Genomic DNA, 115,343 nt, shown 5'->3' with positions numbered 1-115,343 from the left:
TTTTTAGGTAGCGGCAATTCCGAGCCTTTCGAGCTCCTCACAGATTTTTTTCAGGCGCGGGCTTCCTTCTCCCACTATCCTGCCTTGGATGACGACCAGGGGATAAAAATATTCATCATTGCGTATTTTTTCTGCGATTTCCTTTTGCTCCCCTTCAAGCTCCGGTCTGTCTATGTCGATATAGGTAACATCAATCTGCTGGTTGGGGTATTTTCTTGATAAAGCTGCTGAAAGCCATTCCTGAGTCTCCCGGGAAGATGGCATATTCACACAGCTTGGACATAAAACCTCTGCGCCATATACGTCAATATTCATGCCTGACCCTCCAATTTTCAAGCTGTTTTTCTTTATTGTATTCGATATCGGATCCTTTTGCATTTGTTTTTAATGCTGGCAAAAACACCGTATTTTTATCCTTGAAATTGTGATACAATAGGATAAAATATGGTTATTTTCAAGTCTTGGCATTAGATTTTACGGCTCGGCCGGAATATAATAGCAGCAGGAAGGAGACGATTGCTATGGAAGAGAATCAAAGAGAACAAGTACAGGAAGTACTAGATAAATTGCGTCCGTTTTTGCTTCGCGATGGCGGAGACTGTGAATTGGTGGACGTAGAGGATGGTATTGTTAAACTTCGTCTTTTAGGAGCTTGCGGAAGCTGCCCAAGTTCTACCATTACGCTGAAAGCCGGAATTGAGCGCGCATTGCTTGAAGAAGTTCCCGGTGTTGTGGAAGTAGAACAAGTATTTTAAGTATGACCCCCGGCCCTTTTGCCGGGGGTTTTTTTGATGGGCAGAAAAAACTGAAAATTCCAGTATGTTTATAAAAATTCATCAAACCAGTTCAGGATGGCGTGAAGGCGTTCTACTCTAAGCTTCGGATGGCCGCTTCGGGACAGTTCATGGTTTTGATCTGGAAACCGGATGAATTTGACGGTTTTGCCTTTGTTTTTTAAGGTCACATAAAGCTGTTCCGCCTGTTCAATCGGACATCTGTAGTCCTTTTCGCTGTGCAGGATCAGGAGCGGAGTCTCAATTCTTGCGGCATATTTAAGCGGGGAGTGTTCCCACAGCATCATCGCGTCTTCCGGCATCGCACCACCTACCTCCGATTCAGTGAAGGAGGGTCCAATGTCACTTACTCCGGAAAAGCTGAGCCAATTGCTGATGGAACGCTGGGTAACAGCGGCTTTAAAACGATTGGTATGCCCGACGATCCAATTTGTCATAAACCCGCCATAGCTTCCTCCGGCTACACCCAGCCTGCTTGAATTTATAAAATCAAACTGCTCGATCGCTTTATCCACTGCACACATTAAATCTTTAAAATCGCCGCCTCCGTAATCCCCTCTGACTAAGTTCACAAAATCCTGTCCATACCCCTGGCTTCCCCTTGGATTCGTGTAGAGGATGACATAGCCCTTGGAGGCAAGGACCTGGAACTCATGAAAATACGTGTTGGCGTACATCATATGCGGCCCTCCGTGAATCTGGAGAATCACCGGGTATTTTTTTTCCGGATTCCAATCCGCCGGTTTCATCATCCAGCCGTGAATCGTCCAGCCGTCCTCTGCTTCTGTTTCAAATGGTTCAGGTTTTGATACAGCCGATTTTTGCAGCCATTCTTCATTTAAACGGGTCAGTTGGATAGAATCTCCTGTCTGAAAATCAACTTCAAATAATTCTGATGGGAATTCTGGTGTGCTGATGGCCAATACAGCTAAGTGATAACTTGGGTGCAGTCTCATGCCGCTCACATGCTCAGCTTCCATTCGTACAGGATACATCAGGCCTTCCACTGATCCATAATAAACTCCAGTGCTGCCCCGGTCTGATACGATCAGATAAAATCCTTTTGAGTCGGATGTCCATTGAATCCCCGGAAATACAGAACCATATATGGCATCTCCTGCTACAGCATCCCCGGCGTGCATATCCCATTCCCCCGTCAGACAAATCAGGGCTTCATTTGCCAAGTCATACAGCCAAAGCTTCTGAATGGTCGCACTTTTGTATTCCTTCTCATGGCCAAGAAAAGCTAAATACCTGCCATCCGGTGAAAATTGGGGCTCGCTGAAGATGCCTCTCCCCTCAGTTAGGTTTATATCCTGACCGGTCTGGAGGCTTCGCAGGTGAACATCTGCTGTCATCCCTTTGCCTGGCCGCTCCTCCGGATAGTGAATATAGGCAAGCCAATCCCGGGAAACTGCCGGGCTTGCTGCATCTCCTTCACACGTCAGGAACAGCTCTGTCTCTCCAGTTGTAAGATCGGCAATGAAAAGCTGATTTTTCCGGCCATGCAAGATTCCATCCGCATCCGATTTGTACCGCAGTTCTGTCAGCTCAAAAGGAATGGGGTGCTCAGGATTATGCAAAGAATTGCCTTTCAAGCTCTCCTCCCGTAAAAAAGAGGTGAACAGCACTCTCTGTTCATCCATCCATACAGGATTTTGCGCGCCGCTTTCTGAGCTGGTGATCTGCTTAGCTTCTCCGCCATCTGATTTTATTACGTATAGCTGAGGCTCTCCTGACCGGCTGGAGATGAAAGCAAGCTTGCCGTCAGGCGACCATCTTGGTGAATGGTTATTGCTCTGCCCGAAGGTCCATTGCTGCATCGAATAATCACTGCGGTCTATGACGAATAGATGGGAATGGTACGTATAGGATTCTTGATCAATGGATGCTTCCGAAAAGACGATTCTCTTTCCATCAGGTGAAAAGCGGGGATCAGCCGGAGTTTTCAGCCGGAATAAATCTTCAGGTGTGATTTTCTCTTTTTTCATCAGGACCACTCCCTTTTCTTCTCATTATACTTATTTCGGCCTCCGAAAGGGTTCTCTTTTATGTTTTTCACACAAAAAAAGACACGCTTCCGAATGCGTGCCTTTCCTTCATAAACTGCCGGTCGGATTAAAGCTTGAAAAACGCTCTACTGTGCTTCCATGGGCAGGCACATAGAGGCGATCCACTTCACAATCAGGAAACCGGAGGCTGAGTGCCCGGGCGATGCCTGCTCCCTCCCCTTCCTTCGCAAAACAAATGATAGCAGGACCTGCACCGCTTAAAGCGGCACCGTAGGCTCCTGCTTCTTTTGCAGCCAGCGAAGCCAGCTTTAATTCGGGTGTGAGGGTTCCTCTGTATGGCTGGTGAAAAAGATCCTTTTCCATCATTTTGCCCGCGAGCGGCCAGTTCCCCGTCATCAGCGCAGCTGTCAGCATATTGCCGACAGCTCCCGCCTCTACCGCTTTTTTGAAGGGCAAAGAGGCCGGCAGTACGTCTCTGGCATCTTTTGTGTACACTTTATAGGATGGGATGATTACAACCGGCTCCATTTTAAGCTCAGGAAGATGAACGAGGTGTGTCTCTTCCTCCTGATGGAGGCCTATAACCAGTCCTCCGTAGACAGATGCTCCAGCGTTGTCCGGGTGGTCTTCCTCCAGGCTCGCATACCTTGCCTTTTCTTCAAGCGTAAGTGCAAGTCCGCATAAAGCATCTGCAAGCTCTACGCCCGCTGTAATAGCGGCGGCACTGCTTCCAAGTCCTCTGGCTACGGGAATGTCACTCCATACCTTAACATGGCATGGGGGGAGGCTGGCTCCATAAGCTAAGGCTGTGCGCTCTGCCACTTGGCAGATCAGGTTATCCTTCCCTTCCGGCAATCCGGCGGTTTCCAGACTTTCTGATTCAAAATACCATTCTTCAGCTAATGATACCGTCAGGATTAAGAACCGGCTTAATGCGAGTCCGATGGAGTCAAAGCCCGGTCCCAGGTTGGCGGTGCTGCCGGGTACTTTAATCTTTAGCATCTCGCCTTCCTTCATACGGTTTGCACTCCTTCCAGCCGCTCCAGCATACTTGCTTCATCATTCGGTAGAGAAACCGGCTTTATTTCATTTCGGTCAATTGCCGTATTAGGGTCCTTGAGCCCATTTCCAGTCAGAACGGATACGACACGGATACCTTTAGGAAGATCGCCATTCCGGAGCTGTTTCATGACTCCTGCAATGGAAGCACATGAAGCAGGCTCCGCAAAAATCCCTTCTGTCCGGGCCAGCAATTTATAAGCTTCGACAATCTCCTCATCTGTCACCTCATCGATTTTTCCTCCGGACTGACTGGCTGCAGCAACAGCAAGATCCCAGCTTGCGGGATTGCCAATCCGGATTGCAGTCGCGATTGTCTCGGGCTGCTTAATCACTTCGTTCCGGACAATGGCGGCTGCTCCCTCTGCCTCAAAGCCTCTCATCTGAGGCAAGCCTGTTTGGTGCTTGCCGTTGTATTCTACAAACCCTTTCCAATACGCTGAAATATTTCCAGCATTGCCGACAGGGATGGATAAAACATCCGGGGCTCCGCCAAGAACATCGCACACTTCAAATGCAGCCGTTTTTTGTCCTTCAAGCCGGTAAGGATTGACAGAGTTGACGAGTGTAATCGGCAGTTTTTCACATACACTTCTTACAATCTTGAGTGCATCATCAAAATTTCCTGGAATTTCATAAATATCTGCCCCGTACATAACCGCCTGTGCAAGCTTTCCGAGAGCGATTTTCCCCTCCGGAATAACCACGATGCATTTCATTCCCGCTCTGGCAGCATAGGCGGCTGCGGCGGCCGATGTATTTCCCGTTGATGCGCACATGACAGTGCTGCTGCCTGACTCTTTCGCTTTTGCTGCAGCCAATACCATTCCCCGGTCCTTAAATGACCCGGTTGGATTGGTTCCTTCCGTCTTCACATACCAATCGATCCCGAATTGCTCTGAAAGGCTGGATAGCCGGATAAGCGGTGTATTTCCTTCATTAAGAGACAGAGAGGGGGTGCGGTCCGTTACCGGCAAATAGTCCTTATACGCTTTAAGCAATCCGCCCCAGCTCATACCCCGCCATTCCCTTCAACTCGATACGTGCTTTTCACCTGCGAAACAACCTCTAAATCGTCAAGCTGAGATTGAATTTCGTCAAAATCCTTTTGGGATGCGTGGTGTGTTACGATGACAATCTCTGCAAGTTCACTGTTCTTCAATGGAAGCTGCAGAATTTTTTCAAAGCTCACTCCGCGCTGGGAGAACAGGCCGGTAATCTTAGCGAGGGCGCCAACTTGATCCTTTACATGAATGCGGAGAAAATGCTGCGCAGAAATCTCCTCCGGTTCTTTCATCTGTTTCTCATATTGGGGAGCGACCGCACTTCTTCCATTTACTCCAAGTCTCATATTTTTCATGATACCCACTAGGTCAGACACCACCGCTGTAGCTGTCGGCATGCTGCCTGCGCCCGGTCCGTAAAACATGGTTTCCCCTACCGCTTCTCCATATACATAGACGGCGTTGTACTCGTCATTGACCGCTGAAAGCGGATGGTGGTCCGGGAGAAGCGTCGGCTCCACGCTTACTTCAATTCTGTTTGCCTGACGATGGGCAATGCCAATCAGCTTCATCGTGTATCCAAGCCGTTTGCTGTAGCTGATATCGTCATCCGAAACGGCTGATATCCCTCTTACTTGGACGTCCTGCAAATCAACGTTCATAGAAAAGCCAAGCCGTGCCAAAATCGCCATTTTCCTTGCTGCATCCAGCCCTTCCACATCTGCTGTCGGATCAGATTCGGCGTAGCCGAGATCCTGGGCTTCTTTCAGTACTTCAGCATATGGGCTGCCATGCTTGCTCATCTTTGTCAGGATAAAATTTGTTGTGCCGTTTACAATTCCCATCATTTTCGTGATCCGGTCAGATGCAAGACCATCCACAAGACTCCTGAGAATCGGGATGCCTCCAGCAACACTCGCTTCATAAAACAGGTCACACCCGTTAGTTGTAGCAGCAGCGAGCAGCTCTGATCCGTACAGAGCCATTAAATCCTTGTTGGCAGTGACAACCTGCTTCTTTTTATTCAGGGCTTCCAGCAAGTATTCTTTTGTTTGTTCAATCCCGCCCATTACTTCAATTAATACGTCGATCTTTGGATCCTGGATCACTTCATACGGATCTGTCGTAAGCAAAGAGGGGTCCACGTCAATCAGCCGCTGTTTGTCTTTTTCCCTGACAAGGATTTTTCTTATTTCAACCGGACAGCCTACAAGATGCATTAATTTGTCCTGATGTTCCCGAATGATTTTCACAACGCCGCTCCCAACCGTACCTAAACCAAGCAGTCCTACTTGAATTGCTTCCATGTACACGGTCTCCTCTCTTTTAAAAGCACAAATGTCCTCTTAAGAAGTACATTTGTATTTATGTAATAGACAATTTATATATAGTTGCATTATAAATCCCGTCATATTATTTTACAAGGCTGAATTTTCAGCTAACTAATCCTGTAAACGCTTCCGATAACGTCCCGCCTGATTTTACCAGTCTAAAAAAAACCTGCCCATATTGTACCGGGACAGGTTTACGCAAGCCAATGAAGGACGGGCAGCTGAATTCTGCGGGTTCTCATCGAGAGCATGCCTGAGTAGGATCTTAAAAATTGTTCATACTCTGAGGAGCGCTGAAGAAGTTCATGCAGCTTTTTCTCATAGTGAGGTTTATTGGAATCAGAAGCAAGATAATAATCCTCAATGCATTCAAAATAATGAATCGGAAAAAGCAGCCGGCTGTAAACAAGCCGCCAGGAAAAAGAAGACAGCGGAACCGTCCGGTCATAGTCGGCAAGGAAGCTGCCTCCCTCACGCTTTAAATCTTCTGGATGCTGAAGAAATTCATGCCGGAGGTACTCTGCAAGATCCCGGCTTGCGTGGTCAAAAACCCAGTCTGTTGGAAGCTTCATTGGATATTCCTTTTTCCAGACAGCGGAATGAAAGCGGTTGTGGCAGATCGTGGCAGAGTCTGATGCCTGCGGTTCATCATCCAGCTCGGTATCCACGAGGTACTGGATACCATTTTCTGCCAATCCAAGATAATAAGGGAAGGATTCAATAAACAGTTTTTCAAAATGGTCAAGCGGGTGTGCCTGAACCTTCCCTCTCCAAAACGCCTCAAGCTGATCGAGCCGCTTTTCCCATAATTCCTTCCACTGTCCTATCCGCTTCGTTTTATCGGCCTGATAAGGGAAGCTGCGGGCCCTTTGGTGAAACTGCGCCAGCTCTCTCCCAGTGGATTGGCTGCGGGAAACAAGCCGGTCCGGACATTTTAAGACGGCAAAGCGTTTCCCGTTTCTTTCTGCCGACAATGTTCCGGTTACGCTCGGCCAGAATGCTGCAACGTATGGTTCTCTTTTTTCCTGTAAATACTGACTCATATAATAAAGCTCATACAGCTCCTGTTCATCCATATGCTGGACAGGAATCAGCATTCCGATTGTACCGTGGATCCGGAAAGCATCATAGCTCCCGGCTTTAAATACTTCCGGCACCTGAAGCCCAAAGTGTTCTTTTAAGAAATCTTTCAGGGGGACCATCTCCGTTTCAGCAGTCTTACCCTATCCTAATCAGAGCCATAAAGGAATATGCTAATTTTTGATGGCGTTCGCTCACACCTTTTTCAGCAGAATGTATACCATAATAAGAAAATCTAATTTATTTTAAAGCTCTGTTAAAATTTGTGTTGATTACCGATGCCGGCATTCGTTTATCCAAGGGCGCTGTGCCTCCCAAGCGTGCAGCGTCTTCAGGAACTCACGCCTTCCGCTTCAGCCAGCAGGTGCAGCAAAAGCAGCATGAAGCTTTAACACAGCCATTTTTTATAGAAGATTAAAACAGATAGGATGATGCGGATGGAGAAGCGCAGCATGGATATAGTAGAAAAAAAAGCCCGTGAAATGATGGCAGCACGCGGAGTTCAAACAAAGGACATAGCAGAGCTTGTGTATTTTCTGCAAAAAAAATATCATCCTGAGCTAGAGCTGGATGACTGTCTGGCAAACGTAGAAAGAGTCCTTGCTAAGAGGGAAGTGCAAAATGCCATTTTAACAGGGATTCAGCTGGATATGCTCGCAGAAAAGAACATGCTTGAGGAACCGCTTCAAAGCATTATTGCAAGTGATGAGGGCTTATACGGGGTGGACGAGATTATGGCCTTTTCCATCGTCAACATATATGGCTCCATCGGGTTTACGAATTACGGCTACATTGATAAAGAAAAACCAGGGATTCTCCAATTTCTGAATGATAAATCGACGGGTATGTGCCATACCTTTCTTGACGATCTGGTCGGCGCAATTGCGGCTGCTGCATCGAGCAGGCTCGCGCACAGGGCTGCAAATACAGAGTAAAAGCCGGGAGGTATTCCCCGGCTTTTGTTAAATGCGGCTAAACCATTCCTCCAGGGAATGAACTGCATAAGTGGGCTGTATTTCCACTGCCTCAAGATGCTCCTTTAATGTTACCCCTGTGTGGACAATTAAGGTATCCATTCCAGTGCGGATTCCTGCCATAATATCCGTAGCATAATTGTCCCCTACCATTAATGTATCCTCTTTGGCTGTTCCGAGCACTTCGAGTGCCTGCTCCATAATAATTGGCTCAGGCTTGCCGATAAAAGTCGGTTCTATCCCGGTGGAAACAGCGATGACGGATGTTAAAGAGCCATTGCCGGGGAGCAATCCGCGTTCTGTGGGGATGGCGATGTCGCCGTTTGTCGAGATGAAGCGCGCGCCATTTCTGACCGCTAAGCAGGCTTTGGCCAGCTTCTCGTACGTAATTCCCCGGTCAATGCCGACTACTGCAAAATCTGCCGTCTCATCTCCCTCTTCAAAGCCTTTATCCGCGAGAGCCTCTCGGATTCCTTCTTCCCCAATGATATACACAGATCTTCCTGCCTTCTGTTCATCCATATAATTAGCGGTTGCCTGGGAAGTGGTGAAAACTTGCTCCGGCAAACATGGAATGTCAAAAGCATTCAATTTTTCCGCCACTTTTTCAGGAGTTGCAGAAGAATTGTTCGTAACAAATAAATACGGGATTTCTTTTTCCTTTAATAGCCTTACAAATTGTCCCGCTTCCTCAATCCGCTCCGTACCTTTATACATGGTCCCGTCCAGGTCAATTAAGTACCCTTTGTATGATTTCATGCTGCTCACTCCTCTAAAGCCGTTTGAAAAATTACTTCTTGAAGGCCGAAACCGGTCCAAGCTCGTTCAGCAAATACTTGCGGACTTTATCAGGAAATGCTTGCAGGACGGTAAACTGCCTTTGTAAAAGCTGTTCAAGCTGGCCGGTGTCAGCTGACAGATAGTCCTGAATAAGTGATTTTCTGAAAGCAACCAGCTCTTTCAAGCCGCCTTCATCCTCAGCACCGATTACTTTCTCATCAAGCAGAATGTCGATGATGTCCTCATAACTGCCTGGATCTCTCATAATAAATCCATCAATAAGTGCATTGCCCGTATCGAGTACACTTTCCATCAGCAAATGTCCAAGCCTTTGCAAAGCAAGCTTTTCCATCTTTGTCTCAAACGCTTCTGTTTCTGAAAAAAATCCTGTCAGTTCCTCCATCAGCTTCAGCGTCTCTTCTATTTTCCCCCGGTCTACAAAGTACATGCTGTCATCCCCTTCTAGAAGGCTACCCGTTCTTTTTGAAGCAATCCCGGCCTCGCATAAAAATATCCCTGGGCCAAGTCTACCCTGTTTCTTGTTAGTACATCCGCTTCTTCTTTCTTTTCTATCCCCTCGGCTACAACGAGTGATCCTGTCTCCCTGGCGATCAGCAGAAGCCCTTTCAGCATCGACTCCTTCACCCGGTTTGTATCAATGTTTTCAATAACTGAACGATCTATTTTGATAATATCAGGAAGAATTTCGCTGATTGTATGCAGACTTGCATAGCCCGCCCCCGTATCATCAACTGCAATCCGGATGCCCAAATCCCTGAGCCTCCGGATGTTTTCCATAAAAAATGCCATGCCCTCTATAGAGTCCCGCTCGGTAATTTCAAGGATAATTTGACGGGGGCTGACGCCGGGATGCCTTTCAAATGCTTTTAATACAGAGGCAGTGAACCGTTTGTTGCCAAGCGTCAGAGGGGTAAAATTAATGTAAATGTCCTCTGTGGTCCCCGTCTCTTCAATCATAAGCAGTGCTTTTTCCAAAATGAGCATTTCCAGCTCATACACCATATTGGTCTGTCTGGCTACTGAGAACAGCTGCAAAGGATTTTCAAGCGGCGTTCCTGCTGGTCCTCTTGTCAGCATTTCCCACGCCTTCACTTTTCCGGTATCCAGCTCAATGATCGGCTGAGCGAGCAGCATGATTTTCTGCTGCTGGACAATTTCCCTGATGGTTAGGACCATATCTATGTATTTGGAATGAACACGCTTCTCAGCCATTTCTGCAGCCTGCTGCTGAGCCTTCAGAATGGCATCATGAATAGATCCGCTTGCTCTGTCCACGAACATGTACCCGGACTCGCTTGTAAATTGGATGTAAGGATAGGAGGCAGAGAGCCATTTCTGCAGTTCAGAAACGAAGAAATGAATAAAATGCTCAATATGCGTAACGCTTTGTTTATTCTCCCCAATTTTCAGAAAGACGGTTAACCCTCTATTATAATAATCATGCACCACAAGTATATCATTCTGGAACACGGACGTCTCCAGTATGGCTTTTGACTCTTTTTTAAAGCTTTGACAAAATTCTTTTACCTGAGAGGGTTCAAGCTGCAAAGCAAAATCCTTCATATTGGTAAATTTAATCACAACCGCTGCCGTTTTTTCTCCGTTTTTAACTGCCTCAAATACACCTTCAAGAAGCGGGTTCCGTAAAGTGAACTGCGGCGGGAAATATTTCAAATAGGTATATGGTAGTAATATTTTGCTCCATTTATTAATCCGTTTCACATTTATAGTGCAAAATTCACGGAACATTTCCTCAGCCCTTCTAGTTATGAACTTATATATGATCACATTTTACCATAAACAAGCTCAAATCGGATTTTTTGAGAGAAAATTTCTGTTTTTCAATGGATCTCTTGTTTCTTTTGGTATAATTTTTTTAAAAGCCTGGAATTTTCTGTGAACACCATCTGCTATACCTTGATATTTAACCGGAAATCATAACAGGATTGGAGATGAAAAGGGATGGAGCGTTTTTTTCTTTATGATGACATGGTGGAGACGAAAACGAGGTTTGTCAGTTTTACAGGAGAGCACCAGCGTTTTGACCTTGCCCTCATGCAGACTGACCGGTTCTTTGGAAAAGCGATTGTATTAAACCTGCAAAGCAGCCGATTTGCCATTATTGGAGAAGATGATCTTGATGAGCCGGGCTACCTGGAACATGCTTTTCAGCTGTCTGAAGAAGAAGCGGAGGAGCTAAGGGATTTCCTCTTTGAGCTTGTTTGAGCTGTCCTGAAGCCTGTTTTAAACAGGTGAAGATAGGATTCATCCCCGCTTGCACTTCGCAGGAAGCGTTGGCAATTGGATAAAAAGGCTTCCTTCCGGTGAAAATAATTCTCGGAGGGATGAAAATGGACGAAAACAACGAAGAGTATCATGATTTTTCAAATGTTGAAGCGATGCGGAATTATATTCTTCCGGAAATTACTCCGGAAGGACCCTACGGCGCACCGAGAGGGAAGCATACGCCTGTGGAAAATAAAAGTTCGCCTTGGAAAAAGAACCAGCGTTACTACAGCGCTTTTAATTATGAAAATAAAAATCTTCATCAGGAACTTCCGCGCCAGCATCCAGGTGCGCATCCAACCCATGATGACCCGGATAAAAATGAACAGTAAAAAAAGAGCTTTCGCTTAAAGCGAGGCTCTTTTTTATTTACGGATTTTTCTTAACACAAAATAAGCACAGCCAAAATTGCAATACTCGTACAGATACTCATCAAGCGTGCTTATTTTTGTATCATACGATGCTTTTTGGTTCTGATCTTCAAAGAAGCCTTTTAAACGAAGCTGGCCATAGCCCCAGTCTCCGACAATGTAATCATATTTATTCAATATGTCCGAGTATCTGGCCTTAAATGCTTCCTCGTTGAAGCCATCACGCTCATTCTTGAAAATTTCATAATGAATATTCTGTACCGTTACCAATGGACAGCGCTCCTTATAGCGGACATTTGTTTCCTTTATCATATCTGATTTTTGCTTCTCCATCAATTACTAGGGAAAATTTGCTGAACTCTGGTTATCTTAAGGAAAGGAGGTGCAGAAGTATGAGAAGCTTCAGCAAGCAGATACTGATCCTTCCACTGATGACGATCCTGTTTTCAGGCTGCCAGATGAACGAAGAGGGGAAAAGCGATCTGACAGATGAGAATGGAAGCACCATTAATGTGGACGAAAACACAACTATGTATAAGAAAACGGAAAGTGACAGTAAAAAAACAAATAGGACGGAAAGCTTCGGCTATGTTCATCACAAGAGAAACACGCTGATGAAAAATGGCAAACAGACTGAATTTTACGCTATTGACCGCGAAGCACTTGCGGATACGGTAAGCGGGTTAACCGTTCAGCTGCCGGGCATTGAAGAAGCGGCTACTCTTGTTACAGACGAAGAAGTCCTTGTTGCATATCGCGGCAGCAGCAAAAACCGGAATGAAATGGCGGATATGGTCAGCAAAACAGGAATTTCTGCTGTTCCCCGCTATTATCATGTTTATATATCCGATAACGAGGCAGCGATCGACCAGCTCCAATCCTACCGCACGTTGGATTCCGAAAGCCCTGAAGCAGATGCCGTCCTGGCAAAGCTCATCCGGCAGATGCTTAAAGAATCCCCTCAGGGTAAAAGCTTGAATAAAGGCGAGAATGCAAACGGGGAAGGCTATGGAGAAACAAATGAGAGCCTGGATCAGGACATGAAGGATTCCTATGAGAAAACACGCTCCAACTAGGAATAAAACCGTTGATCGCACAACAGATGAACGTTCCCGCAAAGATTTGTGAATACTAATTTCCTTAACAGCAAAAAAGTGTCAGCTGCCTCAGCAGTGACACTTTTGTTTTATGCGTTTGCCTGTCTTTTCTTAGATGCTTCATTTACCTGTTCATCCGCATGATAGGAAGAACGGACCATCGGCCCTGCTTCACAATGGCTGAAGCCCTTTGTCATCGCAATTTCTTTAAGCTCTGCAAACTCATCCGGATGGTAGTATTTTTGAACCTTCAAGTGTTTTTTGGAAGGCTGCAGATACTGCCCGATCGTCATGATGTCTACATGGCTGGCACGCAGATCATCCATCGTTTGAATAATCTCTTCCTTCGTTTCGCCGAGACCGACCATTATTGAGCTCTTTGTTGGAATATCCGGCTGCAGCTCTTTAGAGCGCCGCAAAAGCTCCAGAGACCGCTGATATTTTGCACGCGCCCGCACTCTAGGTGTCAGACGTTCAACCGTCTCAATATTATGGTTCAGAATGTCAGGGCGGGCATCCATAAGCGTCTTCAAGTTTTCAAATGATCCGCCCATATCAGAAGGCAAAACCTCGACAGTGGTAAACGGGCTTTTTCTTCTAATCGCACGAACCGTTTCAGCAAATACCTGTGAACCGCCATCTTTCAGATCATCACGTGCTACTGCTGTAACAACCGCATGCTTCAGATTCATCAGAGCAACAGAATCAGCGACGCGTTCCGGCTCCTCAAGATCAAGCTCAGTCGGCAATCCGGTTTTTACTGCGCAAAAGCGGCATGCCCGCGTACAAACAGCACCTAAAATCATAAAGGTGGCTGTACGCCGAACCGCCCAACATTCATGAATATTCGGACATTTCGCTTCTTCACAGACCGTATTGAGATTTTTTTCTCTCATCATCTTCTTCAAGCCTGTATAATTCTCATTCGTATTCAGTTTTATTTTCAACCAGTCAGGTTTGCGTAAATGTTCTTCTTGTTTGACCAAAAAAATCATCTCCAGTATGTAGTCTTGTGAGTGAATGAAGCAAATGAAAACGTCACCACAATTGCGCATTTTCCCCAAGCATTTTTCTCCTACAACCTTCACTTTAACATAGAAAAGGATTGAACGACAAGGAAAACCGGACTTACTGTTTTTCTAAGATTTACTATTAATGAAATTTTTAAATGGCTTCAAACTATATGTAATGTAAACAGCCTGAAAGGAGGCTACTCATGTTTCGTTTAGCAGTTGCTGCCATGATTTTTTTGACTTTCTGCTTCCCGCCCGCTGCAGTTGCTTCTCAGACAGATGAAGAAGCTCAAATAAACACTCAGCGAACCCTGCTTTTCAAGGATATGGAGAAACGCACCCATATACCCTGGAAGCTCCTTGCTGCAGCAGATGAATTTGAACGGAATGTCCGTTTATCCAGAAGAGATCTGCCGAAGCAAACCGGATTAATCGGAATTTACATCCAGCCTGAGCGCTGGAGCGGACCGCTAAGCCCTGCACCTTCAGAAACAGACCCTGCGCGCATCCAGCTTTTTGGCGGGATAGGAAAAGACGGGAGTGGCGATGGAAAAGCTGATCCCGCCAATGATGAAGATGTTCTGTACTCCTACGCCTCTTTTCTGAGCCAGTATGGCAGAGGATTAGAAAACACAAAGATAGGCCTGTGGGATTATTACCAAAGAGACAAATCGGTGAGTCTGATCCTTGGCCATTTCAAAATTATCGATCGTGCTAACACTCTTAATTTAAGCGGCCGGTCTTTTCCCGTACCCCTTCGCTACAACTACAGCTATAAAAGCACATGGGGAGATGCACGGGGGTGGGGCGGACGGAGAATTCATGAAGGAACTGACTTATTCGCTGATTATGGTGTGCCCGTTCTGGCCACTTCCTATGGGATCGTTGAGATGAAGGGCTGGAACCGCTATGGAGGATGGAGAGTCGGGATCCGTGATATCCGGAATACGTATCATTATTACGGCCACCTTAACGGCTTCGCTAAAAATCTGCGTGAGGGAATGGTTGTGAAGCCGGGACAAGTAATTGGATCTGTAGGAAGCTCCGGCTATGGTCCTCCCGGAACAGCAGGAAAATTTCCGCCTCATTTGCATTATGGCATGTATAAGGATAACGGGCGGACAGAATGGTCATTTGACCCGTACCCTTATTTAAGAATATGGGAGCGGATGGATAAAAAGAAAAAGAAATAGGCTATGGGCTGCCTTCAGGCGTACAAAATGGAGACAAATGAGGAATAATCGGATTGTTCTATTGCTATGCTTTTCTTCTCACATTGAAAGTTCACAGGTCTCACTGACAGAGGAGGGCGATCGGAACCAAAGTTCCATTCTGCAATGGACGTCCTGAGCGAGAGGATTAGACTTAGTAAAGAAGTTTTGCATTTTTTAGGAAGAGTCCGCTTAAAAATGGCTAGTTCATTTTTTTGAAAAATGGATGAAGCGATGCGGTCAGAGCCTCGTTCAGGCCCCTAAATGGATATGGGGCCAGGCATTTGTCATTCCATGCTGCAAAAGCTCCAATACAAATGCTGTTTTTGTACTTGCTTAGAGGGACTTTCAAAGCCATTATCGGAGGCAAAAGACCATGCCCTGCTCATCGGCCGCTAATCCAGCTCAATGGATGGTGCCTGGCCTCCGCCATTATTGTAATAATCAGGTACGTCTCCAATGACCGATTTAAGATCTACTGGAATATTGGCCGTAACGGTTGTGCTTTTGCTTGAAAATGGAATAATCACACGCAGGTTAACTTTTACATGTATATTTATTTTTATTAGAGCATTGTTAATGCCGTATGGTTCCGCTATTATTTTGGAATCAGTCAAGGCATGGCCAATCATCTCAAAGCGAACTGGAATTCTGGGACCGGTATTTCCAAGCAGGACATTACCTGTCGTCTGCCCCAGCGGGATTTGGTAAATGAAATTTTCGGATGTATCACCTAGCTCTGGGATGTTCAACGTTTTCAGATTTCCTTTTTCAGCAAGGATGAGATTTTTTTGAAGATGGTCCGTATAGCTCGCCATCATTTTCCGGACTCCGGCGGCATCCAGGTCAATCAGTTTTCCTTCTTTATTTACGTCTGTCTGAATCAGCTTGCTTGGATCTCCCTCTTCCTCAAGCTGTTTCTTCAGAGCGTCATTGATGATAAGGGAAGCAATTTTTTGCGTTTCCGTTTCTGCGATACTCATAAGAACCGGCTGAATTTCCTTGTTCACAATGTATAACCCCGCTGCCGTGGAGAGGATGAAAAAAATAAAAGATAAGAGCAGAACGTAACGGAATGGCATTGCTCCTTTTTTAGGGAGACCTCTGCGGATTTTGGCCATAAAAAATACCCCCTTCACATGCTATATGTATGCATGCCAGGGGGGATGTACGCTACTAATTTTTCTATTACCGCATCAGCAGGAGCGCTTCCCTGCCTGTCATTCCCTCAGAAATACCGGATTTTGCTGCTTCAAATGTAATGGACTCAAGCGGGGCGTCAAGGAGTTCCTCAATCGTACGCACTCCAACGGCTCTGCCTGCAATAATTTCCCGGTCTTTAAGCTTATGATTCAGCAGAGATACATCTAATGCTCCGCAGGCAATATAGCCTTTATCGCTTGATACAGCCATGAAGTTTGTTTTAGGGAGCTTTACAGTGACGGCTGTGAACATATGACCTTCTAAAACAACGGGCGAAATGGTTACCACATTTCCACACTCCTTCCTGCTTAAAGCTTATGAGCAAAAAGGCTGGAAATGAATAGGAAAATGATCCGGTTACAGAGAGTTTTCTCCTGCAAGCGTCCATTCAAGCAAATCACGCATAAATTCCGGCATAAAATATTCCTTTTTCTTTGCATGCCCCATTACCGGATACAATGGACCGAGCGTGAACATATCTGCTGTTGCAATAGAATAGGTCCGGTCAGGATTCAAAGGCTTGCCATTCATATGAACAGAAGAAACGTGCTTACTCCCATCCTTGCCGTACTTATATTCTACGGATATCCCATCATATATCATTTTCCCCATAACCGTCCCCCTGAAGCCAAGTCCCTTTAATTTCAGCTGTTCCATTTCCTCTGTGGATGCCTGGCGGATGATTTCAAGAAGCTGGTCCCCCGGAAGCTCCACCCGGCATGGATTAATCGGATGGGGACAGATGCGGTGCAAATCCTTTCTGGTAACCGGTCCCTTCGGCAAAGACTCCAGAAGCATCCCGGCATTAATCATCGATGCATCTCCGCCGCACCAGGCATGGAGGCTCTTTGCCAGCAGGGCGGCAAATTCCGACTCCTCAAACCAGCGAATCGTAAGTTCCTCCTGAAGTTCCGCAATCGGGCTCTCCAGCAAAGCGATGCTATCAGCTAAATGTGCATTCAGCCTCTCCTCATCCTCGCTGCTTTTCATTCCCTCTGCCATCGATTGTACGGAAGCGGTTTGCTTTCTGATCTCCTTCGACTTTTCATCGTATTCAATCTCTACATGACCCGTATAGGCACCATACTTGCCTGCTCCGCACAGCAGCGATCGTCCAATCCACTTTCCATCTTCAAGTAAATGATGGGTGTGAGCGCCTAAAATGAGATTAAGCTCTGGAAATTGCTCTGCAAGCTTTTCATCGTCAGAAAGACCCAGGTGCGAAAGGATGATAAGATAATCCGAATGCTCTGCAGCATAAGGGAGAACCTCTTTCAGACTGTCAAATGGATCCTCTATGGACCATCCCAGTTTTTCATAAAAGGGCTTGTAATTAACCGTTACCCCAAGCAATCCAATCTTAAAGCCATCAGGCATGGTCAGGATCTCATATGGCTTGGCCCACTCAGGGCGGGAGCCGTCTTTGTAAAACAGGTTGGAAAGAATGACCGGAAATTTGGCCTGCTCATAGAGCTGATCAAGAGAATCATATGGCAGTGTAATTCCTTCATTGTTCCCGATTGTTGCAGCATCGTAACCTAAGTCATTCATCATCTCGATGTTCTTGCTGCCATAGGAAGCTTCACTGATCGGATGAAAACGGTCAACATGATCTCCTATATCAAACAGTAAACTGTATTCGCCGTCCTGATCATGCTTCTTTCTGCCGGATTTTACATAATGAGCAATCCGGGGCCAATTCTCAAAATGGCTGTGAAGGTCATTCGTATGATAAATATGCAGCTTCTTCATTTATTTCTCTCCTTCAGCCTCTTAACTGATTCCTTGCCAGATTAAACGGACTCCTACAATGACGAGGACAATTCTGAGCAATACAAGAATGGTTTTGCTCTTAAGTTTGTTATTAATATACGCGCCAAGCTTGCCCCCTCCATATGCACCGGGGATTAAAGCCAGCGCATACAGCCAGTTTACATTTCCCATAAAAGCATGAATCCCTGAACTCGCAATGGAAGAGAGGAAAATAATAAACATGGACGTACCGACTGCCACATGAGGGGGAAATAAAAAAAGCATAACCATAACAGGCACCATGAGTGATCCTCCGCCAATGCCAAACAGCCCGCCAAGGAAGCCAACTCCGAAGGCAGCAAAAATGCCCGCCAAAGGATGATAGGAATAGCGGATTTCTTTTCCTGCTTCATCTATGTAGATCCGTTCAATCCCCTTTACAGCAGCCCGGTCTGACGCCTTGACCTCTCTCACCTTAATCATAAGAACCGCGGCCATAGCAATCATGAAGATCCCAAACCATAAGGAAAAAGAATCTGCTGAAAAAGAGCGGTTAACCCATGCACCGGCGAGACTCCCGGGACCGCTGCCGAGAAAAAGAATCCAGCCGCTTTTGTAATCCACTCTTTTGTATTTCATATAGGCCAGAGTGGAGGATAGACCCGTGAAAATCAGCACAAACAGCGATGTCCCCACTGCTTCCTGCGGTGTAACTTCTGCTAGAAAGCCCGATAGAAAAAGAAGAGCCGGGACGATAATGATCCCTCCTCCCAATCCTACGAGACTGCCGAGCGTTCCTGCTGCTAAACCAAGTAAAACCAACACTGCCCATTCCATAGCGTATTCCTTCTTCCTCTTCTATTCAAAGTCCAGCAAATTCAGCTGCCTGGACGAAAGATTATCATAACGGATCCCGAGTATTCCGATCAAATCCAAAGCATTGCCTGCTGCATCCCCGCCTGAATTATTATTGAAAAGCACGAAGATTTCCTGTGAATCCTGTTCCAGCTCTTTCAGTTTTTCTGCCCATTCTTCTAATTCTTCCCGGCTATAAAGATACAAGTAGCGGACCTCTCTCCATTCTTCACCACTTCCGGTTTTGTTCCAGCCATGGACATTTCTTCCGTGAAACCGGACCAGCGTTTTAATAGAATCTGTAGGCACCGGTATGGCCGGAATGGATCCCTCCCCTGCCTGGGGCTCATCGCAAATGCTGTGGATCCAGCCTTCACTCCTCATAAAATCTAACGTACGCTCTTTCACATCCGCCTTAAACCAGGACTGGTTCCTGAACTCTAAAGCACAGGGGATATCATTCATACGCTGCTTGCACCAGCGCAAGTATTCCACGTTTTCCTTTTTACAATCAAACCATGGCGGAAATTGAAAAAGAACCATGGCGAGCTTACCCGCAGCCTTTAAGGGACACAAGGAACGGATAAAGGCCTCGAACATCTCTTCTTTTGTTTCAAAGGGAATCTCTCCCCTTTCATGCCCTGTCATCCCCTGATAGGCTTTGACAATAAATTGAAATCCCTCCGGGGTATCTTCAGCCCACTTCTTCATATTCCGCTCAGGCTGCACAGCGTAAAAACTGGCATCAATTTCGACTGCAGGAAAATAAGCGCTGTATTCCTTTAGCTTATCAGCAGGCTTTATCCCATCCGGATAGATGGAATCGTGATCACCCCAGCCCGTTACACCAATTTGAATCATCGCTTTTCCCCTTCCTGCATCCTATCATTTCATTATTATATCAAATGAAGCCCCCTATAAACAAAATCCCTGAGCTGTAACGATCCGGTCACAAAATAGACGGCCAAGTTCCCGGCGATTTGAGAGAAAGGACGTGATATACTATTGAGATAGGAGGGAGAACGTGAAAAAATACCTGATCATATCGGATATTCTCTTTTATCTAATATTGCCATATGCGATCTGGGAGTATGGAAAAGAACCGCTTGGATTTTATTACGCCATGCTTCTTTCCACTGTGCCAGGTATTCTTTATACCATATACCGCTTTTTCTCTGAGAAGCAGTTTAATGTAACCGGACTATTTATCATGGCTTCCTTGAGCATCAACACGATTATTGACCTTCTCTCTCAGAATGCAGAAAGAATGCAGCATAATAATGTATGGGTATCAATCGGCTTCGGCTTGTTCTGGATGGCTTCCATCGCAATAAAAAAACCGTTCGGGCTGTATTTAATGGCGGATATTGCCTTTCTCCAGGGACAAAAACGAGAAGACAGCCTGAAGCTTTATAATCGGCCGAAATTGCTGCCTCTCTTTTACCTATTGAGCTTTGTATTCGCTGTACAAAACTTCCTCAATGCTGCTCTCAGGGCATTCCTGCTCAACCTTTACGGCATTGCCCAATACGATAAAATTCTTTTCTTCATGAAGATTTACGGTTGGGTTTTTACGGTTATTATAATGATTGCCTTTGTTTATACAGGAATGAAGATCAGCGGTGAGACTCCGGGTCCGGATGATTCGGATAAGATGATAAATGGATGATTTAACGCGTTAAAAATGAGGGCTGTCCTGAAAGAATCTTCTCTCTCACCGGGCGGGTCCTAAGCTTCTTCATCCCATTGCGGTTGCGGGAATATCCCTTCCCCATGGAAAGCTGCCCTTCTGCTTCCATCTGCCCAAACAAAAACAGGGAAACGCTGGTATCCGTTTCCCTGTTTTTGTGATCGTGACTTTTTATTCTTTTTTATCGGCCTTTGCTTTAAAGACCTTCATTACTTCTTTTGCCGCATCGGCAATAAGCTTGTCGTTATATTCCGCATCTTTTTCATCCCTGTTTGAAAGAACAGCAAGAACAATCGGATCCCCTTTTGGCGGCCATATGACGGCTATGTCATTTCTCGTACCGTATGATCCCCCGCCTGTTTTATCAGCCACTTCCCAGCCTTTTGGGACACCCGCACGAATTAACTCATCTCCAGTCGTGTTATTCTTCATCCAATCCACTAGTAATTCCCTTTTATCAGCTGGCAATACATCTCCTAGTGCATAAGCCTGAAGACTCGATGCTAGTGCGCGCGCTGTACTGGTATCATGAGTTTCTCCTGGATTGACTTCATTTAGGTAGGGCTCATAACGCTGAGGGTTGGTAACATCATCACCGATCCCCTCTAACGCTTTTTTAAACCCAGCCGGTCCTCCCAGCTGTTTAAGAATAAGATTCCCAGCCGTGTTGTCACTGTAACGAAGGGAAGCATCGGAAAGCTCCTTGAGGGTCATTCCTTTATCAGCATATTTTTCTGTAATCGGACTGTAAGGGACAAGATCCTGCTGGGAATAGAGGATGGTTTGGTCAAGGTCTTCTATTGAATTCTGCTGCAAAAGCGCCCCAACGGCCAGAGCCTTATGAGTAGATGTATAAGCAAAACGCTCATCAGGCTGATAGCTTACAGTTTCGTTTGAACCGGTATCCACCGCAAATACACCGAGTTTGGCATCATATTTTTTTTCAAGCTTGGCAAAATGATGATTGGCCGGACATTGTTGTTTTTGGGACTTAGATTCAGCATCAACATTCTTATTTGTATACCCTGTAAGCACTGCACATGTAAGAAAAAACATTGCTGCAATCATTCCTAAAGGAAAAATCCTGTTCATCAAATAACCCTTTCTTTTTTGAAATTTTCACTAAATCAGAAGGCTGCATGACGGGCCCGGCTAAGTAATTTTCCTTACCTGATTCCTGATAATATTTCCATACAAAAAGCCCTGATATATCCACTATATCAGGGCTTTTGAATCATTAACCGATCGAACCTTCCATCTCGAACTTAATCAGACGGTTCATTTCAACGGCATATTCCATTGGAAGTTCTTTTGTAAATGGCTCGATGAAGCCCATTACGATCATTTCAGTTGCTTCTTCTTCAGAAATTCCGCGGCTCATAAGATAAAACAGCTGCTCTTCAGATACTTTCGAAACTTTCGCTTCGTGCTCTAAAGAAATGTTGTCGTTCAAAATTTCATTGTAAGGAATGGTATCTGATGTGGATTCATTATCCATAATCAGAGTATCGCACTCGATGTTGGAACGGGCGCCTTCCGCTTTGCGTCCAAAATGAACGATACCGCGATAGGTTACTTTTCCGCCCTGCTTGGAAATGGACTTCGATACAATGGTGGATGACGTATTCGGTGCAAGGTGGATCATTTTTGCTCCGGCATCCTGGTGCTGTCCTTTTCCTGCCAGTGCAATGGAAAGAGTCATTCCGCGTGCGCCTTCCCCTTTAAGAACCACGGCTGGATACTTCATAGTCAGCTTGGAGCCGATGTTACCATCGATCCATTCCATGGTTGCCTGTGCGTCGCAAACAGCGCGCTTTGTAACAAGGTTGAAGACGTTGTTTGCCCAGTTTTGAATCGTTGTATAACGGCAGTAGCCGCCTTTCTTAACAATGATTTCAACAACCGCACTGTGAAGGGAATTGGTTGTGTATACCGGTGCTGTACAGCCTTCTACGTAATGAACATGTGCACCTTCGTCAACGATAATCAGCGTTCTTTCAAATTGACCCATATTTTCGGAGTTGATGCGGAAATACGCCTGAAGCGGTGTATCCACCTTTACTCCTTTTGGAACATAAATGAAAGATCCGCCCGACCAAACCGCAGAGTTTAATGCTGAAAACTTGTTGTCGGTAGGAGGAATTACTTTGCCCCAGTGCTCGCGGAAAATATCTTCATTTTCTTTCAAAGCACTGTCCGTATCCTTAAATACGATTCCCATTTCTTCAAGGTCTTCCTTCATGTTGTGGTATACAACCTCAGATTCGTACTGCGCAGAAACACCGGCAAGGTATTTTTGCTCAGCTTCAGGAATCCCGAGCTTATCAAAAGTCCGCTTGATTTCCTCAGGGACTTCATCCCACGAACGCTCAGATTTTTCTGATGGTTTTACATAGTACGTAATTTCATCAAAATTAAGGGCATTTAAATCTCCGCCCCATTGAGGCATCGGCATATTGTAAAAATGTTCAAGTGATTTTAAACGGAAATCAAGCATCCACTGAGGCTCTTCCTTCATGCGCGAAATTTCTTCGACGATTTCTTTCGTTAAACCGCGCTTTGAACGGAAGATGGAGACGTCTTTATCAGAAAAGCCGTATTTGTAATCCCCAATATCAGGCATTTTTTTAGCCATCCGTCTTCACTCCTTTTTTCAGATTTTATAATAAATGTCACTGCCCTTGGCTTTGAACACCTTTTTCCATCGCTTTCCATGAGAGCGTCGCACATTTTATGCGGGCCGGGAATTTGGATACTCCTTGCAGAGCTTCGATATCCCCTAAGTCTATCGTATCATCGTATTCATTTCCTTGCATCATATCTGAAAAGATTTCTGACAGTTTTAAAGCCGTTTCAATATCCTGACCCTTGATTGCCTGGGTCATCATGGAGGCGGAAGCCATGGATATGGAGCATCCTTCGCCATCAAACTTCGCATCTGCGACTTTTCCGTCTTCAATCTTCATGGTCAGGTGAATCCGGTCCCCGCAGGTTGGATTGTTCATATCCACGGTCAGGCTATCCTCAAGAGAGCCTTTATTGCGGGGGTTTTTATAATGATCCATGATCACTTGGCGGTACAGTGTATCAAGATTTTGGTTGTTAAAAGACATTTGTGAAGTACTCCTTCGTTTTGATGAGCCCGCTGACGAGCTGATCAATGTCTTCCTCCGTGTTATAGAGATAGAAGCTCGCCCGGGCAGTCGCTGAAACATTCAGCCACTTCATAAGCGGCTGTGCACAGTGATGCCCCGCGCGGACTGCGATTCCCTCGGCATCCAAAACGGTAGCCACATCATGAGGATGCACATCCTCAATATTAAAGGTAACCAGACCTGCACGCTCTTTAGGTCCATAAATCGTAATTCCCTCAATATCGCTCATCTTCTCCATCGCATAGGCAGCAAGCTTATGCTCATGTTCAAGAATGCTGTCAAGACCGACGTCTTCCAGAAAATCAATAGCCGCCCCTAAACCGATGGCTCCCGCAATGATCGGCGTACCTGCTTCAAACTTCCAGGGAAGCTCTTTCCAAGTCGATTCATACAAACCGACGAAATCAATCATTTCACCGCCGAATTCGGCTGGTTCCATGTTTTCAAGAAGTGCCTTTTTCCCATAAAGAACTCCCGTGCCGGTGGGTCCGCACATTTTATGAGCTGAGAAAGCAAAGAAATCACAGTTCAAATCCTGAACATCCACACGCATATGCGGAGTGCTCTGCGCTCCATCCACAACCATAACAGCACCGTGCCTGTGGGCAATCGAACCAATCTCTTTTACAGGATTTATTGTGCCCAAAACGTTTGAAACCTGCATAACAGAGACGATTTTCGTATTTTCCGTAATCGTGTTCTCAGCATCTTCCAAAGAGATGGTTCCATCCTCCTGAAGGGGAATATACTTCAATTGGGCGCCCGTCGCTTTGGCTGCCTGCTGCCATGGAATCACGTTCGCATGGTGCTCCATATGGGTAATGACGATTTCATCGCCCTCTTTTAAATTCTCGCGGGCATAACTTAAGGCAACAATGTTTATTGCAGTTGTAGCTCCTCTAGTGAAGATTACCTCTTCAGATGAGGATGCATTTATGAATTTGCGGACCTTTTCTCTGGCTCCTTCATATCCGTCGGTTGCTTTTGTCCCGAGGGTATGAACACCGCGGTGCACATTTGAGTTATATTCCCGATAGTAAGCTGTCAATGCTTCAATCACTGCGAGCGGCTTTTGAGAAGTCGCTGCGCTGTCCAGATAAACAAGATCCCTTCCGTTGACTTTCTGGTCAAGAATCGGAAACTGTTTTTGGATGGATTGAATATCCATTATCTTACTTTCCTTTCAATCACTTCAACAAGCTGTTTTTTAACACCCTCAACCGGCATCTTCCTTACCACCGGATCAAGGAAGCCAAAAATAACAAGACGTTCTGCTTCAGCCTGTGATATCCCCCTGCTCATCAGATAGAATAGCTGGATCGGATCCACACGGCCAACGGAAGCAGCATGTCCGGCTGTTACATCGTCTTCATCAATTAACAGGATCGGGTTGGCATCTCCGCGGGCTTTTTCGCTAAGCATCAGCACACGGGATTCCTGCTCTGCATTGGATTTAGAAGCGCCAAGCTCAATTTTTCCGATACCGTTAAAAATGGAAGTGGCACTGTCTTTCATCACACCGTGTTTTAAAATGTAGCCTTCAGAGTGTTTTCCGAAGTGAACGACCTTTGTCGTAAAGTTCTGGGATTGTTCTCCCCGTCCTACTACGACAGTTTTGGTGTCCCCAAAAGATCCGTCCCCTACAAGATTGGTTACGTTTTCTGAAACCGTATTTCCGTCGTTCATCATGCCTAGAGCCCACTCGATCCGGGCATCCCGGCCAGCTACACCACGGCGATTTACATAGGAAGTAACATTTTTTGAAAGGGTGTCTACTGCCCCGTATGTTACGCGGGAATTGGTATTGGCAATTACTTCTGTCACGATATTGAAAATCGCTTCTTCCTCACCAACAGAAATATAATTCTCAACATATGTTACAGAGCTGTTATCTTCCGCAACGACTAGCACATGATTAAAGACAGCATTCGCTTTTTCGTGGATAAAAACCGCTTGAAGAGGTGCTTTTAACTCCACGTTTTTTGGTACATAGACAAATGTACCTCCATTTAAAAGGGCTGCGTGCAAAGCCGTGAGCTTATGCTCATCCGTCTTTACCCCGTCCTGCATGAAATATTTCTGAACAAGGCTGCCGTGCTCCTTAACGGCTGTGAAAATATCCGCCACGATCACTCCGTTTGCTTTTGCTTCTTCTGACAGCGAAACATAGGCTGGAGTATGATCTCGCTGAATGTAAAGGGTCTGGTCCTGGTCTTCAGAATCTACAAGGATTTTAACCGCTTCATCCAGTTCATCAAGAGATGTATACGCCTGGCTGTCAACGGTATGCCGGGTAAACTCTGTGAAGTTCCAGTTCTTAATATTCGTTTTATCCGGTTTTGGCATCGGAAGGTCTTCGGACTTCTCCATCGCCTGCAAGCGAAGGTTCTTCATCCAATCCGGTTCGCCGTTCTTAGCAGAAAAGCCGGCTACATAATCTTTATCGAATTTGATTTGCGTTTCCAAATTGAGCCCTCCTAACGCTTACGCTTCTTGTCCGACAGTTTCGTCTTCGATCCCAAGTTCTTCTTTGATCCACTCATAGCCTTCCGCTTCAAGACGCTGAGCAAGCTCAGGTCCGCCGGATTTCACTACGCGTCCCTGCATCATTACATGAATCTTATCCGGTGTAATGTAGTTAAGAAGGCGCTGATAGTGGGTAATGATCAGGCATCCGAAGTTTTCGTTGCGCATTTGGTTGATTCCTTTGGAAACGACCTTAAGAGCATCAATATCCAAACCTGAGTCTATTTCATCAAGGATCGCGATTTTCGGTTCAATCATCATCAGCTGAAGGATTTCATTGCGCTTTTTCTCCCCGCCGGAAAACCCTTCATTCAGATAACGCTGAGCCATATCTGGATCCATTTCAAGGTATTCCATGTTTTCATCCATTTTGCGGATGAATTTCATTAGAGAAATTTCTTGTCCTTCTTCACGGCGTGCGTTAATAGAAGAACGAAGGAAGTCAGCATTTGTAACACCGCTGATTTCGCTTGGGTATTGCATGGCGAGGAACAGTCCTGCGCGTGCGCGCTCATCTACTTCCATTTCCAGAACATCTTCACCGTCAAACGTGATGCTGCCTTTTGTTACTTCGTACTTAGGATGTCCCATAATAGCAGAAGAAAGAGTGGATTTACCCGTTCCGTTCGGTCCCATAATTGCATGGAATTCCCCGCTCTTGACTTCAAGGTTGACCCCTTTCAGAATTTCTTTCCCGTCGATCTCAACGTGTAAATCCTTAATAGTTAAAGTTGAACCTGACATGTTACTACCTCCATCGATAACGGATTTTATGCGTAAAGAACAGCTTGTGACGCCGGCTGTGGACCTCCCTGCAAACCCGTGCAGAAGCGCGGAAATGCGGAAAACATTCAAGACGCGCGGCAGGTCACTGCCCTTCTTTCCAGCAGTTTTAAAAACAAATGATTCTCATTTTATTCTCATTCTAATCTTATAACAAATGAAATCTGAATACAACCGTTACACAGTTCCATATTCTTTATGTAGATCAGGCAGCTTTTCAGAAAGGAAACCTTCTTACACAAGCGCCCGGTGACCCAATCATACCATTATATCAGCAAAAAACCGAACTCAACAAAAAAAGGGCCGTGCATTCACGGCCAGCTTTTCATTCTATTATTGATGTGCTTTCCGATTATGGGCTGCGGCCATTCTCATACTTTCACGATAGCTTTTTTCACGTTCCTGTTCAACTTTAAGACGATTATCAAGTTTACGGCCATATTCTGCATAACTCATACCATGTGCCTGATGCATTGCTTTTTCCATTTCGGCCGTATGTTCCAATTCCAGCTTTTGCTGAGTAAGAATAATGAATCATCCTTTCGGTTTTTTCAACAGTTTCATCATACCAAACTGCTGTTTTATTTCCAATGCGGCTGAGGGGCTGTAAAATCCTTTCACTTATGAGTTAGCCTGATTAGCGAAACCCTAAACCTCTATTGGCAGTTTTGCTTGCAAATGCTTCGTTTTAGACAGTGCTTTTGAACTGCCCCCACTTAATTTAAAATTTGAAGTGGGGGATTCCTAAGAACACGGGCGTATCCGCCCGTTATTGATTAGGCGATCCCCGCAGTCCCTGCGGTTAGAAGCCTCAAGGCTTCGGTCAGAATATTTTGGCTCGCATTTGCATCACGGTCGTGGCGTATGCCGCACGACGGACAGTCCCACGTTCGCAAGGCGAGACTGTTTACTTCTTTGTGGCGATAGCCGCAATGGGAACAGAGCTGGCTCGACGGGAAACTTTTTCCGACAGCGATGACCTGTTTGCCGTACCATTTGGCTTTGTATTCGAGCATTGAACGAAACTCGGACCAGCTCGCTTCGCTGATCGCTTTTGCGAGTTTACGGTTTTGAATCATATTTTTCACTATTAAGTCTTCGATGCCAATCACGTCGTGGTTTTTGACGATCTCGGTCGAAATCTTATGAAGATAATCGTTTCGTGCGTTCACGATGCGTTCGTGGATAAGGGCAACTTTCGTCTTTTGCTTTTTCCAGTTACTTGAACCGAAGGTTCTGCGGGACAAGACACGCTGTGCTTTGGCGAGCTTTTCTTCGAGGTTTCGAAAAAACCTTGGGTTTTGGTAAATCGTCCCGTTTGAGAGGACGGCGAAACTCTTTAACCCAACATCGATGCCAACTGAAGAGTCTGCCTTTTGCAGCTCGGCGACTTCCGTCTCGGCTAGAAGCGAAACAAAGTATTTGCCGCTCGGGCTTCGCCTCACGGTCGCACTGAGGATGCGGCCTTCGACCTCGCGGCTTTTGGCAAATGTCACAGCCCCGAGCTTCGGGAGTTTGATCTTTTTACCGACGATGGCGATGTTGCCGTTCGTTTGTTTCGTGGTGTAGGACTGGACTGGGTTATTCTTTGACTTAAAAATGGGCTTTTCGTTTTGTTTTTTAAAGTAACGGGTGTAAGCGTCCGCTAAATTTTTCAGCGACGACTGGAGGGAGACGCTGTCGACCTCTTTCAGCCAAAGCAGCTCTTTTTTCAATACGGTAAGCAACGCGGAACAGGTGTTATACGTGAGCCCTCTTTGAGTCGATTGATAGGCGTCCTCCCATTTCCGAAGAAAATGATTGAACACGTAGCGGGAGCACCCGATCGTTTTGTTGATAAGAATTTCCTGTTCTTTGTCTGGATAGATCCGAAACTTATAGGCTTTGTGTGTTTTCAAAACAGTTCACCCCCTCTGTCTATTATAGGGAACTGACGTTCTTTTATTCAAGTGAAAAAGCGATTCATCCCCCACTTTACACTACGTAGGAAGTGGGGGTCTTCTCGCCAGAGAGGATAAATTTTTTATTAAAGTGCTCTGTAAAACATAGCTGTTAATTGCAGCCTGCAGGCGTTCACTTATCCTTAAACGGGCTTTGACCCTCCTCCTCGCTCCGCGGCTGCCGTGTCTCACCTGTCCCGCTGCTTTCAAGCATAAAATCTTGCGCCTTCCGCTCCAATCAACAGCCGTTAAAATCTGCACCACCCTTTAACAAAGCTAAAAAAAGAGCCGAAAATCCGGGCTCTTTTCACCATCGTCTTATTGTTTAAGCTGATTAAGCTCAGTCATACATTCCTGAACAAGGGTCACTGCCTGGCTCATCGCTGCACCGCCGCCAAACGCTGCAGTTACGCCAATTGCCTCCAGAATTTCCTTTTCACTTGCTCCCTGATCGAGGCAGCCCTTTGTATGATAGATGATGCAATATTCATCCTGTGAATATAGACTGATTCCGAGAGCAATCAGCTGCTTGTCCTTTTGGGAGAGCTCCCCTGCCTGAAAACATGCTTCCGTGAATGCATTATACTGATGTGCAAGGTCGGGCATTTTTTGAGTAAAGGCTCCCAGACCCATCTTATACTGGTGCAGGGCGGCTTCTGTTGAGTTGCGCGGCTCCATATGTTCCATCCTATTCCACTCCCATTTATAAATGTCAGAGTTAGTATGCCACGAAACATATGAGACATGCACACTCAGTTCTGACCTCGTTTCAATCGGAAACCGGGCTTAACTGGTCTGTTTTCAGATAGTAAAAAAGAGCTCCAAATGGGGCTCTTTTTCGTCTTTACTTATCTACCGGTACAACTGCACCCTCGTATTTTTCTTCGATGAATTTTTGAATTTCTTCTGAGTGAAGAACTTCTACAAGCGCTTTTACTTCTTTTTTACCTTCATCCCCTTTGTTGACAGCGATGATGTTAACATATGGAGAGTCAGCGCCTTCAAGTGCAATCGCATCGTTTTGGGGGCTAAGTCCGGCGTCAATCGCATAGTTCGTATTGATTAGAACTGCATCCCCTTCATCATTGTTGTAGATTTGCGGAAGAAGGCTGGCTTCAACGTCTGCTTTGAATTGGATGTCTTTGCTGTTTTCTGCAATATCTTCAACAGTTGCCGTCGTCTTTTCCACTCCCTCATTCAGCTTAATTAACCCTTCGCTTTCAAGCATAGTAAGAATACGGCCGTGGTCTGCAACTGAATTGCTCATGATGATCGTTGCACCCTCTGGAAGCTCTTCAAGTGATTTGTATTTTTTTGAGTAAACACCGATTGGTTCAATGTGGATCCCGCCTGCATTAACAAAGTCATAGTCTTCATTTTCTGCCATTTGGGATTCAAGATACGGGATGTGCTGGAAGTAGTTCGCATCCAGCTCTTTCCCTGCAAGCGATTTGTTAGGCAGGATGTAGTCCTGGAAGGTTTTAATTTCAAGCTCTACACCTTGTTCTTCAAGCAAAGGCTTTGCCTCTTCCAAAATTTCTGCATGCGGAACGTTAGATGCACCAACGATGAGCTTGCTGCTCTCACTGCTGCCTGCTTCTCCGGAACCGGCTGTGCCGCAGGCCGCTAAAGCAAAAGCGGATACTGCAAATACTGAGCTTAATAATAATTTTTTCATTAAAAATTCCCCCTAGCGTTTGTCTATTCTTTTAGTTATTTGATCTCCAATAAATTGGATGATAAATACAATAATCAATATCAATACGGTGGCCACTAACGTGACTTGGCTGTTGCTTCGCTGAAAGCCTTCCAGATAAGCAAGGTCCCCCAGCCCCCCTGCACCGATGACTCCAGCCATAGCCGAGTAGCCGACTAAAGCGATTGCCGTCACGGTAATACCTGAAGCGAGGGCTGGCATCGATTCCGGAAGCAGAACTTTTGTAATAATCGTAAAAGTGGAAGCTCCCATAGATTTTGCTGCTTCAATGACCCCTTTATCAATTTCCCGCAATCCAATTTCAACCATTCTTGCGTAGAATGGAGCTGCTCCTATAATTAAAGCTGGAAGTGCTGCTTCTGCTCCGAGCATCGATCCCACCAAAGCCTTTGTAAATGGAATCAGCAAGATGATTAAAAGGATAAAAGGGATGGATCGGAACACGTTCACAGCAGCTGATATGATGAAATTCACGAATCTGTTTTCCCATATGTTCCCTTTTGATGTGAGGAATAAAAGCAAGCCAAGGATTATTCCCAGAATAAACGTAGCGAGCACGGAAATTCCCGTCATATAAAGCGTTTCAAAAGTTGCTTCCCAAACATTTTCCCATTTGACTTCCGGAAATAATTGCTCAAGCATGGGCAACTACCTCCACTTCTACATGATGATCATATAAAAATTGCAAAGCGCGATCCATTTCTGTTTCTTCTCCATCTATGTAGAGAAACAGGGCTCCATATGCCCCGCTTTGTGTTTGCGAGATCTTTCCTTGAAGAATATTCACTTTCACGTCGTAATTTTTTATTAATCCGGTAACGACCGGCTGCTCTGTAGAATCCCCTACAAAGGTGAGCTGGACAATCCGGCCGGTAGGGTAGGAGTCAATGAGATGAGCGATGGTCTCCCTTGTTTCTTCGGGCTCTGTCACCTGCTGGACAAATCGTTTTGTGATTGGTACCTGAGGCTTTCTGAAGACAGTAAGCACCTCTCCCTCCTCCACAATCTTACCTTCCTCCATCACAGCTACTTTATGGCAGATCTTGCGTATTACATGCATTTCATGGGTGATAAGGACGATTGTCAGTCCAAGCCTTTGATTGATATCGACGAGAAGCTCGAGGATTGAATCGGTCGTCTGCGGATCAAGGGCTGAGGTTGCTTCATCACAAAGAAGAACTTTTGGGTTATTGGCAAGCGCTCTGGCAATGCCTACACGCTGCTTTTGGCCGCCGCTGAGCTGGGCCGGGTAAGCATTTTCCCTTCCCTCTAATCCGACCAGCCGGATTAACTCTTTAACACGTTCTTTTCTTTCAGCTGCAGGGAAGCCTGCTATTTCAAGCGGGAACGCTATGTTCTCACTTACAGTCCTGGACCATAAAAGATTAAAGTGCTGGAATATCATGCTGATTTTCTGTCTTGCCTTTCGGAGCTTTCTCCCCTTAATAACTCCAATTCTATTACCCGCTACTTCGATGCTGCCTTCTGTCGGTGTTTCCAGCCCGTTAAGGAGCCGGATGAGCGAGCTTTTTCCTGCACCACTGTATCCGATGATCCCGAAGATTTCTCCTTTTTCCACTTCAAGGTTCACCTTATCTACAGCTTTGATGTTTCCAGATTTGACGGAATAAATTTTAGATACGTTTGTTAATGTGATCATGCTCCCACCTTCTTTCTCCATCGATCTGAAACAGAAAATGCCTTTCTGCGTAGACAAGCAGAAAGGCATTAAACGTAAGGTTACCTTTCTCTCATCTTTCAAAATGCAGCGCATTTTGAGTGAATTGGCACCAATTTCAGTCATAAAACTGACGGTTGCCGGGCTTCATAGGGCACTTCCCTCCACCTCTCTTTATAAGAGAACAATCTATTATTAAATTATGATGGTTTTAAATTTTAAAAATATTTCAGATCTGAGAGTGATTTTATCACGGGGAAAAGGGTGTGTCAATGTAAAATCTTCAAATAATTTTCTCCCTCTTCCCGCGGCTGCAGCCGGGCTCTTGTTTATTTCCCGAGAAATATGGAGATTACGGGGGAAATAACACGGATATATAGAATAGAAACGCCGCGTTATGCGCCGTTCTGTTTAATAAGCTTATATAAAAATTCCACTGATTGAAAGGCGTACTGCCTAGTGTGAAGCTTCCCTTTTTCAAAAATAAGCAGGCACGGAACACTCTCTACTTCCCAGCGTTCAGGGAATCCCGGCAAATAATTTAAATTTGCCATATGGATATCTGTTTCCGGTACCGTTTCATCCACTACCGTAAGCATCCTTTTTGCGAGCTGGCAAGTTCCGCAAAAAGGAGTATAAAGATACAAGATTAAGCGATCTTCTTCAATCAATGAAGACAGTTGCTTTTCATTTACTTCAATCATGATAAAACCAGAACTCCCTGCTATAAATATTTCGCCTGAACATCAATATTTGCACTCAGCAGTACGGAAGCAATATGATGCTCTGGTGCTGAAGCTACTTCTTTATACATTTTATCAATGTATAAATGCGAAGCCTCCGGAAATTCTCTTACAAATTGTTTTCTCAGTTTTTCTCCTGCTTCGTCCGTATCCACCAATATATACACATCATTTTCAAAATACTCATCAATTAGTTCATCCATTTTGGTGAGACTGATTGTTCCATTCGTACATATAATTTCTATAGGCTCGTTAATGACTTCCTGTATTTTTTTCTTGTCGGATTTCCCTTCAACAATAATGATTTTAGCAGCCTCTGACATGACCATCACCTGTTCATTTTGTCTTTCTTTAGTTTATTCTCTTTTCCTTGTGTTGTTTCCTGCCGGGAGGATACAGGGTCTATGCAAAAGACCGGCGCCTGCCTGCTGCTAAAGCATATAAGGCAGTGGACGGCTCCACTGCCTTATGCTTAACACCAGCCGTTCTCATCATCGCAATCCACATATTTCTGATCCGGTTCCTGTGTAACGTCTGCCATTTGAAAAAAACGGTTTTGTGATGCCTCAATCCCTTTTTTCAATTCAAAGCGGCTGCCGTTGTCACCATACGTCATTTTGCCAATGTGTTCGTGCTGCAAATATAAATTCATTTCTCCATTTTCAAACTTGCCTGTTATTCGATCTGTCACATCGATACGCTGTTTTTTCAAAGTCAAATTAAGCCCTCCTTTTCCTATATAGGATGGCCTAACTTGATTTTTGAAATGCTGGTTAAATTAGTCTTCGTTGGTCATTTCTGTGTATTGCTCTGCCGTCATGAGACCTTCGATTTCACTTGAATCTGCAGGCTCTATTACGATCATCCAAGCTTTTTCATATGGAGATTCATTTACATATTCAGGATTATCATCAAGGTCTTCATTCACTTCTACTACTTTTCCGCTGATTGGTGCATAAAGCTCGGAAACCGTTTTAACAGATTCTACAGAACCGAAAGGCTCATCTGCTTTAATTTCAGTACCTGCTTCAGGAAGCTCTACAAACACGATATCCCCAAGCTCAGATTGTGCAAAATGTGTAATCCCCACTCGTACTTTATCGCCTTCAACCTTTACCCATTCATGTTCCTCAGAATAACGAAGATCGTTTGGTGTCGTCATTTTATTCCCTCCATGAGTCAATTGTTTATGGAAAAGACAGAGTCTCTTCTTCGTATAAAAAATTTGTCCGCCATTAGCTGCTGAGCTTTAGCGAAGCTGCGCATCCTTCCGAACCCCTTTAAAAATGGACAGTTCTTCTGCTGCGCTCTGCATATCATCTTATTTCCACACCTGCTCAAACTCATTTTCTTTGAAGCCAAGTGTGACGTTCTGTCCGTCAGATACAATCGGCCTTTTGATAAGCATACCATCTGATGACAGCACAGAAAATATTTCATCCTCGGACATGCTGCTTAAGCGGTCCTTAAGTCCAAGCTCTCTATACTTCTGGCCGCTTGTATTAAAGAATTTCTTAAGTTCCAGACCACTCTTGGCGTAAAGGTTCTTAAGCTCTTCCTTTCCCGGAGGATTTTCAGAAATATGTATTGTATTTAATTCATGCCCGTGCTCTTCAAGCCATGTTTTTGCCTTTCTGCACGTGCTGCACTTAGGATACCAATAGAAATCCAATGCAATCCTCCTTATTGTATCACGCTGCCTGCGGAATAGGGTGAAATATACATTCTCCTCCGGCAGCGGCTGCAGATTTTCATACAGCCCTATTTTACCCGGCTTGGTCTGCCGTTTGCAAGGATGGGACTTTTCCATACAGATAAGGAGCGCACAGACCATTCGGCTGTGCGCTCCAGAATCTCGACCGTTTATTGAACGTAGCGATTTGCATCGATGATTGCTGCTGCAATCTCGCGTTTTTTTGCAATGACGTTTATTGGAGTAAATCGCGTAAATTTGCGAAGAGCGGAAATCATCATTCTTAGTGAATCACCCGTTTCAATGGCGATTAATGACTCCTTGGCATGTGCTTCAATTTCATTAAATGCCTCTTGGCAATACACTTGAGTGTAAAGAAGCTTTTGACTGTTCTTCGCTTCTCCGGAAGCTGCAATTGCTTTTTCAGTGCGCAGAATGGCTGATTCCATCGCGTAAATATTGCTCACTATATCCGCTATATTCACAAGAACTTCCTGCTCTTTTTGAAGCTCCTGGCCATATTTTTGAGCTGCAAGACCGGCAATCATCAAGCCGATTTTCTTCGCGTTTTTAAGCAGGTGTTTTTCTTGCTCAAGAGTTCCCTCACCGACTTCTTCCGGCATAAGCATCATCAATTCTTCTTGCAATGCCTGTGCTTTTTGCAGAAGCGGAAGCTCACCCTTCATTGCCTTGCGGAGGAAAGTACCCGGCACCAGAAGCCGGTTAATTTCATTTGTTCCTTCAAAAATCCGGTTGATGCGGGAATCACGGTAAGCTCTTTCCACCTCATATTCCTGCATAAATCCATATCCGCCATGAATTTGTACGCCTTCATCAGCCACATAATCAAGTGTTTCTGATCCGAGGACTTTACCAAGGGAACACTCGATGGCGTACTCAGCGATTGACGCAGCAACAGCGCGGCCATCCTTCTGTTCTTCGTCGGAAAGCAGCCCCATTCTTTCTTCAAAAAGGCCAACTGTTCGGTATACAGAGCTTTCCATCGCATATGTTTTGGATGCCATGTTAGCCAGTTTTTCCTGAATAAGTGAGAACTTTGAAATCGGAGTTTTAAACTGCTGGCGCTGATTGGCATACTGAACGGATACATCAATGATCCGCTTTGAACCGCCAATGGTTCCAACTGCCAGCTTATAGCGGCCGATGTTCAGGATATTAAAGGCAATGACATGTCCTTTTCCAAGTTCACCAAGCAGGTTTTCCTTTGGAACCATTGCATCTTCGAGTATCAGCGTTCTCGTGGACGAGCCTTTGATTCCCATCTTTTTCTCCTCTGGACCTGTTGAAACGCCAGGGAATTCTTTCTCCACGATGAATGCGGAAAAATGCTCTCCATCCACCTTTGCATAGACGACAAACACGTCAGCAAATGCGGAGTTTGTAATCCACTGTTTTTCACCATTCAGAACGTAGTGGGTTCCCTCTGCGTTAAGCTTCGCCGTTGTTCTTGCGCCTAATGCATCAGACCCGGAGCCCGGCTCAGTAAGTGCATAGGCTGCAATTCTCTGCCCTGCTGCCAAGTCTGGAAGGTATTGATTTTTCTGATCTTCGTTCCCGAAAAGAACGATAGGCAAGGACCCAATCCCTACATGGGCTCCATACGACAGCGAAAAGCTTCCGGCACGGGAGAATTTTTCAGTGATTAGTGCGGAACTGATTTTATCTAGTCCAAGTCCGCCGTAAGCTTCAGGTACATCTGCTCCCAGCAGTCCTAACTCTCCTGCCTTCTTTAAAAGCTTTACAGACTTATCAAACTCATGTTTTTCAATATCTTCAAGCTGTGGAAGGACGTCATTTACGACAAAGTCCTCTGTCGTTTTAGCAATCATTTTGTGCTCTTCTGTGAAATCCTCCGGTGTAAAGACACGGTCGTATGAAGTATCCTCGATTAAAAAGCTTCCGCCTTTACTGACTGTTTCCAATGATTTTGCCATAGTATAAACCCTCCAATTTTTTTACTGGATATTTTTCAACAATAATCAGACAGCCGGGAAGCCGGCCGGTCCTCATACACGTCACGGCTTCCTTTTAGAAGTCTGTTAGATTAATTCAAAGACGCCTGCGGCACCCATTCCGCCGCCGATGCACATGGTTACGACGCCAAACTGTTCATTTCTTCGTTTCATTTCGTGAATAAGGGATAGCGTAAGCTTCGCACCCGTGCATCCGAGCGGGTGACCGATGGCGATTGCCCCCCCGTTTACATTTACTTTCTCTTCATCTAATCCCAGTTCACGGATGACCTGCAGGGATTGGGAAGCAAATGCTTCGTTCAGTTCAAATAGGCCTACATCCGAAACCGCCAGACCGGCAAGCTTCAACGCCTTTGGAATGGCTGCGACCGGGCCGATCCCCATTACTTCAGGGGGAACGCCTGCAACGGCAAAGGAGCGGAACTTCACCATTGGAGCTAATCCAAGCGCCTCGGCTTTTTCACGGTCCATGACCATCACAGCTGCTGCTCCGTCGCTTGTTTGGGATGAATTCCCAGCCGTTACGGATCCCCTGACATTAAACACCGGACGGAGTTTTCCAAGCACGTCCTGTGTTGTACCGGGACGGACCCCTTCATCCTTTGAGAAAAGAATGGATTTTTCCTGCAGTTTATTGTCTGATCCTACAGTACGAAGGGTTACTTCAACCGGAACGATTTCTTCATCGAATTTGCCTTCCTGAATGGCAGCGGCTGCCCGCTGATGGCTTCGTACAGCAAATGCATCCTGATCTTCGCGGCTTACTCCGTATTTCTGTGCAACCTGCTCCGCTGTATGGCCCATTCCCATATAATATTCAGGGGCTTCCTCAGCAAGCCTGGCATTAGGTCGTACTGTATGCCCCATCATCGGTACGAGGCTCATCGATTCAGCCCCTCCTGCAATAATGGTATCCGAGTGTCCCAGCATGATTTTCTCTGATGCATAGGCAATTGTTTGGAGACCGGATGAACAATAGCGGTTGATTGTGACCGCCGGCACCGTATGAGGCAGCCCTGCCAGCGCGCCGATATTTCTTGCCATATTTAAGCCTTGTTCAGCTTCCGGCATCGCACATCCAATAATTAAATCATCAATGTTGCCTTCATAGCCGCCTGCGCGTTTCAGTGTCTCTTTTACTGCCAACGCCCCCAGATCATCAGGGCGCACGCTTGCAAGTGTTCCTTTTTTAGCTCTGCCTACAGGTGTTCTGGCACCTGCTACAATGACTGCTTCTCTCATTTGATGCCCCTCCCTTAGTTTCGTAATGGTTTGCCTTTGACAAGCATATGCTGCATCCGCTGCTGCGATTTTCCTTCTGCTACAAGACTTAAGAACGCTTCTCTTTCCAGGTCAAGCAAATACTGTTCATCTACCTTCGTGCCAAACGGAATTTTGCCTCCCGCAATGACGTAAGCCAATTTTTTGGCGATCTTTAAATCATGCTCAGAAATAAACCCTGAAAGATGCATCGTCTGTGCTGCCAGGAGGAGGGTCGCATATCCGGATTCCCCTGTGACCGGCACCTTTTCTTTTACTGGAGGACGGTAGCCGTTTTCATGCAGCTGAAGGACCGTCCGCTTGGCATCATGCAATAAATGATCGCCGTTCATGCTGATCCCGTCACTGGCATCAAGGAAATGGCTGTCTCTTGCTTCGGCTGCTGAAGTGGATACTTTAGCCATGGCGATTGTTTCAAACACTTTATTGGCTACACTTTGCAGATCAAAGTCCATTCCTTTAGGAACGCTGTTTAAATGCTTGATATAAAGCTCTTTATTTCCGCCGCCTCCCGGTATAAGGCCTACTCCCGCTTCAACAAGTCCCATGTAGGTTTCGCTCGAGGCCTGAATTCTTGCAGCAGGAAGACAAATTTCTGCTCCTCCCCCTAAGGACATTCCAAAAGGAGCAGCGACTACCGGCTTCGGGCTGTATTTGATTTTTTGCATCGCCTGCTGGAAATGACGGACTACCATATCAATCTCATAATAATTGTCGTCCTGGGCTTCCATTAAAATCATCGCAAGGTTCGCTCCGACACAAAAGTTTTTCCCCTGGTTTCCTATAACAAGCCCTTTGTAATTCACAGCCACTTCATCAATGGCATAATTGATCATCTGAATAATATCCATTCCGATCGCATTGCTTTGTGAATGGAATTCAAGCAGAGCAACTCCATCCCCTAAGTCGATCAGACTGGCACCGCTGTTTTTTCTGATGACTCCCTTTGATTCTTTCAGCGATTTTAAATTTATCGCTTTTTCGCTTGTCTCAATACGGCGATATTCTCCTCGGTTATAGAAAAAGCGGACGCCGTTTTCTTCCAGGTAGAAGGAGGAATGCCCTTTTTCCAGCATGTCCTGCACCCATTCAGGAATCTCGTATCCTTCTTCCTGCAGTTTAGCAGCTGATTTTTCAAGGCCTATCGCATCCCAAAGTTCAAACGGCCCTTTATCCCATCCAAATCCCCACTTCATTGCCTGATCGATTGAAACGATATCATCAGCTATTTCGCCTAAAAGCTTCGCAGAGTAAATGAGGGTTGGAGCTGTAATTCCCCAGAGCAGCTCGCCGGCACGGTCATCCGCGTAAATAAGCGCTTTCAGTTTTGCAGAACCTTTAGCCTGTTTCGCCATTTCGATTGAAGGGGCGCTGAGTTTTCTTCTTTCTGTGTACTCCATAGCGGATGGGTCCAGTTCCAGGATTTCTTTGCCTTCTTTCTTGAAAAATCCCTGACCTGATTTAGCTCCAAGCCAGCCATTCTCAAGCATCTGTTTCATGAAAGGTGGTACGTCGAAAACGTCCTTTTCTTTTTCATCCACATTGTCATATACGTTGTTGGCGACATGGACAAACGTATCGAGTCCAACAACATCCAAGGTGCGGAAGGTGGCACTTTTAGGCCGCCCAATCAGCGGACCTGTAACAGAATCCACTTCTCCTACGCTGTAGCCTTTTTCTACCATCTCTTTTACCGTAATGAGGAGCCCGTAAGTTCCGATCCGGTTTCCAATGAAATTTGGTGTATCTTTTGCGAGCACTACACCTTTTCCAAGAACGTCTTCCCCGAACGTTCTCATAAAGTTCAGAACATTTTCATCTGTATCTTTCGTTGGTATCACTTCAAGCAGCTTCAGATACCGGGGCGGGTTAAAAAAGTGTGTCCCGAGGAAATGCTTTCTGAACTCCTCTGAGCACTCTGAGGCCATCGCTTCAATGGAAATTCCTGACGTATTGGAGCTTACAATGCTTCCCTTTTTCCTGAACACCTCTACCTGTGCAAACACTTTTCTTTTAATTTCCAGATTTTCTACGACTACTTCTATAATCCAATCTGCTTCTGCCAAACGCTGCATATCATCTTCAAAGTTGCCCGCTTCAATCAAGCCGAGATTATTTTTAGACGTTAACGGCGCCGGTTTTTGCTTAAGCAATTTCTGAATAGATTGAGCTGATAAACGATTTCGAACAGCAGGATCTTCCAATGTCAGCCCTTTTTTCTGCTCATCCCCTGTGAGCTCTCCGGGCACGATATCCAATAGCAAAACAGGGATCCCGATGTTTGCTAAAAGTGCTGCAATTCCGGAACCCATGACGCCGGATCCAAGCACCGCAGCTTTATTAATTTGCTGGACCATAAGTTTTCCCCCTTGTTTGAATGAATGTTCATTCATTTTTTGCTTAAAAAAATAGTTCCTTCTCATTACTAATATAAAAGATTTTGAAAATTTCTTCAATACATTTCATGGAATTCCTTTGATTTTTTCAGATGATGATGAGAACGATAAGATACGGAGGTGAAATCAAAGTGGCAAAATTGAAGAAAGATCCATCCAAAGGCGGCGTCAGTGCTGCGAGTGTTAAGGGAAATGCGGGTCCTGTCAATGAACATGATGGCGGGGGCAAGCGTACCAGCACAAACCAGCAATACAAAAAGCATAATATGGGAGAGTCTTAATCAGCGGAATCCTTCTGCTTATGCAGGAGGATTCCCCGTTTATCCCGAATCAGCTGGTGATAGCCTATTTTTTAATGACACCCTTCAATACGAAGGCCACATTTGCAGGACGCTCTGCGAGTCTCCGCATAAAATACCCATACCAGTCGTTCCCATATGGAACGTAAACGCGCATTTTATAGCCTTCACTGACAAGCTCCAGCTGCCTTTCGGGACGAATTCCAAACAGCATCTGAAATTCAAACTGATCATGCGGGATGCTGTACTCTTTTACAATTTGCTTTGTATACTCGATAATTGCTTCATCGTGAGTGGCTATTGCCGTATAGTTTCCATTTAAAAGGTGCATTTTAATGATTTTCTTAAAATTGTCGTCCACATCTTTCTTTTCTGGAAATGCAACTTGAGGAGATTCTTTATAGGCTCCCTTAACGAGCCGAAGATTCGGACTGTATTTATTCAGTTCTTTCATATCATCTTCTGTACGGTATAAATAAGCCTGAATGACTGTACCTACATTCTCGTACTCTTCCTTCAGCTTTTTAAAAATTTCAATAGTCTTGGCGCATCGGCTGTAGTCTTCCATATCGATGGTAACAAAGACATTGTTTTTCTTGGCAGCTTCAAGAATTCTCCGCATGTTGTTCATCACAAGGGCATCTGAAATATCGAGGCCCATGGAGGTCATTTTTAAAGACAGCTGGGAATCCAGACGCTCCCTTCCGATTGCTTCTATTGCTTTAATGGAGTTATCAGCCATTTCATTGGCTTCATCCGCATGATCTACAAATTCGCCCAAGTAATCAATCGTGACATCTAATCCTTTGCTGTTAAGCTGTCTGATCGCCTCAGCAGCAAGCTCAATTGTTTCACCGGCTACAAACCGGGCAGCCCCGAATTTTAAGCCGTACTTTTTCGCTACTTTCGTCAGGCCTCTATTTTTTGACAAAAACAAGAAAAAATTGCGCATCACCTGTTCCATCCTCATTCCTCCTGAAAACGCATACATTATATTCAAAAAATAAAAAAGTGCACAATCTGCAATTGAAGCCGTTATGTAAAGCGCCTTCAATTATAAGTATTTTACCACCTTTCTGACTATTTGAATATCATTTTATCGGGAAAAGTCGTTTCCTGTCAGATGGATAGACTATTCCACAGCTGTGGCTGATTTTTAACACCTGCTGATTGGGGCGGCGAGTGCAGGGCGAAACCACTGGATAGCTAACGCATGCACCGTTAATCAAGAGCTGAGACAGACAGATGTATAAATAGGCTTTGTTCAAACATGGTGCTTGGTTTTTACTCCTGCTGATTGGAGCTGCGAGTTAGGATCAGCGGGACTGGCGAGGCTTTTTATTGGTGACGCCGGGAGAAGGCTTGCACCCGCCATTGGATAAGCAAATGCCTTCAAGCTGCAAAAACAGTCAAGTTTAACTGAGCTTATGAATAAAAATTGGCCCGCTGGAGGAACGATAACATAGATACGCAAAATAAGGAGGAGTTCGTATGCAGCAGCAGCCAATGCAAAACCAGACAGAAAGCGTCATGCCTCAGCCGCCGAATGTTGTTTCAACAAAAGATCATCTCTACCTGCAGGATATGCTTTCATGGAATCTTTTGGCCATGAAAAAAGCACATTTTTTTGCTCAAGCCTGCCAAAACCAAGAGTTGAAGATGGAGCTTGAAAAGGCCGGCCAAATGCATAACCGGCATTATCAGACCATCCTGGCCCATCTTCAGCCGCAGCAAGCCCAGTCTCAGCCGCCGCTTCAATAATTAATGGATTGGAAAGGAGATCGATATCATGAATCAAAATCAGCAGCAAGGCAAGATCGGCAATCCGGAAACCCAAGTGCCGAAAACTCCGCAAATGAACGAGAGAGATTTCGTGAATGATGTACTTGCTACAGAAAAGTACATGACCGATGCATATTGTACGGCTATGAACGAAATGAGCCATGAAAGCCTTTATAAAGATGTTCAGGCCATCTTCAATGAGACTCAAAATTGTCAAAGAGACTTGTACAATCTGATGTTTAAGCACGGCTGGTACAAGGTCGAAGCAGAACAGCCTCAGAAAATGCAGCAGTCCTACCAGCAATTTTCCGGGTACAGTCAAGAACAGTCTCCTTATAAAGGTATGATGAATTAAAAAGACGGCACGGCTTTACCGAGGTTTCAATAACCTTTTTGGAACTTTAGCAGGTAATTTGCTTTTTTTAGAGCGGAGTTCTACAAGAATGCCCTCTGCTGAGTCCCTAGCTAGGGTGAACTGAAAAACAGTGCTCAGAGCCTTGGACGCTCAATGGGGGCACTGTTTTTCGGCTATTTTTGCACTGTTAGGGAGAAAATTGCTCTGGATTGCGGGAAAAACACATCGTATTTCAGGCATTATGTAATTGATCGGTAATTGTTCAGCTGGGTTTATCTTTGTTTTTGCGTTGAATTTTGTTTTATTGTCCGTACTTTTAATTTATTGTCCATTCTCTCATTTTATTGTCCGTACTTTTGTTTTATTGTCCGTATTATAAATATAAAGACTTTTCGACAAAATTCGCGATTTCCCTTCTCAGTATTGAACAATAATCCGGAATTGGGGAAAAACACATCGTATTTCAGCCGGAATGTGATTGATCGGTAATTGTTCAGCTGGGTTTATCTTTGTTTTTGCGTTGAATTTTGTTTTATTGTCCGTACTTTTGTTTTATTGTCCGTACTTTTAATTTATTGTCCGTACTCTCATTTTATTGTCCGTACTCTCATTTTATTGTCCGTACTCCCGTTTTATTGTCCATATTATAAATATAAAGACTTTTCGACAAAATTTGCGATCACTTCTGCGGCAAAACGCCGCTTACGGTCTGCCCTCCCTCCCCTGTAAAGCCAAAAACACCGGTCGAGGTTTCAGCCCGGCCGGTGTTAGTCTTCTTTCTTATTCTGAGAATTTGTCCGATGATCTTCATTCATTTGCTTGACCTCGGTGCTGATGTCTTTTATGGCCTGTTTGAAATCTGGATATTCGGCATTCCAGTGTCTGACAAGGTTCGGCATTGTTTTTGCCATGTGGGTATACAGAGCCCACATCTCCACTTTGGTCTGTTCTTCTTCTTTTGAGCTGCCGATAAGGAGTTCGCAATACTTTTCAAATAGACCGTTAAATTGTTCTTTTGTTTTTTGGGCCATTTTTATCCTCCAAATCCTTTTGGCGGTTTCACACATTTTACCGGACACGTTTTGCACCGGGCTTCCCGTTCAGAGGTTAAATAGAATAGGCAGCAGGTGCGTCTCATTCTGATTTCCTGACCCGTCTCGGGCTGTATCTCCATATTGCCATCGTAGCGCTTCAGCGGATTGAAATGAAAGTCTCCAAACAGTGAGCCGTCTGCCTCGGATACAGTATACTGAAAATCTTCCTCAATCTGTTCTTTAGACAGCCCTTCCGGAACAGATTTCATCAGGTTTTCATACATCCATCTAATGTATATGCATATATTTTCCCATAATATCCATTTCGATATACCAGTATTTTTGTTTGCTGTTTTAATCAGCAGAGCAATGTTTTCGGCAAACAGTTCCCGGTGTACTGCATCTCTCCATTCCGTTCTGCTGTGATTTTGATCCGGAGAGGATGCATCCAGTTCATGAAAATAAAAAAAGGGGAGCCATAATGGATCCTGATCATCTGTTTCCAGTGAGAGATTTTCGGGGCTAAGCCTGGGGGCTTTGCCGAATACCGTCATTGAATATAAGGTTAGGGCAGCCAGAAAACCATAGCGCTTCAATAGCATGGAAACGGCTGTTTTCCGGTCAGGCGCATCAATTTTCGGTTTAACCTTGTCTAAATAAGCCTTCAGCTGATCAGGGTCCAGGAGATTCTTTACTTCAGCAGAGAGGCTGGAAGACCAGCGTTTCCTGCCTAAGCGGAACCTTTCTAATTCCGCAAGCTCTGCTTCTGTAAATTTAGCCATTTTGCATACTCACCTCTTTCAGGATACAGCGCCCTCTGCCGTGGGGAATACACAGCGGCGTTCCGAATAACGGGTCAACTGTGACCTCGCAGTTCATTTGGAACACATCCTGCACGAGGCTGCAGCTGATCACTTCTTCGGGTTTTCCCTGATCATGAATTTTTCTGTCCTTGATCGCGACAAGATGATGGGCATAGCGGCACGCTAAGTTTAAATCATGAAGCACCATCACTATCGTACGGTTTTCCTGTTCATTCAATTCAAACAGCAGATCAAGAATTTCGATTTGATGAGTCATATCCAGATAGGTTGTCGGCTCGTCGAGCAGAATTATTTCCGTGTCCTGGGCAAGCGTCATCGCAATCCAGGCGCGCTGACGCTGGCCGCCTGATAAAGAATCAACCGGGCGGTCTGCAAAATCGAGCATTTTTGTAGATTCCAAAGCTTTATAGACCGCTTCTTCATCCTCCGCTGACCACTGGCTCAGCCAATTTTGATAGGGGTATCTTCCCTGCTTGACGAGCTGAAGAACCGTCAGGCCCTCAGGAGCTGCCGGCCCTTGTGGAAGGATGGCGAGTTTTTTCGCAACGTCTTTAGTGGGAAGCTTTGCAATGGACCCTCCCTCTAATAGAACAGATCCATGACTCGGCTTAAGAAGCCTTGCCAGTGAACGAAGCAATGTTGATTTTCCGCAGCCGTTGCTTCCAATAAATACGGTAATTTCCCCTTTGGGAAGTGTCAGGTCCAGTTCATCTATAATAATGGAATCCCCGTAAGATAAAGTCAGGGATTTCGTTTCAATTGCGCTCATTTATCTCACCCCTTTTATAAATTCGAGCCCATTGCCTGTTTATGTGTTTCTCGTTTTATAAAGCAAATAGATAAAGTAAGGTGCACCTATTGCGGCTGTAAAAACTCCGGCGGGCACTTCCAGCGGAGAAAACAGAGTTCTCCCGATTAGATCAGCAGTCATCACAAGGAAGGCACCTGCCATAGCTGAGACAGGAAGCATCGCTCCATATGAGGAGCCGACAAGCCTCCGGGCAATATGAGGAGCCATCAATCCCACAAATCCTATGCCCCCTCCAAAAGCAACAGCCGTTCCCGTTAGTGCTGTGCTCAATACGAGAAGGAGCAGCCTGTTTCTTTGCACCGAACTCCCAGCTCCTGCACCAAGATCATCGCCCAGTCCCTGCAGGTTGATTGTTCTGATTACAATGATTGTCAACAGGAGAAGAAGGACAGTAATCGGGAGCATGATTTTCACCTGCTGCCAGGTAGCCCCATAGACGGTTCCGGTTATCCAGGTGTTTGCCTGTGAAGCTCGGTATATAGGACCTTTGATCATCATCAGGGTTGTCAGTGACTGGGTTAACAAAGAAAAACCAATCCCCACAAGTACAAGCCTGAAGGACGATGATCCGCCTTTCCATGAAAGCAGGTACACGATGAAGCCTACGGTCATTGCTCCAATGAATGAAGCGGCCGGCATCCATTGTATACTCACTGTAAGAGCATTGTTTTTATCACTGAACAGGGCAAGGAATGTGACGACAGCTAATGAAGCGCCACCAGTAATTCCTATGATATCCGGAGAGGCCAGCGGATTTCGGATAATTCCCTGCAGAATTCCTCCTGCCACTGCCAGACAGACCCCGACCATAATGGCCGTCAGAATTCTCGGCATTCTGAACGATGAAATAATCAGCATGTTCATTTCAGAACCAAAGCCAGCCAAAGTTTTAACCACTTCCAAAGGATTCATCATTACCTCGCCGGCTCCAGTACTGATAAAGAATCCGGTAAGGAGGATAGCAGCCATAATCAATGAAACCTTAGCTGCTTTTTTATCGATTAAAAATGAGATGGACTTTCCGATTCGCACGGTCCAATAAGTCTTCATGCCCGATCAAACCCCTTTCTGGCGATATAGATAAAGAAAGGTGTTCCAATCAGCGCCGTCATGACTCCTACCGGCACTTCCTCGGGCATAACGACATAGCGGGCAGCAATATCGGAAACGGTTAGCAGAATTCCGCCAAGTACTGCAGAATACGGTAAGATCCAGCGATGATCATTTCCTATGATATATCTTGCCAGATGGGGAATGACAATTCCAACGAAGCTGATCGGTCCTGTTACTGAAACCGCACCGCCTGCTAAAAGAATGACGGCAATAGCTGCAAACATTTTTACAGTGCCTGTTCGCTGGCCAAGTCCTTTAGCTACGTCTTCCCCCATTGTAAGAATATTGATCTTTTGGCCGAGAAATCCGCAAATGATAAAGGCTGCCCCAAGATAAGGCAGAACAGCTGCCAACGATTCAAGCTTTCTTCCCTGTATAGAGCCAGCCAGCCAGAACAGGACCTGATCGAGGGCGGCTTCATTTACGACAAGCAAGCCCTGAGTTAACGAACTGAACAGGGCGGCCATCGCGGCACCTGCGAGCGTCAGCTTAACCGGCGTCAGTCCCTCTCTGCCCATAGATCCAATGAAATAGACTGTTAAAGCAGCAATTGCAGCTCCTAGAAAGGCAAGCCAAGTATATGTCTGAAGAGAGGAAACCTGAAAAATGGAAACTGCAATAACTACAAAAAATCCGGCTCCCGCATTAATTCCGAAAACTCCTGGTGATGCCAGAGGATTCTTCGTCAGAGCCTGCATTAATGCCCCTGCAATCGCAAGGCTTGCCCCCACTATAGCGGCAATCAGTGCTCTGGGCAGCCTTACGGTTGTAAGGATTATATGTTCATTTGAACCGTCAAAGTCAGTAAATGCCTGATAAGCAGATCTAAAGCTTGTATTCGCATAACCGTACACAACACTCGCACACATTACCCCGGCTAATAGAATAATGAGACCTGTTAACAGGATGAATTTTTGTGAAAATGTCTTTACCAGCATAATTATTCTCCGAATATACCAACGTTTATTGACTTATCAAGTCTACGGTTATTGTATCAAATGAGAATGAATTTGAAAATCATTTTCAATTACATATTGACATCGCATACAAACTAAACTTATTATTTTAATTGTAAATGAAAATCATTATCAAATGGGGGGTTTTTTCATGAAGAATACATATAGAAAGTCCTGGTTGAGCGTTTTTGCACTCATTCTCAGTCTTACCATGCTGCTGGCAGCCTGCGGCGGCAATACGGAGAGCCAGAAAGAAGAAGCGGCTCCTGAGGAAGCATACACAGTGAAGCATGCGATGGGAGAAGCAAAAATTCCCAAAAAGCCTGAAAGGGTCGTAGTTTTGACGAACGAGGGTACGGAAGCAGCCCTTGCAATGGGTGTAAAACCCGTTGGAGCGGTTCAATCCTGGCTTGGCGATCCATGGTATGACCATATTAAAGAAGATATGAAGGATGTTAAAGTAGTCGGCACAGAGAGTGAGGTCAATGTAGAAGCGATCGCAGCTCTTAAACCGGATTTAATTATCGGAAACAAAATGCGCCAGGAAGCGGTTTATGAAAAACTTAGTGCCATTGCACCTACTGTTTTATCTGAAACTCTTCGAGGAGACTGGAAAGAAAACTTCACTCTTTACTCAAAGGCTCTGGACCGTGAAGAAGAAGGAAAGAAGGTCATTGCAGATTTTGATGGACGGATTGATTCCATTAAAGAAGAAGCCGGTGATAAACTTTCACAAAAAGTATCGGTTGTTCGCTTTATGGCGGGAACGACACGAATATATTATAAAGATTCATTTTCCGGAGTGATTTTCGATCAGCTTGGCATGAAGCACACTGAAGCAGCTGATAAACTGTTTGCCAGCGACCAGGAGGATCAATTCATGAGAGAAGTAGGTAAGGAAGCGATTCCTGAGATGGATGGCGATCTTCTCTTTTACTTTACGTATGCACCTGAAGGCGATACAGAAGCCGTTAAAACCGAAGAAGAGTTTACAAAGGATCCCCTTTGGAAGAATTTGGATGCCGTTAAAAACGGGAAGGCTTATCAGGTAGACGATGCGATCTGGAATACTGCCGGCGGGGTAATCGCTGCTAACAAGATGCTTGATGAAATTGAAGAATATGTTGTAGAAAAATAATTTTTGCAAAAAGCTTCCGTGGTAAGGACACAGCATCCTTTCAGCGGAAGCTTTTTTTGCGCAGTTCCCTATATAGCTGAAGGGTCCCGCCAGGCATTGTTCAAGAGAGCGGTCCTGCTAAAAACCTCTCCATTAAACGAGCCTGCTAACATACGCCTTCAATGTCCCCCCTGTCCCATGCAGCAAGTGGAAAAAATAAGAATATGGGATTTCCCCTTAGGGTAAAGATAAAACTAAGATTTAAATGAATCGGCAGGTGAAAAAATGGGACAGGCAGCTTTATGGGGAGCATTTGCAGGCTCTTCCATTCTGATTGGAGCACTGCTGGGGATGATGCAAAAAATCCCTCGCAGGATGGTTGGATGGATCATGTCTTTTGGAACCGGGGTGCTAATCGGGGCAGCATCATTTGATCTGCTGCAGGAATCGCTTGAAGGAGGGGGCATGAATGCGACTGCGGCCGGCTTTCTTGCAGGTGCTTTATTGTTCACCGTCAGCGAAAGCATGATTGCAGGAAAAGGCGGCCATCAGCGGAAACGCTCTAAAGAAAACCCTGAAAATCATTCAGGCATCTCCATTTTTATCGGGACTGTTATCGATGCCGTCCCGGAGTCTGTCATTATTGGGGTAAGCATCCTTCAGCAGGGCAGCGTCAGCATTTTGATGGTCGCTGCTGTTTTTATCAGCAACTTCCCAGAGGGACTCTCAAGCACCACGGGTTTGATGAAGGATGGATATTCCCGCAGAAAAATTTTATTTATGTGGATGACCGTCGTTTTTCTGGCTACGGTCAGTTCTCTCCTGGGCTACACGATGCTTCAAGATGCTTCTCCTGTTTTCACTGCCGCCATAGGCGCGTTTGCTGCTGGAGGCATCATTGCTATGGTTGCCTCCACCATGATGCCGGAAGCGTTCGAGGAAGGCGGACCGATCGTCGGAATGATTACCTCGCTGGGAGTACTTTGTTCCATGCTTTTATCCCAGCTTTGAAAAGAGAATCAATCATTTGCAGCACAAAGCTAAAAAATCTTCAGCCTCGGTTGTTTTTGCAAAGTACGGCCGTCTTACCCTGTTAAAATGTCCTCCTTCGGATACCGGACAATCTGTTTTCCAGCCGGAGTGGCGAGCGAGTAAATCAGGGTTAGCGGACCCAGCTTCCCTAAAAACATAATCATGATCAGAATGATTTTACCAAAGGATGAAATGGAGCCTGTAATCCCCATTGAGAGCCCGACTGTTCCAAATGCGGAAACAACTTCAAATAATATTTCCAAAAAGGCTTCATCCTCAGTGATGGTCATCATAAAAACAGCCCCGATAATGAAAAGGATTGATACGATACTGATTGATAAGGCTCTGACTATATACCCGCCGTCAAGTGACCGGTTGCCGATCAGAATATCTTTTTTCCCTCTTAAAAAAGTAATCGTTGCCAGAAAAATCACCAGTGCGGTTGTAAGCTTTATCCCCCCTCCTGTGGAGGCGCTTCCCGCCCCGATAAACATCAGGACAATAATATAGAAAAGCGACGCTTCATGCATTTGTGCCATATCCAATGTATTGAAGCCTGCCGTTCTTGGAGAAGCCGCCTGGAACCAGGAAGCCCAAAGTTTATCTCCAAGGGATAGAGAGCCAAGTGTTCCCGGATTGCCGTATTCCAGAATGAAAAGAATCAGCATGGATACTAAGTTAATAACAAGCGTAGCAATCAGCATGATTTTCGTATGGAGGCTGAATTTTTTGAACTTCTTTTTTTGCCAGACATCTACTAAAACTGTAAAGCCAATTCCTCCAATAATAAAAAGCAGACTGATTACAACATTAATAACAGGGTTTCCAACATAACCAATTAAGTTATCTGAAAACAGACCAAAACCTGCATTATTAAATGCTGAAATTGCATGGAATAAGCTATAAAACAATCCTTTTCCCCATCCTAGTTCAGGGACCCATACAAAAGCGAGAAAGATCATGGCAATAAACTCTATAGCAAATGCAAAAATGAACATGTATTTCACGAGGCGTATAACCCCGCCTAAATTCGTCTGATTTAGAGCCTGCTGGATGATCATACGGTCCTTCATCCCAACTTTTCTTCCAAGAACCATATAGATCAGCACGGCAAAAGACATAATTCCAAGTCCCCCAAGCTGGATGAGAAGAGCAATGATGCTCTGGCCGAAGACTGTAAATGCTGTACTTGGATCGACACTCGACAGACCGGTCACAGTCATGGCTGAGGTGGCAACAAATAGAGCATCCACCCATGAGATTCCTTCTGTTGTGGAATAAGGAAGCTTAAGCAAACATGTCCCCGCGGCAATCGCAACGGAGAATATAAGCACAAGCAGCTGCGATGGTTTAAGCTTTATGACTCTGGGGAATTTCATAGGCTACATTCCTTCTTCCTCAAAACGTGAGATGTCCTTATTTTTACCGATAACAAGCAGTATATCGCCTTTTTTTACGGTTTCTTCTTCAGCAGGAGATACGATCATATCTTCATTCCGTTGAATTCCCACAATGTTGCAGCCGAACTTGGATCGGACGTCTAATTCCAGCAGCGATTTTCTGTTTATTTTATCTGTCACCATCAATTCCGCCAGGCTGTGTTCCTTTGAGAGCTCGATGTAATCAATCATTTTTTCAGAACTTATGTGATGGGCAATCCTTTTTGCCATATCCCTTTCCGGATGGATCACCCGATTGACACCGATTTTATCAAGAACCCGCTGATGGTAATCATTTTGAGCCTTCGCCCACACTTCCGGGATCCCCAGTTCTTTTAACAGCAAAGAAGTCAGGATACTCCCCTCGATATCACCTCCAAGAGACACAAAGGCATGGTCCACATTTCTGACTCCAAGCTGTTTTAGCGCTTCCTCATCCATAGAATTAGCCTGCACTGAATGGGTCGCATAGGCAGCATACCGCTGAACCCGGTCGAGGTTTTTATCTACGGCCAGAACCTCTCTCCCAAGCTCGTGGAATTCTTTTACGAGGCTGCCTCCAAAGCGTCCTAATCCAAAAACTGCAAATTGTTTATCCACCGGTGAAATCTCCCTCTAAGTTAGATTGAATCTTCCACACTTCATTTCCAGTGAACTTTCGAAGTGGGAGATTACTGAAAACAACGCCCTTACGCCTTCTGCTAAAAAGGCTATGCCCTAAAGCTTTTTAACATCTGTTGATTGGGGCGCAGAGCGTAAAACCCTGCACTTGGGGGATCGGGAAAGACTCACCGCCCTCCCAAGGATAAGGGAACGCCTGCCAGCTGCAATCAACAGCCTGATTTAACTAAGCTGTTTAAAAAAATCCACACAAAAAAGCACAGAGGACTGCCCCTGTGCTTAACTCGACACAAGTTCCATCGGCCTCTCCAAACGCTTACGGGGTTAGCTGTCGGGTTAGGGCATGGAAGTAGCCCTTTCTGCTAGAGAATTCACCCCAAGCGGCGATTATCCGCCACACGTCCATGGGTCCCCCGCTCCATTAAGGATTAAGCGATATAGGTAGTGAAACAATGATAATAAATAATTACGAGAGTATATTACTCCTGTTACAAACCAGAGTAAAGAACGAAAATAACCTCTATATCTTCATTTTATCTGCTTATGATGAGTTTTCCGGCCTATTACAGCCTATTGCTTAACCAGCCTTCGATTTACTGGTTCCTGCGCCTGATTATCATATGAAAATTTACGCTTTTACTGAAGTAAAGCTTGAAGAGACTTTTCCTGCCGTTGTTCAAACCAGAGATTTTTAACCGTGACGGGCGATACCGGTCTCATGCCTTCCCCATGACTCAGCACCGCTTATAGATAAGCTAATCCAATAAACATAATAAAAAACTCTGCAGCCGCAGAGTTTAAGCTGTTTTTCTTTTATTTGCGCTTTTAGCAAACAGATAAACGGCTATGACCATCAAAAATATAATAATAAGCGGAATCATATAGGGCTGAGCAGCTTCCTTAATATGCATCCAGTTGCTTCCAAGCTGAATGCCGAGAATTAAAAATAAAATGGTCCACGGGATCATGGCTGCAACAGTATACACTGTAAATTTCCAAACAGGCATTTTGGCTACGCCCGCCGGAATCGAGATGGCATGCCTTACAACAGGAATAAACCGCGCGAAAAAAATGACCCCTGTTCCGTATTTTCCAAACCATTGCTCGGATAAGTCGAGGTGTTTTTTATTGACGAGAAGATACTTCCCGTATTTCTCTAGAATCGGACGGCCCCCGTAATACCCAAGCCAATAAAGAAACAGCTGAGCCAGTGTTCCTCCAATTACTCCAGCTGCAACAGCTCCGGCAAATCCTATTCTCCCTAAGGAGACCAGATATCCTCCATAACCAAGCACAATCTCACTTGGAATCATTTCAATCATCAAGCCAATGGCAATTCCAAAGTAGCCTAAATCAGCAAGTCCCTCCAACATACTAAAAATAAATTCTTTCATATGCTGCTCCTTTGCACCTTAAAATCCTTTATTCTACTATACGTCTGAAAAAGACAAGTATTCTGCAGAAAATTTCCGGTCATACAAAAAGCCGGCAGCTTTACCGCTGCCGGCTTTTCTCCTGAAAGATTTACATGCTTTGCACAACTTTTTCTTCAGTTGGCAGGCTTCCATTCTTCTTTTCCGTCTCTGCCACGATTACTGCGCATGCGGCATCCCCGGTAATGTTAAGTGAAGTTCTGGCCATATCAAGAAGACGGTCGATTCCAAGTATTAAGGCTATCCCCTCTACTGGAAGATTAACTGAATTCAGGACAAGTGCCAGCATAATTAATCCTACTCCAGGAACCCCCGCCGTTCCGATACTTGCAAGGACAGCTGTAAGAACAACGGTCAATAGAGCCGTGATCGTTAAATCCACCCCATAAACCTGGGCTATAAATACTGTAGCCACCCCTTGCATGATCGCCGTTCCATCCATATTAATGGTTGCCCCAAGAGGCTGAACAAATCCGCTGATTTGCTTTGGAACGCCAAGATTTTTCTGGGCTGTTTCCATCGAAAGCGGAAGAGTCGCATTACTGCTTGACGTACTGAAGCCAACGGTCATTGCCGGTGCAAATCCTTTAAAGAACCAGATTGGATTCTTTTTCGCAAAGATCATGACACTGGAACCATACGTCACGATTGCGTGAACAATAAGTGCAATAAGAACGACGATAAAATAAACTCCCATCGCTTTAATCGCATCGAATCCCTGGCTGCCAATTGCTGTCGCAATCAGACCAAACGTCCCGTATGGCGCAAATTTCATAACAAGCCCGACAAGATACATCATTAGCTCATTTCCTTGTTCAAGGACCTTTTTCAGAGCAGATGTTTTCTCCCCAAGAATCGCAATTCCAACTCCAATAAATACAGAGAATGCGATGATTTGAAGCATGTTGCCGCTCGCCATTGCTTCAATTGGATTTTTCGGGAAAATATTCAGCAGTGTATCTGAAACGGAAGGAGCTTCCTGCGCTTCATAGCTGGCACTTTCCGTATTAAACTCCCCAGCATTTCCAGGCTGGATGATGAGTGCCAAACCCAGTGCAATTGTAATTGCAATAGCTGTTGTCGAAAGGAAAAACCCAATGGTCTTCAAGCCGATTCTTCCAAGCTTCTTCGGATCTCCAAGGCCTGCTACACCAAGAGTAATAGAGAAGAAGACAATGGGAACAACGAGCATGTTTATTAAATTCAGGAAGATGCGTCCAAGCGGAGTAAATAGGAACGTATCCAGCTGTTTAAATAAATCCGGAGAAGTAACGTTTAAAATAATTCCGACAATAGCTCCGGCAATAAGTCCAATAATAATTTTCGTCGCTAGTTTCATAAATGACCTCCCGTTTTACGAATTGTTAGATTAGAAGTGTAGCCTAGCAGATTTACCCAAAACAAGATGCTTGTAAAACCCATTCTGGAAAATACGCAAAAAAGCCGCGAGAAGAGATCTCGCGGCTTATAGGGTCAAATTTCGGATCCGTAGCTTGACATTCCACTGAAGCGTCTCTTCTTAGGCTTACGAGGTTAGCTGTCGGATTCGGACGAAGAGAATATGTCCTACCTGTAAAAGGATTCACCCCTAGTGCGGCCGCACTGATTGGTTCCCCCGTTCCCGTGTGGGATTAAGCGCATAAATATGATTTTGTAGTTTCATTATATACGAATAGTTTGTCAATTTGCAATTACAATTTTTCGAGAAAAATCGTCATTTTATTCCAAAATAAGGGTATAATAGAAATTTTTTTAAATAAAACAGGTATTTTATCTTAAATTTCTGTTTGGTTTATGAAAACCAAGGGTATGGAATTTTATGTTAGCAGTCCCAAAGGCTGTATAAAAAAACGACTGGAGAGTGACACATTTGAAAATGACAGCAAAACTTTCTTCCATGTTTTTGATCCTTTCATTGGTTTTATTCGGTTGCGGTACGGCGAAGGAAGAAACAACTGCCGCTCCCAAAGAGGAGAAAACAGCTACAGGGTCAAAAGAGGATGAAGCGTCTGAAAATGGAACAGAAACAAAAGAAGCAGAAGCAGCAGAAGCTGAGGAGCCTGCAGCGGAAGAAACAGAAAAATCAGAAGAACAGCCTGCAGAAGAATTAACTGCAGAACAGGTTTTGGAAAAGTCGATTGCGGCTTATGAAGATGTGAAGAGCTTCTCCAGTGAAATGACAGTGGACCAGACTGTTGATGATGGACAGCAAGAAATCAAAACGGATGCCTCTATGCAAATAGAGCAAAATATGGATCCAATGCTGATCCACACTGTAAATACAACGAAATCTGCAGCAGACGGGTCTGAATTTTCTTTTGAATCATATGTAACCAAAGACAACTCTTATGTATCTCAAAATGGCGGAGAGTGGGCCGTAATGGCCACAGATCCTAATAACCCAATGGTACGATCTGAAGCTCAATCAAACCCGGCGGCTGATTTGGAAGGATTACAAGAAGTTGCAGGAGATATTAAGGTCAAAGAAGAAGACAGTGAATACATCATTTCTATTGATGAACCGAAGGAAGAATTCCTAAATCTTTATGGAGATATGGTTAATCAAATTACTTCTTCTCTTGGCGTAGACGGTGCATCTGCAGAATTAACTGATTTAAAGCTCTCTTATTCAATTGATAAAGAGACCTTCTTGCAGAATACTACAACTGTCATGATGTCAATGACAGTAGATGTTGAAGGCCAAACCATTGCCCTCGATCAGAAAGTCGATGGCACGTTCAGCAAGTACAATGAACTGAATGACCTGGAAGTCCCTGAAGAAGTAACCGATTCTGCACAGCCAATGGAGTAAATAATCAAATTGGACTTGCCGGTGGACTAGTGTGACTGCGAAGAACCCCCACCGTCAAATGGTTAGCCCGTTTAAAGCTTATCCATACGGATATCCAATCTAAATAAAAGGCTCTGTTAATTTAGCTTTTGATTACAGCCAGCAGGCGTTCGTTTATCTTTGGGCGGGCGGTAAGCCTCCTTGCCGCTATGCGGCAGCGGGATCTGCCCTATCCTGCCGCTCTCAAACGTAAAGGCTCACGCCCTTCTTTTCAGTCAACAGGTTTTAGTAATCAGCCCCATGCTTTAACATAGCCAATTAAAAAATGAACCGGCTGCCTTATGCCGGTTCATTTTCTATCTATTAGATACGATTTTCATCTGTCTTTTTTGCTTTTTCTTCATCCTCGTCCATCATCCCGCGGGTAGCATTTTTGAATTCCCGGAGCGTTCTTCCTGCTGCTTTCCCAAGCTCCGGAAGCTTTTTTGGTCCAAACAGCAGCAGTGCCACCACTAGTATCAATAAGATTTCTCCAAATCCCAAACTGCCCATATTCTAATCCCCTTTGTGTTACAGTTTGTCAGTCTTGATTAAATTATAGGTGATTTACTGGGAAAAACCAAGAGAATACTTATAATTTTCTGACGGATTCGCAGGTGGAAGGTTAAGGTAATCTGATGTTTCCATTGACGATTCTTATGAAATCATTTATCATTTTCAAGTATCATAATTCAATAAGAAAAATCCTCACTCCATATCTCGGTGAGGTAGAGGTTGCACCAATTATTAGTAACCGGGCTGAAGCCGTTGGGGCTGTTGATGTCTGTTGAAAGGAAAAGGTGCCGAAGCAAGCTGATACCAATCATCAGTCCTTGCTGGGCCTGTATTTAATAAATACAGGACTGCCGCAGTATTCATCGCGGAGCGCTATCAGGAGATAGGTTGAGGCGACTATGTATAGGAAACGCATGGATTGCTCCATGCTTTTTTATTTATGTGCATAACGTCCTCCATCTTCCTTTAAGCAGCAAATCATATAAGGAGGATTTACAATGGAACAAAAAAAATGGGGCTTTTGGCTGCTATCTGCTTTTGTAATCGGAAATATGGTCGGATCCGGCATTTTCATGCTTCCGAGCACACTTGCACAAATGGCCAGTCCTATGGGAGTAGCCTCTGCATGGCTGGTTACCGGCCTCGGGGTCTTAATGATTGCCCTCGTATTTGGAAATCTTTCGGTGAGAAAGCCGGAGTTAACCGGGGGGCCTCAAAGCTACGCAAGGGCCATGTTTAAATCAGAGAAAACCGGAAAGGCTGCAGGATTTAGTATGGTGTGGGGCTACTGGGTAGCAAACTGGATCAGCAATGTTGCCATCATCACAAGCTTTGCAGGTTACTTATCGGCATTTCTTCCAATCATGAAAGATACGACCGTCCTCTTTTCTGTCGGGCCTCAGGAAATCGAACAAGGCCGGCTGATTACTTTTGCTGTTTGCACCATCTTATTATGGGGAACTCATACAATTCTTGTGAACAATTTGAATGCAGCAGGCCGGCTGAATTTTGCTGCTACCGCATCGAAGGTAATCGGCTTTATGCTCTTTATTGGCGCTGCCCTGTTCGCATTTCAGGGAGCAAGCACTGGAGAATGGTACTTCGAAGTCCAATCAAACGGGGAACCACAAGGACTTTTTAAGCAGGTACAGCTTGCAGCTGTTTCAACCCTCTGGGCTTTTGTAGGAATCGAATCGGCTGTGATCCTGTCCGGGCGTGCCCGCTCCCAGTCAGATGTAAAAAAAGCAACGATTTTTGGATTGCTGGTTGCGCTATCCATTTATATGATTACGACATTGCTTACAATGGGTGTTATTCCAAGAGAAGAATTAATGCAGTCTGACAAGCCATTTGTTGATGTTCTCGCTCTTTTCCTTGGAGACGCCGGCGGGACAGCGATGGCCATTCTTGCCCTTATCTCCTTATTCGGTTCTACTCTGGGCTGGATTTTAATGAGCTCAGAAGTCGCCTACCAGGCAGCCAAGTCTGGAATTTTCCCGGCTGCATTCGGAAAAAACAATAAAAAAGGAAGCCCTGTGGTTTCCCTCACGATTACCAATATCATGTCACAGCTGTTTATCTTTTCAGTTATCTCAGGCACAATCAGTGAAGCTTACACGTTCCTTACAACTTCAGCTACACTTGCCTATCTGATTCCATACCTTGTTTCTTCTATCTATTATTTAAAGCTCGTTTTAAACGGCGAAACGTTCAGCGAAATCAAAGGATCCAGAGTAAGAGAAGGATTGATTGCTTCACTGGCGCTGATCTACAGTGTGTACGTTATCATCTCCGGAACGTCAGACCTTAAGACATTCTTCCTCGGCATCGGTCTCTTCCTTGCAGGCCTGATTGTGTATCCTCTTCTTAATCGGAAGAAGCATAAACAGCCGGATTCAGATTCCGGCACACTATAAATCTGTAAAATAAAGCCCGGGAGTGCTGAATAAGCATTCCCGGGCTTTTTCTTATTCTATTCAACTCAGCTTTTGATTGCAGCAGGCTTGCGTAAGCCTTCCGCTCCAATTAACAGGTACTGTGGCAATCAGCACCATGTCTCATGATAGCCATTCTTTTAAGCTGATTTTAAGTATCTTTATTCCAGGATGTCTTTCTTTATAATCTTGTTATACTGTCCTGTTCGCTATTTTTGAGCTGTATAACAAAAAGCCCTAATGGACTTTTTGCTATCTTTTCGTCTGCCAATATAAAGTACCGCTAATAAAGGTCACTAAAAGGAAGGCTGCAATTGCTGCCAGGAAAAAATGACTGCTGAAGTACTTGTCCTCTTCTTCTTTATTTTCCTGCAGATTTTGACTGATGCCCTGGCCTTCCGGAATAGCGGGTTCCAGTTTTGCTGAAGCCAGTTCCTGCCCATCCTCGCCGTGTACAACCAGCTCATTTAGCCGATTTATCTTTGTTGTCACCTTTTCATCTTTGCCTTTAGTATAGGGAATAGGTTCCGTTAGTTGAAGCGGTTCTTTTTTATCATTTACAAGCGAAGCCGCAGGCGCGATTTCTTTCGTTTCAAAGTGTCCAAATCCATAATCAAGTAATTTTTCTGTATCATTATACGTACCACTGTCATTAGGGGACTTTAGTGTTACTGCAATTAAGCTTAACCCATTTTTTTGCGCTGCTGTAACAAGGGTAAAGCCTGATTGGGACACGAACCCGTTCTTTCCGCCCGTCACCCCTTCATAAGGCCGCTGCTTCAGCATTTTATGGTGGGTTAAAAGAGTCGTTTGCCAGGTCTCCCCTTCCCATTCCATAGATTTTGTTCCAAAAATTTCTGCAAATTGCTCATTCTTTATGGCATACTTTGTTATTTTGCCCATATCCGCTGCAGTTGTCCGATGGTCCGGATCAAACAGACCGCTTGGATTTACAAAGTTCGTTTGCTCAACCCCAACGTCTTTTAGTAAATATTCATTCAAATCCTTCGAAAACTGCTCGACATTTCCGCTCATATGTTCAGCTATAGCAATTGCCGCATCATTTCCGGAGTTAATCAGCATTCCCTGAATCAGCCGTTTAAGAGGAACCTGCTCTCCTTCTTCCAGAAAAACTTTAGTCCCTTCTGCATTCCTGGCCTTTTCACTTACTGTTACGATTTCATCCAAATCCCCGTTTTCAATTGCATAAATAGCGGTTGCGATTTTTGTAATACTCGCAGGGTACATAGAAGCATGACCATTCTTTTCGTATAAAATACGCCCAGTTTTTGCATCCATTAAAACGGCTCCTTCACTTTTCAGCGAAAGGTCAGGATCCTTAATGCCGCTTGCTTTGTCCGGGTGCATGATAATGAATAGTGTGAAAGCCGCGATCATCGTGTGCAGGATCTGCTTCATGGATTTACTCTCCTTATCTGTTCCGTTCATAGTTAGTCCTTTTCTAGAATATCAACTTCACAATCTGAAAACAATGTAAATTAATTGAATTCGCTGCATATTCTTACATGGATGAAAACAAAAAAAGGAACCCTGCAGCATCCCGGGTTCCTTTTTTTCATTTCTGAATCAGTTTTTTTTGAAGATACCGGATCGTTTCTCCATCTGTTGCTGCAGGCAGCTCAAATTGCTGCTGATAGGGCTCGTCCCCCTTACCCGTAACGACAATCCAGTCCTTTGGTTTTGCAATCTTAAACATATGCTTGATAGCCATAGTACGGTCAGGAATAAGAGATCCCTTCTCACTGCCGAATGTTTCCTGAAGCCTGATTAATTCATCCATTAATTCATGCTCGGGTACACCGTTGGCATCATCCTGTGTCAGAATGTATCCATCACTCAAATCAGAGGACAATTGAATCATTTCGCTGCGCTTTGATTCATCTCTCCCTCCCCTGAAGCCAAAAATGTGATAAACATTTTCTGCCCCGCATTCTCTTGCAGTTTTCAGACAATGATACAGCGCGTCAGGAGTATGGGCATAATCGACCATGCAGGTAGGCTCGCCCTTCTGCACATACATCTCATTCCTGCCGGGAACTCCGGAAAAGCTTAACAGCGCCTCTTGAATCACTCGCGATTCGATCCCGATTTGTTGAGCTGCCAGAAAAGCCAGTCCTGCATTAAACACGTTATGAAGACCTGGAATCGCAAGCTGGATAAAATGACCTCTATTTTCAGTTTCTTTAAAAATGGCAGACGGTAGCGTATTTGCCTTCCATTCTGATAAACTAAGGTCATTTTCAAGGCCTTCCCCGAATGTCAGAACATCATGTCCTTCTGCCTTTATATTTTCTGTAAGCTTCCTTCCCCACGGTGTATCCGTATTAACAATCGCCTTCCCTGCAGGGGACATCTGGGCGAATAGCCGGGACTTCACTTGAAAATATTCCTCCATCGTATCATGGTAATCGAGATGATCCCGGTCGAGGTTCGTAAACAGCGCGTAATCAAATTGAAGGCCTTCCACGCGATGCTGGCTGATGCCATGTGATGAAACCTCCATCACTGCAAACTCATCCCTGCTCAGATGAAGCAATTTCTGAAGCTCGAGGCTGTCCGGAGTTGTATTGGAGGCTCTGTACCATTTTCCATTTATGTAATTGGCGATTGAACCAAAAAGGGCGCAGGAATATCCCGCTGATTCTACTATATGTTTTATCATATAAGCAGTCGTGGTTTTCCCGTTCGTTCCGGTAATTCCGATCATTTTATGTTTCTGCTGAGGATTGCCGTAAAAAGCGATGGCCATTTCCGCCATCTGCTTTCTGCTGTCGTTCAGGTGAACATAGGGAACAGGAAGGTTATTAAGTGCTTTTTCTCCAGCGACAGCCACAGCCCCTGCTTCAATCGCAGCGTTGATATATTGGTGTCCATCCTGGTCATGACCCGAAATGGCAATAAAAAAATCTCCCGCCTTCACGCATCTTGAATCGGACGTAATCCCTTTTATTTCAATGGATTTAAGATTTTCCAATTCAGGCTCGGGACGGATGGATGAAGATAAAAGCAGCTGATGTAAATTCATAAGGTTGAAACTCCTTCATTTATCTTTTTCACATGGTTCGAAATCCGCCTGTGTTTTTTATCCTTGCCGGGTGATTTTATTATTTGCTGAAAAAAGGGTTTACCCTGAGTTATAATCTGGAAATTGCATGGAAGCGGAGTATGAAAGCTTATGGGAAAAGGGCGCTGCTTCTGAGAAACAGCACCCTATAAGAGACGGTCATTATTTCGGTTTAGTCATTTGCTCTGGAATGACATATTCATCAAATTGCTTTTCAGTAAGAAGATTAAGCTGCAAAGCCGATTCTTTTAAAGTCAGACCTTCTTTATGGGCATGCTTCGCAATTTTTGCTGCATTTTCATATCCGATGTGCGGATTTAATGCCGTAACGAGCATGAGAGATTCTTTAAGGTATTTGCCGATCACCTCATGATTCGGCTGGATCCCTTTGGCACAGTGCTCATTAAAGGAAAGAAGGGCATCTGAAAGCAGTCGGACGGATTGAAGGAAGTTATACAAAATGACCGGCTTATATACATTTAATTCAAAGTTCCCCTGGCTTGCTGCAAAGCCTATTGCTGCATCATTCCCCATTACCTGAACCGCCGTCATTGTTAAAGCCTCGCTTTGCGTCGGGTTGACTTTCCCTGGCATGATGGAGCTTCCAGGTTCATTTTCAGGAATAATCAGCTCGCCAATTCCGCATCTGGGGCCGCTGGCTAAAAAGCGCACATCGTTTGCAATTTTCATTGCATCGGCAGCCAGCCCTTTAATGGCTCCATGGGCATAAACCATTTCATCGTGAGAGGTTAATGCATGGAACTTATTCGCAGAAGAAATAAATGGGAAGCCTGTATACCTGGCAATTTCCTGAGCTGCTTCATCCCCAAATTCAGGATGGGCATTGATGCCGGTTCCAACAGCTGTTCCTCCTATCGCAAGGTTAAGCAAGTGGGAAGTACCTTCTTCTATCATTCCCTTTGATCGTTCAAGCATATAGGACCAGCCGCTGATCTCCTGGCCAAGTGTAATCGGAGTCGCATCCTGCAAATGAGTCCGGCCAATTTTCACGATGTCCTGAAACTGACCGGATTTTTCCTCCAGCGTCTTCTGGAGCTGTTCCACAGCAGGAAGGAGCTGGTCTTTTACCGCTCTTAAAGCGGCAATGTGCATCGCAGTCGGAAACGTATCGTTTGAGCTCTGGCTCATGTTCACATCATCATTTGCATGGATTTTGGCTTCCCCTTCACCAAGAATCTCATTGCCCCTTCTCGCGACAACCTCATTTACATTCATATTGCTTTGAGTGCCGCTTCCCGTTTGCCAAACTGCCAGCGGAAACTGCTCGTCCCACTTCCCATCAAGAATTTCATCACATGCCTGGACAATCGCTTCTGCTTTTGCTGCCGTAAGCTTTCCTAATTTTTCATTGGAAACAGCCGCACTTCGTTTTAAAACGGCAAATGCATAAATAACTTCCAGCGGCATTTTTTCGGTACCGATTTTAAAGTTCTCCTTGCTCCTCTGTGTCTGGGCTCCCCACATTTTATCTGCCGGAACCTCAATTTCCCCCATTGTATCCTTCTCAATTCTTGTTTGCATGATTATTGATCCCTCCCCTCATTCATTCCCCCATGAACCTGCCGCTTAATCCCTCATTTCTTCTTTGAGCAAAGAAAAAAGCTCAACGTCCTGAAATTTCCCATTCATCCATTCGTATTTCCTCAGCCTTCCCTCGTACCGGAAGTTCAGCTTTTTGAGAAGACCGATCGAACTTAGATTATCGGGCACGACTTTTGCTTCAATCCTGTTTGCCCCCATCTCTCTAAAGGAAAGATTAAACAACAATTGAAGCGCCTCTGCCATGTAACCCTGGCCCCAATAAGGCATGCCGAGCTCATAGCCAATTTCACCTCTGGAATTTTCCTCATCCCACTCGTTAAATCCGCATGTTCCGAGCAATTCGTTCGTATTCTGATCAAGAATTGACCACCGGAATGCTTTCCTCTTTCCCGAGAGTGACCGAAGAATATAGATCATGGATCTGACTTCGGTTATCGTGCCTGCTGCCTGCATATTTAAATAACGGACCACTTCCGGATCAGACCAAATCGGGTACAGCTGCTCCGCATCCTTTTCTTCCAATTCCCTAAGCCGGACTCTCTCCCCTATTCTTTTCATGGTTACTCTCCCATAGACTTGTTTTTTAAAAACCCGCTCATCCTTAGAGTGTTTGTATTTAGGATTTGTTCTGCCATACTCTTTTGATGTATAAGAAACCGAATAATTTCTCTCAAAAGAACATATGAAAAGCTTCCAGTTCTTCCTTGCTGCCCATTAATCGTATTTGAGCCAAAAACATCTTCCTTTTCTTTTATGATTTCATCATCTTAACGGGTACAAGCCCGAATGTCCAGAGTACTTACTGACTCCACCTGCTATAATGAATGTGTCCCTGCTGCTCTCATCCTGCAGCATAACCCATCCGGACATCGGACAGACTGAAACCTGCCGATTGAATATACGTACTATTAGCTACTAACCATAAAAGGGGGAGATTGTATGGAAACGAAAGAATTACTGCAGCACTCATTATCTGAAGTGGAAAAATGGGAAAAAGATCAGCAGGGCTTATGGTTCTGGGAAAAAATCACCCGGCTCCCTTTTAAGCTTTTAGACAGGATCACCCCTGCTTTTCTGCAGAAAAAAATCGGAGTTCTTCTGGATGAAATCGGCAGCTACGTTCAGTCAGGAGGAAAGTACCTGACTCAGGAGAAAATGATGCTCAATAAACTGGCTGAAAAGTCAGGGAGAGAAATTGAAACGATCGAAGAAGCAGCAATGATCCCTGTTGCAGACATGAAAAAGGTATGTGAAGAAATCAGAGCGTCACGCGGCAACCTTGCGACGGTTCAAGGAGCTTCTACAGGATTTGGAGGAATGTTCACTCTCGCTTTGGATATCCCTGTTATTTTGGGGCTCTCCCTTAAAACTCTGCAGGAGATTGCGATTGCCCACGGATATGATCCGAAGCAAAAAGAAGAGCGGGTGTTTATCGTTAAATGCCTTCAATTTACTTCAGCGGATATCGTTGGAAAACAGGCCATCCTAAATGAGCTGGCAGGATTTCATAAGAGAACCGATTCCTCCGAAGTCTTTTCCCAGCTTCAAGGGTGGAGGGAAGTCATGTATTCCTACAGAGACACATATGGAATCAAAAAGCTTCTTCAGATGATTCCGATTGCAGGAATGGTGTTTGGGGCTTTAACGAATCGCTCCATGATTAAAGAACTTGCCGAAACTGGAACAATGCTTTACCAAAAAAGAAGAATCCTTGCAAGGCTGGACGAGCTGGAAGAAACAGATGCAAATCCGGCTCTAATCGAAACGGCCGAGACTTCGACAGAATCTTCAGGAGATTAAGTCAAAATCTTCTTGACAGTATTCCTTACTAAATGTATCGTAAAGTCAGCTACTTTGCTTAGCAAGGTAGCTAACTTTACGCCCCACTATCTTGTTATGCAATACAGCAAAGGAGGGTTGATTGTGTCAAGTCGCAGTCAATTGCTAAAAGGCATTTTGGATGGCTGTGTCCTGGCTGTCATTCAAAGAGAGCCGGTTTACGGCTACGAATTATCCAAAAAACTTCAGACAGCAGGTCTGAATGAGGTAAGCGAGGGGACAATCTATCCCGTCTTGCTTAGACTTCAGAAGAACAATTGGATACTCGGGAAGATGCAGCCGTCTCCATCAGGCCCTAACCGCAAATATTACGAATTGACGGAGGAGGGAAAAGAAGCTCTCGAAATCATTAAGCAGGAATGGAACAAAATCTCTGTACCCGTAAGCTTACTATTTGAAGGAGAGGATTGAACGATGCAAGCGAAGCAGCTGATTAAAATGAATAACGAAAAGCGCGGGCTTTTAACTAATGAAAACGAGCAGGTTTATTCAGACTTTCTGCTTTACCTCCGCATGCAGCTTTCTTTATCAGCCCAGCAGACGGAGGAAATCCTCATGGAAATCCTGGATCACCTGCTGGAAGCTCAAAAAGAGGGAAAGAAAGCAGAGGTTTTATTCGGCAGCGACCCTAAGGGATATGCAGATGAGCTCATCGCCCTTATTCCAAAGGACAGCAAAAAAAGCAAAGTGAAGTTTTATATTTCACAGCTAATGAATTTATTGGGCTGGATTTTAGCAGGAAGAGGACTAATTCTTTTAGGTGCCGGACCTTTCCTATCAATTGATCCCTCCGTTTCATTGATCAAATCCGGAGTAACGCTCAGCGTAATTTTAATTTTTACGCCGCTGTTAATCCTGTATTTTTTCCGGACGATCCAGCAATCTTTATTCAAGAAAAAAAATACGCACAATTTAAACTCTGTTAAAGCAGGAATCGCCGGATCACTTTTGACAGGTCTGCTGGTGGCATGCGGCCTGCTGATTCCTGAGACAGGACCTTCTTTTCCACTTGATTGGCTTGGCTCATTGAGTGCCGGGATCGTCTGCCTGATCCTCTATTATGTAATAAAAGAATAGGAGCAGCACATCCAAAACCTAAATTTCGTTTATCCCGCTTCCCGGGGGGCTAATACAATACTAATCTTCCAGGAGGTGGATGAACATGGGTTTTGAAAAAGATACCGCGATTCGTGAAGAAAAAGTAGAAGGCAAAATGGATCAGATGAGCAAGCAGGAAATGGATCAGATTCTGGAGAACTTCGAACACTTCAAAAGCTATTTAAATGACAAGGTCAGCATGGGCGAAAAAATGGGATTAAGCGAAGAAACGATGGCAAAGGCAGCCAAAACAGCTGCAGAGTATTTGGCGAATAATGTGGAACCGAAAAACCGCGAAGAGTACTTGCTCAAAGAGCTCTGGAAGGCTGGAAACGAGGAGCAGCGCGGGCATCTATCCCATATTCTCGTAAGAATGGCGAAGTCTGAAGGAAACGAATGAATGCAGGGATGAAAGGATGTTTTACATGAAGAACAAAGTAGTCATCATTTCAGGCGCCACTGCAGGAATCGGCAAAGCAGCCGCTCTCTCCTTTGCAGAAAAAGGCGCTCATGTATACGCATTGGGACGGGATGAACAAAGCGGCAAAGAGCTTGAAGATCAATCCCGCAGTCTGGAGGGCCGTATCACTTTTTCAAAAACGGATATCAGCCAGGAAAGCAGTGTACAGTCATTCTTTGAAGAGTTTGGAAGAGACCAGGACAGCTTTCATGTCCTATTTAACAACGCAGGAATAGGCAATACGGCCATAGGCCCGCTCAGCAGAATTCATGAGGACGATTGGGAAAAGCTTTTCAGCATTAATTTGAAATCCCAATACTTTATGATCAAGCACGGTGAAAAACATTTTTCGAAAGATGAGCCGGTGAGCATTATAAACAATGCAGCCATCGTCGGAACCGGAAAATTCCCGCCTGCTCTTCCTGCTTACAGCGCCAGTAAAGCAGGAGTGATTGCGATGACCAAATCATTGGCTTCAAGGTTTGCAAAACGGAATGTGCGGGTCAACGCAATTTCCCCTGGACCGGTTGAAACGAGGCTGGCTAAAAGCCTTTATCCCAATGAAGAAGCCTACGAAAAGGCAGAGAAGGATCATCCGCGTGGAAAATTCGGTACGCCGGAGGAAATTGCTAAAGCGGTTCTCTTTCTGGCGAGTCCTGACTCCAGCTATATCAATGGCCACAACCTGATTATTGACGGGGGATATTCACTATAGGCAATCAAAAAGAGGCCCTGGTAAAGGCCTCTTTTCACTGTTCAGCGGGTTGTCTGTTTTTCCGGTGTACGCTGAAACCATAACCCGCAGCAGCTCCTGCCACAGCAGGGAGAAGCCAGCCGATTCCTTCAGCAGAAAAAGGAATGGTTCCGATAATGGGATCAAGGCTTCCATTAAATAAGGATGTATTCAAAAACTCAGCAACGCTGTAAATTCCCGTAAACAAAACGGCTGTGTAATATACAGGCTGATGATCCTTAAAGACTTTTTCCATCAGGCCGATCGTGACTAAGACAACAAGCACCGGATAGATCATGCTTAAAACCGGAACGGAAATGCTTAAAATTTGATTCAAGCCAAGATTGGCAATCAGCATACTGGCTGCTGAAAACACCACTGCCCAAATCCTGTAGGAAAGTGCTGGAATGAGCTTATAAAAGTACTGGCTGCATGCTATGACAAGGCCTATTGACACACTCAGGCACGCGAAGGTGAACAAGACACCCAAGATGACAAGACCCGCATCCCCGAAAAGATTTCTTGTCAAAAGGGTCAAAACTTCTGCTCCGTTCTCCGCTGCACCATAGCCCGCTGAAGAAGCGCCGAGATAGGCTAAAACGCTGTAAACAGAAGCTAAGAGAATACCTGCTCCCAGTCCAACAGTCATCATACTGCGGGAAATTTCCGTCTTCGTTTTCATCCCTCTTGAACGGACGGTATTGGCAATCAGGACGCCGAAAGCCATCGCTCCCAATGCATCCATTGTTAAATAGCCGTCAAGGAATCCCTGAAAAAATGAGTTATCCTGATACGTTTTCTGAGGAGCTGCAAATGACTCCGGGGGAGAAAAAAGATTTCTTGCAAATAACACTCCAATAATCGTTAACGTTACCGGAGCCAGAATTTTTCCAAGCCTGTCTATAAGTTTAGAAGGAGAAAGACTAAGCCATAGAACCATTCCGAAGAATAACAGTGTATAAATCCCTAATTGAACCTGATCTCCCGCGGTTCCTTCTCCTAGAAAGGGCTTCATTCCCATTTCAAATGAGATTGTCGCTGCCCGTGGAATGGCAAGTCCAGGTCCTATACAAAGATAAATGACAATTGGAAAAACAAGAGCAAAATAAGGGTGGACCTTCTGATTCAGCTGATCGGCACTGCCATGAATGGCGATTGCCATAACGACCATCACAGGGAGCCCGACGGCTGTAGCAATAAACCCTGCAAGAGATGAAAATGTATGAGTACCGGCAGAATAGCCAAGGAATGTTGGAAAAATCAGGTTGCCAGCCCCAAAAAACATCGAAAACAGCATAACACTGATCAGAATCTGATCCTTGCTGCTAAGCTTACCCATCGTCCTCTCCTCCTCATCTAAAATATAATTATGAAGTATAACAACTTGTACAATATTTGGCTACCACTTTCGAAAAATACTAAAATTTTAAATAAAAAACATGGTGGAAGGATTGCTATAGTCTGGAATATGGGAAATTCGCAAAAATGGGTATTTAGTCATGAATGATGGTGATCTGTATATACTTTGGATATGGGTTCTGAATGAAGGGCCTGAACCTAAATTCGGGGTCTGGCTCTCACTCAGATAAAGCGTTAAAGCTTAGGCACCGGCTTTTTTGTTTTTATGCGGTGGTACTGCGTTATTTTGCCTCCGTCCCCCAGTACTGCAAAGCATTGGGGGCCAGAGGCGGAAAGCTCTTTTCCCTTCTCTCACAACACCTTTAAAGGTCGGGGTCGGAGGAAATCAAGTTGACATAATCGGGGTCGGAGGCATCCTCCGACCCCCTTTTTCCTCCTTTTCGGGGACAGAGCAGAGCAAAAGCAGTCTCTTGTGCTGCAAGCGATTAATCATGATGGGGTCAGAGCTTTAGCCCTTTACCGGAGGTGGGGCCGGAGGTGAGGCAGACCAGGCGGACTGGCGATCGGAGCTCAGCAATGAGGATAGGAGGCAAAAACACCCCCGTCAAGCTATGAATAAAATGGAGCAGAAATTCCTCTCCCTGCAGGATGCAAGGCGGGCCAAACAATAAGAAAAAGTGCTCAGAGCATGCTCTGAGCACTTTTATGGAAGGAAGGCTTTATTCCGGGGATCCAGGAAAGGAGACCCTGTCATATCCCTTTTTACAAAGCCCTTCTTTCTATCAGAATTATTTGCGGATCCAGACCATACCGGCAGAGTTATCTTTCGCTTCTCCCATAACTTGTACTTTCAAGCCATGCTTCGGAAGGATTTTCCCTGCATCCGGAAGATCGTAATCAATGTATGTTTGGGAGTCGTCGAACAACGTGTTTCCGAGCATTCCTTTGAATGTATATTCTCCGCGGGTCGGAGAGGACACGGTGAATGCTTTTGTTTTGTCCCATGAGAACGCAGCGTCTGCTACCTGATAGCGTGTGCTGTTTGCAGCACTTGGTTTGCCGTTCAGCATTCCGAATACGGTCTCCGGATGGGAATCCACTACACCGATGAAGCCATAACCCGGATGGTGTGCTGGGCCTGTCCAGTTATCTGTGTAGCTTTCATCGCCGTACCATACGAGCATACCTGTATTGTAGACAGCACCCCTGGAGTAGGCGAGAGATTTATCGGCTTTCGCGTAGTTTCTCCACTCAAGGTAGTAGTAGTTGTCTTTGTAGAAGTTTCCGTCAGAAACGATAAATCCATCCAGCATCATTTTAGGTGTTCCTTCAACGTCATCAGAGAAGACAACTTTTCCATCAACTGTCAATGTCGGGTTGTCCATTGCAAAGCCGTCAAGAGCCAGCCCGCCATCTGTTACATAGTTGAATTCAAGTTTAATTTTGCTTCCTATAAATTCGCTCAGATCATAGGACTTGTCCACCCATTGGCCTTTTGAGGATTCTGCGCGTGCATCGCTGTCAGTATCTTCGTCTCCGATCGTATCGATAAGAACTTTTGTACCGTCAGCTTTTACTGCATTCACATACAGATAATCGTAATCGAATTCGATGTCAAAATAAGCTTTGTAATCGAATTTTGCAGTTGTGGCATTCGTTAAGTCCACTTCAGGAGAGGTTGCTTTTGTATTGAGATCGTCACCTTTTGTGCTGTAGTAATATTGGTTTCCAAAAGCAGGGGCAATTCCTTTCACTGCTTTTTTCGGAAGGTTGATTTTTACGATTCCCGGGTTTTTGGACTTCGTTACACTTTGGTCGATGACTGTAGAGAAGCCATACGCGTTAAGGTCGTTATAATCCATTTCTGTGATATTGGCCCAGTTGCCGCCCATTCCTTTTTGGAAGAATTCTTTGTTCATTGGAGAAAAGCTTGTCGGCTCTGTTCCGGCAATCTTCCCATTCCAGCTTCCTCCGCTCATGATGGACCAGGAAGCAACCGGTTCACCTGCACCCGTATACTGTGTGTCATATTCATCTGGAAGGCCAAGGTCATGGCCGAATTCATGGGCGAATACACCGACAGCTCCATCTTCAGGCTGGATCGTGTAATCAAATGCCGCCATTTGTCCGCCCCAATACGGTACTGAAGATGTCGTTCCTGGTACACTGTACGGCTGATTGCCGACTACCCATCTATGCGACCAGATTGCATCATCTCCAAGCAAACCGCCTCCAGCTTCCTGACCAGTACCAGCATGGATCAGCATTAAATGATCGACAAGACCATCAGGCTCGTTTTGATTTCCGTCTCCATCTAAGTCATACTGATCGAACTTGTCATACTCGGAAAGGTCCATTCCAGCCTTAACAGCAGCATTCAGTGAATCTTTAACCAAATCACGCGGTCCTTTTGGCAATGCATTGTCATTCCCGCCATTAGGATTATCGTCTCCATATTCTTTAGCTGTTCCAGGTACCGTCAGCCATTCGGAGACTGTTCCGTCAACTGTGTAGCTTCCGCCTGACTGCTCTTCATAATATTGCTTGAATGTGCTGATTTTTTCACCGTTGAACATGGTGAATTTTTCATCCCCGAACATCAATTTTTCGTAATGTTCTTTGTTGAAGTCATCAGAGTACATGTAGCCTTCTTCCTGTACCACGTTGTTATGTTTGAAATCAGAATATTCTACTAATAGGACAAGAACTTTGTCTTCACGGACATTTCCACTATACGCTGCATCTTTTGCAGGTTTTACTTTAACGAGGCCGTTGGGTTTGCCTTTTGCAGCCTTGTTTTTACCCAGCTTCTTCTGAATGCTCGCTTTTTGTTTAGCCATGAATTCTTTTACTTTCGCATCCATCGAATGTCCGTGGGAATCTGCTGCTACTGAGGGTTTTTCCCCTTCTTTTTCCTCAATATACGATTTAACCGCTTTATTGATTTCGCTTTGTGTGGCAGATTTTGAAATTACGCCTCTCTCTTTAAGAGATTTTGCCAGTCTCTCTTCAGGAATGATATTGTAGTCTATTGGCGCCGACTCCGGAGCATGCGAATGCGCTTCAGCAGCAAGTGCTTGTCCCCCTGCTGGAAGCAATGACCCAAGCAGCAAGCCGCTTGCTACTGCCGTACCGACCGCTGCCCTTTGCCAGCGTTTGCTGTGTCTTTCTACCGATCTTTTCAATTTCCTCAACCCAAGACCCCCCGCATCTCACAAAAAAACGCACAAATTTATACATTTTTTCATGAAAATGAAATTTTTCGTTACAAAACTATTATAAATCTTATCTGAATAGATTAAATAGTCCGAAAATTCTATTTTGTAAAAGGTTCATTTCAGGGCTATTTAACTATGTTTTTCGTCATACTATGATGCTGTGCAACAGAACTGGCTAAATTCAGGCTTTCATTTCTTATTATTAGACATGGTTAAAATAGATTTTGAGAATAATATAAAAGCCCGGGGAATAGCCCCGGGCTTGGTCATATTATTATTCTGCAGATGCTGGCTTTGGAACTTGCTGCGTCTCTTCAGGCGCCGTTTTGTCCGCTGCTTTCTTCTTTTCCTTTGCTGCCTGCTGTTTTGCTTCTGCCTGCTGCCGGGCTGCAACCTTCTGCATTTCCTCTGCGACAGCTGTCTTCTCAACCGGTTCCATCACTTCCGTATGCTTAAAACCGATCATTAGAGCCAAGATTCCCATAACTGCAAAAGTAGACCAGATTCCTTTCAATACTTTCATTCCGATTCCTCCTGTAGATTATTTGGATGAACTCCACGTGCCTGTTCTCCTTGGATCAGCTGCGCCGGACACCTTTTGGCTTTTCTTATCTATAGTCAAGGCCATAACGCCTCCATAATAAAAAGGTGATTTCTTCACCCGGACATCATAGCCGCGATCTTCAAGCTTGTCCCGGACGTTTTCCGGATAACCCGGTTCCATCGTAATCTCGTTATCTTCAATATAAAAACGCCGTTCGTTTATAGCTGCCTGCCATGATGAATCAAAATATTCTCTTTGAATCAATACCTGTGCAAGAACCGTTGGAATCCTCTTTCCTCCAGGTGTTCCGATGCCGACGATTTCTTCATCATTTTCGAGAATGACAGGGGATGTATAATTGTTAGGGCGTTTTCCCGGCTCAAGCCGGTTCACTGAGTCCTTCTCATCGCTAAAGTTGCTTAGCGAATTGTTCATAAAAACGCCGTTTACTTGTTTTTTTGAACCAAAAAACTCCCCGAGCGTATTTGTGACCGAAATCATTGTACCTTCTTTATCTTTAATCACAAAATGAGTGGTATTGTCATGGTCCTCTTCGTCTGCTTCTGAATTATTCACTTCGATATCGAAAGATGCTTTATCAAAATCCATATCATCTGCCATGTTTTTCAGATGCTCATCCGATAATAGCCGGTCAGCATCCACTTCCCCGAATTCCGGATCTTGGATCTCTGTAATGCGTTCATGATACGAATGCTTCGTAAACTCTCCTATTAAATGAGTAGAATTGGTCACTTTATTGGATTGAAATTCTCCTTTATACAAATCAGCCAGTCTTGCGATTTGCAGAAGAGAAATCCCTCCAGCCGGCGGAGGAGATGTCATGATCCTGTACTCTCCAAATTTTCCTTCCAGCGGTATTTCTTCTTTTACTTCATAATCCTCTAAGTCCTCTGCAGTTACGCTGTCCATTTCCTTCGTAAAGGCATCTCCCAATTCTCCCTCATAAAACCCTTTGCTCCCGTGATTCTGAATTCGCTTTAGTGTTTCAGCAAGCTCCCGCTGTTTGATGACTTCATTTTTCTTTACAGCCTTTCCGTCAGGGTAAAAAGCTTCGGGCAGCTGTCCGTCAAATTGATCCTCCGCATCGATCAGCCGCTGAGAGAGAAATTCGTCAGCTTTAAACCCTTTGGAAGCATAGTGAATGGCCGGGTTAAGAAGCTGATCCATCTCCATCTTCCCCTGCTCCCTGTGAGCATGCTCAAGTCCTTTTATAAATCCGGGAACCGCGATTTGATCCTTTGAATCTTTCCCATCCTTTGGGGCGGAATTTTTGTAATCATATACCTTTTTCAAGTTCTTTTCAGGATTATAAACGATCATCATCCCGCCGCCACCGGGACCAGAGCCATAGGGCTCTGTAACACCAAGCACATAAGAAACCGCCACCGCAGCATCCATCGCATTTCCGCCGCTGTTCATCACTTCCATGCCTGCCTTTACAGCCAGCGGATGGTTGGCACTGACAGCCGCTTCTCCTTCAAATGATTTCTTTAGCAGTCCGGATTGTGCAACGAGCAAAATGACAATGAGCAGGATTGCCAGTGCTGTCCAGAGCCTTTTCTTTCTCATTTGCATCCCTGCTTTAATCGAGTTTATTTGAGAAGTCTTTTTCAAAGACCAGCTTCCCGTCCTCTTCATGCCAGTCCAGATTGTGAGAATCCTTCGTAAGCTGAGCTTTCATTTTTTTCATTTGAAGCTGATTCATCTCACGGATCGGAGCAGGCTGAGCTCCTTTAATTTCCAGAGGCGTCAGTTCAAATCTTGCTTTTCCGTCCTCCATCAGCCTCATTTGGGCAATGGCGCTCTCCCTCGTTCTCGTCCATCCCTGGTCAAAGATAAAGTTTCCGAGGCTATAGAAAATGACACTGTCCTTATACACCTCGACAGGAGAGAGGACATGCGGGTGGTGGCCGATGACCACATCAGCTCCTGCATCCGCGAGCGCTTTAGCCAGATCTTTTTGCCGGGGATGGGGATCCGTATCATACTCCTGTCCCCAATGCGCATGAACAAATACAAAATCGGCATTTTTCTTGGCTTCTGCAATCATGGGAACAAAGTTATCCGGCTCCATAGCCAGGACTCCGCTGTTGTATTCGGTCGCATTTGAACCTTCAGCGTAGACATCTGTAAAACCCAGGGTCGCTACTTTCAAGCCGTTGTAGTTTTCGTAATGGATGGATTTTTTGGCATCCTTTAAGTTTGATCCTGCTCCAACAGCCCCGATCCCATGTTCTTTAAGTGTCTCTTTCGTATCATATAAGCCTTGTACGTTGTAATCCATCGCATGGGTGTTCGCTAAGCTGACAGCTGTAAAATTCATGTTTTGGAGAGTCCTGGCTGTCTGTTTATCCGTCTTAAGCTGAATATGCTTTGATTCATTTTTCGGGAGTTTCTCATCCAGGACAATGGGATGGTCAAAGTTTGCTGTGATGTAGTCAGAATTCTGCAGCAGCGGCTTCACATGCTGAAACAAATAATCCTGGCCTTTCACTTCGGTAACTTTTTCCACATTCCGGCCCATCATGACGTCTCCCATGAACGAAGCTGTAAATACCTCATCTTCATATTGCGTTACCGCCGGAGCCGGGGGCCTCTCAGCGAAAGAGAACCCGAACATAACTGCAGCGGCAACTACAAGCCCTATTACAGCGTGGGTCTTTGAGTTCCGGCGGTTCTTTTTAATAAACCGCAAGAGCTTTTCTTCAAAATTCAGCTCTTTTCCTGGTGGCTTGCTCACATTTCAACCCCCTTTATATAATGTAGTAAAGTGTCATCAGCAGGAATGTAGCACCGCTCAGCAGCAGCGTACTGCCAATTGTAAGGGCCATTCCCTGCTTCTGCATCGTATTGGCAATCAAGCCGGGCACAATGATGCCGATCCCCCTGAATTCAAATATTTCAAAGGGAAGAATCGGATAAGTATAATCAAAAGCGAGCTTTAAAAGAATCCCTACCGTAAGCATCGCCGCAAATTTTCTTCTCCCATAAAGAATCACGACTTTCGCAATGCCATAGGTAACAATTAGATAAGTAAGCAAACTGATAAAAAAGACAACAGCCAGGAAAACAGGCTGGTCAAAAACGAGAGCCAGGTAGCCGGGTACAATCAATCCGGCGGGTATGATCCCCGTTTTTTCAGTAAACAGCAAGCTTAGCAGTACCCCCAATACGAGGGCTATGTATAAATCAGAACCGAACAATGACTCTCCTCCTAACTGACAATCTGCTTTATTTTATACTCTTCTAATTGTTCGATAAGCGGTGTTGCAGCACCGTGAATATTTCCTACTCCATATATTGCCCGCCCACTCATCATCGGCTCGAGCACAGCCAAAATCTCATTAGTGGAATAGCCTTCAAGATTGTGAAAATTGCCGGCAGGAATGTTACCGGCTTGATAGGAATCTTCTATCGGCTGCGTTGTATCTCCAATGATGACTACGTCTCCGGCTGGAATAAACGGCAGGACATCGTGCGCGAATTGTATGGTCCGGTCTACGCGGTCATGCCGGCAATTCATAATAACCACAGCATTTTCTGTTGGATAGCCAAGATCTTCCACTCTTTTCCAAATGTTAATGGTAGAAGAAGCATCATTCGCTGCAAATCCATTAACAAAGAAGCCTGGATTCGCTGCATCTACTAAAGGGAGGATTTTCATTGCCCCCGGATCGGGTGGAGCATTGAGCATGCCTCTGAATGCTGTTTTCTCATCAATTCCCAATGCGTCCGCTACTGCGAGTGCCAGAGAGGCATTATCAGGAAAAACCATATATTCAAAGCTTTTTAAAAATTGCTCGGAAATTCTGGTATTGTCACATACAATCAATGTCGAGTTACGCTTTTCTGCTTCTTTCCGGTAATAATCAATATAAGGGCTCTCATTTACGATGACATGCCCGTTATGCGGAATGGTTGCGACAAACGCTTCAGCCACTTCATCAAGCGTCGGTCCCATGACATCCATATGATCTTCCAGTACGTTGACGATAAGACCGATATTTGCCTGCAGCATATCCTCCTGAAAAATAACCTGGTAATCAGGATTAACTGCCATACACTCGCTGACGAGTGCTTCAGCCTTCAGATCGTAAACTTCGTGAATGACACGTTTTTGTTCCCCAATGTTCGGGCCTTCCGGTCTCCTGACGATTGGCTTTTCTTCTCTCGTGTTCCAGTACATCATCCTTGCATCGGTACCAGTCGTTTTGCCGACCGTCTTGTATCCGGCTTCTTTGACAACACCGTAGATCAGTCTGGTTACCGTTGATTTGCCGCGGATTCCATTAATATTAATCCGGACCGGAATGGAATCAATCCGCTTTTGGTGGCGGCGCTTTTCAATCATTCCCAGCAGCAGAACGAAAACAGCGGCCGCTAAAATGACCCACACGTAACCTCATCTCCTCTTAACGTTTTCATCAGCACTTTTTAATTAACCCATGTCTACTGTATGGATTTAGCGGCAGGAATAACAGATGATAAAAGTTACAAGTCCTTTTTCTGTTTCTTTCGCCGAACCATGTGCTTCGGCTCAATTATTTAGATTTTTCTAACATTTAAAGCGCTCCAGGAATTACGATTTCCATCCATCCCCCCCTTTGAATAGGAGTTTTGAAGATTTTCTGCCCCTTCAACTTCTTCTATTTTTTTCCTTCATTGAAAGCACAAGGATATCTCTAGATCTTTTCTCACTTTGTAAAGGAATGTAAAAATTTGCAGATCGGGACGAAATGAGCGCTCTCAATATGGAAGGGTTTACATACAGACTAAAACCAATCAATGTAGTTCCTTTTACTTGAGGTGCCCCTCCATTGTGTCTATGAAAAGGAATGAACAGGAGTCTAATTTCCTCTGATATGTTAAGGGATTAAAAAAGGGATAGGAAAGAATGAATACGGCCATTTGTAAGCTTAAAGAATATTTTCGGATGGATAAAGCCGCCGTTTCAGGTACAAAAAAACCCAGGATTGCTCTGCACACACCAGCAGGCATTCGTGGGGTGATACTACAATCTTGGAAGGTGCTTTTTATTCTTTCAAAAATACTTTTGAGCCGACAGCCTGCGAATGGATAAAAGCTGATTCCCGCCCTGTTGCTTTCCATGCCGTTCAGTCTGGTTTTGTTTTGTCCTGACCCAATCACCACAGCGCTGCGTCCCAATCGCCTGTACCGAAGAGCAGCACTCTGGCAGCCTTTCTTTCAGAATAAGAAAACTTCGCCTTCATGGAGAGACTCGCAAGACCGGGAATCCAGTCTTCTTTTAGAAACTCACTCCACCGATCAGGCCAGCCCTTTTAGCCCCGCTTCTTTTTAGGCCTGCTTGGCACTATTTCCTTTCAATAATTCCGATGCTCGTTTCAGGCACCCTGGTTGTCTGCAAAATGCTTAATCACCGTGTTTTTGCATACAGACGGCGAACCATCCTCCTTCTTTTACGACAGGACGGACCGAGGACACATTCATGCCAGCCTCGGCTGCCATCTCTTTCATGTCTTTTTCAGAGGGAATGGGGTGAAGATTCTCAAATGCTGAGAAGAAGCTGTTAAAGGCACTGGAAAATTGTTTCCCGTATTTCGCATGGCTCATCGGAGTAATGATTGCCATTCCGCCTCCCTCTTCAAGCCAGCTCGCCGCTTTTTTCAGCAGCAGGCTCCGCCTTTCCTGCGGAACATAATGAAGAAGATTATTAAAGAGGACCAAATCTTTTTTGGAAGGATTCTCCCATTCAAACGCATCCTTGCATTCAATATGCAGGTCCGGGTAATCCCGGCACCTCGTTCTTGCTTCATTTGCCACTCCTTCATTCAATTCAATTCCTGTCAGCTTTAGTGCGGGAAAATCTCTTGCAAGTCTTTTTAAATAACCGGCATGGCCACAGCCGACATCAAGGATGCTTTTTGCTCCCGTTTTCCTGACAAGATGATGAATTGCCGGATATGCCACCTGCTCCAGAATGGAGGAGGTTTGAGCCACTACTTCCCCGTGCTGCTCATGATCGAAGGTCTTTTTTTCTTCACTTCTCATGATCGCAGGATAGCTGAGCAATGCAGGGATATGAAGCTCCATCATTTCTTTAAGTATGACCCCGGTCGATAAGGGGTTTTTCTTCGCAGAAGGAAGCATAAAGCTTCTGGAAGTTCTAAATCTTCCTTTAGAGGCTTTTCTCATATACCGGATCGAGAGTCCGACTTCCATCCAGCGCTCCAGCAGATCTTTCTGCAAAGAATGCTGCCGGGCGACTTCTGCAATTGTCTTCGGTTTGCGAAAGTACTCATAAAGATCCAGCTCGTACCCGATATAAGCGTGCCACGTATAAAGAAACGGCATGTTTCGCTTCATCCAGCCTTTAGCCTTAAGCACTCTCACATAATCATTCAGCACCGTGCTTTCCTCCCCGTGTTCTCCAAGGATAGTCCAAATCCTGATGGAACATGTATTTTTTTTGAAGATGGGCTGGATCCGAAGAAGATCTGGCTGGAAATAACCCAATCTGAATCATGCGGTCAAGAGCATTTTCCCGCCAAATTCCAAGCCCGGAAACATTCAGCATCTGCTTCGTATGAAGCCAGTCATCCTTAGTGGTTTGGATAATGCCTTTTTTTCTAAAGGCAGGGAAATACGTAAGCGGCTTCGAATAAGTGAGCGCTGAAAAATGGCTTAAGTTCAGCACGTGACTCGTTCTCGGCTTTCTCACCCTTTCATACCACTTCAAGCATTCTGGTATTGTATTCCCAGTAGAGTACATCCAGCACAGGAGCTCACCTAAAATATCTCCGTCCTGGATAGCCAGATTCATCCCCTCTCCTGCCATCGGATGCACACTGTGAGCCGCATCTCCAACAAGTGCGATTCTTCCCTCTACATATCGGCTTGCATGATACCTTACAGGAATCATCAGCTGGATTTCACGCCATCCCTTAATCTCATCCACGTACCCATCCAATTCAGGACATAGCTCTTTATAGCATTGGTGAAAATACCCAATCCCTTTATCCTTCATTTCCTTATAGCTGCCTGCCGGAATCAGGTAGACCGTCCTGACACGCTGGCCGGGGAGAGGAAAGAGGCCAAGGAAGCCTTTAGAAAAAGAGATCATCTTTCCTTCGTTTAAATGAGCAGGTCTTCCAAAAGAGACCGTCAGAAAATGGTGGTCATACGTCTGTTCCTTTATCTCTGTCTTCATCGAATCTCTCGTTTTGGATCTCCGTCCCTCCGCCCCAATAATAAAGTCCGCTTCAATCGTCTTTTCTTTCCCTTCGTAACTGACTGCCGCTTTATGCTGATCCGTAAATCCTCTGAATCTTGCAGGCTGCAGATAATGAAAAGCAGGGTAGGCTTCTGCTGCATGTAAAAGGATTTCCTTCAATGTTTCATGCGGAATCATGAGTGAGTACGAAAACACGCTCTCTACCATTCCATAATCCATACTCGCATGGCCGATTTCCTCGTACAGCTGCCCTCTCTTTTTCATTTCATGTATATCAATACGGTGGATGCGATGACCGCAGGATTCTACTTTTCCGATTAAACCGAGGGCCTTGAAAATTTCCAGGCTTTTCGGCTGAAGGAGCTCCCCTTTGTACAGATGAGTCCCGCTTTTCGCCTGTTCTGCCACGGTCACATCAATGCCGCACATGGCGAGTTTTAAAGCAACCGTCAGGCCTCCGACACCTCCGCCAATAACGAGCACACTTGTCCTCAATTGCCCACCTCCTATATGATTTTTTTCAGCCAATTGACAGAATATGTAGTATGATAGTAGAAGGGATTAACTGAAAGGTTGTGTACGATGGAAAACGAAATTAAATCCTTCACGGACAACACCATTAAGGTTGGCGGCTTGGAGTTCAGCTGGAATCTTGATGAGGGTGTTTTTAAATATGAGAAAGATGATGCGGTCCTTTTTTGGATCGATTCTGCGATGAGAATTCTTTTTGATACGATCGAAGAGATTTCCGGCGACAAAGCCGCCTCCGTTGTTCTGGAAACGGCCGGTTTCAGACAGGGAATAATAGTAGGAGACTATTTTAAAAGCCAACGCCTTACATTGAATGAAGTAGCAGCTGTTCTTCCCAACACGTATGCTTCCGCCGGATGGGGTAAAATGGAGATTTCCCAGGTCAATCATGCCCGGAAAACCGCCATTATCCAAGTAAAAGACAGCTGGGAATTTAAAATAAACCGCGCTCAGGGAAAAACAAACCGGGGAACGTTCATCCCAGGACATTTTGCAGGAATCCTGACAGGTTTGTTTGGTGTTAATATCTGGTATAAGGTCATAAAGAGCCAGATTGAGGGTGATGCTTATTGCGAATTTGAATATTTCCCTTCCGCCACAACAGTTCAGCAGAATATTCATGAATATGCACGACAGGAACAATCTGACCAAATCAGAAAGCTTGAGCATTTAGTGGAAGAACGCACCCATGACCTGAACATACTGATCAGAGAAATTTCCTCTCCGATCATACCCGTACTTGAAGGCATCGTTGTCGTTCCTCTTATAGGGAAATACGATGAACAGCGCTCTTACGACCTTGTACAGCGCACCCTTCAGAACCTTCCTGCCCAAAAAGCTCAATATATGGTCCTGGATCTGACGGCAATGAGCGAAGACGTTACAAAAGGAACCGTTGAGTTTATCGATAAGCTTGCAACATCCGCATCGTTAATCGGCATAAAAACGGTTTTGGTCGGGATTTCACCTGATTTTGCGATTTCGATTGCTAAATCAGAATACAACCTGTCAGCTTTCCATTGCTTCAGTACTTTGCAGCACGGTATATACTTTGCTCTGTCCGAACAGGGACGGCACATTATTTAAGCCAGATTTCATTGCCTTCTGAATCATTCAGAAGGCTTTTATCTGTTTGTTTTAATGTGCTCGCATTCGTAATCCCCAAGCTCAAACCGGTCAAGCATTTGCTTGTACGCTGCGATTTTCCCCTCCAATCTGGCTCTGTCTGTGTCTCCCCAATCCTTTGAGCCAAGCTCTTCACATAATTCCTCTGCTGTTGTTTTTAAATAGGTTGCAATCGCAGATTCGTTAAACGTATTCACCATGGTTGTTCCTCCTCCCTGTATTATTCTGGATAATACCCTATAGATAACGCTTTCAAAACGTGGAACCTTCATCATAAGCGGTTGGAAGCATGGCTTTCCTGATCCTAAGGGGAGTTTGCATGACGTTCTGGATAGTGGGGGGAGGAAAATACTAGATTCCGCTGAGTGATCTAAACGAGGCTGACTTAGCATGAGCACTGCAGACCAAACATGAATTGCCCCACCTTGTCGAATCCTCCCGAAAAGTCGATATCCGCCTCGTTTCGGTCGATATAATTAAAAAATAGCCGATATATCGGAAATATGGTCGATATATCCTAAAAATGGTCGATATATTCCAAAAATAGCCGATATATCCCAAAAAACGCCGATTCCGGGTGCCGCCTTGTCCAAGTTCTCCCCTGTTTTATCCCGTTGACTAATTCGCTCGTGCAAAAATGTGCTCCCCTCCGCAAATAGGATCCATGTTCTCCCTTGTTTTATCCCGCCGCCTGCCTCACAACGCCCCACACAAATCCTAAGTCTTCCTTTTGATTTCATTTCAATCAATTTACATGTCCAAACCCGGCAGCCGTTCCTAAAAAAGCCCAATATGTTAAATCGATCTGTTTCACCCACAGCCTTATAGCCGCCCGGCCTATCCGTTATCTAACCCTCTCACCCGTTGAGCCACTTTAAAACCAAAAAAAAACCGCCCCACACTTAATCCGGGGCGGTTCGTTCACTTATCTCTCGAAGCTGATGTTGGCTTTTGAGTTGTTTTCAAACTGAGATTGCACTTCGACTTTTGTGATATCTGTTACTTTCAAGCCCAGTGTTTTGGAAAGCTGATCAAGGTAGCCGTTCCAGGTTGCGTCTTTTTCTGGAATGATGCTGTCTTTTATTCTTAGTGCTTCAAGCAGGGCATAGAAACCTTTGTATGTTTTCTTGTCGGCAGCGGTATTCTTTTCGATTACTGCTTTGATGCTATCGCCGCTTGTCAGGTAAGTTACATGATAGTAGTAGCCGTTTTTATCTTCTACCTTCATGTAAAGTCTGCTAATGCTGTACGGGCTGATTACAGCTGATTTTTCACCTTTTTTAAAGGAGAAGTCAACGCCGGCCATGTTGTTAAAGCCAATGGATACGTTCGCACGGGTAACATCGGAAGGTTTTACACCTAAGGCATTGGATAAGCGCTTAATCACTTCTTCTTTGCTCAGCTTAAGAGAAAGGTCAAGGTCTTTAACAAATTGGACAACTTTCTTATTTGCTTCTTCTCCTGTTACTGCGACGGTCTCTTTTCCGCTTTCTTTCTTAATGGCAACATTTACTTTGCCATTTTCTTCTGAGTAGCTGACCCTGTACTTTGCGTCTTTGAGCATCACTGTGCCTTTGAACGTATCAACGGTTTTCCAGATGGAGTTCACATCAATTTTCTTGGCTTGTTCAATTGCACTTTGCGGAACCTTGATTTCCGCAGCTGAAGCCGGAGCTGCTGCGCTGACAGCTACTGCTGCCGCCAATACTGCTGAAGCGATTTTCTTCATTCCTTGCACCCTCTCAAATTTAGTTACATGGATGCCAACACCTAAGCTGTAAGTTTAGTAATCTATTGGTTAAAAGGAAGCAGCAAGAATCGATTCCTGCTCTTTTTCACCCGCAGGCAGGACAGCTTCGCGTCCAATGGAGATGTATTCTACATGAAGTTTTTGCGCTTCTTCTGCTGAGTAGCAGTTGCGGCCGTCAAATACAATTGGTTCTTCCATGAAAAGGCCTGACATGAGAAGGGCTTTTTCAACAATCTCTTTCCAGTCAGTCAGGATAAAGACTGCGTCTGCTTCTTTAATGGCATCTTCAATTTGCTCTGCATAGATGACTTCTTCAGGAAGGATTTTTTTTGCATTTTCAACAGCGATCGGATCGTAGCCGACGACTTCAGCACCTTCTTCGACAAGCTGCTGTGAAACAACGATAGAAGCAGCTTCACGCATATCGTCTGTTTCCGGCTTGAAAGCAAGTCCCAGGAGGGCAATGCGTTTGCCTTCAAGAGAACCAAGGCGCTCTTTTGCTTTATTAACCAGACGTGTTTTCTGGGTTTCGTTAATTTGAATAACCGACTTCAGCAGGTGAAAATCATGTCCGTGATCCTGGGAGATTTTCACAAGTGCATGGGTATCCTTTGGAAAACAAGAGCCTCCATAGCCAATGCCCGCATTAAGGAATTGTCTGCCGATTCGAGCATCCTGGCCCATGCCCTCAGCCACTTCGCTTACATTTGCTCCTACTTTTTCGGAAAGATTCGCAATTTCGTTGATAAAGGAAATTTTTGTAGCAAGAAAAGCATTTGCTGCATATTTAATCATTTCCGCACTGCTGATGGTCGTTTTTAAGATTGGCAGGCCGAATGGCTTGTTGATTTCTTCAATAATGTTTGCCGCTTCTGCATTGTCAGCACCAATTACAATGCGGTCACCGTTAAAGGAATCGTGAACAGCAGATCCTTCTCTTAGAAATTCAGGATTGGATACAGCTTCTACGAGGTAATTGTCCTGCAGGTTCGCCATAACCAATTCGCGCACTTTGTAGTTCGTGCCGAGCGGGACGGTACTCTTTGTAACAACGGTCACGTCTCTCGTGATATTCTGGCCGATATCTCTTGCAGCTTTGAAAATATAAGATAGGTTAGCAGATCCATCTTCAGCTTGCGGAGTACCCACCGCAATATACACAACGTCTTTATCTTTAAGGCCGATGATATGGCTGTCTGTAAATTTCAGGCGCCCTGCTTCGGTGTTTTTCACCATCAGCTCTTCAAGGCCTGGTTCATAAATAGGAGAGATTCCCTTTTTCAACATTTCTACTTTTTCAGAGTTGATGTCAAGGCATGTTACGTCATGTCCAATTTCAGAAAGGCAGACCCCGGTAACCAGACCTACATAACCCGTTCCGATAATGGCAATATTCATATGATTTCCTCCTCCTATGCTTTACAGCGGGACATGCTTGTCCCAGCTGTCCATTGGATAGCTGGGACAAATGCACGTTTATGACAAAGTAATTTCTTTTTCTTTCACAAGGCTGCTTAAATATTCATGAACATGGTCTCCAAGATCGCCGCGTTCCAGAGCAAAATCAATCGTTGCTTTTACAAATCCGAACTTATCTCCCACATCATATCGTTTGCCTGCAAAATTATACGCGAGAACAGTCTGTGTTTCATTCAGAATTTTGATAGCATCTGTCAGCTGAATCTCGTTTCCGGAACCGGGAGGCAGTGTTTCAAGAATGCTGAAAATTTCAGGTGTCAAAATGTACCGCCCCATGATGGCATAGTTGGAAGGCGCATCTTCTGCAGCAGGCTTCTCTACTACGGATGAGAGGGATAATACACCATCTTCCAGTGTATGATTCTCAAGTGGGGCAATAATGCCGTATTTTGAAACATCTTTATGCTCTACTTCCTGTACACCCAGAATAGAAGATTCATATTTATCATACACGCTGATCAGCTGCTGCAGGCAGGGAGTTTCGGATTTAACGATATCGTCGCCAAGCAATACAGCAAAAGGTTCATTTCCGATAAAGCTTTCAGCACAGTGAATCGCATGGCCAAGTCCGCGAGGCTCCTTTTGGCGCACGTAATGGATGTTTGCCATGTTCGAAATGGACTGGATTTCTTCGAGTCTATCGAATTTCCCTTTTTTGTAGAGCGTTTCCTCAAGCTCATAGGACTTGTCGAAATGATCCTCAATGGCGCGTTTACCGCGTCCGCTAATGACGAGAATATCTTCAATCCCCGATTTAATGGCCTCTTCTACGATATACTGGATCGTCGGTTTATCTACAATCGGCAGCATTTCCTTCGGCTGAGCCTTCGTAGCTGGAAGGAAACGGGTGCCTAATCCGGCTGCTGGAATAATCGCTTTACGTACTTTCATTAAAACCTCTCCATTCACATGAAATTTCTCTCTATATTTTGCTTAGCCGCGTGTACCCCAAGCAGTTGAGCGAATAGTCAGAAGCGCCCAGAAGCGAAGCGGGCAAAGCAGAATTAGGAAAAGCAAACCATATAATGGTGCGAGCAAGAATGTAAACGGCCTCTTATAGGCATAAAAAACGTTACGGGCGTATGCCGATATAATAACGTAAGCCAGGTAGTAGATGAGCAAGATCCAGCCCATTGTTGTCGTCGTAAAGTAGATGGCAAGAATAAGTGAAATACCGAATGCAATCCAAAGGAACATTTCAAGCATGACCCATACAAAAACGTTCGGCTTTGTAAAACCAATTTTCAATGCAACAAGACTCTCACGGAAAAATGATTTATTCCAGCGTGATTGCTGCTTAAGCAGTGTGCGCAAATCTGTTGGAGCATCTGTAATACAGCGGGCAGTCGATTGATAAAGTGTCTTTCCTTCACGAATCGCATAGTTTGTCAGGCAGCGGTCATCACCAAGCTGAACCTGCTGTCCAAGGAACATTTGGTTTCCGTAGTGATCCAGGTTTTTCATGACTACTTCGCGTCTGTATGCACTTAATGGTCCGCTGCATACCAGAACATTATTTGTAACCGAGTGAGCAGCACGCTCTACACGGAAGGCATTGTCGTAACGCATATCAATAAGACGGGTAAGAACATTATCAGTGCGGTTTCGGATATTTACGTGGCCTGTTGTAGCTGATACTTCCGGATTGTTAAATGGTTTTAGCAATTCACGGACAGCGTTTGGAAATACAGTACAGTCTGAATCTACTGTAATAAATACATCTCCAGTTGCTTTCTCGAAAGCCCAGATTTGCGCATGGCGTTTCCCTTTATTTTGAGGAAGGCGATGAACAATCAAATTCGGCATTTTGTAGTTGCCTTTAGCCAGCTCAGCGGCTGTTTCACCAACACCTGACATAAGGTTTTCTTTAAGTTTTAAAGTCGCCTCATAACCAGAAATGTCCTTGCTTCCATCATCAATCAGGAAAATTTCATGAATTGGATAATCCTGCTTCAGAATACTTTCAATGGTGCCAAGCACAGAATCGGGTGATTCATTATAGGAAGGTATAACGACTGATACCTTTAAATCAGGCGGATCCATCATGACTTCCTGGTATTTGAAGGAAAGAAGCATTTTCCCTAATAGGTAGGCAATCATAACAGAACCATAAAGACCGATTGTTAAATTCAACTTATCAGATGCAGTCCAGTTTACATAAAAAAGGGCTGCTACTGTGATCACGAACAAAGAAATAACGAAAGTTTTTTCCCTCGTTGATAATTTCTTTTGTGTGTTCATTTCCTGCGAGCTGTTTACCGCAGACAGATCCTGTTCAACTTTAGCCATACTCGTTCTCCTCTCAAATTGATATTAGTCCCGTTCTTTCGCTTTAAGGCGGTTCGTACCGGAACTTTCATCTCGTTCAGAGTAAGAAATTTTCTGAAAGCATTCAATCTGCCGTTTTGCCCGTGACTTTATTCATCCTTGTTTTGAAGAAAACGGGAAAAATGGGTTAACTGCAAGCTTGTAAGCGTTATCTATTACACATTATCATTTTCTTCACTTTGTAACATTTATGTAATATAAAAATCACTGTATCCGTAAGGGTTTGTAAAAACCTATATTCAACATACAAGATTAAACATTAAATTCGTTGTAATTTTTGTAATATATTTGTAATGAAAAAACACCACAAATTTCGACTTTTTTTGAAAATCCGTGAACTTTTAAAATATTCGATGATAAATCAAGTTTTGTTAAGAAAAATGAGAAAACAGGTCTAAAAAAATCAATCATATTCGACAAATTTCGTCATTTTTCTACATTACTTATGAGAAGGATTTCACATATCCATTGTCCTTTTCCACTATAAAATTCCAGAGGTGCTAATTATTCACGTCTATTTTCTGTGAATATATACGCAATCCGACTTATACAATACGTTTTTGGGGGTAGGAGGCTGGTTGCCAATCTTCAAGCCACATGATATTTAATGGTATGGAGGTTTATAGATGTTGAAACGCAGACAAGCCAGAAACCGCGGTGAGGTGCAGAAATGATTGAAACGGTTGAGATTGAGAAGGTGTATGCAAACGGCCACGAGCGGCAGCATGTTCTAAAAAAAGTGAATATAGGCATACGGGCTAACGAATTTGTAGCGATAACCGGCAAATCCGGAAGCGGAAAATCTACTCTGCTAAATCTCCTGTGCGGTATTGACCAGCCCCTAAGAGGAAAGATCATCATTAATGGAACGGAAATTACTAAGCTTTCAAAACGGAAGCTGACAAAATGGAGAAACAGGGAGATCGGAATTGTCTTTCAGTCCTTTCATCTGCTTCCGACCCTTACTCTTCTGGAAAACGTAATGCTCCCTATGGCGTTCTCTTCTAATAAAAGAAACAAGAAACAGCGCGCATCTGAGCTGCTGAATTCTGTAGGACTTTTGCATAAGGCCCATATGTTCCCGGATTATGTTTCAGGAGGGGAAAAACAAAGAGCATCCATTGCCAGAGCTCTTGCAAATGATCCTCCCATCCTGTTTGCTGATGAACCAACCGGAAATCTGGATACAGAAAATGCAGCGGGTGTAATGGACTTGTTTCTAACCCTATCCAAAAATGGGAAAACCATCGCAATGGTTACACATGATCTGGAGCTCGCCAAAAATACTGACCGGATTATCACGGTCAAGGATGGAAAAATCATATCAAATCATACGGGTGTTTATCAGCAGCACGGAGCTGGCGGAACATGATGCCGCTAATGATGAAGAAACCGTTTCGCGATATAAGAAAGCATAAAGCCAAAACACTATTCATCCTTTTATCAATCTCAATCAGTCTAACGATTGCGGGAACCATTCTTCATACGAAGCTTCAATTTGAAGCAGCTTTACAGGAAAGCATGGAAAAATCGAACGCAGCGGATGCATCCTTTTACACCAACTCCTTTAAAGATATCCCTAAAGAGCTGGCAGAATTGGAAGGTCTGGAGAAAGCAGAGCCCAGGATCTCTCTTCGTGCGAGGGCGAAAACAGAGGACGGATATAAGAATATTGAAGTCACCGGATTACCTGATAAAGATAGGCTTCAAATTGGAAAAATCAACATCGCAAAGGATGAAAAATCCGATTCAGGTGTCTACGCTGAAGCTTCCACCAAAAATGAATACATTTGGAGGGAAGGCGAAGAAATCAAGCTTCTTATTCCCGGTGAGAAGCAAAAAAGCATGCAGCTATCAGGCTCAGTATCGGACCCCTCCAGAATCCCAGCAGGGTTTACCGGCACAGGCTATGTTTATCTGACAAAGGATGCCCTGAAAAAACTAGGTGTCCCACTGGCTTACACACAGATTCAGGTCCGATTTGAAGATGGAACGAGTAAAAAGGAACGGGATCAGCTCATTTCCCGGATTAACAAAATCCTGAAATCCTCAGACATTACTTCCTATCGCACTGAACAGTCAGAGGAAACCTTTTATATACGAAACACTCTTGCCTCTTCCATTTTAACGGTGCTTATCCTGTTCGGGCTTTGCTCTCTTGTTCTCGGATTCATTCTAATCATTCATTTATTTCACCGGGTCATCGCCGAACAAGTAAAAGAATTAGGGATTCAGCGGGTTGTCGGGGCATCGGCTTCGTTTATATGGAGGCAGTATATTGTTTATTTAGGGTTAATAGGGACACTGTCCTTTTTGTTATCTGCAGCAGGGACCTACTATGGAAGCAAATGGGCAGTCCGATATCTGGCAGAAGAGCTGAATATCGGATCGTACACAGAATCTATCGATTTAAATACGGTGTATTTGCTTGCCGGATTCTCACTAGCGATTCCTTTTTTCGGTGCATTCTGGCCTGTTTTAAACGTTTTGAACAAGCCGCTGACTGATTCTTTGCGGAATGTGCCGCACTCCTTTCCTTCAAAGGAAAAAAAAGGAGCTGTATGGTTTTCCCTCAGTCTATTATCCTGGAGACATGCAAGGTCTAGAAAAGCTCAGGTGCTATCCAATATTCTGATGCTCTCATTTGGAGGAGCGATCATCCTATCCTGTCTTACTCTGCATCAGACTCTGACCAATCAGCTTCAGCAAATGAATCACTTTTGGAATTATGATCAGGAATGGTCTGTCAAAAGTGATTTACCGAAGGAAGAACTGATTGGCCTTTTTGAGAAAACAGAAGGTGTGAGCGAAGCAGAAGGCTGGACGGTTCGAAATACAGAAGTTCTCTCCAAAGATAGAGGCAGACAAAATGCTCTGCTTATGTCGCTTCCAGAACAGTCCAAACTCATCAGGCCTGCCGTTCAGGAGGGACAATGGCTCAGTAAGGTAGGAAAGCCTGCGATTGTTATTAATGAGGATTTGCGCACTCTGCTTGAAAATCCAAAAGCAGGCGAGACCGTAAAGCTTAAAATAGGCAGAGAAGAAAAAGCATTTACTATAAAAGGAATCATCAGCAGCCAGTTAAAGGGACCTGCTGCTTATATGAGTTCGAATGATTATGAGCAATGGCTTTCAAGCAATGCAGCAAACCGGGTTGCGGTAAAAATGAAATCCGGTGCCGACCTTACAGAAGCTTCAGACCTGCTCGAAAAGCGTTTAGCAGCGGGTAATGTGTCAGTGGAGGGCTCTGAAACGATTCAGGCTATGAAGAAACGTCCAGAACAAATCATTGGACTGGTAGTGTCTTCCATTTTAGCGGCCGGGTTTCTCTTTACCCTTTTAGGAATGATGAATTTAATGACAGCTGCCAGCATGAACGTGTATGAACGCCAGAAAGAAATTGGCATTACAAGGGCCATCGGAGGATCGTCGGGAAAGATATTTAGAATGTATGCAGGAGAAAGCATTATTGTCTCCATCGTTAGCTGGGGTTTGGCTGGGGTGATCTCCCTCCCGCTAAGTCAATTTTTAAGTACAAGAATCGGCCTGTCATTGCTCGGATCACCTCTGCAGAATGAGATTTACCCTCAAGGTATTGCAGGGTGGCTGATCGCAAGTGTGACAATCGGTCTTCTGTCCGCAGCGATTCCTGTTGTAAAATCGCTGCGGAAGCCGCTGCCCATTATGCTTGAGGATTAGGATGCTAAAAAAGGAGGCGTTTATATGAAAAAGGTATTGGTATTGCCTTTGTTTACAATGGAATCCGGTCACCATCGGAGTGCAAATGCATTAGCAGAGGCTTTGCAAAAGCATGATCCGGAACTGCAGTGTGAGAAGGTGGATTTTTTGAGCTTCGTTAACGCCGGTTTGGAGAAATTCATATCCACACTGTATTTAACCTGGATAAAACGATTTCCAAGTGCCTACAGTACATTTTACCGGCTTTTCTTCAATAAAAAATCAGACATTGTCCAATCGGCATATGAAGCGATTTTTCTTGAAAAAATGGAACAGCTGATTGAAGTAAAGAAGCCGGACTTAATTGTCTGTACCCACAGCTTCCCTTCGTTTCTTGTAGATAAACTGAAAAGGTACGGAGTATGTGATGTTCCCGTTCTGAACCTGTATACGGATTTTTTCATAAACGGTCTGTGGGGAAAAGAAAAAGTAGATTTGCATTGTGTCCCAAGCAAGGATATTAAAAATGAACTGCTCGAAATGGGAATAGAGGAAGACAAAATTATTGTGTCTGGAATTCTTGCGAATGATCGTCTAAACCGCCGGAAAATGAACCGGTATTCGGATGAAAAAATTCACGTCATCCTCTCAGGGGGAAGCCTCGGACTTGGAAAAAACCTGCCGAATCTGCTCCAATTCTCAAACAGCGGACTGGTAGAATACAAGGTTTTATGCGGTTCCAATAAGGCCTTATTTGAAAAAGTTGAGAACCTGGGTTCTCCCCACATCACCCCTTTGCCTTATATTGCGTCAGCTGAACAAATGAATCAGCTGTATGGCTGGGCAGACGCAATTGTAACAAAACCGGGCGGTGTAACAATCAGCGAATCGATCCGAAAGAAGCTGCTGATTTTCATTCATTCTGTCTTGCCTGGCCAGGAAGAAGTCAACCTGGATTACTTAACAAATAGAGGGCTTGCTGAAAAAATTGATGGCAGCCGTCCATTTGAAGAACAGCTTCTTTCCTTTGTAAGTGATTCCAGCAGGCTTTTTGCGGTTAATAAAGCCCGCCATCAATATATGAATGAGCTTGAGGTCCGTTCCTGTGCAGATTTAGCCCTCATCATTGAGAGAAAGCTGTTTGCAGGAAGAACGACTCCGAAAGAAAAGTATTTAAATGATGTATTTTCTAAACTATACCGAAGTCTTTAAGCTTTCCCTTTTTTACGGTTTTTGTATACGTGATAATAGATGAACGTGCAGCCGACCGCCAGCACTCCAATATGCGCCCACATAAAGGCTGCACGAAAAGCTTCCATAAACGCCATATCCCTCACTCCTTTTCAGTATGAGTCTTATAGTCTTGATTCATTATGACTATAATATCGTCACTAAAGTCCAATTTTCAATAATAACCCCTAAAAATAGGTATAATTACTCATAACTTTATACACACGACATTTCTTCCTGATCGTACGGGCTTATCAATCATTTTTATCACATTTACCAGAATCAAACTTATACTGTAATGTGATGATTAATAGAGACTCCGTTTAGTTCCGCTTCCTGCTGCTGCCCGCAGAGCGGTAAACGGTTTCTATTATACAAGCCTATAAATGAACGAGAAAGGAACATCGTATGCCTGACATGACTACTCAAGAAGCGTTGGCCCTAATTAAAAAAGTCGGAACGGAACTGGAAAAAAAGCTTAATGAAACAATTCAGACTGAGCTGAATCGGGAAGATCTTTTGATCCTTGCCAATATAGCTGCTCCACTTATCAAAAAATTTTATCATCAGAGTCAGGAAATTTCCGAATTCCTCTCTGTTCCTCTGAATTACGCTACAAAAAAGGATTTTCTGCGTCTAGCAAATCTCACTATCCAGATGGAAGAAAAACTGGATCAAATCGAAAGCTTCCTGTATGAATTTGCCAAGAAGGAAAACCCGGCTGACCTTCCCCTCCCTAAGCAAGCAGACCCTGCTCCATCCGCCCTGAATAAACAGACTCAGCTTTCAGAAGGTGAAAAAAGGAAACGATTATTAAAAGAAGTTCTCCTTCACCATGCCCTTGGAACAAAGCATCCCCTCTTAAAGGAAGCATCAGAATCATGATTCCAGCTGCCGGAATAGTTGAACAACTGAAAAAGACCGCTCTTCTCCTGTCGGAGCAGGAACCGGATACTGGAATGACACCCCGGACAGCTGTCTGGAAAAAGAATAAGGCTGTTCTTTGGCATTATCCTGCAAATGAAAGGAAATATTCGATTCCGCTTTTTCTTGTGTATTCACTTGTTAATAAAGCATTCATTCTTGATTTAGCGCCGGGACACAGTATGATTGAAGCTTTTGTCAATGAAGGATACGACGTTTACCTGCTCGATTTTGGTGTCCCCGGGTATGAAGATAAGGACATTACCATTGATGAGTATGTTAAAAAGTATGTCCAGGAAGCGGCCAGAAGAACACTTCGTCATTCGGGTGCCAAAGAGCTGACGATGATTGCGTATTGCCTCGGGGGAACGGTTGCTGCCATTTATGCGACTGTAGCCGATGAACCGATCCGCAACTTCATCTTAAATGTGGCTCCTATTGATTTTCACAAGTATGAAGTATTCGATCAAATTACAGAAGGGCTTCGAAAAGGAAAAGCTGATTTGGATCCTTTATTCGACGCGGTTGGTATTATCCCTGCTTTTTTTATGAAGGCAGGACTAAGAATGGTAAGCTATCCTATTTATTACAGCCCTTATTTATCCCTCCTCAAGCGGGTTGACCATAAAGAATACACAGACTATTGGAGACGGTTCAATCGCTGGACACAGGGGCATATTCCTTTCTCAGGCGCGGCAATGAAACAGCTTATACAAGACTTGGGAAAAGAAAACAAACTGCTTAAGGGCACCTTAAAAATTAATGGCAGGGATGCCAAACTATCAAACATTAAGGCAAATCTGCTCGTAATCTGCGCTGCTAATGACAAGCTCGTTCCAATGGAATTGAGCACAGGAATGATAGACCATGTTTCCAGCACGGATAAAAGCATCCATGTGCTTCACGGAGGCCACGCTACTTTCACTGTGAAAAATGGGCTCCCTGATTATTTGGGTCAATGGCTCAGTGAACGATCGATATAACAAAGAGAGGAGGATTCCTTTTGTACCTTTTTGCTCTGTCCAATCCTGTTAAAGGCTTGGCTGCTGCTCCCGGTATGGCTTCTACTGTTTATAAAAACTTTTTAAAAGCACATTCTGAACCAAAATTATTTAAAGATTTAGCCGAAGCTTCTTACTATGACCGTACCTCGCATTTTCCTCTATATTTATAGGAACAAATATATTCCAGTTTAGAGTGCTCCTTTCTTAGGGAATTAGTAACCGACTGATTCTCTTGGAAAGGAGCTATTATGCTTGAATTTGTCATTAACATCCTAAAAACGTTCGGTATTTGGGGGCTGCTCGGTGGAATTGCCATTGAGGCTTCCTCTGTTCCATTTCCAGGAGCCCTTTTAACACTTGCTTACGGATATGTACTTGATCAGCCTTTCTCCCAGATGATTTTGATTGCGCTCCTCGCGAGTCTGGTATACACAGTATTTACTCTTATTCCTTACTGGATTGGAGCGAAGCTTGAGCATAAAGTAAAAGAGAAGTTTAACCGTAAACGGAAAACCATCGAACGGACCCAGCGATGGTTTAAAAAATGCGGGATCTGGAGTATTGCCATCTCGAGGCCGTTTGGTGTGGGGAACTATATTTCCTACGTTTCAGGATTATCAAAAGTAAAACTGCTGCCTTTTCTGCTTTTGACATTCATTGGTGTTTTCCCATTAAACCTTGCTATGCTATGGCTTGGTTCAGCCGGAAATTTAGGCTCTGTCCAAACATTCCTGTCTAGCATGCAAACCGTCATCCTTATCCTTGCAGGACTGGCGCTGGCAGGCTATCTCATATACCGGTTCTTTTTTAAAAAGAAAAGCTGCGAAACCCCGGCTGAATCTAAGTCAGCATAAAGCTGCTTTAGACGCAGTTTTAACGGTTTCTGCAACTGGTATAGACAGATGGTGTTCCGCTGCTTCAGCTGGAAAAGGGAATGCACAATAGTTAAAAACCCAGGAACTCGGCCCAAGCGAGAGTTGTTGGGTTTTTTTGATGTTCAGAAGGCATGAGCAGGCATGTAAAACCCGGATGCATCTAATGATCAGATAGTACCTGCGATTTATCCAATTCTCTGCATCTCTATGATTACCATATAATGTTTGAGTGAATATTTCTGCGGGAAACAAACCAGTAGCTTTTTTTTAAGGAGATTTGCAGCATGTCATTTTTATCGAATCGAACGATACAATTAAAAAATATCACAAAAAGGCAGTTTATCAACGAGCTGCGGTCTCAATTATGGTTTGCTCCTTTGATCTATTGCCTTTATTCCGTTTTACTTGCCTGCATCACTCTTATGTTGGATTATCCTTTTATGCTCGGTTCGAAAGTACCGTCCTTTTTAAGTGTGAAATTTGAGCTGACGAATACACTCGTGAGTACGATTGCGCCAGCTGTATTAACTCTTACAACGTTTACATTTAACCTGGTCCTCGTTGCTTTCACATCCATGGCAGGCCAATATTCACCAAGAATTTTAAAGAACTTCATTGCCTCTAAAGCTACACAGCGAATTCTGGGCATTTTTATAGGAAGCTTCCTGTACACCATGCTCGTTTTCCTGTTTACATCCAGTGAAGAAAACATGGCATTCTTTGCGATTCCATACACCGTTACGCTGCTTGTCATAATCTGTGCCGGAACTTTCGTGTTCTTTATTAACCACGCGGTTAAATGGCTTCAGGTAAACCATATGGCAAATTCTATGAAAAAAGATTCAACGAAAACGATCCTTCATTCTCTTGAAGAGGACCTTGAACCTTACAGGTCAGTTGATGCAATGAAGCTCGAACAGCAAATTCCAGAGGAGGAAGGCTTTTCCCTGCTTTCAAAAAAATCAGGTTATATTCAAATCGCCGATTATGAGAAACTGCTGGAATTGGCCATACGCGATGGACTCATCGTCAAAATGGTTTATGATGTTGGCGAATTTATTCTAAAAGGAAATCCCCTTTTCTGTTTATACAGGACAGAAGGAAAGGACATTCGCGAGAAGGATTATTACAAAGCGGTGCTTGTTGGGGAATCTGAGACAGATGTTCAGGATATCCACTACAACTTAATGAAATTCGTAGAGATTGCTATTCGTTCATTAGGAAACGATGATATGAAGACAGCCACCATTTCCATCCATCAAATATCGGATTTGCTTAGGACAATTTGCCGGGTTACTCAATTTTCTCCTTATTTATCCGATGAGGGAGAAAACCTGAGAGTTGTGATGAAGCAGCGCAGCTTTGATGATTATTTATACGATTCTTATGCGTCCATCCGCCATTACTCCCGTGATAATATTATGATCACGATTGAACTTGTTAAAGCCTTGAAGAACCTTGCCAGTTCAATTGCGCCAAACCATGTAGAACAAATTTGGTTTTTCGCCACCTTTGTCGTAAAAGGATTTGAGGAACGGTACTTATTTGACCGTGACGTTCAATTTCTTCTTACTCCTTTAAAAGAACTCTCTGAAGTCTCTGCCAAACAAATGGAATTTGTTGAAATTGAGAAGAAAATGGAAAAATCCGCAAGCTGAAGGAATCTTTCCTGCTTTTTATACGTATGTAAAGGAGGCAATGGACGAGGAGGATTCACATGGAAACCATCCAGCACAAATTATATTTGTACAAAGAAATTTATTTATCATTGAAAGAAGAATTAAAATGGAAGGCTGCGGATCAAAGGGTTATAATGATGGCGGCTTCCCTCTATGCTGTCTCCGGCAAACCTTTCCACCTTCCATCCTATTTAAATATTTGTGATTACATGAAGCAATACAGCGGTCTATTTTCTCCATTTAAATCCTATCACCGGTTTATTACCGCAGCGATGCTGGATGTCCGGTACGAAGATCCTTTTGCAAAGTTTGAAGAAATGAACCATGTGCATGATTTGCTTGCCGAAGCCGGTTTCCGGAAAGGCATCTTTACTTATATTGCAGCATTGGCCATCATGGGGACTGCTGCTGATTCGCCGGTTAGCCTGGAAAAAGCATCTAAAGCATACTCCATCTACTCACGCATGAAAGAAAAGCATTTTTTTCTGACCTCTGCCAGCGATTATCCTCTTGCCGCACTTCTCTCCCATAAAGAAGAAGCTGTAAACGAACTGGTTGAGCGAATGGAAACCTATTATGACGAACTAAACAGGCAAGGCTTTAAAAAAGGCAATGACCTGCAATTTCTCAGCCATATTCTATCACTGGATGAAAAATCCAATTTTCACAGTCTTCTGTCGCGCTGTACACAATCTGCCCGCGAACTGGAGCAGCTTGGATTTACGATTAAGAAAAAACATTATCCAGAAATCGGCCTCCTCTCCCTGGCTGGAGAAAGCAGCCGCGATTTGGCCATTCTTGCTGAAACCGTTGACCAGCTGAATTCAGACAGGGAGTTTAAATGGTATAAAAACATGAACTTTACCGCCGCCACTCACTTGTCCGTAAGCGGCTGTATTCAGCAGGCATCCGTTCTTGGAACCGGACTTTATACGTCCATGGAAATTGTGCTGCAGGCACAGCAGGCTATCATGATTGCTGCGATTGCAGGATCGGTAAGCTCATCATCTGATGGCGGGGGCGAATAGTACGGCACTGGTATGTGCAGCCTTCTTGTAAAAAAGGCAGGTTCCAGAAATTCATCTGAAACCTGCCTTTTGAATTAATTTAAGCTTTCCTCAGACTTCTGAGCTTGGATTTTGCCTTCGATTTCCTTTTTTTCTTCCTTCCACCATAGCCCCTCAGCCTGACCTTTTTTTACTGCTGCTTGAATCTCCTGCTCTTTTTCAACTGCCGGGGGGGATCCACGAAGCGGCTTTCCTGTTGGATCTTTCACCAAAAACAGGACAACCACAATGCCGATAACCGATGCAGCTGTCAAGTAGTAAGAAGGGACATAGTTATTGGCTGTCTCATTGATTAGCCATGCTACTGCGAGCGGAGTCGTTCCCCCAAATAATGAGGCGGACAAATTGTACGTGATGGAAAGCGCCCCATACCTCACATCGGTAAAGTATAAGGATGGAAGCAGCGAAGGCATTGTCCCCTGAAAGGCTGCCAAAAAGATGGCTAAAATGAGAATTCCGAGAAAAACGAGCCAAGTATTTCCGGTGCCAATCATATAGAATGCTGGAACTGAAAAAATAATCAGACCTGTAAGTCCGCCTGAGATAATATTTTTCCCTCCGATACGGTCGCTGAAATACCCCATCAATAAAACAATGGGAATCATCACACACATAACAATCAGGATGAGGAGAAGACCATTTGTCTCACCGTAGCCAAGGACAGCCGTAAGATGAGAAGGCATATAAGAAAGCACCATATAATTCGTTACGTTATAAAAAAAGACAAGCAGGATCCCAATGAGTAATGGATTTTTATGGAAAACGAGCAATTCCTTTAAGGAGATGTGCTCCTTTTTATTGTCCTTTGCTTTTTCCATCGCTTCAAAAGCTGGTGTTTCTTCTAATTGATTTCTTAAATACAAGCCTACTATCCCAATAGGTCCGGCAATTAAAAATGGGATCCGCCAGCCCCATTCAAGCATCGTTTCAGAGCCAAGTATAAAGGTCAGCAGCGTAACAAGCCCCGAGCCCGCAATGTAACCGGTTAACGTACCGACTTCGAGCCAGCTCGCCATTATCCCCCTTTTCTTATCCGGTGTGGATTCCGCAATGAACGTCATCGCACCTGAGTATTCGCCCCCGGTGGAGAACCCCTGCACAAGACGTGCAATTAAAAGCAAAATTGATGCCGTAACACCAATCGACTCATAGCTCGGAATCAGTCCAATCGCCAGAGTAGCAATGGCCATCATCACTAACGTAATCGCCAGCACTTTTTTTCGTCCCATGCGGTCCCCTAGCATACCAAAAAAGATGCCTCCGATGGGTCTCACAAGAAAAGCAACAGCAAATGTTGCAAATGCATATACCAGCTGCATCGGTCCATCCACTTCAGGGAAAAACACTTTACCGATGGTTACTGCGAGATAAGAATAAATACCAAAATCAAACCATTCCATTGCATTTCCGATACTGGTTGCTGTTACTGCTTTTTTAGCCGCCCCTATATCCACGACCGTTACATCATCTTTAGTAACTGAATCTTTTGTCCCCTTATAATCCAAATTTCATTTCCTCCTTGCCTTTATTTCCATATGTACAGATTTGGGCGGTTACGTTGGCTGTATTACCCTTTGTCTAAATGACGAAACTACAAAATGAGCCCGTTCCAGGATTTTCATAGTTTTTAGCAGCCACCTTACTATTCATTCCCCGGCATCCCTGCAATCTTTTCGAAATTTAGTATACAAAAACTTTTTAAAAATCAAAAAACCTGCTTCCAAATTAAGAAGCAGGCCGAAATAGTCTAGTATTAATGGATTGGTGATCTATTCTTGAGCAGTGAGCTTTAGTGTAAGGTCTTGTTTGCTGCCATCGCGATATACGGTGACTTTCAGGGTATCGCCTACCGATTTGCTTTCATATAAGTATTTTCTAAGCTCACTGGAATTTTTTATTTTTTTGCCATCCAAGGCGGTAATCACGTCGCCTCTTTCTAGACCGCCTTGATCAGCAGGTGAACCTGACTGAATTTTATCTAGATAAACGCCTGTTGTCATGCCTTCCGGAAGCCCAAGCTCTTCGGCAGCAGCCTGAGGCGGAATCTGTTCGATATCCCCCATAGAAATCCCCAGAAACGGACGATCAATCTGACCCTTTTCCATCAGCTGTTCTGCGATCGGCATCACGTCACTGCTTGGAATGGCGAAGCCCAGTCCTTCTACCCCGCTTTGACTGATCTTCAAGCTGTTGATGCCAATGACTTCTCCGCTCATATTAATCAGCGGTCCGCCGCTGTTCCCGGGGTTAATGGCAGCATCCGTCTGAAGAACATTCAGCTCCCATGGCCCCTGTGATGTATCAATCTGAATGCTTCGATCTGTTCCGCTGATGATTCCTTCGGTGACCGTTCTTGAGAACTCAATTCCGAGCGGATTGCCGATGGCAATGACACTTTCCCCGGCACGAAGTTTGGAGGAATCACCGATTGGCGCGACTCCAGGTGCTTCAGCAGCATCAATCCGAAGCACGGCCAAGTCTGTCAGCGCGTCTGCTCCAACGAGTTTCCCCTTTGCTTTTTCTCCGTTGGAAAGTGAGATATCCAGTGACTCCGCACCTTCCACCACATGGTTATTGGTCAAAATAAAAGCATCCTTGCCTTCCTTTTTGAAAATGACGCCTGAACCAGAGCCTGCCTCTTTCGCTGCATCACTGAAGCTCTGCTTATTTTGCTGAAGGTTTGATATACCAACGATAGAAGGAGATAGATTTTCCGCTACATCCGCTACACTGCCGGACTTGCTGACTGATGTCACATTATCTGAATTGGCTGCAGTCTGCGAAGCAGTCTGTTCGTTTGGTGCCGATTGAGAGGCCGGAGTTTCCTCCTGTTTGTCTTCAATCATTGGGTAAACCCCAAGAACAATCATCCCTCCGACTACACCGCTTGTGATTGAGGACAGTACAGGCTTCCACCGGCTTTGCTTAACAGGTTTTTTTCCATCACCATACCGGGATGGAGTTATCTCCTGATTCTCTTGGTTTGTATTGGTTTGCTGATCGTAATAACCCATCGCGAATTCCTCCCGTGTATTTTTATTCTTCGCTCTCTTAGCCCATGTTTTTATTATAGAAAAAGAATCTGGCAAGAGAATGAGAGAAGTATGTGAAATTATGAGAAATGAGGAACTAAGATCCTATTGACTTTATGTAAATCATATCAAAGAGACATCTGTTTTATAAGCGTTATGCTCACATTAACCCCAATTAAAAACCCGCTTCGCGCTCACGAAACGGGTGGAAGAATTATTTTTTTTCAGTCCATTTGGCAAACTGGGATTCCTGGCCGTATAAATCAACAGAGGTTACAGAGTATGAGGAATTTCCTGCATCAGGATCATTGTAATTTTTCCGGTCCAGTGAAGAAACACTGCCCACTTGTTCGGGGATCCCGTCTTTATTTTTCCGGTAAATCCGGTAGCCGATGATTTTTTCATCCCTGACAGCATGCCAGGAAACAAAGTTCCCGTTCACTTCTGCCTGGGTAGGCGCGGCCGGCTTCTCAGCTTTAGTTTCAATCTGTTTGACAAAATCTTCTCTAAGCTCTGTGTAGACTACGAGCCGCTCTTCATGTGTTCCGTTCTCCCTGTCGAATGTTCCTGTGCATGTAATCAGATTCAGATTCCGTTTATCGGAGCTTCCGAAAATTTCATTCAGCGGAGCGTCCGTCCGTCCGTAGCTTGCTTTATTTTTAACAACAAAAACAATCTCTTTCCCTTTATCATCCTTGACGATAATTTCGTCGCCTTTTTCCAGCTTTTTGAGATCGAAGAAGACAGCTGGTCCGGTTTTGTTATCCACGTGACCGGCCAGAACAGCATTTCCCTTGTCTCCAGGTTTTGTTCCCGGATTGTACCAGGCTGCATTGCGGTCATCCTTCGGGACATCCATCTGACCGCTCGGAAGGGTTCCAACATGCTCCATATCAGCCGAAACCTCAATGGATGGTATTTCTACTTTAGCAGGTTCTATGCCTTTAAAGTCAGAGGTTAAACCGTTCATGGATTCAATCTGGTCTTTGATTCTCGGAAACTCTTTATTTAGAGGAAGATCTGTCCTGATAATTCCAGGCTTCTCTTCCTTTTTCTCTTCCGGCTGTCTTTCGATTCCATTAGCTGTAGTAGCAGGCTGCCGGTTATTCAGAGAAAAATAGTCAGCAGCACTATAAATGAATAGAGTGAACAGTCCTATATATACAATTGACAGGAACCATTTCATGAAAGCACCTCCGCTTCAAAGGGATAGATTTACAGGAAAAAGAAGAGAAGGGAATTCTCTTCTTTTTCTCAATTCTGCTGTATTACTTATTCATTGCTTTTTTGCGGAATACAATCGCTCCAGTAAGTGCTGCGATTCCGGCAAGTGCTGCAAGCATGATGTTTAGGGATTGATTATCAGCTGCTCCGCCCATACCTGTTTTAGGCATATCAGACGGCATATTTTCTGCCATAAATTTATCCGGCATTTGCTTAACGATTGCTCCTCCAAGAGCTTCACCTACACCGTACATGTAAGCATAGCCTTCGCGGAATGAAGTGTATGCTGCATCGTAATCTTTAGCTGCATAGCTGTCAAAAGTGCTGATTACTGTATCTTCATGGCCTTTAACAGCTGCCTGTGCATCAGCAGTTGGAAGATTTTCTTCCGTTGCTGCTCCTAGGAATGCACCAAAGTCTTCAGAGAACATGCCTAGTGATTCTTTAGCAGCTTTTATTCCTTCTTCATCGCCCTGTGCTGCAGCTGCAGCAAGGTCAGCTTGTGCTGTGATGTGCTCAGACTGCCAAACCTTTTCGAATTGTGCTCCGCCTTCTTCACCGTAGATTGATACGATTGCAGCTTTGAAATCTGCTGTATGCATATCTTCTGCCCATGTTGCGAAATCATAGTCTTCCGCACCATCGAATCCTTTTTGCATGCTGATCGCTGCTAAAGCAAAGTGCTCAGAAGCAAGCATATTCAGGTTGGATCGAAGCTCTGCTGCTGGTGTGTCAGCTTTCGTGTTTTCGAATTTTTCAGGCATTTGAGCCACGATTGCTGTTGATAGCGCTTTACTGATTGTAAACATACGGGCATATCCTTCACGCATTGCTGTGTATGCTTCTTCATACTTGCCCTCAGTATAAAGATCAAATGTTTTCATTACATCATCTTCATGTGCGCGAAGAGCTTCTTTCGCTGCTGCTTCAGGAAGGTTTCCCTCTGTTGCTGTTCCAAGGAATGCTGAAAGTTCGTCTACAAACTCCTGTACTTCTGCTTCAGCTTCTTTACGTGCATTTTCATCACCGCTTTTCGCAGCTTCTACAAGAGAATCCGTATAGCTGTTATGTGCAAGGAAGATTTCTTCGAACTGAGCCGCTCCATCTTTGCCATAAACAGACTCGATAGCCGGTGTCATATCCTTAGCGTTTTGGTTAAGTGCAGCTTGTACTTGTTCTGCATCTTCTGCTCCATCAAACTTCTTGGTCATAGACATAACAGCCAATACATAGTGTTCGGATAGCAGCTGGTCAAGTGTGGATCTAAGATCCGCTGCCGGAGTTGATACTGTCGGCTGAGACTTTTCCCCCGCGGCCATTGCCATAGTCGGGATAAAAAGCAGCAAAGCCATCATCATGATCAAAATTTTCTTCATGTTCATGTACTGTTCACTCCTTTGTTTTTTGTTTTACACCTAGTAAACGGGAGCCGTTTCCTAATGGATCACACTATTTTTAAAAAAGTGCAAAAAAAAAACAGTTCTCTTGTTGAAAACTGCTTTACTTCCACGCTTTATGGAGAACATTCCTGAATAATAGATTAAGTTCCGGTGTGGGATCTTCTCCTTTTTTGTTGAAAGACTCCGCCCTTTCACGTAGATTTTCGTACTCAAGGTGAATAAACTCCTGCACTTCCCTGCTGAGAGAGATGGATAGATTGTGTGAAAGCTTTTCAGCGCCGGCCCGCGAAAATTCGTCCTTTAGGATTTGATGTGTGTTCGTAAATACTTGTTCACCGGATGGAGGGAACGTCCCTCGCTTTGCCACCCAGCTGGCTGAAGCCATCGCCCGGAGAAGATTAAGGTACGCTTTTACAGGGATTTCATTTCCAGCGAGCCTCTTCTTGTTAGAATTCAGAATGGTCAGGAAATGAAAAAGCGCAGGCTTTGGCTCAAAATAAGAATCATTTAGCATTCTTAGGCGATCAGCAAGAGAATACCGATTGACATAGACCGTCTCCGAATAAAGCCATTCTAATAGGGAAGGATTCGATTTCCTGAAAAGCCTCATCGCCTTCGTAAGCTCCCAGCCGCTCATATCCAGCGGGCCGCTGGCCGAAAGCTCAATTACATCCCTGCCCTGATCAATTGAAAGATACCAATCGGGAGAATGAATATAAATGAAACGTACATCATAGTCACTTAGCTCTGATGCATAGCCCCATATCCGGCTTCCGGTTTCAGCGGCATAGCAGATCTTAACGCTGCAGGAGAGTTCAGTATCAGCAAGAATAGAAGGAATGGAAGGCATTTGGAAATATCCTCTCTCGTTACGGCTTGATTACAGGGGAACTTAACACGCTCCCTTAATTTTTTTCCATACAAAGTGTCAGGTACCGCGCTTTTTCCGGCCGGTTCTGCCTATAGATTAAATTGGGATGTGCAATAAAGACAGTTCATCTCATGCCATGCCAGTTTAAACCGGCTGCCTCCGAAATCCCCCTTCAGAGTGGATGACTTGTCCAGTGATCCATTCGGCTTCTTCGCTTGCGAGAAAGCGTATAAGGCGGGCGGCGTCGGCTGGCTGGCCGATGGTTCAAGGTGCTCTTTGGTTTCCCGGTTCATCCATCCGCTGTCGGTCGGACCGGGATTAACAGCATTTACTGTGATGCCTATAGGGGCAAGTTCTGCTGAAAGAGAAATCGTTAGCGCATCTATGGCGCCTTTGCTGGCAACATAGGGAATTTCTCCCGGCATGGGGCCAAGTGATTGCCCGGAAGTCATGTTGATGATCCGCCCTCCATACTCCCTGGAAAACCTTTTCGCAAATGCCGTACACATCAGAACGGTTCCCCTTACATTCACTTTGTAGTGCAGATCCATGTCTCCTGAAGTCAATTCAAAAATATCTTTATTTACGCTGTAAGCCGCATTATTGACGAGAATATCCGGTGCTGCTCCAAAATTTCCGCTGACTTTTTCAATAATTCGTTCAGGAATGGCGGGATCCGATAGATCCGCTTCCATCCATTCGGCGCGAATTCCCCTGGCTTGCAGTTCCTTGAGCAGCAGCAGGGGCTCCCCTTCCCTTGAGTTTTGATACACATCCCGGTCAAAGGGTGTCCAGGATGTGATGAAGAGATCACACCCTGCTTCTGCAAGCTCTCTGGCTATAGCGGCTCCGATTCCATTTAGACGGGAAGCGCCGGTAACAATCGCAATTCGTTTCAACATGATCAGCCTCTCTTTTCCAAATCCTTCGCCGTTTGGCTCATTTCTACCTTCTTTTCATCCTTCAAAGTTCCGAACAGGATATCTCCAATCGGATTGGAAACGCCGTACCAGTAGTTTTCATTTTTAAAGTGATGGAGCTGGTGGGTCTTTTTCATCCATTTCCCAAATGCTGAGCGGGGCCTGATCGGGCGGTGTGCGACATAATGCTTCCATTCATATGCCAGCAACATGAGGATCAAACCCATTCCAAAGGCAGCCGTACCGGCTGTATCTCTGGTTATCAAATAACAAATCCCTGCCAGGACAAGGAAATTGGGAATGCTGTACCATACAGGCAGAAATAAAAGCTTTAAATCGTTTGGATGTTTATGATGATCGTAATGTAAGCGCTTTAAAAACTGAAGTAAATAACGGTTTTCCGGCGGCTTTAAATGGAACAGAAACCGGTGGGTCAAGTATTCACTAAAAACAAAAAGAATAAGACCGCCTGCGAAAAACAGAATACTATGCCAAGCTGTCCCAAGCGAAATAATCAAGCCTCCAAGCGCCGCAAAAATAGCAGCCATGATCCAAATATCCGTGTGGAGGAAAAATTCCCGATACAGGTCCCTTTGCTTCATTTCTCCAGCTCCTTTTTACAAGTATTCCGCACAAACTCTCCTCCATCATTTTTCACGCTCTAATTTCTTCTTCATCCGGTTTCCATCTCAGAATAGCATCAAACAGGTCTTTATAGCAGATTTTAAATGCTTCCGGGTGACAGGCGGCAGAAACTAGCATCTTAATTTAGCTTTATAAAGATTAATGAAAAAAAGATAGGGCCTGTCAGAAGCCTCGCCATTTCGCGGATCATCTTCCAGCTGCTCTGCACCAATTATTAAAACCCTCTCATTCTAGTTCTTTCAACGTTTCCAGAATCACAAATCGTTCAGACTCCCCCTTCATTTTACCAATTGATATGCTGTTGATTTCAAATTATGATACGATTCAAGTTTTGTCAAATGTGTCTGGGATGAGCAGAAATCTGTTGAATTTGTCAGGAAGGGGGTATAGTAAACACGAAATCATAAATGGATAGGAGGAATTTAGTATGCCAGCTTTTCAATTAGGAGAAAAGGCACCGAATTTTACACTGCCAGCAGTAACTGGAGAGGAATTTTCTTTTGATTCCCATCTAAGCGAGCATAAGAGCCTGCACCTGGTTATTTTTTTCAGAGGCGCGTGGTGCCCGGTTTGTGTGAGTGACCTGAACAGCCTTCAGGAAAGCAATGCTTATTTTCAGGATAAAAATGTTCACCTGATCACGATCTCGACTGATAAAAAAGAAGATTTGAAGAAGATGGCTGAGGATAACAGCTTAACCTTCCCGATTTTAGCAGATGAGCAATTGGAAGCCTTAAAAAGCTATGATGTTTTCTATCACGGAGAGGATGCTCCTTACGAAGACCACGGTGCTCATGGAGAGCCTGCTTATTTTCTCATTGACGAGGATGGAAAGGTCCTTTATCAGCAAAGACAAACGAGCCCATTCGGACGTCCGGCAGTCACTGAGCTTCGGAAGATTGTTCAATACGTTACAAAGAACCGGAAGTAATATGTCGCGGCTGGTGCAGCCGCCAAGCTGCTCAAATATTCCCATTTTACAAAAAAAGTGCTCAAATTTGAGCACTTTTTTTATGCGGCAGGCTGAGAAAGTCAGGCAGCACAAGCCTGGCCCTACCCTTCAAGCCCTTGTTCAGCTCCCCTTCTGCTCTTCCACAGTAAGCCTGACCCGGCTGTTAAAGATTTGGTTCCTGTTTCTCAGCACAAAGTGATTGCTGGCAAAATCAATCGTCAAATCATTGTCAAAGCTCTCGCCAAAATCTTTATCTACGATAAATGTAATTCCGTCTGCTGTCACTTTCTGTTCCCGTTCCTCCAACTCCCGATCCTGAACCCCTTTTATCTCGTACACATTGTTAACAATGTCACAGCTGCCTGGGTCAAAGGGAATGGAGAATACGGTTCCGGCAGGCGTCTGAGTGAACTGCTGTCTTGCTTGATCGGTTAGCTTAATCATGCAAATCTCTCCTTTATGATAGAACAGATGCTGCGCCATCAGCACCATTTGCGGCGAAACAGAATGGGGCTTGCGGCACACATGTATCTTCTTCTAAGTTAGCATACCCGCTTTTACATAAGCCAGGATTTGAGCTTCATGAAAGTCTCTTTTATAATGGTAGAGTCCCCCGTATATGGAAGGGATTAGAACAAACTTACAGGAGGGAACCATGACCATTCGTTTGAAAGAGTCTCAGAAACAGTGGAACCAGGAACTTGCAGCTAAACAGAATCAAGAGGCCCGTAAGCGGTACGAAGACCGTTCAGAAGAGCGCAAAAAGCTGTCAAAGAAGCTCGAGACAAAAAATCCCCTTGAAGTGGACACACCGGAAAGAGCCGCATATCGGCAAGCGATTCTCAGTCCGCGGGATGGTCTCGCCATCGAACGAATTGTCGGAGAAAACAACCTGTTTCCTATTTCCTACCTTGAAGCCGGAATTCAAGCATCAAAATCTGTATGCAGAATTGAGATTAGAGACCGAATCGGCAGAGTTCTTGGACACGGTACAGGATTTCTCATTTCCCCCAACCTTTTAATGACGAATCATCATGTTCTTACTGATGAAGACACCGCTTTAAACAGCTTGGCACAATTTAATTATGAGCTGGATATACATTTAAAAGAAAAGCAGATTAAGAGTTTCCAGATAACACCTGAACAGCTTTTTATAACAGACGAAAAACTGGATATCACGCTTGTCGCGGTTGAAGAGACATCTGCTGACGGGTCACCGCTGAGCGACTTTGGACACATTCCGCTTCATGCCAAATCAGGAAAAGCGCTCGTTGGTGAGTATGTTTCCATCATTCAGCATCCATCAGGAGCCCCGAAAGCACTGGCAATCAGGGATAACCAAATTTCAGATGTATTTGATGATTACATTCATTATTCTACGGACACGAATGAAGGATCATCCGGTTCACCGGTTTTCAATGATGAGTGGGTGATCGTCGCTCTCCATCATGCAGGCGTCCCCGATCCTGAAGATCCTGAAAAATACACAGCGAACGAAGGCATTCGGATCAGCAGCATTGTCCGTTTTCTATCTGAACAGAAGACCGTACTGAGAGGGCAAAAAAGAGAACAGCTTGCTGCCTTATTGAATGACCAGGAGATTGAAATCGAAGAAGAAAAACCAATGAAAGTGGAAAAATTAAAGCCTTCCGAGTATGAAAACAGCAGCGGATATGATCCGGAATTTCTTGGCAGCAAGCACACCGTTTCTTTACCAGAACTTGGAGAGAACATTGAAAAGGATGCAGCTCCTGTCAAATCAGGAGGAAACGTTTTAAACTATACCCATTTCTCCATTGTCATGAGCAAATCAAGAAAAATCGCGTTTTACACCGTTGTCAACATTGATGGAGAACAGATTAAAGAAGTCAAGCGCGGGAAAGACTCCTGGTATTTTGATCCGAGAATTGATGAAAACCATCAAACGGGAGAAGAGTTATACAGGCGGAACGATTTGGACCGCGGCCATTTAGTCCGGAGAAGAGACCCGGTGTGGGGCAAAGATGCCAAAAAGGCGAACGAGGATACGTTCCATTTTACAAACTGCTCTCCGCAGCATAAAAACCTGAATCAAAAAACGTGGCTTGATTTAGAAAACTATATTCTCGAAAATGCTGAAAACCATCAATTTAAAGCGACCATTTTTACAGGTCCTGTCTTTAGAGACGATGACCTCGTCTATCGCGACACGAAAATACCGGCTGAATTCTGGAAGGTTGCGGTTATGGTAAAAGAAGATGAGTCTATTTCTGCCACCGCCTACCTTCAATCGCAGAAAAATTTAATCGGGGATCTTGAATTCGCATACGGCGATTACAAAACCTATCAGGTGCCCCTTTCAAAAATAGAATCTTTAACCGGACTTCAATTCAAAGACCTGAAGGAAAGCGATCCAATCGCAAACCTTGAATCAACGGCAGGCAGAGTCATTGAAGGACCAGAGGATATCGAGTTGTAAAATAAAAAGGACTTGCCCGCGGGCGGGTCCTTTTTTGTTCGGCGTTCGGCTCTTTCTGCCATTCTTTATCAGTCAGAGCATGCACATTCTCTCGATCATTTTCTATTAATTAATGATCCCGTGCTCCGTGATTTCCACCTCAACCTTAGGTATGATTTCGACGTTCTGATAATCCTGTTCCCAGTCCATCTTCTTCCACGTATCCGGATGGTGTGCCATTAATTCCCTTCCAATCCCAAACATATCGCTGTTTGCTTCTTGGATTTTTTGAATAACGGCTTTGGCATCTGCGGTCAGCTGCTCTGAAATTTTCTTATTCAGCTCCTTTAATACTTTCTTATCCGTTAAAGAATCCTGGGGGTATTCTTTTACGTTTATCGTAGCCCTCATCGTAAGGTTTGCTTTAATCCTCTCAGGAGCCGCTTCAGCTATGTTCATTTTCGATTTAACCTTTAAGAAGGAGTAGGTTATAAAATTATTTTTTTCAGGTTTCTCCTCATCGCTCACTTTGCTCACATAGCCTGCTGATTTTGACTTTTCCCCCATTAGCAGGAGGAGCAGGGTGGATTCATTAACATTTAAGTACCCGGCTAATGATCGTTTATGAAAAAGAGCCATCCCATCCACTACGATTTCATCAAGCTGTTTTTTCAGAAGCGGCAGACCAAAATCCTTTCCTTCATCAAACATCACCGTGCAAATTGTCTGAAGGCTGTGTGCGGGAATGCTTGTCGATTTCTCATCACTCTCTATTAATTCGATTAAATACTCCGATATCAGAACGTTCTGCACCTTTGTCATATTCATAATTTCGCTGGCTTTCCCTTTGACAATGGCTACTTTTGAAGAAACAGAACTATTCGAATCCCTGTATAAAACATCCAAATAGGAATACAAATCACTTTTGGCCAAATTTTCTCCGAGCAGAAATATCCTGTTTTTCGATGGGTCAAATCTGCCTGATACTTTACGGTCCATTTTCATCCTTGATTCTCTTAATGTATCCGCTTCCGTGTGAACGATTGTATTGGTCGGCGCACCGCTCATAAAGTCTCTAATCACAGCGGAAACATAAAGCTTTTCGTTATCCATAAGATCGATTCCAGTCCCAAATACAAGGCGGCTTTCTTTCAGAAGCCTCTGATCCCAGCATCCTGCTAAAAACAGCTGCAGGGCAGCTAAGGCTGTTATTGTGAATTTTCGCATCTACGTACTCCTTTTTCTGTTCATTTTGGAAATAATCAATGAAAGGCCCAGAAGCAGGAACGGAACAAACAATAGAAAAAAAACAGTTGCTTTCAATAAAAGGTCATTCAAAAAATTAGCATGCTCCTCTTTCGTTATTAAAAGAGCGAATAAAAACGTACTTGCACAAATTAGATAAGCAAGAAAGGATCTTTTGGCCTTTTTAAAAACAGCCTTCATTCCTTCAAGCGTGAGAAACAAATAACTTATATAAGAGGTTGCAACATTTACAACCCAAATAGAGACAAAAAGCAAATCGAACCTCTCTACTACATGAATATATAGCGCCTTCACCAGATAGAGGATTGGCTGTGGAATAATCTCCATTTCTCTAGGGCTGAAAACAATTTGACATACGACAGTTAAATAGGCATAAACAGATGTGACCGTCACGTTTGCAAGCGACGCTGACTTTAAAATCGAAAGCGATGTCCTTGCCTTCATATAAGGATAAATGATCAAAAGCAGCTCGAAGCCAATCATGGAAAAATACACTTTAGTCACTCCGTTTAGTATTTCCTTCACTCCGGTTTGAGTAATGGGAAACAAATACCTTATTTCCAGCGGATAGTTGAAGAGGGCGATGATGGTGATGACAAGAAGCAGAAGGATCAGCCCTGAAACGATGACGTGAAATTTTGCAATCACATCCGGCTTCTCCTTGCCAAGATACACTCCAACTAGACAAATCATCGCGAGAATAATCCATCTAGGCGTTTCGTCAAGCACCCAATCCTTGATGACACCTACCGCAAAAATGAGGATGACAGCCATCACGGCAATCCCATAAACACCATACAAAAGATTTGTTGCTCCGCCAAAAAACCTTCCAAGAAGCTGCGGCGAGTACTCATATAGATTCTGATTCGGATAGCGCTTTGCCAATAGCCAGTACAATGTAAGGATCAGCTGAATAAGTACCCCTGAAAGGAGAATTGAAATCCATGCATTCCCTTTAGCTTCCATTTGCACCTCAAAAGGCAGGCCAAGAATGCCTACTCCAATTTGAGTCTGGATAATAAAAAAGTAAAGCTGAAACACCGTCACTCGGTTATTCATTTCGTTTCCACCCTCTGGATCTTGATTCCTTCCAAAGATAAACGGGCTTCGCATCCTCAGGGCGTTCATTCATCATCCATACAGGGAAACGCAGAACCGTATCCTTAAAGAACTTTGTGTTAAACGGGGCAAGCGGATATAAATACGGGCTGCCAAACGGCTGAAGCTTTACGAGGTGAACCAAGATGAGCATCATGGAGATGACAATTCCGAAAAAACCGAATAACGCGGACATCAGCATGATCGGAAACCCCAATATCCGGATGGTATTGCTCATTTCATTGGAAGGAATAACAAAGGAAGAGATGGCCGTTATAGCGACAACAATAATCATCGTGTTTGATACTAGATGGGCATCCACGACCGCAGTCCCAATGACCAAACCACCCACTACACCAATCGTTTGTGAAATGGCTTTCGGAAGCCGGATGGCCGCTTCCCTCAAAAGTTCAAGTGTGAGCTGCATAATCATCGCTTCCAGCACAGGCTGAAACGGCACAAATTCCAAAGAGTTTTTAATCGAGAAGACAATCTCTACCGGAATGACTTCATAATTAAAGGAAACGAGGGCTATGTAGAATGCCGGAAGAATCAGTGCAATAATGAAAGAGATGACGCGGATCAGCCTGAAAAAAGAACCGAGCACCGTCCGCATATTATAATCCTCTGATGATTGGAAAAAAGAGAAAAAAGTGGCCGGGAGAATGAGAACGGTTGGACTGCCTTCCATCAAAACCGCTATCCGGCCATCCATCAAGTTCGCTGCCGCGCGGTCCGGTCTTTCTGTATTCAAAATTTGCGGAAAAGGTGAAAACGGGCAGTCTTCAATAAACTCTTCAAAATAGCCTGGCGACTGCACTGAATCCACCTGCAGATAGCTCAGCCTTCGCTCTATTTCCTCCAAAAGGGCAGGATTTGCGATTTTCCCCACGTAAACGAACGCTAGCTTTGAACGGCTAGTTCTCCCTACAGAATGGAACTTAACAGTGAGAGCCGGGCTTTTTATCCGTTCCCGGATAAAATGAATGTTCTTCATCACGTTTTCAGAGAAGCTTTGATGGGAGCCGCGGATTATTTTCTCATTATTCGGCTCCTGCCCGCTTTCCATATCTTTTTTGTAGACATTTAGCAAGCATAGTTCTTTTCTTCCATCTGTGAAAAAAAGACAATCCCCCTCCAACATGGCTTGAACCGCTTGTTCAAGCTCATAAGTCTTTTTCAAAATGGTGACAGCGGCCAGGTCTTCAATTTTCCCCTCCGGAGTTTTCAATAAAGGCTTCAGGACATTGGTCTGGATCTGATCCCGGTCTGCAATCGAATCTATGTACATGATATAAGCAGGCTTCCCGTTAAAAATAAGCTGCTTCATTTTCAAATCATCTGCCTGAAAAAAGGCATCCTTTACATACTGGACTGTTTCCTCTGCTTTTCCAGAAGAAAGTAAGCGCTTTTGTCCTGAAAATCCGCTTCCGGAGTTATGCATCCGTCTCACCTCAATTACCCCTATCTTTCCACAGGCCGGGAAAAATATGCAGCAGAACAGCATACAAAAAGCCTGCAGCTTAAACGCTGCAGGCCTGGACATGTTACATTTCCGTTTTTGGTTTGCGAAGGAGATGCTTAATATCCTTAAAACGTACGAACGTTTTGTTTTTTTGATCCCATAAATGGAACCGCAGGGATTTCAAACTGGATGCGAGCGTAATCGTTGTCGCCTTGTGAAGCGGCGGCGTGGATTGATGCGCCTTTTCCAGGTTATAGTTTGGAACCTTCGGACTTAAATGGTGAACATGGTGAAATCCAATGTTCCCTGTTACCCACTGCAGAACCTTCGGAAGCTTGTAGTAAGAGCTGCCGTCTACTGCAGCCTTTACATAATCCCATTCTTCCTCATTCTCATAATACGAATCTTCAAATTGATGCTGTACATAAAAAAGCCAAATACCAAGTGCTCCGGATACAAATACAATCGGAAGCTGAATAAGCAGGAAAGCCTGCCATCCAATCCACCAGCACATCAGTCCATAAGATCCGGCAATCAAAAAGTTAATTAAATACGTATTCAGGCGTTCTTTTTTTCTTGCCCCTTTACGGTTAAACCTATTGGAAACAAGAAAAAGGTAAAATGGACCGAGTCCGAACATAACGAGCGGGTTGCGGTAAAGCTGGTAGCCCGCTTTCCTCCAAAATGAAGAGGCTACATATTCATCGACTGTCAGAACCCAAATATCGCCGGTACCCCGCTTATTCAGATTACTGCTGGTCGCATGGTGGATGGAATGGGCTCTTTTCCATTTCTCATATGGGAACAGGGTTAAAACACCGCTGATAATTCCAAGAATGTCATTTCCTTTTCGGGTTTTCATGAAAGACTGATGGCAGCAATCATGGAAAATAATAAAGATCCGAATCACAAAACCTGCAGCTAGAATGGACAGGGCTAATGTCAGCCAATAGGAAACCGCAAGAGACTGATAGGCTGCAAACCAAAGGAGAAAAAAGGGCGGAAATGTATTGAATAGCTGTCGTACGCTTGATTTCACACTTGATTTTTCAAATGGGGCCATGTTCTTTTTAAGCATGAGCTGCTTTTGTTTAGACATATCTTCCTCCTCAATATCTGAGTGTATAGCCTCTTCATCTTACTATGTTTACCGTAAGAAAACCAGGTGTAAAATTCCGAACATTTTTGTGAAAGGTGCTACTTTAAGTCTTTCCTTTACATGTTAACACAATTTAACAAACGGAAAAAACTCCGTCTCCACAGCTTTTGAATATAGAATATGCAGGGTTTTCTGTTCGCTCCTCCCAAAATCCCGTGTCATTGTATCGGATAAGATTTCACATGTTCCGTCCTGCAGGCTCCAAGGAGCATGCTTCAAGTCCCCGCGGTATATTTTCCTGTTTTTCACTGTATAAAGGCAATATCTCTCCGTGAGCCAGAGGTCCAGGGGTTCAGGCTGAGTCTTAACCGGTCCTGGCCGATAGGTTAGTCTTAACTGAGCAGGCGGCTCTCCCTTATGAATCCTCCTGGAGGAAAAGCTGATCTCATTTGGCTGAAATTCCGCCCTCATCTGAGAATGAAAATAGGGCAGATGAAAAAAAGTTCTGGCAATCCATACGCCTATGGGATGACTGGCATCAAGGCTGAAAAAATAAACCCCGGGCTTTCCGTTATAGGTGACATATGTACGAACATTCAGTTCCAGCAGACTGGAAAGGAGAGGAACCTCCGGCAAGCCTCTGAATCGGATTTTCTCCATTTTAAAGGGAACAAGGCCAATCCAGGCGCTTCCTTCATATGTATCTGCCTTCAATGGGTCCGGGAGCAGGGCTTGCAGCCATTCAGCGCTCACGGGCCAGTGTACAAACAGCAAATTGCTCCAAGTCTGCTTCATGGTCCAATTGCTCATGTGATTCCCCCTCACCCTCTCAGTATATGCGGCCTTACAGACAGGCAGAAAGGTGAAATGCTTTTTGGATGCTCTTAATGTAGCCTGGTTACGTAATGTTCATGCAGCGGTTTGTTTTTAGGCTTTGTTAAAGCATGGGGATTGCGTGACACTCCGGGCTGCAAGCAGCGGGACATGGGGAGCGCCGGATCACTGCCGGCTAAAGGATGCCTCTAAAGTCAGGTTTATAGGATTACATCCTCCTGAATAAATTCGCACCATGACGCATGATAAACGAGCTGTCATTATGGGCAGGGCAGCTTTATCTTAAAGAGCTTGCATGAAATGGACTCTTCCCCAACAGGAAAAAGTGCTCAGAGCTCTGAGCACTTTTATCGAAGCTTTACGGGTGGAACGGGGCCTTGACCACTCTGTCTGTCCGCTAATTACCAGACAAACAGACCGACAACCATCGCACTGAGCAAAGAAACAGCCATTCCGCTCACTAGCAGCTTCCAGACATTTTTCCCGATCATCGAAGACTTTTCTTCACCGAGAACTGAATTGAATGTACCGTAGATCATGCCTACGGTGCTGAAGTTTGCAAATGACGTAAGGAACGTCGTGGCCACCGCAACTGTGTGAGGGCTCAGCGTATCAAGGTTATTTTTCAAATCAAGCATCGCAACAAATTCGTTCGTTGCCATTTTAATCCCCATCAGCTGTGCAACATACATCGTATCCTCGCCGGATAGGCCAAGTAAGAAGGCAAACGGACTGAATAGGATCGAGAATATTTTCTGTATG

The 115,343-nt window shown here is 44.5% G+C and carries 111 protein-coding genes, 2 pseudogenes and 4 riboswitches (1 of these 117 running past the window's edge); of the genes and pseudogenes, 32 read left to right on the top strand and 81 right to left on the bottom strand.

The window, feature by feature from the left end; all coding sequences use genetic code 11:
- Positions 1–3 precede the first annotated feature (3 nt).
- A complete protein-coding gene (locus tag ACQCVE_RS09675) occupies positions 4–315 on the bottom strand; it encodes a YuzD family protein (RefSeq protein WP_426842660.1) in 312 nt (103 codons plus the stop codon).
- Between the two features lie 206 nt (positions 316–521).
- Between ACQCVE_RS09675 and ACQCVE_RS09670 the strand changes: the two genes are divergently transcribed.
- Complete coding sequence (locus ACQCVE_RS09670) at positions 522–755, top strand: NifU family protein (protein ID WP_123919089.1); 234 nt, start codon at positions 522–524, stop codon at positions 753–755.
- A gap of 68 nt (positions 756–823) precedes the next feature.
- Here ACQCVE_RS09670 and ACQCVE_RS09665 read toward each other — a convergent pair whose 3' ends face one another.
- The 5 genes from ACQCVE_RS09665 to yutH all read right to left on the bottom strand — a co-directional run bounded on the left by ACQCVE_RS09665 (position 824) and on the right by yutH (position 7,402).
- Positions 824–2,785, bottom strand: a complete 1,962-nt coding sequence (locus ACQCVE_RS09665; protein ID WP_426862605.1) for a S9 family peptidase — start codon at positions 2,783–2,785, stop codon at positions 824–826.
- A gap of 108 nt (positions 2,786–2,893) precedes the next feature.
- Positions 2,894–3,823: a homoserine kinase gene (gene thrB, locus ACQCVE_RS09660; protein ID WP_426842662.1), complete on the bottom strand. Its 930-nt coding sequence runs from the start codon at positions 3,821–3,823 to the stop codon at positions 2,894–2,896.
- The gene (gene thrC / locus ACQCVE_RS09655) at positions 3,820–4,881 is read right to left on the bottom strand and encodes a threonine synthase (protein ID WP_426842663.1); all 1,062 of its coding nucleotides are present in this window, start codon (positions 4,879–4,881) and stop codon (positions 3,820–3,822) included. The genes thrB and thrC overlap by 4 nt, the downstream gene beginning before the upstream one ends.
- Positions 4,878–6,176, bottom strand: a complete 1,299-nt coding sequence (locus ACQCVE_RS09650) for a homoserine dehydrogenase (protein WP_426842664.1) — start codon at positions 6,174–6,176, stop codon at positions 4,878–4,880. Before ACQCVE_RS09650 ends, thrC begins: the two co-directional genes overlap by 4 nt.
- A gap of 218 nt (positions 6,177–6,394) precedes the next feature.
- Entirely contained in the window at positions 6,395–7,402 is a 1,008-nt protein-coding gene (gene yutH, locus ACQCVE_RS09645; RefSeq protein WP_426842665.1) for a spore coat putative kinase YutH, read from the bottom strand.
- Positions 7,403–7,717: 315 nt separating this feature from the next.
- On the opposite strand from yutH, the gene ACQCVE_RS09640 reads away from it, so the two are divergent.
- Entirely contained in the window at positions 7,718–8,215 is a 498-nt protein-coding gene (locus tag ACQCVE_RS09640) for a phosphatidylglycerophosphatase A family protein (RefSeq protein ID WP_426842666.1), read from the top strand.
- A 27-nt stretch (positions 8,216–8,242) separates the two neighbouring features.
- Here the strand turns inward: ACQCVE_RS09640 and ACQCVE_RS09635 are convergent, their stop codons facing one another.
- From ACQCVE_RS09635 to ACQCVE_RS09625, 3 genes are read right to left on the bottom strand one after another with little or no spacing between them, the layout of a single operon-like run.
- Positions 8,243–9,013: a TIGR01457 family HAD-type hydrolase gene (locus ACQCVE_RS09635; protein ID WP_426842667.1), complete on the bottom strand. Its 771-nt coding sequence runs from the start codon at positions 9,011–9,013 to the stop codon at positions 8,243–8,245.
- A gap of 31 nt (positions 9,014–9,044) precedes the next feature.
- Positions 9,045–9,482 (bottom strand): DUF86 domain-containing protein, encoded by a 438-nt coding sequence (locus ACQCVE_RS09630; RefSeq protein WP_426862604.1) that lies wholly within the window; start codon positions 9,480–9,482, stop codon positions 9,045–9,047.
- 14 nt (positions 9,483–9,496) lie between these two features.
- Entirely contained in the window at positions 9,497–10,804 is a 1,308-nt protein-coding gene (locus ACQCVE_RS09625) for an EAL domain-containing protein (protein ID WP_426842669.1), read from the bottom strand.
- Between the two features lie 213 nt (positions 10,805–11,017).
- On the opposite strand from ACQCVE_RS09625, the gene ACQCVE_RS09620 reads away from it, so the two are divergent.
- Both ACQCVE_RS09620 and ACQCVE_RS09615 read left to right on the top strand, forming a co-directional pair.
- Positions 11,018–11,281: a DUF3055 domain-containing protein gene (locus ACQCVE_RS09620; protein ID WP_426842670.1), complete on the top strand. Its 264-nt coding sequence runs from the start codon at positions 11,018–11,020 to the stop codon at positions 11,279–11,281.
- Between the two features lie 125 nt (positions 11,282–11,406).
- A complete protein-coding gene (locus tag ACQCVE_RS09615; RefSeq protein ID WP_426842671.1) occupies positions 11,407–11,673 on the top strand; it encodes a cytosolic protein in 267 nt (88 codons plus the stop codon).
- Between the two features lie 33 nt (positions 11,674–11,706).
- Here the strand turns inward: ACQCVE_RS09615 and ACQCVE_RS09610 are convergent, their stop codons facing one another.
- Complete coding sequence (locus ACQCVE_RS09610) at positions 11,707–11,982, bottom strand: YutD family protein (protein WP_426842672.1); 276 nt, start codon at positions 11,980–11,982, stop codon at positions 11,707–11,709.
- A gap of 122 nt (positions 11,983–12,104) precedes the next feature.
- On the opposite strand from ACQCVE_RS09610, the gene ACQCVE_RS09605 reads away from it, so the two are divergent.
- The gene (locus ACQCVE_RS09605) at positions 12,105–12,788 is read left to right on the top strand and encodes a YhcN/YlaJ family sporulation lipoprotein (RefSeq protein WP_426842673.1); all 684 of its coding nucleotides are present in this window, start codon (positions 12,105–12,107) and stop codon (positions 12,786–12,788) included.
- Between the two features lie 110 nt (positions 12,789–12,898).
- On the opposite strand, the gene lipA is transcribed toward ACQCVE_RS09605, so the two are convergent.
- The gene (gene lipA / locus ACQCVE_RS09600) at positions 12,899–13,795 is read right to left on the bottom strand and encodes a lipoyl synthase (protein ID WP_426862602.1); all 897 of its coding nucleotides are present in this window, start codon (positions 13,793–13,795) and stop codon (positions 12,899–12,901) included.
- A gap of 230 nt (positions 13,796–14,025) precedes the next feature.
- Between lipA and ACQCVE_RS09595 the strand changes: the two genes are divergently transcribed.
- A complete protein-coding gene (locus tag ACQCVE_RS09595; protein WP_426862600.1) occupies positions 14,026–15,015 on the top strand; it encodes a M23 family metallopeptidase in 990 nt (329 codons plus the stop codon).
- Positions 15,016–15,428: 413 nt separating this feature from the next.
- On the opposite strand, the gene yunB is transcribed toward ACQCVE_RS09595, so the two are convergent.
- The 5 genes from yunB to ACQCVE_RS09570 all read right to left on the bottom strand — a co-directional run bounded on the left by yunB (position 15,429) and on the right by ACQCVE_RS09570 (position 19,704).
- Positions 15,429–16,154: a sporulation protein YunB gene (gene yunB, locus ACQCVE_RS09590; RefSeq protein ID WP_426842676.1), complete on the bottom strand. Its 726-nt coding sequence runs from the start codon at positions 16,152–16,154 to the stop codon at positions 15,429–15,431.
- 67 nt (positions 16,155–16,221) lie between these two features.
- Positions 16,222–16,488, bottom strand: coding sequence for a YunC family protein (locus tag ACQCVE_RS09585; RefSeq protein WP_426843338.1), 267 nt, complete (start codon positions 16,486–16,488; stop codon positions 16,222–16,224).
- Positions 16,489–16,593: 105 nt separating this feature from the next.
- The gene (locus tag ACQCVE_RS09580) at positions 16,594–17,988 is read right to left on the bottom strand and encodes a bifunctional metallophosphatase/5'-nucleotidase (protein WP_426842677.1); all 1,395 of its coding nucleotides are present in this window, start codon (positions 17,986–17,988) and stop codon (positions 16,594–16,596) included.
- A gap of 21 nt (positions 17,989–18,009) precedes the next feature.
- Positions 18,010–18,825: a sulfite exporter TauE/SafE family protein gene (locus ACQCVE_RS09575; RefSeq protein ID WP_426842678.1), complete on the bottom strand. Its 816-nt coding sequence runs from the start codon at positions 18,823–18,825 to the stop codon at positions 18,010–18,012.
- 21 nt (positions 18,826–18,846) lie between these two features.
- Complete coding sequence (locus ACQCVE_RS09570; RefSeq protein ID WP_426842679.1) at positions 18,847–19,704, bottom strand: DUF72 domain-containing protein; 858 nt, start codon at positions 19,702–19,704, stop codon at positions 18,847–18,849.
- Positions 19,705–19,867: 163 nt separating this feature from the next.
- On the opposite strand from ACQCVE_RS09570, the gene ACQCVE_RS09565 reads away from it, so the two are divergent.
- Entirely contained in the window at positions 19,868–20,512 is a 645-nt protein-coding gene (locus ACQCVE_RS09565; protein ID WP_426842680.1) for a VC0807 family protein, read from the top strand.
- A 192-nt stretch (positions 20,513–20,704) separates the two neighbouring features.
- Here the strand turns inward: ACQCVE_RS09565 and bla are convergent, their stop codons facing one another.
- The 20 genes from bla to ACQCVE_RS09465 all read right to left on the bottom strand — a co-directional run bounded on the left by bla (position 20,705) and on the right by ACQCVE_RS09465 (position 40,400).
- On the bottom strand, positions 20,705–21,625 hold the full coding sequence (bla, locus tag ACQCVE_RS09560) for a class A beta-lactamase (RefSeq protein ID WP_426842681.1): 921 nt from the start codon (positions 21,623–21,625) through the stop codon (positions 20,705–20,707).
- 145 nt (positions 21,626–21,770) lie between these two features.
- Positions 21,771–23,168: a Fe-S cluster assembly protein SufB gene (gene sufB, locus ACQCVE_RS09555; protein ID WP_426842682.1), complete on the bottom strand. Its 1,398-nt coding sequence runs from the start codon at positions 23,166–23,168 to the stop codon at positions 21,771–21,773.
- 37 nt (positions 23,169–23,205) lie between these two features.
- A complete protein-coding gene (gene sufU, locus ACQCVE_RS09550; RefSeq protein ID WP_426842683.1) occupies positions 23,206–23,646 on the bottom strand; it encodes a Fe-S cluster assembly sulfur transfer protein SufU in 441 nt (146 codons plus the stop codon).
- Positions 23,636–24,856: a cysteine desulfurase gene (locus tag ACQCVE_RS09545; RefSeq protein ID WP_426842684.1), complete on the bottom strand. Its 1,221-nt coding sequence runs from the start codon at positions 24,854–24,856 to the stop codon at positions 23,636–23,638. Before ACQCVE_RS09545 ends, sufU begins: the two co-directional genes overlap by 11 nt.
- Positions 24,856–26,154 (bottom strand): Fe-S cluster assembly protein SufD, encoded by a 1,299-nt coding sequence (gene sufD, locus ACQCVE_RS09540; protein ID WP_426842685.1) that lies wholly within the window; start codon positions 26,152–26,154, stop codon positions 24,856–24,858. Before sufD ends, ACQCVE_RS09545 begins: the two co-directional genes overlap by 1 nt.
- 18 nt (positions 26,155–26,172) lie before the next feature.
- Entirely contained in the window at positions 26,173–26,958 is a 786-nt protein-coding gene (gene sufC / locus ACQCVE_RS09535; protein ID WP_426862598.1) for a Fe-S cluster assembly ATPase SufC, read from the bottom strand.
- Between the two features lie 372 nt (positions 26,959–27,330).
- Positions 27,331–27,483 (bottom strand): hypothetical protein, encoded by a 153-nt coding sequence (locus tag ACQCVE_RS09530; protein WP_426842687.1) that lies wholly within the window; start codon positions 27,481–27,483, stop codon positions 27,331–27,333.
- A 290-nt stretch (positions 27,484–27,773) separates the two neighbouring features.
- Positions 27,774–28,895: an IS200/IS605 family element RNA-guided endonuclease TnpB gene (tnpB, locus tag ACQCVE_RS09525; RefSeq protein ID WP_426842688.1), complete on the bottom strand. Its 1,122-nt coding sequence runs from the start codon at positions 28,893–28,895 to the stop codon at positions 27,774–27,776.
- Between the two features lie 360 nt (positions 28,896–29,255).
- Positions 29,256–29,624: a carboxymuconolactone decarboxylase family protein gene (locus tag ACQCVE_RS09520; protein WP_426842689.1), complete on the bottom strand. Its 369-nt coding sequence runs from the start codon at positions 29,622–29,624 to the stop codon at positions 29,256–29,258.
- Positions 29,625–29,781: 157 nt separating this feature from the next.
- A complete protein-coding gene (locus ACQCVE_RS09515; RefSeq protein ID WP_426862596.1) occupies positions 29,782–30,615 on the bottom strand; it encodes a MetQ/NlpA family ABC transporter substrate-binding protein in 834 nt (277 codons plus the stop codon).
- A 12-nt stretch (positions 30,616–30,627) separates the two neighbouring features.
- A complete protein-coding gene (locus ACQCVE_RS09510; protein WP_426862595.1) occupies positions 30,628–31,296 on the bottom strand; it encodes a methionine ABC transporter permease in 669 nt (222 codons plus the stop codon).
- Entirely contained in the window at positions 31,289–32,314 is a 1,026-nt protein-coding gene (locus ACQCVE_RS09505; protein ID WP_426862594.1) for a methionine ABC transporter ATP-binding protein, read from the bottom strand. The genes ACQCVE_RS09510 and ACQCVE_RS09505 overlap by 8 nt, the downstream gene beginning before the upstream one ends.
- Before the next feature lie 88 nt (positions 32,315–32,402).
- A riboswitch (SAM riboswitch) is annotated at positions 32,403–32,515 on the bottom strand.
- Positions 32,516–32,727: 212 nt separating this feature from the next.
- A complete protein-coding gene (locus ACQCVE_RS09500) occupies positions 32,728–33,036 on the bottom strand; it encodes a thioredoxin family protein (RefSeq protein ID WP_426862592.1) in 309 nt (102 codons plus the stop codon).
- A 20-nt stretch (positions 33,037–33,056) separates the two neighbouring features.
- Positions 33,057–33,398 carry a toprim domain-containing protein gene (locus ACQCVE_RS09495; protein WP_426862591.1) on the bottom strand — a complete coding sequence of 114 codons (342 nt, stop codon included), beginning with the start codon at positions 33,396–33,398 and terminating at the stop codon, positions 33,057–33,059.
- 149 nt (positions 33,399–33,547) lie between these two features.
- Complete coding sequence (locus tag ACQCVE_RS09490) at positions 33,548–33,793, bottom strand: YusG family protein (RefSeq protein ID WP_426842695.1); 246 nt, start codon at positions 33,791–33,793, stop codon at positions 33,548–33,550.
- Positions 33,794–33,853: 60 nt separating this feature from the next.
- Entirely contained in the window at positions 33,854–34,237 is a 384-nt protein-coding gene (gene gcvH / locus ACQCVE_RS09485) for a glycine cleavage system protein GcvH (protein ID WP_426862589.1), read from the bottom strand.
- A 159-nt stretch (positions 34,238–34,396) separates the two neighbouring features.
- Positions 34,397–34,753: an arsenate reductase family protein gene (locus ACQCVE_RS09480; protein ID WP_426843339.1), complete on the bottom strand. Its 357-nt coding sequence runs from the start codon at positions 34,751–34,753 to the stop codon at positions 34,397–34,399.
- A 185-nt stretch (positions 34,754–34,938) separates the two neighbouring features.
- Positions 34,939–36,723 (bottom strand): acyl-CoA dehydrogenase family protein, encoded by a 1,785-nt coding sequence (locus ACQCVE_RS09475; RefSeq protein WP_426842697.1) that lies wholly within the window; start codon positions 36,721–36,723, stop codon positions 34,939–34,941.
- A gap of 105 nt (positions 36,724–36,828) precedes the next feature.
- On the bottom strand, positions 36,829–38,004 hold the full coding sequence (locus tag ACQCVE_RS09470; RefSeq protein ID WP_426862587.1) for an acetyl-CoA C-acetyltransferase: 1,176 nt from the start codon (positions 38,002–38,004) through the stop codon (positions 36,829–36,831).
- 14 nt (positions 38,005–38,018) lie between these two features.
- Positions 38,019–40,400, bottom strand: coding sequence for a 3-hydroxyacyl-CoA dehydrogenase NAD-binding domain-containing protein (locus ACQCVE_RS09465; protein WP_426842699.1), 2,382 nt, complete (start codon positions 40,398–40,400; stop codon positions 38,019–38,021).
- 170 nt (positions 40,401–40,570) lie between these two features.
- Between ACQCVE_RS09465 and ACQCVE_RS09460 the strand changes: the two genes are divergently transcribed.
- The gene (locus tag ACQCVE_RS09460; protein ID WP_426842700.1) at positions 40,571–40,720 is read left to right on the top strand and encodes a YuzL family protein; all 150 of its coding nucleotides are present in this window, start codon (positions 40,571–40,573) and stop codon (positions 40,718–40,720) included.
- 64 nt (positions 40,721–40,784) lie between these two features.
- Here ACQCVE_RS09460 and ACQCVE_RS09455 read toward each other — a convergent pair whose 3' ends face one another.
- Positions 40,785–41,702: a proline dehydrogenase family protein gene (locus ACQCVE_RS09455; RefSeq protein ID WP_426842701.1), complete on the bottom strand. Its 918-nt coding sequence runs from the start codon at positions 41,700–41,702 to the stop codon at positions 40,785–40,787.
- A gap of 527 nt (positions 41,703–42,229) precedes the next feature.
- On the opposite strand from ACQCVE_RS09455, the gene ACQCVE_RS09450 reads away from it, so the two are divergent.
- Entirely contained in the window at positions 42,230–42,499 is a 270-nt protein-coding gene (locus tag ACQCVE_RS09450) for a hypothetical protein (RefSeq protein WP_426842702.1), read from the top strand.
- Between the two features lie 28 nt (positions 42,500–42,527).
- Positions 42,528–42,875, top strand: coding sequence for a spore coat protein (locus ACQCVE_RS09445; RefSeq protein WP_426842703.1), 348 nt, complete (start codon positions 42,528–42,530; stop codon positions 42,873–42,875).
- Positions 42,876–43,642: 767 nt separating this feature from the next.
- Here the strand turns inward: ACQCVE_RS09445 and ACQCVE_RS09440 are convergent.
- Genes ACQCVE_RS09440 through ACQCVE_RS09420 form a run of 5 tightly spaced genes read right to left on the bottom strand, consistent with a single transcriptional unit; the run spans position 43,643 to position 47,595 of the window.
- Positions 43,643–43,906 carry a DUF2573 family protein gene (locus ACQCVE_RS09440; protein ID WP_426842704.1) on the bottom strand — a complete coding sequence of 88 codons (264 nt, stop codon included), beginning with the start codon at positions 43,904–43,906 and terminating at the stop codon, positions 43,643–43,645.
- A 2-nt stretch (positions 43,907–43,908) separates the two neighbouring features.
- On the bottom strand, positions 43,909–44,691 hold the full coding sequence (locus ACQCVE_RS09435; protein ID WP_426842705.1) for a (2Fe-2S)-binding protein: 783 nt from the start codon (positions 44,689–44,691) through the stop codon (positions 43,909–43,911).
- Complete coding sequence (locus tag ACQCVE_RS09430; protein WP_426842706.1) at positions 44,684–45,502, bottom strand: ABC transporter ATP-binding protein; 819 nt, start codon at positions 45,500–45,502, stop codon at positions 44,684–44,686. Before ACQCVE_RS09430 ends, ACQCVE_RS09435 begins: the two co-directional genes overlap by 8 nt.
- Positions 45,503–45,541: 39 nt before the next feature.
- Positions 45,542–46,594 carry a FecCD family ABC transporter permease gene (locus ACQCVE_RS09425; RefSeq protein WP_426842707.1) on the bottom strand — a complete coding sequence of 351 codons (1,053 nt, stop codon included), beginning with the start codon at positions 46,592–46,594 and terminating at the stop codon, positions 45,542–45,544.
- Entirely contained in the window at positions 46,591–47,595 is a 1,005-nt protein-coding gene (locus ACQCVE_RS09420) for a FecCD family ABC transporter permease (RefSeq protein ID WP_426842708.1), read from the bottom strand. Before ACQCVE_RS09420 ends, ACQCVE_RS09425 begins: the two co-directional genes overlap by 4 nt.
- 169 nt (positions 47,596–47,764) lie before the next feature.
- Here ACQCVE_RS09420 and ACQCVE_RS09415 point away from each other — a divergent pair, with 169 nt between their 5' ends.
- Together ACQCVE_RS09415 and ACQCVE_RS09410 are read left to right on the top strand one after the other, a co-directional pair.
- Positions 47,765–48,751 (top strand): ABC transporter substrate-binding protein, encoded by a 987-nt coding sequence (locus tag ACQCVE_RS09415; RefSeq protein WP_426862586.1) that lies wholly within the window; start codon positions 47,765–47,767, stop codon positions 48,749–48,751.
- A gap of 264 nt (positions 48,752–49,015) precedes the next feature.
- The gene (locus ACQCVE_RS09410) at positions 49,016–49,741 is read left to right on the top strand and encodes a ZIP family metal transporter (protein WP_426862584.1); all 726 of its coding nucleotides are present in this window, start codon (positions 49,016–49,018) and stop codon (positions 49,739–49,741) included.
- A 74-nt stretch (positions 49,742–49,815) separates the two neighbouring features.
- Here ACQCVE_RS09410 and ACQCVE_RS09405 read toward each other — a convergent pair whose 3' ends face one another.
- The 4 genes from ACQCVE_RS09405 to ACQCVE_RS09390 all read right to left on the bottom strand — a co-directional run bounded on the left by ACQCVE_RS09405 (position 49,816) and on the right by ACQCVE_RS09390 (position 54,594).
- Positions 49,816–51,141 carry a TrkH family potassium uptake protein gene (locus ACQCVE_RS09405; RefSeq protein WP_426842711.1) on the bottom strand — a complete coding sequence of 442 codons (1,326 nt, stop codon included), beginning with the start codon at positions 51,139–51,141 and terminating at the stop codon, positions 49,816–49,818.
- 3 nt (positions 51,142–51,144) lie between these two features.
- Positions 51,145–51,801: a potassium channel family protein gene (locus tag ACQCVE_RS09400; protein ID WP_426842712.1), complete on the bottom strand. Its 657-nt coding sequence runs from the start codon at positions 51,799–51,801 to the stop codon at positions 51,145–51,147.
- Between the two features lie 320 nt (positions 51,802–52,121).
- A riboswitch (cyclic di-AMP (ydaO/yuaA leader) is annotated at positions 52,122–52,267 on the bottom strand.
- A gap of 352 nt (positions 52,268–52,619) precedes the next feature.
- Positions 52,620–53,216: a DedA family protein gene (locus ACQCVE_RS09395; RefSeq protein ID WP_426862582.1), complete on the bottom strand. Its 597-nt coding sequence runs from the start codon at positions 53,214–53,216 to the stop codon at positions 52,620–52,622.
- A gap of 130 nt (positions 53,217–53,346) precedes the next feature.
- Positions 53,347–54,594 (bottom strand): dicarboxylate/amino acid:cation symporter, encoded by a 1,248-nt coding sequence (locus tag ACQCVE_RS09390; RefSeq protein ID WP_426842714.1) that lies wholly within the window; start codon positions 54,592–54,594, stop codon positions 53,347–53,349.
- A gap of 169 nt (positions 54,595–54,763) precedes the next feature.
- Positions 54,764–54,903, bottom strand: a riboswitch (cyclic di-AMP (ydaO/yuaA leader).
- A 228-nt stretch (positions 54,904–55,131) separates the two neighbouring features.
- Between ACQCVE_RS09390 and ACQCVE_RS09385 the strand changes: the two genes are divergently transcribed.
- A complete protein-coding gene (locus ACQCVE_RS09385) occupies positions 55,132–56,067 on the top strand; it encodes a DUF6612 family protein (protein WP_426862664.1) in 936 nt (311 codons plus the stop codon).
- A 342-nt stretch (positions 56,068–56,409) separates the two neighbouring features.
- Here ACQCVE_RS09385 and ACQCVE_RS09380 read toward each other — a convergent pair whose 3' ends face one another.
- On the bottom strand, positions 56,410–56,598 hold the full coding sequence (locus ACQCVE_RS09380; protein WP_426842715.1) for a twin-arginine translocase TatA/TatE family subunit: 189 nt from the start codon (positions 56,596–56,598) through the stop codon (positions 56,410–56,412).
- 208 nt (positions 56,599–56,806) lie between these two features.
- Positions 56,807–56,984: riboswitch (Lysine riboswitch) on the top strand.
- Positions 56,985–57,098: 114 nt separating this feature from the next.
- Here ACQCVE_RS09380 and ACQCVE_RS09375 point away from each other — a divergent pair.
- Positions 57,099–58,517 (top strand): amino acid permease, encoded by a 1,419-nt coding sequence (locus tag ACQCVE_RS09375; protein ID WP_426862580.1) that lies wholly within the window; start codon positions 57,099–57,101, stop codon positions 58,515–58,517.
- 270 nt (positions 58,518–58,787) lie between these two features.
- Here ACQCVE_RS09375 and ACQCVE_RS09370 read toward each other — a convergent pair whose 3' ends face one another.
- From ACQCVE_RS09370 to ACQCVE_RS09350, 5 genes and pseudogenes are all read right to left on the bottom strand, one after another.
- Entirely contained in the window at positions 58,788–59,954 is a 1,167-nt protein-coding gene (locus tag ACQCVE_RS09370; RefSeq protein ID WP_426862579.1) for a D-alanyl-D-alanine carboxypeptidase family protein, read from the bottom strand.
- 157 nt (positions 59,955–60,111) lie between these two features.
- Positions 60,112–61,581, bottom strand: coding sequence for a UDP-N-acetylmuramoyl-L-alanyl-D-glutamate--2,6-diaminopimelate ligase (locus ACQCVE_RS09365; protein ID WP_426842718.1), 1,470 nt, complete (start codon positions 61,579–61,581; stop codon positions 60,112–60,114).
- A 201-nt stretch (positions 61,582–61,782) separates the two neighbouring features.
- On the bottom strand, positions 61,783–63,162 hold the full coding sequence (gene fumC / locus ACQCVE_RS09360) for a class II fumarate hydratase (protein WP_426862577.1): 1,380 nt from the start codon (positions 63,160–63,162) through the stop codon (positions 61,783–61,785).
- A gap of 45 nt (positions 63,163–63,207) precedes the next feature.
- Positions 63,208–63,741, bottom strand: coding sequence for a GNAT family N-acetyltransferase (locus ACQCVE_RS09355; protein WP_426862575.1), 534 nt, complete (start codon positions 63,739–63,741; stop codon positions 63,208–63,210).
- Positions 63,742–63,780: 39 nt separating this feature from the next.
- A pseudogene (locus ACQCVE_RS09350) lies at positions 63,781–63,867 on the bottom strand (DUF3970 family protein); the annotation flags it as partial.
- 255 nt (positions 63,868–64,122) lie between these two features.
- Between ACQCVE_RS09350 and ACQCVE_RS09345 the strand changes: the two are divergent.
- The 5 genes from ACQCVE_RS09345 (at position 64,123) to ACQCVE_RS09325 (ending at position 67,295) form a co-directional block, all read left to right on the top strand.
- Positions 64,123–64,983 (top strand): EcsC family protein, encoded by an 861-nt coding sequence (locus tag ACQCVE_RS09345; RefSeq protein ID WP_426842721.1) that lies wholly within the window; start codon positions 64,123–64,125, stop codon positions 64,981–64,983.
- A 123-nt stretch (positions 64,984–65,106) separates the two neighbouring features.
- Positions 65,107–65,433 (top strand): PadR family transcriptional regulator, encoded by a 327-nt coding sequence (locus ACQCVE_RS09340; RefSeq protein ID WP_426842722.1) that lies wholly within the window; start codon positions 65,107–65,109, stop codon positions 65,431–65,433.
- Between the two features lie 3 nt (positions 65,434–65,436).
- Positions 65,437–66,099, top strand: coding sequence for a DUF1129 family protein (locus tag ACQCVE_RS09335; protein WP_426862573.1), 663 nt, complete (start codon positions 65,437–65,439; stop codon positions 66,097–66,099).
- 85 nt (positions 66,100–66,184) lie between these two features.
- The gene (locus ACQCVE_RS09330; RefSeq protein WP_426862572.1) at positions 66,185–66,520 is read left to right on the top strand and encodes a DUF3243 family protein; all 336 of its coding nucleotides are present in this window, start codon (positions 66,185–66,187) and stop codon (positions 66,518–66,520) included.
- A gap of 25 nt (positions 66,521–66,545) precedes the next feature.
- The gene (locus ACQCVE_RS09325) at positions 66,546–67,295 is read left to right on the top strand and encodes an SDR family NAD(P)-dependent oxidoreductase (protein WP_426862571.1); all 750 of its coding nucleotides are present in this window, start codon (positions 66,546–66,548) and stop codon (positions 67,293–67,295) included.
- Positions 67,296–67,329: 34 nt separating this feature from the next.
- On the opposite strand, the gene brnQ is transcribed toward ACQCVE_RS09325, so the two are convergent.
- From brnQ to pgsB, 7 genes are all read right to left on the bottom strand, one after another.
- Positions 67,330–68,652, bottom strand: coding sequence for a branched-chain amino acid transport system II carrier protein (gene brnQ, locus ACQCVE_RS09320; RefSeq protein ID WP_426842726.1), 1,323 nt, complete (start codon positions 68,650–68,652; stop codon positions 67,330–67,332).
- 808 nt (positions 68,653–69,460) lie between these two features.
- On the bottom strand, positions 69,461–71,857 hold the full coding sequence (locus ACQCVE_RS09315) for an immune inhibitor A domain-containing protein (protein ID WP_426862662.1): 2,397 nt from the start codon (positions 71,855–71,857) through the stop codon (positions 69,461–69,463).
- A gap of 307 nt (positions 71,858–72,164) precedes the next feature.
- Positions 72,165–72,413: a hypothetical protein gene (locus ACQCVE_RS09310; RefSeq protein WP_426842727.1), complete on the bottom strand. Its 249-nt coding sequence runs from the start codon at positions 72,411–72,413 to the stop codon at positions 72,165–72,167.
- An 18-nt stretch (positions 72,414–72,431) separates the two neighbouring features.
- The gene (locus tag ACQCVE_RS09305) at positions 72,432–74,024 is read right to left on the bottom strand and encodes a gamma-glutamyltransferase family protein (RefSeq protein WP_426862569.1); all 1,593 of its coding nucleotides are present in this window, start codon (positions 74,022–74,024) and stop codon (positions 72,432–72,434) included.
- Positions 74,025–74,037: 13 nt separating this feature from the next.
- Entirely contained in the window at positions 74,038–75,195 is a 1,158-nt protein-coding gene (locus tag ACQCVE_RS09300; RefSeq protein WP_426842729.1) for a CapA family protein, read from the bottom strand.
- 13 nt (positions 75,196–75,208) lie between these two features.
- Positions 75,209–75,658 carry a poly-gamma-glutamate biosynthesis protein PgsC gene (pgsC, locus tag ACQCVE_RS09295; RefSeq protein WP_426842730.1) on the bottom strand — a complete coding sequence of 150 codons (450 nt, stop codon included), beginning with the start codon at positions 75,656–75,658 and terminating at the stop codon, positions 75,209–75,211.
- Positions 75,659–75,669: 11 nt separating this feature from the next.
- Entirely contained in the window at positions 75,670–76,851 is a 1,182-nt protein-coding gene (gene pgsB / locus ACQCVE_RS09290) for a poly-gamma-glutamate synthase PgsB (protein ID WP_426862567.1), read from the bottom strand.
- Between the two features lie 498 nt (positions 76,852–77,349).
- Between pgsB and ACQCVE_RS09285 the strand changes: the two genes are divergently transcribed.
- On the top strand, positions 77,350–77,535 hold the full coding sequence (locus ACQCVE_RS09285; RefSeq protein WP_426842732.1) for a hypothetical protein: 186 nt from the start codon (positions 77,350–77,352) through the stop codon (positions 77,533–77,535).
- 311 nt (positions 77,536–77,846) lie between these two features.
- On the opposite strand, the gene ACQCVE_RS09280 is transcribed toward ACQCVE_RS09285, so the two are convergent.
- Together ACQCVE_RS09280 and ACQCVE_RS09275 are read right to left on the bottom strand one after the other, a co-directional pair.
- Entirely contained in the window at positions 77,847–78,842 is a 996-nt protein-coding gene (locus tag ACQCVE_RS09280; protein ID WP_426842733.1) for a class I SAM-dependent methyltransferase, read from the bottom strand.
- Entirely contained in the window at positions 78,832–80,163 is a 1,332-nt protein-coding gene (locus ACQCVE_RS09275; RefSeq protein ID WP_426842734.1) for an FAD-dependent oxidoreductase, read from the bottom strand. Before ACQCVE_RS09275 ends, ACQCVE_RS09280 begins: the two co-directional genes overlap by 11 nt.
- 87 nt (positions 80,164–80,250) lie before the next feature.
- On the opposite strand from ACQCVE_RS09275, the gene ACQCVE_RS09270 reads away from it, so the two are divergent.
- A complete protein-coding gene (locus ACQCVE_RS09270; protein WP_426842735.1) occupies positions 80,251–81,285 on the top strand; it encodes an STAS domain-containing protein in 1,035 nt (344 codons plus the stop codon).
- A gap of 38 nt (positions 81,286–81,323) precedes the next feature.
- Here the strand turns inward: ACQCVE_RS09270 and ACQCVE_RS09265 are convergent, their stop codons facing one another.
- The 6 genes from ACQCVE_RS09265 to ACQCVE_RS09240 all read right to left on the bottom strand — a co-directional run bounded on the left by ACQCVE_RS09265 (position 81,324) and on the right by ACQCVE_RS09240 (position 86,842).
- On the bottom strand, positions 81,324–81,524 hold the full coding sequence (locus ACQCVE_RS09265; RefSeq protein ID WP_426842736.1) for a hypothetical protein: 201 nt from the start codon (positions 81,522–81,524) through the stop codon (positions 81,324–81,326).
- 276 nt (positions 81,525–81,800) lie between these two features.
- Positions 81,801–82,142 carry a hypothetical protein gene (locus tag ACQCVE_RS09260; protein ID WP_426862565.1) on the bottom strand — a complete coding sequence of 114 codons (342 nt, stop codon included), beginning with the start codon at positions 82,140–82,142 and terminating at the stop codon, positions 81,801–81,803.
- Between the two features lie 107 nt (positions 82,143–82,249).
- Positions 82,250–83,053, bottom strand: a complete 804-nt coding sequence (locus ACQCVE_RS09255) for a YusW family protein (RefSeq protein ID WP_426862563.1) — start codon at positions 83,051–83,053, stop codon at positions 82,250–82,252.
- Between the two features lie 69 nt (positions 83,054–83,122).
- Positions 83,123–84,472: a UDP-glucose dehydrogenase family protein gene (locus ACQCVE_RS09250; RefSeq protein WP_426862561.1), complete on the bottom strand. Its 1,350-nt coding sequence runs from the start codon at positions 84,470–84,472 to the stop codon at positions 83,123–83,125.
- A 78-nt stretch (positions 84,473–84,550) separates the two neighbouring features.
- Positions 84,551–85,444 carry a UTP--glucose-1-phosphate uridylyltransferase GalU gene (gene galU / locus ACQCVE_RS09245; protein WP_426842739.1) on the bottom strand — a complete coding sequence of 298 codons (894 nt, stop codon included), beginning with the start codon at positions 85,442–85,444 and terminating at the stop codon, positions 84,551–84,553.
- A gap of 42 nt (positions 85,445–85,486) precedes the next feature.
- The gene (locus tag ACQCVE_RS09240) at positions 85,487–86,842 is read right to left on the bottom strand and encodes a glycosyltransferase family 2 protein (RefSeq protein ID WP_426862559.1); all 1,356 of its coding nucleotides are present in this window, start codon (positions 86,840–86,842) and stop codon (positions 85,487–85,489) included.
- A gap of 709 nt (positions 86,843–87,551) precedes the next feature.
- Here ACQCVE_RS09240 and ACQCVE_RS09235 point away from each other — a divergent pair.
- From ACQCVE_RS09235 to ACQCVE_RS09195, 9 genes are all read left to right on the top strand, one after another.
- A complete protein-coding gene (locus ACQCVE_RS09235) occupies positions 87,552–88,253 on the top strand; it encodes an ABC transporter ATP-binding protein (RefSeq protein ID WP_426842741.1) in 702 nt (233 codons plus the stop codon).
- A complete protein-coding gene (locus ACQCVE_RS09230; RefSeq protein ID WP_426862557.1) occupies positions 88,250–90,580 on the top strand; it encodes an FtsX-like permease family protein in 2,331 nt (776 codons plus the stop codon). Before ACQCVE_RS09235 ends, ACQCVE_RS09230 begins: the two co-directional genes overlap by 4 nt.
- Before the next feature lie 24 nt (positions 90,581–90,604).
- Positions 90,605–91,771 carry an MGDG synthase family glycosyltransferase gene (locus tag ACQCVE_RS09225; RefSeq protein WP_426862556.1) on the top strand — a complete coding sequence of 389 codons (1,167 nt, stop codon included), beginning with the start codon at positions 90,605–90,607 and terminating at the stop codon, positions 91,769–91,771.
- A 426-nt stretch (positions 91,772–92,197) separates the two neighbouring features.
- Complete coding sequence (locus ACQCVE_RS09220; protein ID WP_426842744.1) at positions 92,198–92,674, top strand: hypothetical protein; 477 nt, start codon at positions 92,198–92,200, stop codon at positions 92,672–92,674.
- Positions 92,671–93,696: an alpha/beta fold hydrolase gene (locus tag ACQCVE_RS09215; protein ID WP_426842745.1), complete on the top strand. Its 1,026-nt coding sequence runs from the start codon at positions 92,671–92,673 to the stop codon at positions 93,694–93,696. The genes ACQCVE_RS09220 and ACQCVE_RS09215 overlap by 4 nt, the downstream gene beginning before the upstream one ends.
- 20 nt (positions 93,697–93,716) lie before the next feature.
- Positions 93,717–93,887, top strand: coding sequence for a hypothetical protein (locus ACQCVE_RS09210; RefSeq protein ID WP_426842746.1), 171 nt, complete (start codon positions 93,717–93,719; stop codon positions 93,885–93,887).
- A 78-nt stretch (positions 93,888–93,965) separates the two neighbouring features.
- Complete coding sequence (locus tag ACQCVE_RS09205) at positions 93,966–94,571, top strand: DedA family protein (protein ID WP_426842747.1); 606 nt, start codon at positions 93,966–93,968, stop codon at positions 94,569–94,571.
- A gap of 305 nt (positions 94,572–94,876) precedes the next feature.
- The gene (locus ACQCVE_RS09200; RefSeq protein ID WP_426842748.1) at positions 94,877–96,250 is read left to right on the top strand and encodes a DUF2254 domain-containing protein; all 1,374 of its coding nucleotides are present in this window, start codon (positions 94,877–94,879) and stop codon (positions 96,248–96,250) included.
- 59 nt (positions 96,251–96,309) lie between these two features.
- Complete coding sequence (locus ACQCVE_RS09195) at positions 96,310–97,299, top strand: DUF4003 family protein (RefSeq protein WP_426862554.1); 990 nt, start codon at positions 96,310–96,312, stop codon at positions 97,297–97,299.
- 74 nt (positions 97,300–97,373) lie between these two features.
- On the opposite strand, the gene ACQCVE_RS09190 is transcribed toward ACQCVE_RS09195, so the two are convergent.
- The 7 genes and pseudogenes from ACQCVE_RS09190 to ACQCVE_RS09160 all read right to left on the bottom strand — a co-directional run bounded on the left by ACQCVE_RS09190 (position 97,374) and on the right by ACQCVE_RS09160 (position 105,387).
- Positions 97,374–98,843 (bottom strand): MFS transporter, encoded by a 1,470-nt coding sequence (locus tag ACQCVE_RS09190; protein WP_426862552.1) that lies wholly within the window; start codon positions 98,841–98,843, stop codon positions 97,374–97,376.
- A gap of 264 nt (positions 98,844–99,107) precedes the next feature.
- Positions 99,108–100,352 carry a S1C family serine protease gene (locus ACQCVE_RS09185; protein ID WP_426862550.1) on the bottom strand — a complete coding sequence of 415 codons (1,245 nt, stop codon included), beginning with the start codon at positions 100,350–100,352 and terminating at the stop codon, positions 99,108–99,110.
- 232 nt (positions 100,353–100,584) lie between these two features.
- Positions 100,585–101,556: a sortase domain-containing protein gene (locus tag ACQCVE_RS09180; RefSeq protein WP_426842752.1), complete on the bottom strand. Its 972-nt coding sequence runs from the start codon at positions 101,554–101,556 to the stop codon at positions 100,585–100,587.
- Positions 101,557–101,638: 82 nt separating this feature from the next.
- Positions 101,639–102,976 (bottom strand): copper amine oxidase, encoded by a 1,338-nt coding sequence (locus ACQCVE_RS09175; RefSeq protein WP_426862548.1) that lies wholly within the window; start codon positions 102,974–102,976, stop codon positions 101,639–101,641.
- A gap of 118 nt (positions 102,977–103,094) precedes the next feature.
- Positions 103,095–103,844, bottom strand: coding sequence for a DNA polymerase beta superfamily protein (locus ACQCVE_RS09170; protein WP_426842754.1), 750 nt, complete (start codon positions 103,842–103,844; stop codon positions 103,095–103,097).
- Between the two features lie 165 nt (positions 103,845–104,009).
- Positions 104,010–104,767, bottom strand: a pseudogene (locus ACQCVE_RS09165) (SDR family oxidoreductase).
- 2 nt (positions 104,768–104,769) lie between these two features.
- A complete protein-coding gene (locus tag ACQCVE_RS09160) occupies positions 104,770–105,387 on the bottom strand; it encodes a sterol desaturase family protein (RefSeq protein WP_426842756.1) in 618 nt (205 codons plus the stop codon).
- A gap of 470 nt (positions 105,388–105,857) precedes the next feature.
- Between ACQCVE_RS09160 and ACQCVE_RS09155 the strand changes: the two genes are divergently transcribed.
- Positions 105,858–106,361, top strand: a complete 504-nt coding sequence (locus ACQCVE_RS09155) for a peroxiredoxin family protein (protein ID WP_426842757.1) — start codon at positions 105,858–105,860, stop codon at positions 106,359–106,361.
- A gap of 141 nt (positions 106,362–106,502) precedes the next feature.
- Here the strand turns inward: ACQCVE_RS09155 and ACQCVE_RS09150 are convergent, their stop codons facing one another.
- Complete coding sequence (locus tag ACQCVE_RS09150; protein ID WP_426842758.1) at positions 106,503–106,826, bottom strand: iron-sulfur cluster biosynthesis family protein; 324 nt, start codon at positions 106,824–106,826, stop codon at positions 106,503–106,505.
- 211 nt (positions 106,827–107,037) lie between these two features.
- Between ACQCVE_RS09150 and ACQCVE_RS09145 the strand changes: the two genes are divergently transcribed.
- Complete coding sequence (locus ACQCVE_RS09145) at positions 107,038–108,840, top strand: DNA/RNA non-specific endonuclease (protein ID WP_426862546.1); 1,803 nt, start codon at positions 107,038–107,040, stop codon at positions 108,838–108,840.
- A 105-nt stretch (positions 108,841–108,945) separates the two neighbouring features.
- On the opposite strand, the gene ACQCVE_RS09140 is transcribed toward ACQCVE_RS09145, so the two are convergent.
- The 6 genes from ACQCVE_RS09140 to ACQCVE_RS09115 all read right to left on the bottom strand — a co-directional run.
- Positions 108,946–110,046: a Ger(x)C family spore germination protein gene (locus tag ACQCVE_RS09140; RefSeq protein ID WP_426842760.1), complete on the bottom strand. Its 1,101-nt coding sequence runs from the start codon at positions 110,044–110,046 to the stop codon at positions 108,946–108,948.
- The gene (locus tag ACQCVE_RS09135) at positions 110,047–111,144 is read right to left on the bottom strand and encodes a GerAB/ArcD/ProY family transporter (protein ID WP_426842761.1); all 1,098 of its coding nucleotides are present in this window, start codon (positions 111,142–111,144) and stop codon (positions 110,047–110,049) included.
- A complete protein-coding gene (locus ACQCVE_RS09130) occupies positions 111,137–112,627 on the bottom strand; it encodes a spore germination protein (protein WP_426862660.1) in 1,491 nt (496 codons plus the stop codon). The genes ACQCVE_RS09135 and ACQCVE_RS09130 overlap by 8 nt, the downstream gene beginning before the upstream one ends.
- A 103-nt stretch (positions 112,628–112,730) precedes the next feature.
- Positions 112,731–113,747 (bottom strand): fatty acid desaturase, encoded by a 1,017-nt coding sequence (locus ACQCVE_RS09125; protein ID WP_426842762.1) that lies wholly within the window; start codon positions 113,745–113,747, stop codon positions 112,731–112,733.
- 123 nt (positions 113,748–113,870) lie between these two features.
- Entirely contained in the window at positions 113,871–114,557 is a 687-nt protein-coding gene (locus ACQCVE_RS09120; RefSeq protein WP_426862544.1) for a YqjF family protein, read from the bottom strand.
- Between the two features lie 425 nt (positions 114,558–114,982).
- Positions 114,983–115,343, bottom strand: the 3' end of a protein-coding gene (locus ACQCVE_RS09115; RefSeq protein WP_426862543.1) for a nucleoside transporter C-terminal domain-containing protein. Its footprint extends 833 nt past the window's final position; the window shows 361 of its 1,194 coding nt (coding positions 834–1,194); its start codon lies beyond the right edge, outside the window — the gene reads right to left on this strand; its stop codon occupies positions 114,983–114,985.

Source organism: Metabacillus sp. 113a (assembly GCF_050107635.1).
Classification (GTDB): Bacteria; Bacillota; Bacilli; order Bacillales; family Bacillaceae; genus Metabacillus_B.
Note: the sequence above shows the minus strand (reverse complement) of the source record. Positions and strands in the feature narration are given on the sequence as shown.

Excerpts from the sequence above, each read along its gene's own strand:
- ACQCVE_RS09365 (WP_426842718.1), bottom strand. The coding sequence starts at position 61,581 with ATGAATTTACATCAGCTGCTTTTATCTTCATCCATCCGTCCCGAGCCT.
- ACQCVE_RS09475 (WP_426842697.1), bottom strand. The coding sequence starts at position 36,723 with ATGGCAAAATCATTGGAAACAGTCAGTAAAGGCGGAAGCTTTTTAATC.
- ACQCVE_RS09285 (WP_426842732.1), top strand. The coding sequence starts at position 77,350 with ATGAATACGGCCATTTGTAAGCTTAAAGAATATTTTCGGATGGATAAA.
- ACQCVE_RS09150 (WP_426842758.1), bottom strand. The coding sequence starts at position 106,826 with ATGATTAAGCTAACCGATCAAGCAAGACAGCAGTTCACTCAGACGCCT.
- ACQCVE_RS09325 (WP_426862571.1), top strand. The coding sequence starts at position 66,546 with ATGAAGAACAAAGTAGTCATCATTTCAGGCGCCACTGCAGGAATCGGC.
- ACQCVE_RS09160 (WP_426842756.1), bottom strand. The coding sequence starts at position 105,387 with ATGAAGCAAAGGGACCTGTATCGGGAATTTTTCCTCCACACGGATATT.
- ACQCVE_RS09255 (WP_426862563.1), bottom strand. The coding sequence starts at position 83,053 with ATGAAGAAAATCGCTTCAGCAGTATTGGCGGCAGCAGTAGCTGTCAGC.
- sufU (WP_426842683.1), bottom strand. The coding sequence starts at position 23,646 with ATGTCTTTTAACAACCAAAATCTTGATACACTGTACCGCCAAGTGATC.
- ACQCVE_RS09185 (WP_426862550.1), bottom strand. The coding sequence starts at position 100,352 with ATGGGTTATTACGATCAGCAAACCAATACAAACCAAGAGAATCAGGAG.
- ACQCVE_RS09395 (WP_426862582.1), bottom strand. The coding sequence starts at position 53,216 with ATGAAAGAATTTATTTTTAGTATGTTGGAGGGACTTGCTGATTTAGGC.
- ACQCVE_RS09675 (WP_426842660.1), bottom strand. The coding sequence starts at position 315 with ATGAATATTGACGTATATGGCGCAGAGGTTTTATGTCCAAGCTGTGTG.
- bla (WP_426842681.1), bottom strand. The coding sequence starts at position 21,625 with ATGAACAGGATTTTTCCTTTAGGAATGATTGCAGCAATGTTTTTTCTT.
- thrB (WP_426842662.1), bottom strand. The coding sequence starts at position 3,823 with ATGAAGGAAGGCGAGATGCTAAAGATTAAAGTACCCGGCAGCACCGCC.
- ACQCVE_RS09155 (WP_426842757.1), top strand. The coding sequence starts at position 105,858 with ATGCCAGCTTTTCAATTAGGAGAAAAGGCACCGAATTTTACACTGCCA.
- ACQCVE_RS09380 (WP_426842715.1), bottom strand. The coding sequence starts at position 56,598 with ATGGGCAGTTTGGGATTTGGAGAAATCTTATTGATACTAGTGGTGGCA.
- ACQCVE_RS09530 (WP_426842687.1), bottom strand. The coding sequence starts at position 27,483 with ATGGAAAAAGCAATGCATCAGGCACATGGTATGAGTTATGCAGAATAT.
- ACQCVE_RS09630 (WP_426862604.1), bottom strand. The coding sequence starts at position 9,482 with ATGTACTTTGTAGACCGGGGGAAAATAGAAGAGACGCTGAAGCTGATG.
- ACQCVE_RS09435 (WP_426842705.1), bottom strand. The coding sequence starts at position 44,691 with ATGGCTAAATTTACAGAAGCAGAGCTTGCGGAATTAGAAAGGTTCCGC.
- ACQCVE_RS09450 (WP_426842702.1), top strand. The coding sequence starts at position 42,230 with ATGCAGCAGCAGCCAATGCAAAACCAGACAGAAAGCGTCATGCCTCAG.
- ACQCVE_RS09215 (WP_426842745.1), top strand. The coding sequence starts at position 92,671 with ATGATTCCAGCTGCCGGAATAGTTGAACAACTGAAAAAGACCGCTCTT.
- ACQCVE_RS09140 (WP_426842760.1), bottom strand. The coding sequence starts at position 110,046 with ATGCGAAAATTCACAATAACAGCCTTAGCTGCCCTGCAGCTGTTTTTA.
- ACQCVE_RS09270 (WP_426842735.1), top strand. The coding sequence starts at position 80,251 with ATGGAAAACGAAATTAAATCCTTCACGGACAACACCATTAAGGTTGGC.
- ACQCVE_RS09250 (WP_426862561.1), bottom strand. The coding sequence starts at position 84,472 with ATGAATATTGCCATTATCGGAACGGGTTATGTAGGTCTGGTTACCGGG.
- ACQCVE_RS09335 (WP_426862573.1), top strand. The coding sequence starts at position 65,437 with ATGCAAGCGAAGCAGCTGATTAAAATGAATAACGAAAAGCGCGGGCTT.
- ACQCVE_RS09135 (WP_426842761.1), bottom strand. The coding sequence starts at position 111,144 with ATGAATAACCGAGTGACGGTGTTTCAGCTTTACTTTTTTATTATCCAG.
- ACQCVE_RS09580 (WP_426842677.1), bottom strand. The coding sequence starts at position 17,988 with ATGAAGAAGCTGCATATTTATCATACGAATGACCTTCACAGCCATTTT.
- ACQCVE_RS09605 (WP_426842673.1), top strand. The coding sequence starts at position 12,105 with ATGAGAAGCTTCAGCAAGCAGATACTGATCCTTCCACTGATGACGATC.
- yunB (WP_426842676.1), bottom strand. The coding sequence starts at position 16,154 with ATGGCCAAAATCCGCAGAGGTCTCCCTAAAAAAGGAGCAATGCCATTC.
- ACQCVE_RS09620 (WP_426842670.1), top strand. The coding sequence starts at position 11,018 with ATGGAGCGTTTTTTTCTTTATGATGACATGGTGGAGACGAAAACGAGG.
- ACQCVE_RS09125 (WP_426842762.1), bottom strand. The coding sequence starts at position 113,747 with ATGTCTAAACAAAAGCAGCTCATGCTTAAAAAGAACATGGCCCCATTT.
- ACQCVE_RS09615 (WP_426842671.1), top strand. The coding sequence starts at position 11,407 with ATGGACGAAAACAACGAAGAGTATCATGATTTTTCAAATGTTGAAGCG.
- ACQCVE_RS09145 (WP_426862546.1), top strand. The coding sequence starts at position 107,038 with ATGACCATTCGTTTGAAAGAGTCTCAGAAACAGTGGAACCAGGAACTT.
- ACQCVE_RS09205 (WP_426842747.1), top strand. The coding sequence starts at position 93,966 with ATGCTTGAATTTGTCATTAACATCCTAAAAACGTTCGGTATTTGGGGG.
- ACQCVE_RS09515 (WP_426862596.1), bottom strand. The coding sequence starts at position 30,615 with ATGAAAAAATTATTATTAAGCTCAGTATTTGCAGTATCCGCTTTTGCT.
- ACQCVE_RS09305 (WP_426862569.1), bottom strand. The coding sequence starts at position 74,024 with ATGAGAAAGAAAAGGCTCTGGACAGCACTGGCAATCCTGCTCATTGTC.
- ACQCVE_RS09330 (WP_426862572.1), top strand. The coding sequence starts at position 66,185 with ATGGGTTTTGAAAAAGATACCGCGATTCGTGAAGAAAAAGTAGAAGGC.
- ACQCVE_RS09195 (WP_426862554.1), top strand. The coding sequence starts at position 96,310 with ATGGAAACCATCCAGCACAAATTATATTTGTACAAAGAAATTTATTTA.
- ACQCVE_RS09440 (WP_426842704.1), bottom strand. The coding sequence starts at position 43,906 with ATGGCCCAAAAAACAAAAGAACAATTTAACGGTCTATTTGAAAAGTAT.
- ACQCVE_RS09385 (WP_426862664.1), top strand. The coding sequence starts at position 55,132 with ATGACAGCAAAACTTTCTTCCATGTTTTTGATCCTTTCATTGGTTTTA.
- ACQCVE_RS09585 (WP_426843338.1), bottom strand. The coding sequence starts at position 16,488 with ATGTTCACAGCCGTCACTGTAAAGCTCCCTAAAACAAACTTCATGGCT.
- ACQCVE_RS09670 (WP_123919089.1), top strand. The coding sequence starts at position 522 with ATGGAAGAGAATCAAAGAGAACAAGTACAGGAAGTACTAGATAAATTG.
- ACQCVE_RS09370 (WP_426862579.1), bottom strand. The coding sequence starts at position 59,954 with ATGAAGCAGATCCTGCACACGATGATCGCGGCTTTCACACTATTCATT.
- ACQCVE_RS09570 (WP_426842679.1), bottom strand. The coding sequence starts at position 19,704 with ATGATTCAAATTGGTGTAACGGGCTGGGGTGATCACGATTCCATCTAT.
- ACQCVE_RS09665 (WP_426862605.1), bottom strand. The coding sequence starts at position 2,785 with ATGAAAAAAGAGAAAATCACACCTGAAGATTTATTCCGGCTGAAAACT.
- ACQCVE_RS09220 (WP_426842744.1), top strand. The coding sequence starts at position 92,198 with ATGCCTGACATGACTACTCAAGAAGCGTTGGCCCTAATTAAAAAAGTC.
- ACQCVE_RS09310 (WP_426842727.1), bottom strand. The coding sequence starts at position 72,413 with ATGAAAGTATTGAAAGGAATCTGGTCTACTTTTGCAGTTATGGGAATC.
- ACQCVE_RS09410 (WP_426862584.1), top strand. The coding sequence starts at position 49,016 with ATGGGACAGGCAGCTTTATGGGGAGCATTTGCAGGCTCTTCCATTCTG.
- ACQCVE_RS09510 (WP_426862595.1), bottom strand. The coding sequence starts at position 31,296 with ATGCTTGAGCAATTATTTCCGGAAGTCAAATGGGAAAATGTTTGGGAA.
- gcvH (WP_426862589.1), bottom strand. The coding sequence starts at position 34,237 with ATGACGACACCAAACGATCTTCGTTATTCTGAGGAACATGAATGGGTA.
- ACQCVE_RS09175 (WP_426862548.1), bottom strand. The coding sequence starts at position 102,976 with ATGAACATGAAGAAAATTTTGATCATGATGATGGCTTTGCTGCTTTTT.
- ACQCVE_RS09420 (WP_426842708.1), bottom strand. The coding sequence starts at position 47,595 with ATGCTGGTAAAGACATTTTCACAAAAATTCATCCTGTTAACAGGTCTC.
- yutH (WP_426842665.1), bottom strand. The coding sequence starts at position 7,402 with ATGGTCCCCCTGAAAGATTTCTTAAAAGAACACTTTGGGCTTCAGGTG.
- ACQCVE_RS09520 (WP_426842689.1), bottom strand. The coding sequence starts at position 29,624 with ATGGAACATATGGAGCCGCGCAACTCAACAGAAGCCGCCCTGCACCAG.
- brnQ (WP_426842726.1), bottom strand. The coding sequence starts at position 68,652 with ATGGGTAAGCTTAGCAGCAAGGATCAGATTCTGATCAGTGTTATGCTG.
- ACQCVE_RS09225 (WP_426862556.1), top strand. The coding sequence starts at position 90,605 with ATGAAAAAGGTATTGGTATTGCCTTTGTTTACAATGGAATCCGGTCAC.
- ACQCVE_RS09640 (WP_426842666.1), top strand. The coding sequence starts at position 7,718 with ATGGAGAAGCGCAGCATGGATATAGTAGAAAAAAAAGCCCGTGAAATG.
- sufC (WP_426862598.1), bottom strand. The coding sequence starts at position 26,958 with ATGTCAGGTTCAACTTTAACTATTAAGGATTTACACGTTGAGATCGAC.
- ACQCVE_RS09200 (WP_426842748.1), top strand. The coding sequence starts at position 94,877 with ATGTCATTTTTATCGAATCGAACGATACAATTAAAAAATATCACAAAA.
- ACQCVE_RS09430 (WP_426842706.1), bottom strand. The coding sequence starts at position 45,502 with ATGAGCGCAATTGAAACGAAATCCCTGACTTTATCTTACGGGGATTCC.
- ACQCVE_RS09455 (WP_426842701.1), bottom strand. The coding sequence starts at position 41,702 with ATGGAACAGGTGATGCGCAATTTTTTCTTGTTTTTGTCAAAAAATAGA.
- fumC (WP_426862577.1), bottom strand. The coding sequence starts at position 63,162 with ATGCAAACAAGAATTGAGAAGGATACAATGGGGGAAATTGAGGTTCCG.
- ACQCVE_RS09345 (WP_426842721.1), top strand. The coding sequence starts at position 64,123 with ATGGAAACGAAAGAATTACTGCAGCACTCATTATCTGAAGTGGAAAAA.
- ACQCVE_RS09375 (WP_426862580.1), top strand. The coding sequence starts at position 57,099 with ATGGAACAAAAAAAATGGGGCTTTTGGCTGCTATCTGCTTTTGTAATC.
- ACQCVE_RS09120 (WP_426862544.1), bottom strand. The coding sequence starts at position 114,557 with ATGAGCAATTGGACCATGAAGCAGACTTGGAGCAATTTGCTGTTTGTA.
- ACQCVE_RS09235 (WP_426842741.1), top strand. The coding sequence starts at position 87,552 with ATGATTGAAACGGTTGAGATTGAGAAGGTGTATGCAAACGGCCACGAG.
- ACQCVE_RS09355 (WP_426862575.1), bottom strand. The coding sequence starts at position 63,741 with ATGAAAAGAATAGGGGAGAGAGTCCGGCTTAGGGAATTGGAAGAAAAG.
- ACQCVE_RS09625 (WP_426842669.1), bottom strand. The coding sequence starts at position 10,804 with ATGTTCCGTGAATTTTGCACTATAAATGTGAAACGGATTAATAAATGG.
- ACQCVE_RS09180 (WP_426842752.1), bottom strand. The coding sequence starts at position 101,556 with ATGAAATGGTTCCTGTCAATTGTATATATAGGACTGTTCACTCTATTC.
- ACQCVE_RS09170 (WP_426842754.1), bottom strand. The coding sequence starts at position 103,844 with ATGCCTTCCATTCCTTCTATTCTTGCTGATACTGAACTCTCCTGCAGC.
- ACQCVE_RS09595 (WP_426862600.1), top strand. The coding sequence starts at position 14,026 with ATGTTTCGTTTAGCAGTTGCTGCCATGATTTTTTTGACTTTCTGCTTC.
- ACQCVE_RS09575 (WP_426842678.1), bottom strand. The coding sequence starts at position 18,825 with ATGGAATGGGCAGTGTTGGTTTTACTTGGTTTAGCAGCAGGAACGCTC.
- ACQCVE_RS09240 (WP_426862559.1), bottom strand. The coding sequence starts at position 86,842 with ATGGCTAAAGTTGAACAGGATCTGTCTGCGGTAAACAGCTCGCAGGAA.
- ACQCVE_RS09470 (WP_426862587.1), bottom strand. The coding sequence starts at position 38,004 with ATGAGAGAAGCAGTCATTGTAGCAGGTGCCAGAACACCTGTAGGCAGA.
- ACQCVE_RS09635 (WP_426842667.1), bottom strand. The coding sequence starts at position 9,013 with ATGAAATCATACAAAGGGTACTTAATTGACCTGGACGGGACCATGTAT.
- ACQCVE_RS09405 (WP_426842711.1), bottom strand. The coding sequence starts at position 51,141 with ATGAAATTCCCCAGAGTCATAAAGCTTAAACCATCGCAGCTGCTTGTG.
- ACQCVE_RS09425 (WP_426842707.1), bottom strand. The coding sequence starts at position 46,594 with ATGAAGACTTATTGGACCGTGCGAATCGGAAAGTCCATCTCATTTTTA.
- ACQCVE_RS09390 (WP_426842714.1), bottom strand. The coding sequence starts at position 54,594 with ATGAAACTAGCGACGAAAATTATTATTGGACTTATTGCCGGAGCTATT.
- ACQCVE_RS09130 (WP_426862660.1), bottom strand. The coding sequence starts at position 112,627 with ATGCATAACTCCGGAAGCGGATTTTCAGGACAAAAGCGCTTACTTTCT.
- ACQCVE_RS09500 (WP_426862592.1), bottom strand. The coding sequence starts at position 33,036 with ATGATTGAAGTAAATGAAAAGCAACTGTCTTCATTGATTGAAGAAGAT.
- sufB (WP_426842682.1), bottom strand. The coding sequence starts at position 23,168 with ATGGCTAAAAAAATGCCTGATATTGGGGATTACAAATACGGCTTTTCT.
- ACQCVE_RS09445 (WP_426842703.1), top strand. The coding sequence starts at position 42,528 with ATGAATCAAAATCAGCAGCAAGGCAAGATCGGCAATCCGGAAACCCAA.
- ACQCVE_RS09505 (WP_426862594.1), bottom strand. The coding sequence starts at position 32,314 with ATGATCACATTAACAAACGTATCTAAAATTTATTCCGTCAAATCTGGA.
- galU (WP_426842739.1), bottom strand. The coding sequence starts at position 85,444 with ATGAAAGTACGTAAAGCGATTATTCCAGCAGCCGGATTAGGCACCCGT.
- ACQCVE_RS09465 (WP_426842699.1), bottom strand. The coding sequence starts at position 40,400 with ATGGTCCAGCAAATTAATAAAGCTGCGGTGCTTGGATCCGGCGTCATG.
- ACQCVE_RS09495 (WP_426862591.1), bottom strand. The coding sequence starts at position 33,398 with ATGTCAGAGGCTGCTAAAATCATTATTGTTGAAGGGAAATCCGACAAG.
- thrC (WP_426842663.1), bottom strand. The coding sequence starts at position 4,881 with ATGAGCTGGGGCGGATTGCTTAAAGCGTATAAGGACTATTTGCCGGTA.
- ACQCVE_RS09650 (WP_426842664.1), bottom strand. The coding sequence starts at position 6,176 with ATGGAAGCAATTCAAGTAGGACTGCTTGGTTTAGGTACGGTTGGGAGC.
- ACQCVE_RS09230 (WP_426862557.1), top strand. The coding sequence starts at position 88,250 with ATGATGCCGCTAATGATGAAGAAACCGTTTCGCGATATAAGAAAGCAT.
- ACQCVE_RS09545 (WP_426842684.1), bottom strand. The coding sequence starts at position 24,856 with ATGGATATTCAATCCATCCAAAAACAGTTTCCGATTCTTGACCAGAAA.
- ACQCVE_RS09415 (WP_426862586.1), top strand. The coding sequence starts at position 47,765 with ATGAAGAATACATATAGAAAGTCCTGGTTGAGCGTTTTTGCACTCATT.
- ACQCVE_RS09265 (WP_426842736.1), bottom strand. The coding sequence starts at position 81,524 with ATGGTGAATACGTTTAACGAATCTGCGATTGCAACCTATTTAAAAACA.